The organism is Verrucosispora sp. FIM060022 (genome assembly GCF_003977705.1).
GTDB classification, from domain to species: domain Bacteria; phylum Actinomycetota; class Actinomycetes; order Mycobacteriales; family Micromonosporaceae; genus Micromonospora; species Micromonospora gifhornensis.
The window spans coordinates 1-103,210 of sequence record NZ_RQIV01000015.1; the positions used below are offsets into that span (position 1 = coordinate 1).

A 103,210-nucleotide genomic window follows, 5' to 3' on the forward strand; every position below is an offset into this window, starting at 1 on the left:
ACATGTTCTGGTCATCACCGATCAACGCCTGATCGATCGGCCCGGTACCCGAGTTCGAGATGCTGCCCGTGAACAACGTCTGATGCGCCGACCAACTGTTCACATTCGCCGGGTTCGTCGACGTCCGATACGAGAACGCCGGCCCACCCCACTGATACGCAAGCACCCAGATGTTGCGCGGCGCGAAGTAGAACAACGACGGCGCCACCGCCGCGAACGGCATCTGGTTCTGACTGGCCGAACCCATCTGGTTCCAGTTGGAGAACAGGCCGAAGTTCATCGAACCCCAGGTCGTACCCGTGTCGTGGGTGGTGGCGTACACCAGGTGCTGACCGTTGTACGGGGCGTGCGTGAAGTCCTTCAACGACACCCAACCCGCCCGAGGCTGCGCGAGCGCGCCGGTCGACGACCACCGGTACGACGACGGCAGGTTGCAGGTGCCCGTCGGCGGCGGAGTCGTCGGGGGCGGGGTGGTCGGCGGCGGAGTGGTGCCGGGTGGCGGGGTGGTGCCGGGTGGCGGAGTGGTGGGGGTGGTGCCGCCGGTGCAGGTCACCCCGTTGAGGGCGAAGCTGGTCGGCACCGGGTTGCTGCCGCTCCAGGACCCGTTGAAGCCGAACGAGGTAGTGCCGTTGGTGGCAATGGTGCCGTTGTAGCTGACGTTGCGGGCGGTTACCGCCGCCCCGCTCTGGGTCAGCTCGGTGTTCCAGAACTGGGTGACCCTCTGCCCGGCACCGAAGGACCAGGTCAGGGTCCAGCTGGTCACCGGGTCGCCGAGGTTGGTGATCGTGACGTTGGCGCCGAAGCCGTCCTGCCACTGCGACGGCACCTCGTACTTCACCGAACAGCCGGCAGCCGCGGCACTGGCCGGCAGGGCCACGATGGCCGCCGAGGAGGCCAGCAGCGCGACCCCGACCGATGCCAGGTACATATTGGTTCGTCTGGATCTTGGCATAACGCAACCTCCCGGCTGACATGACCGCATCGCATTGTCGAAGGTCGATGCAGGTTAACGTTAACAGCTGCGTCCGGTACATTACGGGAGCGCTCCCATCTCATCAACTATGGTCGATGCAGATCACCTCTCCGACCCAAGTCCGAAACACGGGCTGTGGCCGAATCGTCCACCAGGGAGCGCACCCGGGACCGACGCAGCGCGGCGTCGGGATCGAGCCAGCAGGTGAACGTTCACTCACGAAGGGCACGGCAGCGATGAGACACGTCAAGGACAGATTCAGGGTCAACGCCGCTCGGGTGACGACCGGTGCCGTGCTCCTGGCATCGGCCGCCGTCGCCGTGGCGTTGCCGGCCGGCGCGGCAGCGGCCGGCTGCTCGGTCACCTACGCGGTGTCGTCACAGTGGCAGGGCGGCTTCGGCGCCAACGTGACGATCACCAACCTCGGTGACCCGGTCACCAGTTGGACGCTCAACTGGAACTACGGCGCCGGCCAGCGTGTCGCGGAGGCCTGGAACGCCACGGTGAGTCAGAGCGGCGCGGCCGTCACGGCCCGCAACGTCGGCTACAACGGCACCATCCCGACCAACGGGTCGACGTCGTTCGGCTTCAACGGAACCTGGTCGGGCAGCAATCCCGACCCGACCAGCTTCACGCTCAACGGCGTGACCTGCACCGGCAGCACCACCCCCACCACACCGCCGCCGCCGACCACCCCACCGCCGACCACCCCACCGCCGACCGGCCCGGCGGACATCACGGTCAACAGCACCACCCGGTACCAGACGGTCGACGGATTCGGCGCGGCCACCCCGATCTGGGGCGGCACCTGGTCGACCTCCGACACCCAGACCCTGGTCGGCCTGGGCGCCAACCAGCTCGGCCTGTCGATCGTGCGTACCGGCATCTCGCCGGTCTCCAGCGAGTGGTCGAGCCAGGTCAACGCCCTGCGTACGGCGAAGTCCGCCGGATCGAACGTGAAGATCCTCGCCTCGCCGTGGACCGCGCCGGCGGAGTGGAAGACGAACAACAGCCGGATCAACGGCGGCAAGCTGCGCACCGACCGCTACGCCGACTACGCCAACCACCTCAACAGCTACGTGCAGTACATGCGCAACCAGGGCGTGACCATCGACGTCACCTCCGTGCAGAACGAGCCGGACTGGCACCCGGACTACGACTCGATGGACTGGAGCGGCACCGAGCTGCGCAACTTCGTCCGCGACCACGGCACCCGGGTGCAGAACACCAGACTGATGGTCGCCGAGGCGGTGAACCTGAACTACACGTACACCGACCCGACTCTCAACGACGCCACCGCCCGCAACAACATCGGCTACATCGGCGGCCACCTGTACGGCACCGAAGCCTCCGGCCGGCTGCGCTCGTATCCCCTGGCCGACCAGCACAACAAGCCGGTGTGGATGACCGAGTGGAACCTGCACGCGGCCGACGGGAACGGCTCCAACATCTGGGGCAACCCCGCCAACCTCGCGGTCTGGAACGAGACGCTCGACGACATCATGCGGACGGTGCACCGGTCGATGGAGTCGAACTGGACCGCCTACATCTGGTGGTACGGCAAGCGGTACTACTCGTTCATCGGTGACGGCGAGGCCGCCTTCGGCACCACGGCCGGAGCACCCCTCAAGCGCGGATACGCCTTCTCGCAGTACGCCAAGTACGTCCGCCCCGGCTACCAGCGGGTCGCCCTGACCAAGAGCACCAAGGCCAATCCGCTGGAGGTGACCGCCTACACCGGCGGCGGCAAGACCACGCTGGTGATCCTGAACCGCTCGACCAGCGCGGTCAACAACGCGGTGATCCAGGTGCCGCAGAACGTCACCCGGGCCGAGCACTACCTGACCTCGCAGAACGCCAACGCGGCCAGTCAGTCGGTCGGCGTGAACGGCGGCCAGGTCAGCGTCAACGTCGGCGCCCGCAGCATCTCCACGGTCGTCCTCACCCACTGAGCGACCACCCTCCACCGGCTACCCCGGCAGTCGGGAGCGGTGGCAGTTCAGCTGTCCCGTGTGCAGCACGTCGGACAGCCCAACTGCCACCGCTCGCCAGGCGCGCGATCCCGGCCGTGGGCAGAACCACCAGCACTCCTCGACGCCGCCTCTGCCGCCCGCTGGCAGCCTTCCCGTGACAGTTCCGCCGGCCCGGGTGCGCCGGATCGGCGGCCGTCTTCGAACTGAGGAGCGCGCGGTGGCCGAGAAGCATCCGTCGACAGTCGCCCGTGCCGCGGTGCCGGCCAACCGCCGCCGGGGCGGCGACATCCGGGTCCTGCTGAGCCCACGAACGGTGGGGGCGACGGCGGGGTTCATGGGCAGCCTGACCTTGGCGCCGGGCGAGTACGTCAGCGAGCACTACCACCCGTACTCGGAGGAGTACCTCTACGTCGTCGCCGGTGTCCTGACGATGACGATCGACGGGCACACCGTCGAAGTCGGGCCGGATCACGCCGTACTGGTGCCGATCGGTGCCCGGCACCGGGCGGAGAACCGGGGCGGGGCGCTCGTACGGGCTGTCTATCACCTCGGCCCGCTGGCGCCCCGACCGGACCTGGGGCACGTCGACACCGAGGAACCGCCACACCGGGCGGAAAGCCAGATCGTGGTGGGTGATCAGGCGTGAGCCGCCGCCGTATCGTGATCACCGGCATCGGCGTGGTCGCGCCGGGCGGGATCGGACGCAAGGCATTCTGGGACCTGATCTCCGCCGGGCGTACGGCCACCCGGCAGATCTCCCTGTTCGACGCGACCGGCTTCCGATCCCGGATCGCCGCCGAGTGCGACTTCGATCCGCTGCTCGAGGGGCTCAGTCCGCAGGAGGTCCGCCGGATGGACCGTGCCGCGCAGATGGCAGTCGTCGGCGCGCGCGAGGCGGTGACCGACAGCGGGCTCACGTTCGAGGCGCTGCCGCCGGACCGCACCACGGTGAGCGTAGGCAGCGCCGTCGGCTGCACGACCGGCCTGGAAGAGGAGTACGTCGTGCTCAGCGACGGCGGTCGTCAGTGGCTCGTCGACCACACGTACGGCGTGCCGCACCTCTACGGCTACATGGTCCCGAGCACCATCGTCAGCGAGGTGGCCTGGACTGTGGGTGCGGAGGGGCCGGTCGCGCTGATCTCCACCGGCTGCACCTCCGGCCTGGACGCGGTGGGCCACGCGGTGGAGGTGATCAGGGAGGGGACGGCGGACGTCGCCCTGGCCGGTGCGACCGACGCACCGATCTCACCGATTACTGTCGCCTGCTTCGACGCGATCAAGGCGACGTCGGCGAGGAACGACGAGCCGGACAGCGCGTCCCGCCCGTTCGACCGCTACCGGGACGGCTTCGTGCTCGGCGAGGGCGCGGCGATGTTCGTGCTGGAGGAGTACGAGCATGCCCGCCGCCGGGGTGCGGAGCCCTATGCCGAGGTGGCCGGGTTCGCCAGCCGGAGCAATGCCTTCCACATGACCGGGCTGAGGCCCGACGGCCGAGAGATGGCCGAGGCCATCGACGCGGCGCTGCGGCAGGCCGGCCGGGCGCCCGGCGATGTGGACCACATCAACGCACACGGCTCCGGGACCAAGCAGAACGACCGGCACGAGACAGCCGCGTTCAAGCGCAGCCTGGGCGGTCGGGCGTACGAGGTGCCGGTCAGTTCCATCAAGTCGATGGTCGGGCATTCACTGGGCGCTATCGGCTCGATCGAGATCGCGGCGTGTGCGCTCGCGCTGCGCCACCAGGTCGTGCCCCCGACGGCCAACCTCCACCATGCCGATCCCGAGTGCGACCTGGACTACACCCCGCTGGTGGCCCGCGAGGCGCGGCTACGGACTGTACTCAGCGTGGGCAGTGGTTTCGGCGGCTTCCAGACCGCGATGGTGCTGACCGCGGAGCGGTCATGAGTACCGCCGTGGTCACAGGGCTGGGTGTTCTAGCGCCGACCGGCCGCACGGTGGCCAACCACTGGTCGTCGGTGCTGGCCGGGCGTTCGGCACTGGCCGGAATCACCCTCTTCGACGCGTCCGCCTACCCGACACGAGTTGCTGGCACCGTGGCCGGGTTCGCGGCGCACGAGCACGTGCCTGGCCGGCTCGTGCCGCAGACCGACCGGTGGACCCACTTCGGGCTGGCTGCGGCGGCGCAGGCGCTCGACGACGCCGCGCTCGACCCGGCTGCCCTGCCGGAGTACGAGATGGGTGTCGTCACCGCCAGCTCCTCCGGCGGCACGGAGTTCGGCCAGCGGGAAATCGAGGCGCTGTGGCGGGACGGTCCGGGGCACGTCGGGGCGTACCAGTCGATCGCCTGGTTCTACGCGGCGACGACCGGGCAGATCTCCATCCGGCACGGGATGCGCGGTCCCTGCGGCGTGCTGGTCACCGAACAGGCCGGCGGGCTGGACGCGATCGGCCAGGCCCGCCGGCTGGTCCGCGGCGGTCTGCGCACGGTGGTGACCGGCGGCACGGATGCGTCGCTGTGCCCGTACGGGCTGGTGGCCCAGCTCAGCTCCCGCCGGCTAAGCCCCGGCACCGACCCGGCCCGGGCGTACGTGCCGTTCGACGCGGACGCCGCGGGACATGTGCCTGGCGAGGGCGGTGGCATGCTGATCGTCGAGGAGGCCGGTGCGGCGGCCGAGCGCGGCGCGCGCCGGTACGGCGTCGTCGCGGGTTACGCCGCCACGTTCGACCCGCCGCCCGGTTCGGCCCGGCCGTCGGCGCTCGGGCGGGCGATCACCGCCGCGCTGGCCGACGCCGGGTTACGGCCGGGGCGAATCGGGGCAGTCTTCGCCGACGCCGCCGCGGTCCCCGAGTTGGACCGGCAGGAGGCGGCCGCGATCGCCGGGGTCTTCGGCCCGTACGGGGTGCCGGTCACCGCACCGAAGACGATGACCGGCCGGCTCTACGCCGGCGGTGCAGCACTCGACCTGGTGACCGCGTTGTTGGCGCTGCGCGACGGCGTGATCCCGCCGACGACCGGCGTCCGGCACCCGCTCGACGAGCTGCGGCTCGACCTGGTGTGCGACCGGCCGCGGCAGGCCGATCTGGAGCACGTGCTGGTGCTCGGCCGCGGAATCGGTGGATTCAACGCCGCGGTGGTCCTGTCCCGATGAGTTCCGACGAACGAGGAGTGAGCATGCCCGAACTGACCTTGGCGGATCTGACGCGAATCCTGCGTGCGGCCGGCGGTGAGGACGATCCCGCGACGCTCCAGGGTGACATCCTCGACGTGCCCTTCACCGACCTCGGCTACGACTCGCTGGCAATGTTGGAGACGGTGAGCCGGATCGAACGTGAGTTCGACCTCTCCCTGCCGGACGATCTGGTACCGGAGATGCCCACACCCCGCATCGCACTGGACACCATCAATTCCCGGCTGCGCGCGGCGGCCTGATCGCCCAGCCGGCCGGGGAGTACCCGGCCAGCCACGACGGGAGGGAGGCGACCGCATGACATCGGCCGGAGTGACCGCCGAAACCGCGAGGGGATTCGCGCGCTGTCCGGCGTGTGGTCTGATCACGTACACCCGCCGGCTGGTTCGGACGGGCCGGGTGTGCCCGGAGTGCGGGGCGCACGGTCGGCTGTCCGCGCCGGAGCGGCTCGCGCAGTTACTGGACGAGGGCAGCGCGACCGTGCTTCCCGCGGACGATCCCGTGCGCGACCCGCTGGCGTTCACGGACTCCCGAGCGTACCCGGACCGGCTCGCGCTCGCCCGCCGCGCCACCGGGCTGACCGAGGCCGTGGTGTGCGCGCGCGGCACGATCGGCGGCCAGCCCGTGACGGTGGCGGTGATGGACTTCGGCTTCCTGGGCGGCAGCCTCGGCACGGTGGTTGGTGACCGGATCACCCGCGCGGCCGAGGCCGCCCTCGCGGAACGGACGCCACTGATCATCGTCACCGCGTCCGGCGGTGCGCGCATGCAGGAGGGGGTGTTCTCGTTGATGCAGATGGCGAAGGTCAGCCAAGCCGTCGCGGCCTTGGACGACGCCGGCCTGCTCACCGTCTCGATCATCACCGAGCCCACCTTCGGTGGGGTCGCGGCGTCGTTCGCGACCTGCACTGACGTGCTGATCGCCGAGCCCGGTGCCCGGATGGGTTTCGCCGGTCCACGGGTGATCGAGCAGACGGTCCGGGAACGCCTACCGGAGGGTTTCCAGACTGCCGGCTTCCTGCTCGAGCACGGCATGATCGACATGGTGGTGCCCCGGGGGGAGCTGCGCCCCGTGCTGTGCCGTCTGCTCGCGGTGACTCGGCCGGCGGTGTTCGCCGAGGTTGCTGACGTGGTGATCCGCGACCCGGCCACGCTGCCGGAGGTGGACGCGTGGGACGTCGTACGGGCAGCCCGCGACCCGGCCAGACCGACCACGCTGGACTACGCCACCGCTTTGCTCGACGGCTTCGTCGAGCTGCACGGCGACCGGCTCGCGGGTGATTGCCCGGCGATCGTCGGCGGAGTGGGTGTCCTGCGTGGACGGCCGGTGCTTCTGCTCGGTCACCAGAAGGGACACGACACTCGCGAACTGGTCAGGCGCCGGTTCGGCATGGCCTCCCCGGAGGGGTACCGCAAGTCGTCGCGGCTTCTGCGGCTGGCCGCCAAGCTCAAGCTACCGGTCGTGACGCTGGTTGACACGCCGGGCGCCTACCCGGGCATCGCGGCTGAGCAACGCGGTCAGGCGCTCGCCATCGCCGAGATCATCAAGCAGCTGTGCTCACTGCCCGTACCCGTCGTCTCGGTGGTGACCGGCGAGGGCGGCAGCGGTGGAGCGCTCGCGCTCGCGGTGGCCGACCGGGTGCTCTGCCGGGAGAGCGGCTTCTACTCGGTGATCAGCCCAGAGGGTTGCTCGGCGATCCTGTGGAAGGACGCCGCAGCCGCCCCGCAGGCCGCTCGCGCGTTGCGGCTCGGTGCCCGGCATCTGCTGGCCTCCTCGGTCGTCGACGGGGTCGTGCCGGAGCCGTCCGATCCGGCGGCGGCCATGGCGGCCGTGGGCGATGCTGTCGCGGTCACCCTCGCAGCGCTTGACCACACTGATCGCAGGGAACTCGTCGCAAACCGCCGGGCGCGATTCCGCCGGTTCTGACCGCCGGTGTCCGCCGGCTCACTGGCGCAGATGCGCCAGATCGTCGGGCGGCAGCGGCAGGTCGCCCTTGACCTCCGGCGCCGGGATCAACGCGGCGCTGATCGCCTTGTTGACCGCGTCGATGCGCGACACCGCGTTGAGCTTTTTGAACACGTGCCGCATATGCCGCTTGACGGTGCCTTCACTGATGTAGAGGCGCCGGGCGATCTGCGAGTTGCTCAGCGCCTCCGCCGCCAGTGACAGCACGTCGTGCTCCCGCTCTGAGAGCCGCACCGAGTGCGGTGCCGCACGGGAACCGCCGCGCTCCCGCGGGAACTCGCCACCGCCGGGCACCACCGGACGGCGCCCGGCTGACAGGATCAGGTGCACCCGGCCTTCTTCGCGGCTCACGCTGCGGATGGTGGCGAGCAGCTCGTCGCTGGTGACGCTCTTTGACAGGTACGCCCGGACGCCCAGCGCCAGTAGCTCCGGCACGATCCGCGGGTCGTCCCGCCCGCTCAACACGACGATCCTGCTCTCCGGCGCGTGCGTGCGCAATGCCCCGACCATGTCCAGGGTGGTGGGTCCGGCCAGCTCCCAGTCGACGAGCACGACGTGTGGACGGTGAAGAGAGGTCAGCACGACCGCGTCGGGCGTACGTGGATCGGGCGCGTCGTGGATCACCGACAGGTCGGACTCGACGTCGATGATGCAGCGGACCCCGTCCCAGAACAACGTCGGGCCCCCCAGTGTCAACACCCGCAGCGGCTCGTCCGCCTGGGCTGCGGAAATATGCACCTGGTGAGGCGAAGCGGTGGTTCCTCGTGGCGGTGAAAAACCTCTCAACATGACTCCCCCGTGCCGCTTTTCAGCCACCACGAGAATACCGCCGTATCGTCGAGCCGCCGTCCAGACGGTGATGCCGAAAAAACGATTCCGGAAAACCCGGAAACGCACCCGATGTCCAGCTTAGACTTATATGATCCATTTAGTCGGCCCGCGGCCTTGATCCACCGACGCCGTTGACGCCTGTCGTCAAATGATCATCTTTGGTGTCCGTGATTTGGCGGGCGGGCGGCACTCGCCGATCGCGTGACCGGCCTGCTCCGCCGAGTCCGCTCGCACCACGATCTCGCCCGTCACGCCGCACGATCGGGCACCTCGCTGATCATGCTGGCCCCACCCGGACCGAGCCGGCGTTACCCGACCGGCAGCCTCGCGGCGGCGATCACCGGCGCCGGCAGTGGATCGAGGCTGAGATCCGGTCAGTTCGGGCATTCCGGCGGCAGATCGGGTTACTCCGAAGGGGGTATGGCGTCCACCCCTTCCGGCCAAAATTGTTTCCCGCAATCGACGACATAGTCGTTGCTTAATATCCTCAACGTGCGGCACACACTATCCGGCGCACCGCTGATGTCGCAATTCACAATGTTCACAAATCGGGGGTGACAAGTGCTCCACTACCGCCTTCTCGGTCCGCTCGAGGTCGACGTCGACGGCACCAATCGCACGCCGACAGCGCCGAAGGTCCGGCAGGTTCTCGCACTGCTGCTGCTGAGTCCGGACCGGGTCGTCTCGATCGAGTCGTTCATCGAAGAGGTCTGGGACGCCGGACCGCCGGCGAGCGCGGTGACGACGACCCAGACGTACATGTACCAACTCCGCAAGATCCTGCACGGCGTCCGTCGCGAGCCCGTGCTGCTCACCCGCGCGCCCGGCTACCTGCTCCGGATGCAGAACGCGCAGACCGACCTGGACGCGTTCGATCGGTTCGCCGCGCAGGGCCGGGCGTTGTTCGCCGCGAACGAGTTGGAGCGGGCTGCGGAACGACTGCGCCAAGCCCTCGCACTCTGGCGTGGCCCGGTGGCGATGCCGGACGTCACGCGGGGCCCGCTGCTCCGGGCTCACCTCGCGGCGCTCGAGGAACGGCGAATCCGGGTCCTGCACGAGCGGATCCAGGTGGACCTGACGCTGGGTCGTTACGCCGACCTGGTCGTCGAACTGCGCCGGCTGGCGGCCGAGCGTCCGCTGGACGAGTGGTTGCACTGCAGGCTGATGGCCGCGCTCCACGGTCTGGGCCGCCGCGGCGAGGCCCTGAGCGCCTACCAACGGGCCCGCAATGTGCTGCAGGAGCAACTGGGGCTCGACCCCTCCGCCGAGCTGCGGCGGATGCAGCGGCTGGTGCTCGCCGGGCTGCCGCTCGACACCGCGTCGGCACCCTCACTGGCCTCCTGAACAACACGCTGCCCCGTGCGAGGGGCACCCGGCGCGTGACGCGCGGCGGGCACCCCTCGCACCGGGGGATCAGCCGGTCTCGACGGTGGTGACCGGGGACCGCTCGGCGACCGTCAGCGACGGGACCGGCAACCGCACCGCCGCCACGACGCCGACCACCAGCAGCAGGGCCGTCAGCCCGAACACCGTCTGCGCCGCGTCCAACGTCGACGTGCTCCCGCCGGCTGCCAACCGGCTGTGGAAGACCGCCGACAGCACGGCCAGCACCAGAGAGCCGCCGACCTGACGGCTCAGCGACTGCATGGCGAGCGCGGCACCCAGGTGTACTCGTGGGGCATGTCGGAGCAAGGTCAGCGTGTAGACCTGGAACCCCAGACCGATGCCAACACCGATCGCCATCGTCGCCAACGCCCAGCCGGCCCAGCCGCCCGGTCCGAGGTCCGGGTGTGTGAACGCCAGCCATGCCGTGCCGGCCGCCAACAGCACCGTGCCGGTCACACCGAACCACTGCGTACGGGCGGCGCGGGCCAGCAGGGGAGTCCCCGCCAGCGACACCACCAGCGTGCCGAAGGTCAGTGTCAAGAGGTACATTCCGGCGTCGGCGGCCGAGGCGCCGAGCGAGACGAACACGATGGGCAGGAACGTGACCACGACGAGCATGCCCGCACCGGTGTTCCAGCCCTGGACCGCCACCGATCGCACCACCCGGTCGCGCAGCAGCGCCGGTGGCAGGACGGGATCGGCCGCCCGGTGGGCGGACCGCCACCACAGGGCCAGCAGGACGGCGGCGGCCACCACCAGCGCGATCACCCCGGGTGACGCAAAGGCCCACTGGGTGCCGGCCACGCCGGCCAGCAGCACCAGCGTGGTGAGCGCGGCACCCAACCACAGCATCCCGGCGTAGTCGACTCGCCCGCCGGCAGCGACGGGTGGCAACCGCAGCGTGGCGACGAGAAGCAGGGCCAGCACCGACGGGGGCACGGTGGCCAGGAACACCCAGCGCCAGCCGAAGCTGTCGGTCAGGACGCCGCCGGCCAACGGACCGAACGCGGTGCCGATGTTGACCAGCGTCGCGGTGACGATCTGATAGCGCACCAGCCGGCGTGGGTCCAGCAGCTCGGCGTAGACCGCGTACGCGGAGATCATCAGGCCACCGGCCCCGGCACCCTGCACCGCACGGGCCGCGATCAGCTGGTTCATCGACTGCGCCAAGCCACACAGCAGCGAGCCGAGAGTGAGTACAGCCAGCGCGGCAACCAGCAACGCCCGCCGGCCGTACACGTCGCTGAGCTTGCCGTACAACGGAGTGGTCACCGTCGACGCGAGCACGGCGGCGGTGACCACCCAGGCGAACCGGTCGGTGCCGCCCAGGTCCGCAGCGATCACCGGAAGCGCGGCCGCCGTCAGGTTGAGATCGACCATCGCGAGCAGCTGAGCCAGCACCACCCCGGACAGGGGCACCATGATCCGCCGGTCAGCCATGGCCGAGCCCGCCACGCTCGTCGACGGGGTCCGGACGGCCTGCGGCCGGCGGCAGCGGGCGGCACGGCGAGCGCGGCATCGGCGGGCCCATCGGATGGGTGAGGGCGCTGTACCAGCCGTACGCCGCCAGCACCCGCGCTACCGGGCGGCCGAGTCGCCGCCACAGCTCGCTCACCGCCGCTGCCCCACGGGGGTGGGCACGGCGTCGGCGCGGCCGCGTACCGCGCCCGCCGCGGTGGCGAGCGCCGCCTCGTCCGGTGCCGGCGCCCGCCAGGCGACGTAGCCGTCGGGGCGTAGCAGGATCGCCTCGCCCGGTGCCGCCCGGAAGCGCCGTTCCCAGCCACCGTCCGGGTCGGTGTCCCCGTCGAATGCGACCAGCGGCAGCTCGTTCCGTGCCGCAGCGGTGCGCCAGCCGTCGCCGTCCGGTCCCGCGAGCAGCACCGGACCGGCCACCGGCAGATCCAGGGTGGAGATCCGACGCCCGAGGTGGCGCAGCCACACGTGCGGCAGCCGGGTACCTGGCCGGCCGGTCAGGTCTGCCGGTCCGTACGCAGACACGTCTGGGTCGACGCCCTCGTCCAGGACGGCCCCGGAGCGATATCGCAATCCGAAGGTCAGCGTGAGGTCATCCAACATGCCCTCGCCGCGCTGCGGCGCCGCGAACCCGGTGCCGTTGGTCACCCGCCGGCGGCACTGGTCGACGGTGAGGGCCGCCACCGCGAGCCGCTCCTGCTCGTAGCTGTCGAGCAGTCGTGCACCAGCCTCGCCGGACACCACCGCGGCCAGCTTCCACGCCAAGTTCTGGGCGTCCTGGATACCGGTGCTGGCACCGAAGCCGCTGACGGGTGGCATCACGTGCGCGGCGTCGCCGGCCAGGAAGACCCGGCCGTCCCGGAAGCGGGCCGCCGTCACCGCCGACAGCTCCCAGGGCTGCGTGTCGCGGATCGACAGCGGCAGGTCGGGGTCGCCGATCGCCGCCCGCACCAGCTCGGCGCAGCGCTGCCGGGTGAAGGCATCCGTCCCGCCCTCCGCGGACGGGTCGAAGCGGACGTAGAGCGTGCCCTGCCGCAGCGTGTCGTCGTGCACCAGCAGGCCATCGACGACGTCGTTCTGCACTTGGCAGATCGCGAACCGGCGCCCACGCAGCGGCGCCGCCAGGTCCGCGTCGAAGACGATGCTGAGCTGATGGTGCAAGCCCCAGCGGCCGTGCACCGGGATGCTGAGCCGCTCCCGCACCCTGCTGCGCGGCCCGTCCGCCGCGACGAGGTAGTTGGCCCGCACCTCGGCGACCCGGCCGGTCGCCCGGTGCACGACCTGCGCCCGCACGCCGTCGTCCTCCTGCTCGAATGTGGTCAGCTCGGTGCCGAACCGGACATCCGCGCCGAGTTCCTCGGCCCGCGCCCGAATCAGCGGCTCCAGCCGGTCCTGGCTGAGCAACGCCCACCGACACGGGGTGAGGCCACCCAGGTCGGCCCCGCCCGGCAGGTCGTGCCGGAGCAGTTCCTCGCCGGTCAGGCTCCGTACCCTGGCGCGCAGGGTATGTCCGTCGAAGCCCCGGCTGGCCTCGGCCACCGCGGCCTCCAGGCCCACCGCCCGGAGCACCTCGACGGCGCGGGGATTGAACCCGCGCGCCCGCGGGTGCGGCGAGGGTGCCGGACGTCGCTCGACCAGGACGGTGGGCACGCCCCGGCTGGCGAGGTACGCAGCCGTGGTCAGCCCGGTCACCCCACCGCCGGCCACGAGTACGGATGTATGCACGTGCTGCACGGTCACTCCCCTCTGGCGTGCTCAAGCCGGCCGGACGCCGGAGAGCAGGGTGTTGTGCACGCCGATCGGCACCGCCGTGATGCCGGTGAAGCCCGCCTCGGTGAGCCAGTCACGCGCCTCCGCAGCGGTGTACTCCGCACCGTGCGGAGTCACCATCAGCATGTTGAGGCTGGTCAGCAGTGCTCCCGCCGTCCCCCGGCGGTCGTCGTCGATCATCGGGTCGATCACCATGAGCCGACCCCCCGGTGCCAACGCGTCGAACGCGCGGGACACCAGGGCCTGTCGCTCCTGGAGGGCCCAGTCGTGCAGCACGTGGCTCAGGATCAGCACGTCCGCGGCGGGCATCGGCACGGTGAAGAAGTCGCCAGCGTGGAAGGTCACCCGGTCGGCGATGCCGAGCTGCGTCATGTGCTCGATGAAGACCGGCTCCACACCGGGCAGGTCGAAGACGCCCGCCTTGAGGTGCGGGTGGCGGCGCAGCAGCGCGGCCACCAGATTGCCGCGGGCCCCGCCGACGTCCACGACGCTGTCCACCGACGTCCAGTCGAACGCCTCCGCCACCGGCGGTCCGATCATGCCGTTGAGGTAGTCCATGCCGGCGGTGAAGTTCCGCCAGGCGGCGGTCGTCCGGTACTGCTCCGTGAACATCTGCGGGCCGGCACCCCAACGGTTCTGCGGTTCGCCGGTACGCAGCGCGTCGGCCAGCCGGTCCCACCGCGCGTCGGCGGCGGAAAGGAACGCGCCGACGTACGAGGGCCGCTTCTCGTTCAGAAAGTGGTCGGACAGCGGCGTGTTGCGGTACCGGTCGCCGTCGCGCTCCAACATGCCCAGAGCGACAAGAGCGTCCAGGAAGTCGGGCACGCCACGCGGGTGCAGCTCCAGTCGTATGCGTAGCTGCTCGGCGGTCAGTGGACCGTCGGCGAGGACGGTGAAGACACCGAGCTCGGCGGCGGTCAACGTCACCTTACGGCTGAAGTACGCCGTGCCGAGCCGCCACAGGGGCTCGGCGCTGACCGGCTGCGTGTCGAGGGATTCGGGCACGTCGGGACCTCCGCTCGATGAGTTGCTGCAAGCAGGCTGCGCGGCCGGCCTGGAGTGCGGGTCGTCCGGCGGTCCAGCCCTCCCCTTCGACCGGGCCTCGATCGCCGCCCGAGCGAGGTCCGGCAGGCTCCAGGCGGCCACCGACGGAGGGGACGAGCGGATGCGCTCCACCGACACCACCGACACCACCGACACCACCGACCTGCCGGCCTTCCCGATGCCGTCGCCGTTCCCCGGCGAGCCGCCGATCGCGTTTGCCCAGCTACGCGAGGAGAAGCCGGTCGCCCGGGTCAGGTTGCCCACCGGGGACGAGGCATGGTTGGTCACCGGCCACGCTGAGAACCGGATCGTGCTGACCGACGCCCGGTTCAGCCGAGCCGCCGCTGCTGCACCCGGTGCTCCCCGGCTGCAACCGATCCCGCCGGACCCGGGATCGATGCTCAACATGGACCCCCCTGAGCACACCCGACTACGCCGCCTGGTCGCGCCGGCGTTCACTCCACGCCGCATCGAGGACCTCCGGCCGGCGCTGCGTCGCGACGTGGACGCGCTGCTCGACGACTTGCTGGCGGCCGGGCCACCGGCCGACCTCGTCACCGGCTTCGCCCGCCGGCTGCCGGTCGCCGTGATCTGCGAGTTGCTCGGCGTGCCCGGTTCCGACCGCCGGCGGATCACGGAATGGGTCGACCTGCTGCTGAGCCTCACCACGCATCCGCCACAGCGGATCGCCGCCGCCCGGCGCGAGATGAAGGCGTACCTGGCGGGCCTAGTCGAGTCGGCCCGGGACCGGCCTGGCAACGGCCTGCTCAGTCAAGTGATCGAGGCATACGACGAGATCGGTGGCACCGACGACGAGGAGGTCGTGATGCTCGCCGCGACCATCCTCACCGGCGGTTTCCTGACCACCGCCGGGGAGATCGCGCTGTCGATCGTCACGCTGCTGCGCCATCCGGAGCAGCTGGCCGCCCTTCGTCGCGAGCCGGAGACCCTACCGAGGGCCGTCGAGGAGTTGCTGCGCTACAACGTGCTCACCACCGGCGGCGGCCTGCTCCGGGTGGCCACTGAGGACGTCGTGCTGGGCGGGGTGAGGATCCGCGCCGGTGAGGCCGTGCTACCGGCGATCAGCGCGGCGAACCGCGACCCACGCGTCTACACCGAGCCGGACGTGCTCGACTTCCGGCGGCCGGACAACCCGCACATCACCTTCGGTCTCGGCGTGCACTACTGCCTTGGCGCCAAGCTGGCCCGGATCGAGCTGGAGGAGGCGCTGGCCGGCGTGCTGCGCCGGCTGCCGCCGACGCTGCGCCTGGCGGGCGACATGACGGCGCTGGCCGTGCACCCCGGGCACCTGGTGCGCGGCCTGCCGGAGCTGCCGATCACCTGGTGACCGGACCCGCATCCCGCCAGCCGGGCTGCACCAGGCCCCATTCGTAGGCCAGCACCACGACCTGCACACGGTCCCGGGCGCCCAGCTTCATCATCACGCGGCTCACGTGTGTCTTCGCGGTCGCGACACTGCAGCTCATCCGCTCGGCGAGTTCCTGGTTCGTCAGGCCACGGGCGATCAGCATCAGCACCTCACGTTCCCGCGCGGTGAGCTGGTCGAGGCCGGGCGAGGCCGGCGGCTCGTGGCTGCGCGCCGCGTACTCCGCGATGAGCCGGCGCGTCACCGACGGCGCGAGTAGTGCCTCACCGGCGGCGACCACGCGCACCGCCTGCAGCAGCGCGGCCGGCTCGATGTCCTTCACGAGGAAGCCGCTCGCCCCGGCGCGCAGGCTGCGGAAGATGTACTGGTCGTGCTCGAATGTGGTGAGAATGACGATGCGGATGTCGGACAGCTCGGGCCGAGCGGCGATCCGGCGGGTCGCCTCGATACCGTCCATCCGGGGCATGCGGATGTCCATCAGCAGCACGTCCGGTCGCACCTGCGCCGCGACCCGTAGGGTCTGCTCGCCGTCGGCGGCCTCACCGACGAACTCGATGTCCGGCTCGGACTGCAGCAGCGCGCGCAGACCGGCCCGTACCAGGGTCTGGTCGTCGGCCAGCATCACCCGGATCATCGGGCGTCGCTGCGCAGCGGCATCCGGGCGCTGACCACGAAACCGCCGTCGTCGGCACCGCGCGCCTCGAACGTCCCGTTCACCGCGGCCACCCGCTCCCGCATGCCGAGCAGGCCGTTACCCTGCGAGAACGGCTCGGGTGGCGCACCCCGACCGTCGTCGCGGACCTCGACCTCCACCTCGCCGCGCTCGTGGACGATCCGGACCCGGGCACGGACGGCACCGGAGTGCCGGATCACGTTGGTCAGCGACTCCTGCACGATGCGGTAGAGCGCGAGGTCGAGGCTGGCCGGCAGGACGGCCGGCACGTCGACCACGTCGAGCGCGACGTCGACCCCGTTGGCCTCCGCGTCCCGGACGAGACTGTCGAGGTCGGCCATGCCGGGCACCGGGTCGGTGGGCAGCTCGTCCTCGTCGACCCGGCGCAGCATGCCGAGCGTCGACCGCATCTCGACGAGCACCCCGCGGCTGGTCTCCCGGATGGCCAGCAGCGCCTCACGCGCCTGGTCGACGTCGCGGTCGATCAGATGGGCCGCGACCCCAGCCTGGATCGTCACGGTCGAGATGCGGTGGGCCAGCACGTCGTGCAACTCGCGGGCGATCCGCATCCGTTCCTCCACCGCGCGGCGCCGGGCTTCTTCCTCGCGGGTGGCCTCGGCCAGGGCTGCCCGCTCCTGCACCTGGCGCAGCCGTTCCTGGTGGCTGCGGGCCGCCTCCCCCACCGCCATGATCAGCGAGAGCCAGGCGACCAGCCAGACCGCACCCTGCGTGTTGGGCTCACGGTCGTGCAGCGGTCCGAGCAGGAACACCCCGGCCAGGAAGGCGAGGGCGGTCAGCCCGGCCGCAAGCCGGTGCCGCGACACGACGGCGAAGTAGATCGCCACGGCGGGCGGGATGGTGAACGCACCGCCGGGAAAGTTCAGGCCGTGGTACGTGAGGGACAGCGCGAGCGTGCCGGCGAGCATCACCAACGGCCAGCGGCGGTGCAGCGCGATCAGGGCGGCATCGATGGTCAACAGCAGATAGCCGAACGGCAGCGGGGGGTGCGGCGAGCCGTCCTGCCAGCCGATGATGGCCGTGGCCGACAGGCTCACCGCAAGCACGACCAGCGCCGGCCCGATCTCCCCGGCAAGGCCGTGGCGCGCCGTCCGGCTCCAGCGGGCCACCGGACCCGGTGAGCCCGTCACGCCGGGGCCGGGGGAATCCCGGTGGGGCGGCAACCGGTCAGCGAACACCCACCCAGATTAGTCGGCCGGTCGCGGCCCGTCGCCCGACCGGCAGCGGAGCCGTGCGTACATCCTGAGGCCAGCCGTTGCCCGCGAACCTGGCCCCAGGATGTAGCCGAAGCGTCGTCCGTCGCCCGACGCCCCTTCGAGCATGCTTCGGCAGACTCGTCGCCATGGACGCCGTCGAGATCAGCAGGCTGCAGTTCGCCGTCACGGGCTCGGTCCACTACCTCTTCGTGACACTCTCGCTGGGGCTGGTGCTCTTCGTCGTGGCGTTCCAGACGCTGTGGACCATCCGGAAGAATCCGGCCTACGAGCGGATGACCAAGTTCTGGGGCCGGCTCTACGTCATCAACTACGGTGCCGGCATCATCGGTGGCCTGGTGATGGAGTTTCAGTTCGGGCTCAACTGGTCCGGCCTCGTGCACGCCACCGGCAACGTCTTCGGCGGACTGATCGCGATCGAGACGCTGGTGGCCTTCTTCATCGAGGCGACGTTTCTCGGCATGTGGATCTTCGGCTGGGGTCGGATCCCCCGCGTGCTGCACCTAGGGCTGATCTGGGTGGTGGCCGCCACGGCGTACGTCTCGGCCTACTGGATCCTCGCGGCCAATGCGTTCCTGCAACACCCGGTCGGGTACGAGATGCGCGACGGGGTGGCCTTCCTGACCGACTTCAGTGCGCTGCTGGGCAATCCCAACCTGGTCGACGCGCTGTTGCACGTCGTATCCGCGGCGGTGGTCACCGGCGCGCTGTTCGTGGCCGGCGTGAGCGCATGGCAGTTCCTGCGTCGCACGCCCGATGTCGCCGAGTTCCGCCGGTCCCTGCGGTTCGCCGTCGTCGCCCTGCCGCTCGGTGTCTACCCGGCCATTCACTTCGGGTTCCTGCAGGAGGTCGTCATCGAGCAGAGCCAGCCCGCCAAGCTCGCGGCGATATACGCCGACCCGGAGCGCAGCCTGCGGGTGCAGCGGGAGCTCGCGGCGCAGTTCGGCCCAGGCGACTGGATACCACCCGACTGGGTGTCGGTGCCCTACCAAATCATGATGCAGACGACGTTCGGCCTGGCCCTGGTGTCGATCACGCTGCTGGTGCTGCTGACCCGCGACTGGCTGGTGCGGTTGCGTGTGCCGCTGTACTTGCTCGTCGGGCTCATCCCGGTGCCGTTCGTGCTGGTGGTCTGCGGATGGCTGGTGCGCGAGGTCGGGCGCCAACCGTGGGCGGTCTACGGCCTGCTGTCGACAACGGACGCCGCCAGCCCGCTCTCCACCGGCGCCGCCGCGGCGTCGTTCGCGGGCTTCTCCGTGCTGCTGGGCGGGCTGGTGCTGCTCAACGTCACATTGCTCTGGCGGTTCGCCCGCCGGGGCATCGAGGACGATGCCCTGGGCATGCCGCTGGGCGCGGCGCTCGGCCCGTCGACCTCTGACGACGACACCCTACTCGTGGGCAGGTGAGGGCCGTGGATCTGTTCTTCGTCCTGGTGCTGGGCCTGCTGTTCGGCGGCTACCTGGTGCTCGACGGCTTCGACATCGGCAGCGGCATGCTGGTGCGCCCGCTCGGCCGCACCGAGTGGGAACGCCGGGCGATGATCACCGCCTTCGGACCGTTCCTCCTCGCGAACGAGGTCTGGCTTGTCGCCACCGGCGGGGTGTTGTTCGGCGCCTTTCCCCTGCTCGAGAAGGAGATGCTCGGTGAACTGCGGGCTCTGGTCTGGCCGCTGCTGGTCGTCTGGATGGTTCGCGACGTGGCCGTGTGGTCGCGCAGCAGGTTACCGGGGGTTCGCTGGCGCGGCTGGTGGGACGTGGTTCTCGCCGTGTCCAGCACGGTCTTCGCGGCCGGCTGGGGGATGCTGATCGCCAACCTACTGGTCCGGTTCGGCGGCGGCGGTGCCGACTTCCCGGTGTACGGCTGGTTCTCGCTGCTCTGGGCCGTGACCATGGTGGCTGTCTTCGCGGGACACGGCGCCGTGTTCCTGACCACCCGGCTGCCTCAGGTGCTTGCCGCCGCGGTGGCGGTCACCGCGCGGCGGGTGCTGCCGGGCGGTGCGGGCCTGCTCACGGTCGCGACCGTGGTCACGGTGGTCGCCGGTGTGCTGCCGCAGCGGACGGGTGCGCTGGTGCCGGCGGCACTGGCGGGGCTCGTCGTGTCCGCCGCACCGCTGGCCGCACGGGCGCTGCTGGACAAGGGACGATCCGGCCCGGCGTTGGCCATGACCGCCGGTGCTGTCGTGGGCCCGTTGCTGGTGTTGGCGACTACCGGGGCGGACAGCGTCCGGACGGCAGCGGCCGACATGGCGTCGCTCTCCGCACTCGGCGGTATCACGGCCGTCGTGCTGCCGGTTGTCATGATCGGGCAGGTGTACCTGTGGTGGGTGTTCCGACACCGGGTCGACGACCGTTCGGTGGTGTTCTTCTGATGCGGCGCCCGGTCGTGCCCGCGCCGCGACCCCCGGTGCCGGGGCGGCCCGCGGCAACCAGGGCGGCCCCGGCCGACCGGGCGTGGTCAGGCCAGGCAGCGGCCGCCGACGAGGGTCTCCCCGTAGCTGAAGACGGTGCCGGTGCCCACCTCACGCGGCGCCAAGGACCCGAGGTCGGCGAACGCCGGGTCATCGGTCAGCCACAGATCGGCTGGGCCGGAGCGCAGCCCGGTGAACGTCACGTCGGTCACCTGAGAGGCGACCAAGCCGGTGACCGGCTCTTCGCCCGGCACCCAGCCCGGGAAGAGGCGGCTGTGCACCAGCGGCAGCGCGAAGAGCGGCGGAGGGTCACCGTGCTCCGTCCGGGTGTGCACTGCGCCGCGGGCGATCCGCTGACCGAACACCGACGCCACCCCGTTGAACGTGCCGGCGCCGCTCATCGGCGGCCCGGCCCGGCCCGCCGACACCGCCCGTGTCTGGTTGATCTCGCCGAACTGCTTCGGCATGCCCTGGATCCAACCCCGCACCAGGGACACGGCGCTGTCCACCCATGCATAGGGACAGCGCACCACCGGCACGCCCCGGTGCTGGCAGGCCAGCAGGATGAGGAACTCGGCGAACTGGCACCGTTCCGGTGCTTCCAACTCGTCGCCCGAGTCGGAGCACCACTGCCACTGCGCCCACACGGCGGCGGCCGCCCCGGCGTCGGGACCGGGCTCAAGCCCCGGTGGCAGGTGACGGGCGACTGCGTCCGGGTCGGCCCGGTACTCCACCATCACCACCTCTCCGGAGAAGTGCCAGGGCGGCGGAGTGACCATGGCCGCCGCGCCGGTGGGCGACAACGGCAGTGAGTATCCGTACGGTTCCGTACGGGTGACGGGATCATCCATGCCGTACAGCGTAGGAACGGATGATCCGGTCGTTTTCGTGCACGGCTGGAGCATCCAGGCAGGGCGTCGACCGAGGAGGAGCGCGACGGAATGCGGGCGGACGAGACAACGGCGAGCAGTGCGGCCGTCACTACACAGGACCTGACGCGGGTGTACGGCAGCGGTGCCGGGGCGGTCCGCGCGTTGGACGGTGTGTCGGCGTCCTTCGCCCGGGGCCGTTTCACGGCGGTGATGGGCCCGTCCGGCTCGGGCAAGTCGACGTTCCTGCACTGCCTGGCCGGCCTCGACCGGCCGACGTCCGGTGCGGTGGTGGTCGCCGGTCAGCAGCTCGCCCGGTTGAACCGGACCGCGCTGGCCAAGCTCCGCCGGGAGCGGATGGGCTTCGTGTTCCAGGCGTTCAACCTGCTGCCGGTGCTCACGGCGGAGGAGAACATCACCATGATCGCTCATCTCGCCCGCCGCCGGGTCGACCGCGCCTGGATGGCCCAGTTGGTGGCCCGGCTCGGCCTCGCCGACCGGCTGGACCATCGGCCGGCCCAACTCTCCGGCGGTCAGCAGCAGCGGGTGGCGATCGCCCGAGCGTTGCTCACCCGGCCGGACGTGGTCTTCGCCGACGAGCCGACGGGCAACCTCGACTCCCGTTCCGGCACGGAGGTGCTGCGGTTCCTGCGCGAGGCGGTCGAGACGGAGAACGCGAGCATCGTGATGGTCACACATGATCCGACCGCCGCGGCCTACGCCGACGAGGTGCTGTTCCTCGCCGACGGCCGGATCGTCGACACACTCGCCGAGCCGACCGTCGACGAGGTTCTGGCGCGGCTGCGCCGGATCTCGGAGCCGAGCTGATGGCCGGCGTGCGGATCCTCTGGCTGATCACCCGCCGCACGGTGGCCGAGCGGTGGCCCCGGCTCGTCGGCACCATCGCGGCAGGTGCGCTCGCCACCGGTCTGCTCGCGGGGTCGTTGCAGTTCATCCTCCAGTTCGCAGCCGCGACGGACGACGTCGGCGGCAGCGAGTACGCCACCGTCTCGCTGGTCGCGCGGCCCGGTGACGCGCCCGTGCGGGGTCCGGAGAGCGGTTCCGGGGCTCGGGTGTCCGCGGCGACGGTCGAACAGGTCGCCGCATTGCCGGGCGTCGTCGCGGCGGCCGGTGACGCCGCGGTGCCGGCCGAGATCGTCGGTGCCGAAGGGCGGGTCGTCGCCCCACCGGTCGGCGGCGGCAGCCACCTGCGGCCGTGGATCGCCGCCCCGCAGCTGTCGCCGTACGCGCTCGTGGCGGGCCGGGCGCCGGAGGCGGCCGACGAGGTCGTCATCGACCGGCAGACCGCGCGCGGCGGCGACCTTCGGCCGGGTGATGTCACCGTCCTGCTCCTGCCGGACGAGGCGATCCGGGTGACGGTCGTCGGCGTGGTGACGGTCGGCGGCGGTGACGGGTCGGTGAGCGGCCTCACCGTGCTCACCGAGCCCGCCCGGGTACGGCGGACCGCCGGACTCGGCGACGACTGGCAGGCGCTCTGGGTTGCCGCCGCACCCGGGATCGACCGGGCGGCGCTGGCGACACGCGTCCGGGACGTGGTCGCCGGCGCCAACCCCGATGCGCAGGTGTGGGTGGGTACCGGCGCGGAGGTACAGGCGTCCCAACGGCGTACGCTCGCTGAGCTGGCCGCCCAGATCACGACCAACCTCGGCATGCTGGCCCTGGTCGGTGCGTTCGTCGGGGTGTTCGTGCTGGCGGGCACGTTCGGCACGCTCGCCCGCCAGCGCTCGCGGGAGCTGGCGTTGCTGCTGACCGTCGGCATGACGCCGCGCCAGGTGCGGCTGCTGCTGCGCGCCGAGGCGGTCGTCGTCGGCCTCGCCGCGGGTCTGCTCGGCCTCCTCCTCGGTCTCGGCGTCGCGCGCCTGCTGGCCGCGTCGCTGGCCGGCACCGGCCTGGACACCGGTGGCGTCGGTCCACAGCTCGGCCTCGCCTATCTGCTGCCGCCGCTTGCCGCAGGTCTGCTGATTGCCTGGTCGGCGTCCGCCCGGCCGGCATGGCGGGCGTCGCTGGCGCCGCCGGTCGAGTCGCTCGCCGCGTCGTCGGCCGATCCGTCGGGCCGGTCCCGGCGGCGCCTGGTCGCTGCCCTGCCGGTGCTCGCCCTGGCCGGCATGTTCGTGGCCCTCAGCTTCCTCGCTCGGCGGGAGGATCCGACGCCCCAAGGCGTGACGTCGGCCGGCGCGGCCGCCATCCTGGCAGGCCTGCTGCTGCTCTCCGCGCTGGCGGTGCTCGGGCCGTACGTGGTGCCGCCGCTCGGCCGGCTGGTCGGCGCACTCGCCGTCACGCTGCGCCCGGACGTCGGCCGGATGGCGCGTGCCTTCATCGTGCGCAGCCCGCGCCGGGTGGCCGCGGCCGCTTCCCTGTTGATGCTGACCGTGGCCCTGGCGACGGTGACCTGGTCGTTGGTCACCTCGATCACCGAAGGCCGGGCCGACCGGGGAACGGTCGCCGTCCGGGCCGACCTGGTGGTGAGCACCGACGGAGGGAGTGGGCTGCCCGCCTCGGTCGCGGCCGACGTGGCCGCGGTGGCCGGCGTGCGGGAGTCCGCCGACCTGGTGCGGGCACGTACCACGGTCACCGATCCGATCCCGCCGCCGCGGGTCCGTGGCCGGCCGACCGTCGTGCCGCCGCTCGCCGTCACCGGCGCGCGGGGGGCTGCGGTGGCCACGCTCGTCGACCTCGGGGCCGCCGGCCCGCCGGTGTCCCGACTCACCGACGGGCAGATCGCCGTGGCCGCGGAACTCGCCGAGGCGTACGACTGGCCGGTGGGTACCCGGTTGACCGTGCGGGACGCGGCGGGCGTACAGAGCCTGGAGGTTGTCGCGACGTACTCACCCGAAGCACAGGTGATGCTCGGGGACGCGCTCGTCAGCCCGGCCACGATCCGGGCGATCGATCCGGTGGCGTTCGTCTCCGCGGTTCTGATCGCCGGGCCCGGCCCGGTCGCCGACGGGCTTCGGGAAGCGGTGGCCGACGTCCCCACCGCGCGGATCGACCCGCCCCGCGCCTACCTGACCGGGCCGGGCGGCGGGCTGGTCTTCGATCCCATGCTGCTCTACGTCTTCCTGGGCGTCGCCATCGTGACGGCGCTGTTCGGTGTCGCGACAACGCTGTCACTGTCGGTCGCCGAGCGCACCCGCGAGTTCGGCGTCCTCGGCGCGGTCGGCGCCGCGGAGCGGCAGATCCAGGCACTGGTCCGGTGGGAGGCGGCGACGGTCGTCGTGCTGGGCACCGGGCTCGGCGTGACGACCGCGCTGGGCGTGGTGCGCCTGGCGCAGGTCGTCACCGACAGCGATCTGATCGCGGCCCGGTTGCCCGGCTACGCGCTGCCGGTGATCGTCCTCGGCGCCGTCGCCGTGACCCTCCTGGCTTCGGTGCTGCCCGGTCGCCGGGCGGCGCGGGTCCCGGTGCTGCTCGCGGTGCACCGGGAGTAGGGCTCGAATCGTCCTCGACCGGTGGGCGATGCGCTCCTGTGACTCTTCGCGAGAACGGCGATCGTCGCGAGGAGGACGGCTGATGGGCGGTATCGCGGGCTGGCTCGATTTCGAGCGTGACCTGAGCACGTACCGAGGGGTGGTGCTCGCCCAGCTGGGCACGCTCGCCCCGCGAGGGCCGGACGACGAAGGCGTCTTCGTCGCACCACACCTCGTCGCCGGCCATCGGGCCCGGGCGGTCGTCGAGCGCGGCCGGGCGAAGCAGCCGGTGACCGCGCGGGGGCCCGGCGGCGAGCAGGTGACCCTGCTGCTCGACGGCCAGGTCTACAACTGGCGCGACCTGCGCGCGGAGCTGGCTGCGGCCGGCCACGAGTTCACCGGCGGCGACGCGGAAACGGCCGCGCACGCGTACCTGCGCTGGGGCTCGGCGTTCGCCGAGCGGCTGGACGGCATGTTCGCGATCGTCGTCTGGGATGCCGACCGGGAGCGTCTGCTGCTGGTACGCGACCGGCTGGGCGTGAAGCCGCTGTTCTACCAGCGGGTGGGCGGCGGCCTGACGTTCGGCTCCGAGCCGAAGGCGTTGCTCGCCCACCCGCTGGCCACCCGCGAGGTGGATGCCGAGGGCCTACGCGAGCTGCTCGCCTTCACCAGCACACCCGGCCGCGCGGTCTTCCGCCACATGCGGCGGGTGCTGCCGGGCGGCGCCGTGGAGGTGACCCGTGACGGCGTCACGGAGCACCGCTACTGGGAGCTGACCGCCGCGCCGCACCCCGACGACCGGGAAACGACCATCGCCCGGGTACGGGAGCTGCTCGACGCGTCGGTCGCCCGGCAGCTCGGCGCGGACACGCCGCCAGGCGTTCTGCTCTCCGGCGGCGTCGACTCGTCGACGGTCGCGGCGCTCGCCGCCCGGGAGCTGGCCCGGCGCGGTGCGGGACCGCTACGCACCTACACCATCGGCTACCCGGGCGGTGCGGCGCCGAACACTCCCGGGCCGATGCGCAGCGCCGAGGACGCGCCCTTCGCGGCCGCGGTGGCCGCGCACATCGGTGCTGAGCACACCTACCTCGAGCTGGATCCGGCCGAGCTGCTCGACCCCGTGGCCCGCGGCTCGGCGGTGGCAGCGCAGCAGGACATGCCGGTGGCGGCGCCGCAGTTCCCGGCCTCACTGCGGCTGCTGTGCCGTCACATCGGTACGCACAGCAACGTGGTCCTCGCCGGCGAGCAGGCGGACACCGTGTTCGCCTCGTTCATGGGCATGGACGACCCGGCGGTGATAGGCGCAAACACCTATCCGTGGATCGCCGCCACCCGCGACCGGCTGCCCCCGGCGGGTCTCGGCACCGGGCTGTTCGCCCCGGACCTGCTGGCCAAGCTCGACCTGCCCGGCTACCTCGCCGACGCGTACCACGCCGACCTTGCCCGGGTGCCACGCCTCGACGGCGAGGACCGCACCGAGGCACGGATGCGGGAGATCTACTTCCTGCACCTGCAGGGGTGGCAGGAGTTCGGCTGCGCGTTGGACGACGGCGTGAGCGCGGCCGAGGGCGTCGAGCTGCGGTGGCCGTACTGCGACCACCGGCTCGTGCAGTACCTGTACAACGTCCCCTGGTCGATGAAGACCTCGGGCGGCCCCAAGGGACTGTTGCGCGCCGCGGCGGCTGATTTGCTGCCAGCGTCCGTGCTGAATCGCGCCCCCAGTCAGTTCCCGACCGGACGGAGTCCAGCCTACGTTCAGGCACTGCGCCGCGAGGCCGCCGACGTGCTGTCCGATCCGCACGCGCCGGTGCGCCGGCTCGTGGACCTGCCGGCTGTCCGACGGGCGCTGCGCGCACCGTTCGAACCTGCTCGCGCGTGGCGGGATCTGACCGATCTGGAGCTGGTCCTGCAACTCAACCAGTGGCTGACGAGCACGGCCGCGCGGCTGTCGCTCTGAACCCCAAGCCACCACCGACACCTGGAGTGCCCACATGAGTCCCAGCACGCCCCTGCTGCGTGGGGTCAACCTGACGGAGATCGAGTCACTCGCGCTCAGCAGCCAACTCAACATGGCCGACGGTCACGCACGACAGGAACTCACCAAGGCGCAGCGCAGCATCGTTGACGAGCTTCCCGACCTGTTCGCCAAGGCCGCCGCACAGCCGGTTGACGACCTCGAACGCGAGGCGCACCGCGCGTACCTGCACCTGTTGCACCAGCACAGCTACCCCACCCGGCCGGGTGGGGTGCTGACCTGCTACTCGTCGTCGGTCGCCATGGAGATCCTGGCCCGGTCGCTGGTGCCGGCCGGCGGCGGCCCCGTCGCGCTGGTGCACCCGACCTTCGACAATATCCCCGACCTGCTGCGCGGCAATGGCCTCCGGCTGCTGCCGGTCGAGGAGGACGTGCTGCACGAGGGATCGGTGAGTGCGGCGGTACCCGAGGGGGTCCGTTGTCTCTTCATCACCACCCCGAACAACCCGACGGGCCGGGTACTGGCCGAGCAGCGGCTGGCGGCGATCGCCGCCGAGTGCGCCGCCCGGGACGTGGTGCTCGCCTTGGACACGTCGTTTCGTGGCTTCGACACCCGGAGCCACTACGACCACTACGCCGTCCTGCGGGACAGTGGCTGTCGCTGGGTGGTCATCGAGGACACCGGCAAGCTCTGGGCCACCCTGGACCTCAAGGTCGGGCTGCTGGCCTCCAGCGACCACGTCGGGCTGCCACTCGCCAAGATTCACTCTGACATCCTGCTCGGCGTGTCACCCTTCGTCCTGGTGCTGGTCACCCGGTTCGCCGAGGACGCCGCCGCGGGTGGCCTGGCCGACCTGCACCGCTTCATCGCGGACAACCGGGCACTGGTCCGCGCGACGCTGGCCGACGTGCCGGACCTGGCGTTCCCTGACGGCGACGCCCGGGTCAGCGTCGAGCGGGTCGACCTCGGCGAGCGCCGCTGCCTGGACGTCTGGACCAGGCTCCGGCAGAGCGGCATCTACGTTCTGCCGTGCAGCCAGTTCCACTGGGCCGACCCGGCACGTGGCGACCACTCGCTGCGGATCGCGCTCGCCCGGGTGCCCGGAGCCCTGGAGGCCGCCGTCCGCGCGCTGCGGGCCGTGCTGCTGCGTTCATGACCGGCGGGAGGTACTGGCGGGCGGGCGTCGTACAGTCCGTCCCGCCGACCGGCACGACCGACCTCGGGCCGGGCTACCTGGATCCGGCGCTGCTGCCGGTGCGGCTGTTGGCCCAGGCGTACGCGCAGGCGCTGGACGAGTTCGGTCCGGCGGCCCTGACGTACGGCGAGAACCGCGGTCCCGCACCTCTGCGCGAGGCGATCGCCGCCCGGGTCGGAACCGGGCCGGAGCACGTGCTGGTCACCGCCGGGACCTCACAGGGACTGCACCTGGTGGCCGGGCTGTTCGGCCGCCCGGGTGACGTGGTGCTGGCCGAACCGCTCAGCTACGACTACGGCCTCCGCATTCTCACGGACCGCAGGTTGCGGATCGAGGTGATCGAATCCGACATGGACGGCCCGGTGCCCGGCGCGCTGACGGCCGCCGTCCGCCGCGTCCGCAGGGCCGGGCGGCGAGTGGGTTTCGCCTACCTGATCCCGACGCACCGGAACCCGACCGGCGTGACCGTTCCGGACGAGCGCCGTCGCGCGCTGGTGACGGAGGCGGCGGACGTCGGGGTGCCGATCGTCGAGGACGACGCGTACGCCGGGCTGCGCTACGACGGCCCGCCCGAACCGCCGTCGCTGCACGCCCTCGCCGGCCGGCGGGGCGTCGTACGGCTCGGCACGTTCGCCAAGACGCTCGCGCCCGGCCTGCGTCTGGGCTGGTTGGAGGCCGATCCGCGGCTGGTCGACCGGTGCGCCGCCACCGGTTGGGCGGACAGCGGGGGCGGTTTCAACCACCTGGCCGCGCTGGCGGTGGCCGGGCTGCTGTCCGGTGGGGACTACGACCGCCACGTCGCGTGGTTGCGCGAGGAACTGCGCGCCCGGCGGGACGCGCTCGTCGACGCGCTCGGCGTCGTACCCCCATACGGCGGGTTCTTCGTCTGGTTGCCCGCGCCCGCCGGCGACGGCCAAGCCCTGCGGGAGCGGGCGGCGGCGGCGCGGGTGTCCGTGGCCGACGGACGGCGCTTCGGGGCTGCGGGCGCCGGCGCCGTACGGGTGGCGTTCAGCTTCCAACCGCCGCCGGTCCTGTCCGCGGCCGGGCACCGGCTCGCCGCTGCCCGGGCGGCTTCAGCACGACTGGACGCGACGACCACTTCGGATTGACAGCATCACCGACAACGGAGGGGGCTGCGATGGCCGGACACACCGACAACAGCATCATCATCGACGCGCCGATGGATCTGGTCTGGCGCATGACCAACGACGTGGCGACCTGGCCGGAGCTGTTCAGCGAGTACGCCAAGGCCGAGATCCTCCGCCGGGACGGCGACACGGTCCGGTTCCGGCTCACCATGCACCCGGACGAGCAGGGTAACGAGTGGTGCTGGGTCAGCGAGCGGACGCCGGACGCCGGGCGGCGCACGGTCCGCGCCCAGCGGGTGGAGCCGGGCTGGTTCAAGTACATGAGCCTGTTCTGGGAGTACCGCGAGGTGGCGGGCGGCGTCGAGATGCGCTGGGTGCAGGACTTCGAGATGCGTCCGGACGCGCCGGCCGACGACGCGCAGATGACCAATCGGCTGAACCGGAACACGGCCGTGCAGATGGAGCGCATCCGTACGCTTGTCGAGTCCGCCGCACGGGCGGCCTGACGTGGCGCTGCTGCTGCCGATCGCCCTGTTCACCGGGGGTCTGGTCGCCGGGATGCTGCTCTGGTCGGCGATCGGCGGTGTGCCGTGGATGCGGCGGCTGAGCGGGGCCGAGTACGTGCGGCTGCACCGCTTCTGGTCGCCGCGCTTCGATCCGCTCGGACCGATCGCCGTCGTGGTCACCGCCGCAGCCGATCTCGCGCTGCTCACCGCCGGGACGGCCCGGGAGGCCCGCCCCGCGCTGACCGTCGCCGTCGCCGCGCTGACCGGCGTGGTCATCGTCTCGGCGGCCCGGGCGGCGCCACTCAAGCGGCGGGTGACCGCGCTCGATCCGGACCGGCTACCGGACGACTTTGCCGCCCGCGACCCGCGCGCCGCCTGGCAGCGATGGAACCTGATCCGCACCGTGCTGGCGGTCGGCGCGTTCGCCGCGAACACCGTCGCCGTCGGCCTGCTGTTGCCCGCCTGAGCGGACGAGACCTGAGCGGACGAGAGACGAGGAAGAAGATGACGATCGACACGACCACCGCTATCCGGGTGATCCTCTGGTACCGGACCCCGGAGCGCGATGTGGCGGGCCTGGCCGAGACGTACCGCCAGATCGGCGAACATCTTGCCGGCACCCCCGGCATGGTCAGCAGCGAACTGCTCGTCTCGCGCGACGAGCCCGGGGTGCTGATGGTGACCAGCCGCTGGCGCACCGCGGAGGACCTGCAGCGCTGGGTGCACTCCGACACCCACCGGCACACCACGCCACTGCGTCCATACCTGGACACCGGCCGCACCCGGCCCTGGGAGACGTTCAGCGTCGTCTCCGAGACCTGATCCGCCGTCTGCGAAGGGAGTGCCGTGAACGACCAGGAAGCCTCGCTCGACCAGTTGCGCCGCACCGCCGCGGCCCTGCTCGAACTCTCCCCGCACCCACCATCCGGGCTGCGCCTGCGGACCGGGGACCTCAGCGTCGAGGTCGACTGGGCACAGCCGGCGGGTCCGGCCGGCACACCCGCTATTGCGACGAGCGGCGTCGCGCCCGCCGCGGTGGCTGCGCTCTCCGCCGTCGGCGACGCGGTGGCGGCCGTGCGGGCACCCCTGCTGGGAACGTTCTACCGGGCGTCCGCCCCGGAGGCGCCGCCGTTCGTGGCACTGGGCGACCGGGTGGAGGTCGGCCAGCAGATCGGCATCGTCGAGTCGATGAAGCTGATGAATCCGGTGGAGTCGGACGTGGCTGGCGAGGTGCTGGAGGTACTGGTCGCGGACGGCGCCCCGGTCGAGTACGACCAGGTGCTGCTCATGGTCGCCACCGATCGCGCCGTCGACGGCTGCGCACAGATTTTCGGCGGGAAGGATCCGTCATGAGGTTCCGATCCGTCCTGGTCGCCAATCGTGGCGAGATCGCGGTACGCATCGTGCGAGCGTGTCGGGAGCTCGGCATCCGGACCGTCGCCGTCTACTCCAGCGCCGACCGAGACGCGGTCCGTGACCGGCTGGGTGACGAGCAGGTCCACATCGGACCGGCAGCGGCCCGGCGCAGCTATCTGAACGCCGCCGCGATCATCGAGGCGGCCCTGCAACGCGGGGCGGAGGCCGTCCATCCGGGGTACGGCTTCCTCTCGGAGGACCCGGACTTCGCCGCCGTCTGCGCAGCGAACGGACTGACATTCGTGGGACCTCCCCCGGACGTGATCGGCCAGTTCGGCGACAAGGCAGCGGCACGTGCCGCGATGGCCGACGCCGGGCTGCCGGTCCTACCCGGAACCGGCGCGGCCGTCGAGGAGGCCGAGGCGCGTGCCACTGCGGACGACCTCGGCTACCCGGTGATCATCAAGGCGGTAGCCGGCGGCGGCGGACGTGGCATGGAGATTGTCACTGCGCCGGAGGCGTTCGTCGCGGCGTACCGGCGAACCCGGGACAGCGCCCGCCTGCTCTTCGGCGACGACCGGGTCTGTGTCGAACGGTTCCTGGTCGCCGCGCACCACGTCGAGGTGCAGATACTCTGCGACGACCACGGCAACGCCGTGCACCTGGGGTTGCGGGACTGCTCCGTACAGCGGCGGCGGCAGAAGCTCGTCGAGGAGAGCCCGTCGCCGGTGGTCAGTGCGGAGCTGGCCGAGCGGATCGCCGCCGCAGCACTACGCGGTGCCCGAGCGGTCGGTTACCGGGGCGCCGGGACCTTCGAGTTCCTGCTCGACGCCGACCGCCGCGACTTCTACTTCATCGAGGCCAACTGCCGTATTCAGGTCGAACATCCGGTGACCGAGATGGTGACCGGCGTGGACCTGGTCCGCGAGCAGCTGCTCATCGCGGCCGGTCATCCGCTCTCGATACGCCAGGAAGAAGTGCGCCCGCAGGGTGTCGCGGTCGAGTGCCGGATCAACGCCGAGGACCCGGACCGGAACTTCACGCCCTCACCCGGACCGCTCGCCGAGTTCGTCCCGCCCGGCGGCCCGTTCGTTCGGGTGGACACCCACGCGTACCCGGGGATGACGATCACACCACACTACGATCCGCTGATCGCCAAGGTCATCTGCTGGGGGCCGGACCGGGAGGTCGCCCTGAACCGCATGGACCGGGCGCTCGCCGAGCTGCGCGTCGCCGGTCCCGGCGTCCGCACCACCACCGACTTTCTCCGCGAGCTGATCGCCCACCCGCTGTTTCGCAAGGGCGTGCACACCACATCTCTGGTCGACCGGGTCGTCGCCGAGCGGCAGCCCCAACTCACCGGGAGCACCACATGACCTCGACACCCGACATCTCGCTGGTCCACGACGCGAACGGCGGGGTGACCCTGCTCATCGACGGCGTTCAGGCGATGCAGGGCTGGGAGGCGGAGCTGATGTGGCGCTCGGCGGACCTGCTGTGCGCCGACGGCGGGGACTTCCTCGAAGTCGGGCTCGGCCTGGGCTACTCCGCGCTCCGCATCGCCGGCCACCCCGGGACCCGTCGGCACACCGTGATCGAGAAGCATGCTGACGTCATCGATCTGTTCCGGACCGGGCACCCGACGGTGCCAGGCAACCTGGAGATCGTCCACGCGGACTTCTTCGACCACCTGGAGCGCCTGCCGCAGGCGGCTTACGACGGCATCTTCTTCGACCCGGAGCTGCCACGTGACCTCTTCGAGGACCGCGCCCTGCTGGACGAGTTCATGCCCCGGCTGATCAATGCGCTGCGGCCGGGAGGCCGGTTCGTGCCGATGTTCGCGCTCGACGGCGCGGTGCCGGACGCCGCCACCTGCACCACCACCCCGGCCGCGATGCTCGACCGCTACCTGCGCTACTTCGACCGGGTGGAGATGGTGCGCCACCCGTACCGGGCGTACGTCGGCACCGAATACACCCCGTCGGACAGCGGCGACGCATTCATCCTCTGCTTCGGCAGGGCCTGAAGCCTCGATCTCCGGAGGAACCAAGATGGCACAACGCACCCTGATCATCGCGCGGATGGATGAGGCCGACAAGCAGGCGGTCGCCGACATCTTCGCCGAGTCCGACGCCACCGACCTGCCGGTCCTGCTCGGCGCCTCTCGGCGCACCCTGTTCTTCTACCGCGGCCTCTACCTGCACCTCATCGAGGCCCAGGACGGCCTGACCGAGCGGCTGTACGACGCGCGCCGGCACCGCCTGTTCGACGACGTCAACACCAAGCTCAGCGCCCACATCTCGCCGTACGACCCGGGCTGGAAGGAGCCCCGGGACGCGATGGCGGAGCCGTTCTACACCTGGGCCCGGTGATCGGCGTGTTCCGCGTCCTGCTGACCATGCAGGTCGACCCCGACCGCAGTACGGAGTTCGAACAGGTCTGGGGCGAGGTGGCCCGATCGATCGGGCAGGAGTCCGCGAACCTCGCGCAGGAGCTGTACCGCGAGCCCGGGTCGGTCTACCACGTTGTCACGGACTGGACCGACGAGGAGTCGTTCCGCCGATTCGAGACCAGCGAGTCCCACCGGGGGCACCGGGCGCGGCTCGATCCGTTCCGTTGCGCCGTGCGCATGACGACCATGCGCCTGGTCCACCGCCTACCAGCCGATAGGAGCGCCTGATGCCGGCGACCACCGCCCCGCCCGTCACCCGTGAACGTCTGAACGGCCTGATGCAGGCCTACAAGTCCACCAGCCTGCTTCGTACGGCCGTCGAGCTGGGCGTCTTCGATGCGCTTGCCGATGGGCCGGCGACGGCCGACGCGCTGGCCACGCGGCTCGGCGCGCATCCGCGAGGCATGCGGATCCTGCTCGACGCGATGGTCGCGATCTCGCTGGCCGGCGTCGAGGACGGCACCTACCGTCTGCCGCCCGGCGCCGACCAGTTTCTGGTCAGCAAGAGCCCGTACTACCTCGGCGACATGACCAAGGTGATCTCCAGCGACTGGGAGTGGGACGCGCTGAAGCGGCTCACCGACGCGGTCCGGCACGGCGGTACGGTCATGGACGAACACGCCGAGACGGCCGAGTACGAGTACTGGGTGGACTTCGCGTCGTTCGCCTCGGCGATCGCCACGCCCACGGCACGGGTGATGACCAACGCCCTGCAGGAGTTCGCGGCGGCCCGCCCGTCGTTGCGGGTGCTCGACCTGGCCTGCGGGCACGGCATCTACGGCTACACCTTCGCGCAGCGCCACACGCAGGCCACCGTGACGAGCCTCGACTGGGAGAACGTCGTACCGGTCGCCGCCCGCCACGCAGAACGGCTCGGCGTGGCGGACCGGGTCGAGTACCGCACCGGTGACATGTTCACCGCTCCGCTCGGCGGGCCCTACGACGTGGTCATGCTGACGAATGTGCTGCACCACTTCTCCGAGGAGCGCGGCACCGACCTGCTGCGCCGCGCGCGGGAGGCGCTCAAGCCGGACGGCCGCCTCGCGCTGGTCGGCTTCACCACCGGCGACGGCACCCCGGCCGAGGACCCTGCCCCGTACCTCTTCTCCATCCTGATGCTGGTCTGGACCTCGGAGGGCGAGGTGCACTCCCGGGCGGCGTACGACCGGATGCTGACCGAGAGCGGCTTCGTCGAGCCGGAGCTACACAGCGTGGCACACCTGCCGCTGCGGGTTCTGATCGCGTCACCGGCCGAGACTTCCCCACGATGAGCGGGCGGCTCCGCCGGCTCATCGTCGCCGTGGCCGGCACCACGTGGCGCGGCCTGGTCCTCTACGGCTCATCGATGACCGGGGTGCCGCTGGACGAGACCGGGCAGTGGCCAGGGCCTTGGACGCAGACGACCGGGCGGCTTCCCACCGCGTCACCGCCCGACCGGCCGCTCACCGCGCAGGAGCAGATGGCCTGGACGCAGCTCGAGAACCGGATCGCCCCGCCCAGCTAGGCCATGCACCACCACGCCACGCCGGCGGCCCCCTGACCGGACGCGGGCGGGGCCCGGAGGTGGACGCCGTCGCGAGACGAACGAGAGCCACGCTCCAACTGCCCCTTCTACTGTCGGCGCGCGAATCAACTGATGGGAGTCCTGGCATGCCACGCCGTCTGTTCACGTCCGAGTCCGTCACCGAGGGCCATCCGGACAAGATCGCGGACCAGATCAGCGACGCGATCCTCGATGCCCTGCTCGGGCAGGACCCGGGCAGCCGGGTCGCCGTGGAGACCCTCATCACGACCGGCCAGGTGCACGTGGCCGGCGAAGTGACCACCACGGCGTACGCGGACATCCCGACGATCGTGCGCGAGACGATCCTCAGCATCGGCTACGACTCGTCGGCGAAGGGATTCGACGGTGCGTCGTGCGGCGTCAACGTGTCGATCGGGTCGCAGTCGCCGGACATCGCCCGGGGTGTCGACGCCGCGCTGGAGCTGCATACCGACGGGTCGACCAACGTCCTGGACCGGCAGGGTGCCGGTGATCAGGGCATGATGTTCGGCTTCGCCTGCTCCGAGACGCCGGAGCTGATGCCGCTGCCGATCGCTCTCGCGCACCGGCTGGCTCGCCGGCTCGCGGCCGCCCGCAAGGACGGCACGATCCCGTACCTGCGGCCGGACGGCAAGACGCAGGTGACGGTCGAATACGACGGGCTGCGGCCGGTGCGGCTCGACACGGTGGTGATCTCGTCGCAACACGCCTCGGGCATCTCGCTGGAGGAGTTGCTGACTCCGGACGTGCGCGAACAGGTCGTCACCCCGGAGCTGGAGGGCCTGGGTCTGGATACGGAGGGCTACCGGCTGCTGGTCAACCCGACCGGTCGCTTCGAGATCGGCGGGCCGATGGGCGACGCCGGCCTGACCGGCCGCAAGATCGTCATCGACACCTACGGCGGCTATGCCCGCCACGGTGGCGGGGCCTTCTCCGGCAAGGATCCATCCAAGGTGGACCGATCGGCCTCGTACGCGATGCGATGGGTCGCCAAGAACGTGGTGGCCGCCGGGCTCGCCGAGCGGTGCGAGACGCAGGTGGCGTACGCGATCGGCAAGGCGCAGCCGGTCAGCCTCCTCGTGGAGACGTTCGGTACCGAGACCGTGCCGGTCGAGCGGATCGACAAGGCGATCCGGGAGGTATTCGACCTGCGGCCGGCGGCGATCGTCCGGGACCTCGACCTGTTGCGACCGATATACCGGCAGACCGCGGCGTACGGCCACTTCGGTCGGGAGCTGCCGGAGCTCACGTGGGAGATCACCGACCGCGCCGCCGACCTCAAGTCAGTCGCCGCATGACCGCCCCGGGAGGCCCCATGCCGTCGCCCCGTACCTCCAATCGCCCAACCAACGTCAGGGAGGGCGACTACCGGGTGGCCGATCTGTCACTGGCGGCGCTCGGCCGTCAGGAGATCCAACTCGCCGAGCACGAGATGCCCGGCCTGATGGCGATCCGGCGGGAACTGACCGCGGCGAAACCACTCCGCGGAGCCCGCATCACCGGGTCGCTGCACATGACGATCCAGACCGCAGTCCTGATCGAGACCCTGGTAGCACTCGGCGCCGAGGTCCGCTGGGCCTCCTGCAACATCTACTCCACCCAGGACCATGCGGCTGCGGCGGTGGTAGTGGGCCAGGGCACCGTCGGACAGCCCGCCGGCGTGCCGGTGTACGCCTGGAAGGGCGAGAGCCTACGCGAGTACTGGTGGTGCACGGAGCAGGTACTGCGCTGGCCCGACGGCGCCGGGCCGGACATGCTCCTCGACGACGGTGGAGACGCCACCCTCCTGGTGCACAGGGGTGCCGAGTTCGAGCGCGCCGGTGCGGTGCCGCCGACAGCGTCGGCCGACAGCGAGGAGTACGCGGTCGTGCTGGAGATGCTGCACGCCTCCCGGACCGAGGACGACAGCCGGTGGACCCGCATCGCCGCCGGGATCAGGGGTGTCACCGAGGAGACCACCACCGGTGTGCATCGGCTCGACCAGATGCGGCGGGCCGGGACGTTGCTGTTCCCCGCGATCAACGTCAACGACAGCGTGACCAAGAGCAAGTTCGACAACAGGTACGGCTGTCGGCACTCGCTGATCGACGGCCTGAACCGGGCCACCGACGTGCTGATCGGTGGGAAGGTGGCGGTGGTGTGCGGCTACGGTGACGTGGGCAAGGGCTGCGCGGAGTCGCTGCGCGGTCAGGGCGCACGGGTGATCGTCACCGAGATCGACCCGATCTGCGCGCTTCAGGCCGCGATGGACGGCTACCAGGTCGCCGTCCTGGACGACGTGGTCGAGCAGGCCGACTTCGTCATCACCGCCACCGGCTGCCGCGACGTCGTCACCGCCGAGCACATGTCCCGGATGAAGCACCAGGCGGTGGTGGGCAACATCGGGCACTTCGACAACGAGATCGACATGGCCGGTCTGGCCAAGCAGGACGGAATTACCCGGATCGGCATCAAGCCGCAGGTCGACGAGTGGCGCTTCGCCGAGGGCCACTCGATCATCGTGCTGTCCGAGGGGCGGCTGCTGAACCTGGGCAACGCGACCGGCCATCCGTCGTTCGTCATGTCCACCAGCTTCGCCAATCAGACGCTTGCGCAGATCGAGCTGTTCACCAAGACAGACCAGTACCCGGTCGGTGTCCACACACTGCCCAAGCATCTCGACGAGCGCATCGCCCGGCTCCACCTCGACGCTCTCGGCGCCGGCCTCACCGCCCTGACCGAGGACCAGGCGGCCTACCTCGGCGTTCCGGTCGAGGGTCCGTACAAGCCCGAGCACTACCGCTACTGAGCTTCGAAGGGCACCCCGTGACCCGCATCCTCGTGTCCGGTTCCATCGCCACCGACCACTTGATGACATTTCCCGGCCGGTTCGCTGAGCAGCTCATCGCCGACCGGTTGCACACCGTGTCGCTGTCGTTCCTCGTCGACGGGCTCGTCGTCCGCGACGGTGGCGTGGCGGCCAACATCGCGTACGGGATGGCACAGCTCGGGATGCCGCCGACCCTCGTGGGCGCGGTGGGTCCCGACTTCGCCGACTACCGGTCCCGGCTGGAACGGCACGGGGTGGACTGCGGGTCGGTCCTGACGAGTCGGTCGTCGTACACCGCCCGGTTCGTCTGCACCACCGACCAGGACTCGTGCCAGATCGCCTCCTTCTATCCGGGCGCGATGGCGGAGGCGGCCGACATCGACCTGGCCGCCGTGATCGGCTCCGAGCCGGTCGACCTGGCCGTCATCGGACCCGATGACCCGGTGGCGATGCGGCGGCATGCCGCCGCCTGCCGTCGTCTCGGCGTGCCCTTCGCCGCCGATCCGTCCCAGCAGCTGGCCCGCATGTCCGGGCCGGACATCGCCGACTTCGTCACCGGCGCGCGGTACCTGCTGACCAACGAGTACGAGTACGACCTGCTGTGCGGCAAGCTCGGCGGAGCCGGCGCCACGGTGCTCGACGCGGTCGACGTCGTGGTGACCACGCTGGGCGAGGACGGGGTCCGAATCCGGGCCGGCGGCGGCATCACCCGGATCCCGGCGGTCACCGGAGCCAGCGTCGTCGACCCGACCGGAGGTGGTGACGCCTTCCGCGCCGGATTCCTGTACGGGGTGACCCACGGGCTGCTGCTCGACGTGGCGGCGGCACTCGGCTGCCAGATGGGGGCGTACGCGATAGGCGCACCAGGTACGCAGGAGTACCGTGTCGTGCCCGACCGGCTCGTCGCGAACCTCTCCGACACCTACGGTCACCGCGTGTCGGCGGCCGTGGCAGAGGTGTTGACGTCGTGCGCCGCAGCGGCGGCCGGGTGACCATGCCCAATGCCTTCGTGGCGCTCAGCGGGTCAGGTGGGTGGGCAGGCTGGTCACGACGATGCCCGGATGTCGGCGCAGGGCCCGCCGCAGTCGCTGTTCGGTGCGGTAGTGCAGCATCCGCTGCCAGGGATGGTCGACCACCACGTCCGGTACGACGACGGTGATGGTCAGGTCGGGGTGGGTCAGGCGCAGCGCGCTGGCGTACCCGGCGATCGGTTGGATGATCACGCGGTGCGGCGACAGGATGGTCTCCAGCGGGATGTGGTCGCCCCAGGTGTTCCATTGCTCACGGAAACGGTCGGCTTCCGTCCGTTCGGGGCTGACGTGCAGCGCCAGCGCCGGTTGGCCGAGCGAGCCGACGTAGGCGAGGGTGCGCAGCGCCGCCTGGTTGAGGCGGGCCACCGGCACGAGGAAGAGATGCCGTACCTGCTGCGGAACAATGGCGGGTGGCGCGTCCTCGGCCGGTTCCACGCCACGCGGATGGTCGGGATGCAGACCGAGGGCCTGCTGGACATGGTCGTAGTGGCGGCGTACCCGACGGAACAGATAGATCAGCAACGGTACGGCGAGCACCACCGCCCAGGCGCCGGCGGCGAACTTCGTGACCGCGGCGGTCACCAGCACGACGGCCGACAGCACCGCACCGACGCCGTTGATGGCCGCGCGTCGCCGCCAGCCGGGGTCGCGGTGGTGCCGCCAGTGGTTGACCATGCCGGTCTGGGAGAGGGTGAAGGCCAGGAAGACCCCGACCGCGTAGAGCGGGATCAGGGAGTGCGTGTTGCCGCCGAAGGCCACCAGGATCGCCGCCGCGGCGACCGCGAGGGCGATCAGTCCGTTGCTCAGGGCCAGTCGGTCGCCCAGGTGCAGGAAGCGGCGGGGCACGTACCCGTCGCGGGCCATGAAGTACAGCAGACGCGGCAGGTCGTTGAAGGCGGTGTTCGCCGCCAGCAGCAGCACCAGCGCCGTCGCGGCCTGGATGATCGCGTACCAGGGGCCGGTGGGGAAGGTCAGCCGCGCCAACTGCGACAGCAGGGTCTGGTCGGCACGCGGCACCAGACCGTTGAGATGGAACAGCAGGGTCAGCCCGACGAACAGCACGATCAGGATGCTGATCATCCAGGTCAGCACCGTGCGGGCGTTGCGCCACGCGGTGGGGCGGAACACCGGAACCGCGTTGGAGACCGCCTCGACACCGGTCATCGAGGTCGCGCCGGAGGCGAAGGCGCGCAGCACGACCAGCAGACCGAGCCCTTCCACCGCGGGCGTCGGTGGCGGGGCCACGACGGTGAATCCGCCGGTCGCGGCCCGGACGAACCCGGCGGCGATCAGCCCGAGCACGGCGACGAGGAAGACGTACGTGGGCACGGCGAAGGCGTTGCCGGCGACCCGGATGCCGCGCAGGTTGCCGATCAGCAGCACACCGATGACCACCAGGGCCAGCGGCACCCGGTACGCGGCGAGGGAGGGCAGCGCCGAGGTGATCGCGGCAACCCCGGCGGACACCGAGACCGACACCGTGAGCACGTAGTCGAGGACCAGCCCGGCCGCGGCAGCCAGACCGGCGCGCGGCCCCAGGCTGTCACTGGCCACCAGGTACGACCCGGCGCCGTGCGGATAGGCCCGGACGGTCTGCCGGTACGAGGTGCCGACGGCGACCATCAGCACCACGAGGGCCGCGGCGATCGGCAACGACAGCCCGAGGGCGCCGCTGCCGGCCAGCACCAGCACGGCCAGCATCGCCTCCGGCCCGTACGCCACCGAGGAGAGCAGGTCGGAGGCGAGCACCGGCAACGCGACGATCTTCGACATCCGCTCGCGCAGGATCGACGCGCTGGTCAGCGGCCGACCGAGCAGCAGCCGACGCAGACCACCGACGACCCGCCCCTGGGCGGTGTCGGGCCGTTCCACGACCGGGGTGGCGGTGAGCTGACCCGGGGCGTCCGGCAGGAAGAGCATGGCGGCTCGGTGCGCTCCGCCGACCGCCGACGAGCGGATCTCCCCCGCCTGCGGATCCACCGGCAGCGCCCGTACCGTGTCACCGATCTGCCATCGCGCGCCGACCTGGCGCAACACGCCGAGGTCGGCCGGGGACAGCGGCGGCAGCTCGGCGGACGGGCTGAAGGTCGGTGACCCCGCGTCCTCTTCCGGGTCGTGCCCCGACCTGCCCACCATCCCCCCCGCCCTGTCGGTGGTGCCAGCACCGCAGAACGAACTGGCCATGTCAGGATGGTGGATGTGACGCACGAGGCTGTCGACATTGCGGAAAAATTGTCCCGCTTCTCGCAGTACGATGCCTCCCTGCTCTGACCGCAGCCTGCCGGCCGATGTCGCCGCCGAACTGGTCGAGCGGATGGACCGGGACCAGGAGGCACGCTCCGGGGTGCCGGGCCGGGCCCTCGACGACGCCTTCTGGGCCTGGGCGTGCCAGGTCGACGCCGACAACACGGCGTGGCTCAAGCAGGTCATCGACCGGTACGGCTGGCCCCGGCGGAGCGACGTCGGGCCGGAGGCGGCCACCGCCGCCTGGTTGCTCGCCCAGCACGCCGACCACGACCCGGACTTCCAACGCCGCTGCCTGGCCCTGCTCGATGAGGCGGTCCGCGACGGCGAGGCCAGACCCCGCCACCTGGCCTACCTCACCGACCGGGTGCTGCGCGCCGAGGGCAGACCCCAGCGGTACGGCACCCAGTTCTGGTACGGCCCCGACAACGCCGGTCCGCTGCAACCCCAGCCGATCGAGGACCCGGAGCAGGTGGACGAGCGCCGCCACAGCGTCGGACTGGACACCCTCGCCGAGTACACCGAACGCCTGCGCCAGCGGGAGTCCGGACCTCAGCCGAGCCCTGAGAGCGGCGAACGATACCCTTGCCGAGGTGAGTGAAGTCCAGGTTGGAGTGCCCTCACGCGCCCGATCGTGGTTCGCGGCGGCGACGGTCACCGGCACCGCGGTAGCGGCGTGGGCAGGCTACTGGTGGCTGGCGGTGCCACGCCATGACATCTGCGCGGCAGTCCTACCCGCGTCGGCCGGTTGCCGGATCGCCGACCGGGTGCCCACGGCAACGCTCTGGACGGTGATCGTCGCGGTCCTCTGGTCGGCGACCGTCGTCCTGGCCGTCGCCCGCCCGCGCGGCAGCCGGTGGCCGTTCGTCGTCGGCACCACGGTGCTGATCATCGCGGCGTTGGTCGGCTATCGAAGCGTGCTGTACCAGTCCTGACGGGTGTAGGTTCTGTCGATGATCAACACCGACCTGCCCGCCACCCGCGCCGCACTCGCCGACAACCTGGCGTCGCTCGGGGTACGGCGCGGTTCGGTGCTGCTCGTCCACTCGTCGCTGAAGGCGCTCGGCTGGGTCTGCGGTGGCCCGGTCGCGGTGGTCCAGGCGCTGCTCGACGCGGTGGGCCCCGACGGCACGCTCGTGGTACCAACCCACACCCCGGGCAACACCGACCCCGCCGGTTGGCAGAACCCGCCCGTGCCGGAGCCTTGGTGGCCGGTGATCCGGGAACACATGCCGGCGTTCGATCCGGCGGTGACCCCCAGCCAGTGGATGGGCGTGATCGCGGAGACCGTTCGCACCTGGCCGGGGACGCGGCGCAGCGACCATCCGCAAGTGTCGTTCGCGGCCCTCGGCCCGGCCGCCGAAGCAGTGGTGACCGGGCACCAACTCGACGACATGCTGGGCGAGCGCTCTCCCCTGGGTGCGGTGTACCGGCTCGACGGTGACGTCCTGCTGCTCGGCGTGGGACATGGCAACAACACCTCGCTGCACCTGGCCGAATACCGGGTGCCGGACCCGCCGCGCCGGCAGGAAAGCTCAGCCGTACGCACCGACACCGGCCAGAGGTGGGCCTGCTGGGAGGACGTCGCCACCGACGAGGGCGACTTCGACCAGTTGGGCGCCGCCTTCGAGGCCACCGGCCGGGCACGGATCGGACGGGTGGGCGCGGCCGAGTCCCGACTGATGCGCCAACGCGAGCTTGTCGACTTCGCCGTCGACTGGTTCGCCGTCCACCGCCCCGGCGCTGACCGGGCCCTCGCTCGCTTGTAAGGACGTGATGGGCACAAGGACCAATACGGCCAGGGACTGACTGGTGACCGTCTGGATCGTCGGTTGCCAACTCGCGTTCGTGGTCGAAGTATCCAGGAAAGACAATCCGGTGCATGCGGTCCCTGGTGTCGGATCATGGTCGTTGCCGTCTGCTGGGCTGCTGTCGGCCGTATCGTGCGGGCCGATGTGGAGGATCTTTTGATTCACGCTAGGTCGGCTGCCACGGTCAAGCAGTGGGTGGAGGTGCACCGACTGGCGGTGGCGGGCCGGGAGCCGGGTATCGCCCGGCACGTCGGTGACCGGGTGGCACGGGTGTGGCTGCGCACCTCCCGGTTCGCGGATACGGAAGCTCTCTCGAACGCGACCTTGATCCTCGGCCCAGACGCCGACGCCTTCTACCACCTGGGCCAGGCCCAAGCCTCCACCGGGCAACCTCACGACGCCCTAGCGAGCTACGACAAGGCCCTACACCTGTATCGCGAGGTGGGCGACCGCGGTAACGAAGCCGCGACTATCACCTACATCGGCCACGCCTACGACAGGCTCGGCGACCGACACCGAGCCCTCACCCACTACCACCAGGCCCTTCCCATCCACCGCGACGTCGGCGACCGCGCCGGCGAAGCCACCACCCTCAACAACATCGGCCTCGCCTATGACGGGCTCGGCGACCAACACCAAGCCCTCACCCACTACCACCAAGCTCTCACCATCCACCGAGACATCGATAACCGTCCCGGCGAAGCCGCCACCCTCACCAACATCGGCCACGCCTACGACAGGCTCGGCGACCCACGACAAGCCCTCACCCACTACCACCAGGCCCTCCCCATCCACCGAGACATCGGCGACCGCGCCGGCGAAGCCACCACCCTCAACAACATCGGCGGCGTGTACGACGACCTCGGCGACCTATACCAAGCCCTCACCCACTACCACCAAGCACTCACCATTCGCCGAGATGTCGGCGACCGCAGCGGCGAAGCCGTCACCCTCAACAACATCGGCCACGCATACCACGGGCTCGGCGACCTACACCAAGCCCTCACCCATTACCACCAGGCACTTTCCCTCACGCGAAAGGTCGGCAGCCGCGACGGCGAAGCCGTCACTCTCAACAACATCGGCCTCGCCCATGACGGGCTCGGTGACCAACACCAAGCCCTCACCCACTACCACCAGGCACTTCCCCTCACGCGAAACGTCGGCAACCGCGCCGGCGAAGCCACCCTGCTCACCAACATCGGTCACGCCTATGACGGGCTCGGTGACCCACATCAGGCCCTCACCCACTACCACCAGGCACTCACCATCAACCGGGTCATCGGCAACCGCGCCGGCGAAGCGATCACCCTCACCAACATTTCGGCGGTCCGCTTTCGGGAGGGCGACTTCGCTGAGGCCCAGGATGCGCTTGGTGAAGTTCTCGAGGTCTTCCGCATCATCGGCGATCACGCATCGGAGGCCATGGCGAGATCTAACATGGCCGTCTTCCGGCTGCGGCTGCAGCGGGCGGCCCGGAGCCACCGAGTGCCAGCGTCGAGCGATGACGCTGGCTGAGCAGACCAGTCCGCACTGGAACGGATACGAGCGTTCCTCATCGAACTTGAGCAGACGGAGAAAGGGTGACCATTGGGAACTGCCGTACTTGAGGTGTCGGGGCCGGAGGCCGCGCGCTGGGCTATGGAGTTGCGTGCCGCTCTCGCCGCGAACGCGGAGCCCGGCGATGACGTCGGCCCGGTCGAGGTGCAGCGATCCGCCGAGATGGCGATCGCTGTCATCGGGCTGGTGTTCGCCGGGGTCGGCACCGCGAAAACGATCTGGGACTGGTGGAACTCCCGCCGCGCACAGGGGGTCACCGTCACGGTACTGCTCGGCGACGGCACCCGGGTCGAGGTGTCGAACCTCAACGACGGGCAGTTGGAGATCACCTTCCAGCAGGCCGAGACGCGGGAACGCTGAGAGCGGAGAACAGCGTGACGGAGATGCTCACGTACGAGCTGGAGATTTTCGACCAGACCTCCGACTACTCCGAGCTGCGCCTGTCGACAGGTGTGGGCGCGCCGAAGACCCGTGGGGTGGACCGGGCCGCCATCGGTCGGCTGATCGGGTTGGTGGAGCGTGACTACAGCCAACATGCGGTCGTGCAGCGGGTGTTCGGTGCGCCGCAGCTGCGTGATCTCGGCACGAAGCTGGCTGAATTCCTCGACGGGGAGCAGCGGTGGCTGACTCCGGTCCTGGGTCGTCCTCCCGGCACCACGCTGCGCATCACCGCCACCGAGGAGTTCCGGCACCTGCCGTGGGAGTTGCTCGCCGCAGACGGTACGCATCTGGCCGTGTCCGGTCACGCGCCGCTGCTACCGGTACGGGCCATCGGCACCCACGCGGCCCTCACCGCCCCGGTCGAACCCGCGAACCGGCCGTTGCGGGTGCTGTTCATGGCCACCTCTCCCGAGGGTGTCGAGCCGGTGCTCGGCTTCGAGGCGGAGGAGGCGGCCATCCTGGACGCCACCCGACGCACCGGCACGGAGCTGGTCGTGGAGGAAAGCGGCACCCTGGAAGGTCTTCGGTTCCTCAACCGGGACTACGGGGCAGGGTACTTCGACGTGCTGCATCTGAGCGGCCACGCCACGATCAACGCGGAGGGCCAACCCGTCTTCCTGGTGGAGAACGAGTTCGGTGGGCTCACCTACGCCACCGCGGACCAGATCGCCCAGGCCATGTCCGGGCGCTGGCCCCGCCTGGTCTTCGTCTCCGGCTGTCTGACCGGCAACTCCCCCGGCTCTGGGGCGTTCCCCTCGATGAGTGAGAGCCTGGTTCGCGCCGGGGCACCTGCGGTGTTGGGGTGGGCGTTGCCGGTCGGTGACGTGTCCGCGACCGAGTTCGCAGCCGAGCTGTACCGGTCACTGGCCGACGGGCAGGCCCTCGACCGGGCCGTCGTGGAGGCCCGTCAGCACCTGTACGCGAACAAGCGCGCCAACTGGCACCTGTTGCGCGTCTACGCCGACAAATCTCCACTCGCCCCTATCGTCACCGCACTGAACACCAGAGGGCGTGCACGCATCCAGATCCGGGCCGCCGACCAGGAGTTCCTGGACCCGCAGACTCAAGTGTCCCGGGTCGCATCCCGCGCCACCTTCGTCGGACGACGCCGGGCCATCCAGCGCTGCCTGCGTACCCTCAAACAACCGCATGGTGGCGATGGCGCGGCCGATGCCCTGGTTCTGCAAGGCATGGGTGGTCTCGGCAAGAGCAGCCTCGCCTCCCGGCTGCTGGAGCGGATGCCCACCCACCAGCGTGCCGTCTGGTACGGCCGCGTCGACCTGACCAAGTTCCGGGAACTCACCACCAAAGTCGACTTCCCCACGATGGAGCAGCAGGTCGAAGCGACTGAGCTGCTGGAGAACCATCGGGTCCCTCTGGCCGTCCGGCTGCGCCGTCTGCTGCATGTCGACGGGCCGCTCGGGCAGACGCCCTGCCTGTTCGTGTTCGACGACTTCGAGGACGGCAACCTCGACGAACGCGACGGCGGCCATGTGCTCGCCCCGGAGATGGCCGACATCCTTCCGGCCCTGCTCCACGCCATCCGCGACACCGGCAGCCCCAGCCGGGTCATCATCACCAGCCGCTACCGCTTCCCCCCACCGGCCGGCACCACCATTCGCTTCGAGTCACTGGAAACCCTCACCGATATCGAGCAGGCCAAGAAGCTCACCAACCTGCCGAACCTGCGCCCCGGCTCCCCCGTCGACCCCGACATCCGGGATCGCGCCATCGAGGCCGCCGCCGGCAACCCCCGCCTGCTCGACTGGCTCGACCTGATCGTCGCCGCCCCCAACCTCGACATCGACGGCCTCATCACCGCCATCGAAGCGGAAGCCGACCGGTTCCGCCGGGAGACCATCCTCGCTAAGAACCTCCTCGACTCCCAGGCCCCTGAGCTACAGAAGATGCTCGCCAAGGTCAACGTCGTGGAACTCCCCGTACCCGCCGACACCGTCCACGCCCTTCACGACCATCCCGATGCCACCGCCCACATCGCACGCGCCGTCCAGCTCGGCCTGATGGAAGAAGGCACCGACCCGGAGACCGACCAACCCCGCTACTACGTCTCCAACGTCCTGCGGCCTCTCATCCGACCGCTGCTCACCGACGACGAATACACCCAAGCCTGCGCCGCCGCCGCACGATCCCTCTACAAGCTCTGGATCACCGACCCTGCAACGTCTGGGTCCGTGTCATGACCACCCTCGCTCAAGGGGTGGAGCTGCACCGGCTGGCGGTGGCGGGCCGAGAGCCGGAAATCGCCCGGGACGTCGGTGGCCGGGTGGCGAGGGTGTGGCTGCGTACGTCCCGATTCGCGGATGCAGAGGCTCTCGCGAACGCGACCCTGACCCTCGGCCCAGACGCCGGCGCCTTCTACGGCCTGGCTTGGGCCCAGTATTCTACCGGGCAACCGCAACATGCCCTGGAGAACTACAACAAGGCCCTACGCCTGTACCGCGAGGCCGACAACCGCGCCAACGAAGCCGCCACCCTCACCAGCCTCGGCCTCGTGCACGACAGGCTCGGCTACCGACAACAAGCCCTCACCCACTACCACCAAGCCCTCCCCATCCACCGGGAAGTCGGCGACCGCGAAGGCGAAGCCGCCACCCTCAACAACATCGGCGGCGTGTACCACCGGCTCGGCGACACACAACAAGCCCTCACCCACTACCACCAAGCCCTCCCCATCCAACGAGAAGTCGGCGACCGCGAAGGCGAAGCCGCCACCCTCAACAACATCGGCGGCGTGTACCGCAGGCTCGGCGACACACAACAAGCCCTCACCCACTACCACCAAGCCCTCCCCATCACCCGCGACATCGGCAACCGCGCCGGCGAAGCCACTATCCTCAACAACATCGGCCTCGTGTACCACCGGCTCGGCGACACACAACAAGCCCTCACCCACTACCACCAAGCCCTCCCCATCCGACGCGAAGTCGGCGACCGCGCCGGCGAGGCCGCCACCCTCAACAACATCGGCCTCGTATACCACCGGCTCGGCGACACACAACAAGCCCTCACCCACTACCACCAAGCCCTCCCCATCCGACGCGAAGTCGGCGACCGCGAAGGCGAAGCAGTCACCCGGTACAACATCGCGATGATCCATCGGGATGAGGGGAATCTCGACGAGGCGATCGGCGAGCTTGAGATCGTTGTCGATCTCGACCGCCAAGCAGGCCGCCCGGACCTCGCATCCGACACGGCCATGCTCGAACAACTACGCCAAGAACAAGCTGCGCAGGGGAGCGATCCACCTTCTGGGAGCTGAACGGCAACGTGTCGGAACGCCAGCAGAGGTAAACCGCTCGGCGACCTGATCCAGGCCCGCATCCAGAGGTGAGAACGTCAACGCGGTCAGCACCTGTCAGGTGCTGCCCCGTTAGTCGTCGTCGGTGGGCCGCGGTTGTCGGTACTTGGCGATCCAGTCCTCGATGTCCTCGGCCAACCACACCTTCATCCCCCGCAGCTCTTGGTAGGGCTTCGGGAAGGTGGAGTACCGGGCGAGCTGCTGGAACCGCTGCCGCGAGACACCGAGGCGCTGCGCGATCTCGTAAGGCCCCATCAAGCGGCCTGGGCCACGGTCCACACCTCGAACGTAGGTAGATCCAGTCTACCCTTTTGGCAATTGCCTGTTGACTAGACCATTGGGTCGATGCAAATCTGAGCAAGTGAACCGAGACAACTCATACCGGGACTATCCGTCGATGAGCTCTACTCATCTGACGGAACGACCTCAGGACCAACTCGGCTGCAACCATCAGGCTGCGTCACCCGTACTCGCGATGTCCCTGAGCGCGGGCAGTGGCACGCCTCTCGATACCGCTGGAAGGTGAGGGTGCCGAGGTGGTGATGGTTCTCAGCGGCGTGTTGCTGGGCTTTCTGGCCGGGCTGCTCGCGTTCAAGGTGAAGTCGCGGTGGTGTCCGCGGTGTGGGGAGTTCACCCACACGATGCCGCCCGCCGAGAGCAGCCGATGACCCACCGGCGGGACCACAACTCGGTACCCCTCGGGCGGCGGGTGGCCGAGTTGCGGGCCCATCGGGGCATGAGCCAGCAGGCCTTCGCCGATCGGCCCGGCAAGTCGAAAAGCTGGGTCGACAAGGTCGAACGCGGCGTACGTCGACTCGACCGGTACTCGGTGATCCGGGACATCGCCGAGGTGCTGCGTCTCGACCCGCAGATGCTGCTCGGCCCCCGCCGACCACCGGCCCCCGCGCCCGCCGAGAACGGGGTCGACGCGGTCCGGGCCGCCCTGGCCTGCAATCACCACCGACCCCAGCGCACGGTTACCGGGCAGCAGGCCGGCGGCCAGGTCGCGTACGCCTGGATGGCCTACCAGCACGCCCGCTACCCGCAACTGCTCGGCGTGCTGCCCGACCTGCTCGACGCGACCCACGACACCGGGGGCCTGCTGGTTTCCGCGTACCGGCTGACCGCCAGCGTGTTGGTCAAGCTCGACCACGCCGACCTTGCCTGGCTCGCCGCCGACCGGGCCGTCGCCGCCTCCGCCGGTGACCCCACCCGCACCGCCAGCGCGACCATCGGTGTCGCCCAGGCCCTGCGCGCCCTGGGCCACCACCGGATCGCCCTCACCGCTGCCCTGGCGGCGGACCCCGCAGACGACGACGCCGTACGCGGCAGCCTGTACGTCCAGGCCGGGCTCGCCGCCGCCGGCTACGGGGACCGCCGCAACGCTCACGACCTGCTCGATCATGCTGCCGCCCTCGTCGACCGACAGGTCAGCGACACCGACCCCCATTACACCGGCTTCGGACCGGCAGCCGTCCAGACGGCCCGGTCCCTGGCCGCGCACCGCCTCGGCGACACCGCCGAGGCGATCCTGCGCCACGAACATGTCGTCCGCAGCGACGCCTGGCCGCGCCTGCCGCCCGAGCATCGCGCCGCCCACCTCATCGATGCCGGCCGTGCCTACCTCGACGCCAGCCGCCACAGCCGAGCCGGGCAGGCGCTACTGGCGGCTGACCGCATCGCGCCTGCCGAGGTCCGCAACCGTCCGGCCGCCCGTACCCTGCTCGCCGAGATCATCCGGGGCGGACCGGCGGCGGCCGACGTCGCACGGCTGGCCACGGTCGTCGGCCTCACCCATTGAATGTCAGCTATCCGCTTGGATCGAAATGCGCGACGGAACCATTACTCTCCGCGTAACTGGTGCTCATCTGCCGTGCTAGCTTGCGTCGATGAGTTCGACACCTGGAACCGTCGCACCCGGCCACGTTGATCGCGTCGCTGATTACTATGACGACAACACGCGTCGGTTTCTTCTGGTGGCCGAGAGCCCTGGCAGTGACGCTATCCACCGGGGTGTGTGGACGCCGGATGTCGTGAACGCGGCACAGGCAATGGACACGGTCAATCGCCTGATGATCGAGCGTTTGCGCGGGCACATTCCGTCGGGCACCGCACAGGTGCTTGACCTTGGCTGTGGCGTCGGCGGGACGATGGTGCGCCTGGCCCAGGAGGTGGACGGGTTCATTTCCGGGGTGACGATCAGCCGTGTGCAGGCCGGGATCGCCGCGAAACGGTTCGCCCGCGAAGGATTGACCGACCGCTGTCAGGTGATCTGCGCCGATTTCGCCGAGCTTCCTGCGGAGCCGCATTACGACGCCATGGTCGCTGTCGAGGCGGTCGTTCATTCGCCGTCGTTGGAGAAGCTGCTTCCGTCCCTGGTGGATCGTCTGCGTCCTGGCGGTCGCCTCATTCTGTGCGACGACTGGATGACCGACAAGGATCGCGGGCTCGCCGCTCGTGAGCGTTGTCTGGACCAGTTCCGCGCCGGGTGGCGGGTCGGAAGTCTGCACACTGTCGGCGAGTTGGTCGCCATGTCTGAGCGCGCCGGCTTGCGCCTGGTCGAGGATCTCGACCTGACCGCATAGCTGCATCTCGGTCGGCCACGCGACCGCCTCATCAAGGTGGCGGTGGGCGCCACCGCGGTAGTCCCTCGGCTTCGCGACCGTCTGGTGGAGATGCCGTTCTGGGCCAACATGATCGGCGGATCGGCGTTGCAGACCGGGTTGTCGCGGCGGTGGCTGGAGTATCGCCTGATCGTGCTGGAGAAGGCCTGAGTGTTCGTCCGGGGCGTCGCCGCCGGGCCGCAACCCTGGTCGCCCCGGTAGGCGTCCCGCGACTCGGACGGCGGCGCTGAAGTGTCGTAGCCATCCGTCATGATCCTCCCGTCATGGCGGTGCCGACATCGGTCGGTGCGGCTTCACCACGCGCGGACGGTGTCCGCGACGGGGGCGGGGAGGACACAGGTGACGGACGCTGACGGGACGGCCTGGCGGCGCAGTAGCGTGCTGGCGGTGGTGCCGCCCGCCCGGCCGCGCAAGTTGGCGAAGGTGCCCTTCGTCGAGTTGGCCGACGGGCGGCTACAGGGTGTGGTCTCCAGCGGTTCGGACATCGAACGGGTCTATGTCTCGTCCGTGGCCGCCGGCAGCCACGCCTACCACTGCAGCACCAACAACAACCGGCCCTGCGGTGGGCTGCGCGGCGCGCCCTGCAAGCATCTGGAGGCCCTCGCCGAGGAGGCCGTCCTGCAGTACGGCGTGGACCGGGTCGCCCGCTATCTGCGGGTCGACGCCGGTGAGGGGGTACGCGGCGGAGCCGACCTGCTGGCCCGGATGGACACCCGGCACGAGCCGACCCCGGCCGCGGTGGTGTTCAGCCGGTTCCTGCGTCACCTGGCGTACCTCGAACTGCCGGACAGCACCACCGCGCTGCCCGAGTTGCACTGGTTCCCGGCCACCGGGGCGGTGCGCTGATGCTGAGCACACAGCTGGCGCAGTTGCAGGAGAACGTCCCGGTGGGGCTGGCCGACGCCGACGCGGTGGTCGCCGGGTTCGACGACGCCCTGGTCGGTGGGTTCGCGCGGGTCGGTGACGAGGCTGCTGCCGCGCTGGCGGCCCTGGCCGGAGCGGTCGCCGGCACCCCGCTGCACGACCGGGTGGCCGAGGCGGTGGCCAAGGTGACCGCCGGGTCGTTCAGCCAGGAGGACCTCGCCGCCCTGGCCGGTGCCCGGTCGGCCCTGCTGGGTGCGGCCCATGATGCGCTGCTCGGCCAGTTCGACGCCGCCGTCGGGCGCGAGCGGACGCCGTGGTCGGCGTCGGTGGGCGTACCGGCGGAGATGTCTGCGCCTCGTGGCGCGGCGCGGGCCTGGTTGCACGAGACGGCCGTGGCGGGGTGGCGGGGGGTCGACCACGACCTGCTGTCGGCGGTCGGGACGCCGGTCGAGGCGGCCCTGGCCGAGCCGGGGCTGCGCCGGTTGGCGGTGCTGCTCGACGGTCTCGCCGCCGAACTGCGGGCCAGCCTTCCGGTGGCGATGATGGCGCAGGTGCCGGCGCGGCGCTGGGCGGATCTGTGGTCCCGGGCCGTGCTGCTGGCCCAGGACTGGTCGGTGCCGGACGGCGACGTCGAGACGATCACCGGTCGTCTGCTGCCGCTCGGCGTGGACATCCACGAGCACGGCACGGCCATCGGGGTGCAGGTGCACGGTGTTCTCGAACCGGCCGACGGCGGAGCGGCCCGGCTGGTGCGTACGACTGTGGTGGCGGCGAAGGTCGAGACGATCACCGGGCCGGCGGTGTGGCGGCTGTTGCAGGCGCATCCCGTCATGCTGGCCGCGTTGGCGCAACGGCGGGCGGTGACCGTGACCGACCTGCCGTTGCACGGCGGTGACCTGCGGTGGATCGACGGTCAGGCCCGCGTCGGTGAGCCGGCCGACCCGTTCGCCGCCGCCCGGTTGCTGCTCGGCACGGCGGTCGCGGCGGCCACCGCGCCGCTGGACCGGCATCCGACGGCGATTGCCGAACCGGTGCTGCTGGAGGGCTACACGGTGCGGCAGGACGACGACGGGCTCACCGTCGAGTGGGACGGTCCGCAACTTCCGGTCGCCGTCGACCGGCTGCCGGCGGCCGGTCCGCTCACGCCCGCGCTGGTGGCCGCCTCGTCGTGCTGTGTCGGGTTGCTGCGCTTCGACGGGGGTCGCTGGCTGGTGCAGCCGTTGGCGGTGCAGGCCACCGTCAAGCGCAAGCCCGTCGAGGCGCACAACGGTGACTGGGCCGAAGGGATCACCGATCCGAAGGTGGCGAAGGTCGAGGCGAAGGCAGGCGACGCGGTGGCGGTGCTGCGCGAGCGGGCGGGGCGGTTGCTGCGCCGATGACCGACTCCGACCTCTCCCCCGACGACATCAGCCCCGGCGACCTGGCCGCCGCCAACCGCCGCCAGGTGCTCTACTGGCGGCTGCTGGGCCGCATCTTCGACCCGGACGAGCAGCCCGCCCTGGAATCGGCGAGCATGGCGGTGGTCGACGACCTGGGTCTGCCCGCCATGCTGCTGGACCCGACGGTGTCGGTGGACACCGTGGTCCAGCGGTTCCCGCAGCTCGCCGACGAACTACGCGGCCTGCTCGCGGACACCGAAGCGGACCCCGCCGACGAGGCCGCCGGGCCGCACCGGCCGGGCGAGGCCGAGGTACGCCGGGCAGCGCTGGTGTCGAAGCTGCTGCTCAACGTCTTCGCCACCGGTGTGGGGCCGGTCAGCGCCGGCCAGTTGGCCCGGTGGCAGTCCGACGCGGGCTGGTTCGAGCAGGCCCTCGGTGGCGAACCCGGCGAGCTGCGCCGGCAGGGCACCGGGCTGGGCCCGACCCTGGCCGGCATCGAGGGTGACCTGGTCAACCGGATGCATCTGCGGGAGGTGCTGGCGGATCCGGCGTTGGCCCGGCAGCTCACCCCGAGCATGTCGCTGATCGAGCAGTTGCTGCGGGACAAGGCCAACCTGTCCGGGGTGGCGCTGGCCAACGCCAAGTCCCTGATCCGGCGCTTCGTCGACGAGGTCGCGCAGGTGCTGCGTACCCAGGTGGAGCAGACCACGGTCGGGGCGATCGACCGGTCCGTGCCACCGAAGCGGGTGTTCCGCAACCTGGACCTGGACCGCACCATCTGGAAGAACCTGCCCAACTGGAGCCCGGAGGACGAACGGCTCTACGTCGACCGGCTCTACTACCGGCAGACGGCCCGCAAGACCACGCCGTCGCGGCTGATCGTGGTGGTGGACCAGTCCGGGTCGATGGTCGACTCGATGGTCAACTGCACCATCCTGGCGTCGATCTTCGCCGGGCTGCCCAAGGTCGACGTGCACCTGATCGCCTACGACACCCGGGCGTTGGACCTGACCCCGTGGGTGCACGACCCGTTCGAGGTGCTGCTGCGGACCAACCTGGGTGGGGGCAACGACGGGCCGGTGGCGATGGCGATGGCCCGCCCGAAGATCGTCGAGCCGAGGAACACCGTGATGGTGTGGATCTCGGACTTCTACGAGTTCGACCGCTCCCAGCCGCTGTTCGACGGCATCGAGGCGGTGCACCGGTCGGGGGTCAGGTTCATCCCGGTCGGCTCGGTCAGCAGTTCCGGCCAGCAGAGCGTCAACCCGTGGTTCCGGCAACGCCTCAAGGACCTGGGCACCCCGGTCATCTCCGGCCACATCCGCAAACTCGTCTTCGAGCTCAAGAGCTTCCTCACCTAGGAGAGACACCCCTCATGTCCGAGATGTTGCGTGCCCCCGCCGAGGTCAAGTACGCCGACGAACTCGACTACCTGGAGTCGGTCGACACCGGCCCCAAGCCGTACTCGTGGCGGCTGAGCCCCCGCATGGTCCGGTTGTTCGTCCTGGGTTCGGAGCGCGCCGACGGCCTGGACCGGGAGATCCCGCAGAAGTGGTTCGGTGACCGCAGCTTCGTCGAGCGCAGCATCGTCACGCTGGCCTCGGATCGGGGTCTGCTGCTCATCGGTGACCCGGGCACCGGCAAGAGCTGGCTGGCCGAGCTGCTGTCCGCGGCGATCTGCCGTAACTCGACCCTGGTCGTGCAGGGCACCGCCGGCACCACCGAGGACCACATCAAGTACTCGTGGAACGTCTCCATGGTCATCGCCAAGGGGCAGTCCCGCGAGTCGATGATCCCGTCGCCAATCATGACGGCGATGGAGCAGGGAGTGATCGGCCGGTTCGAGGAGCTGACCCGCTCCACAAGCGACGTGCAGGACGCCCTGATCTCCATCCTGTCGGAGAAGTACGTCTCCATCCCCGAGCTCAACGACGACAACATCGTCTTCGCCAAGCCCGGATTCTCCATCATCGCCACCGCGAACAGCCGGGACCGGGGCGTCAACGACCTGTCCTCGGCGTTGAAGCGGCGATTCAACTTCGTCCGCATCCCGGTGGTCACCAACAAGCGCAGCGAGGCGGAGATCGTCCGGTTCCGTACCGAGGAGTTGCTGCGCCGCCACCACGTCGAGCTGGAGGTGCCGCCGACTCTGCTGGACATCCTGTTGCAGAGCTTCGCCGACCTGCGGGCCGCCGCCACCTCGGCCACCAGCGACGACGAGAAGCTGGAGTCGGCGCTGTCCACCGCCGAGCAGATCGGGGTGTTGGAGGACGCCATCCTGCACAGTCAGTTCTTCGGTGACCGCACCCTGCGGGCCGGCACGCTGGCCGGGTCGCTTGTGGGGTCGTTGGCCCGGCGCAGCCCGGAGGACCTGGCGATCCTCAACAAGTACCTGCACGCGGTGGTGGAGCCGCGGGCCAAGCAGGACGGCGGCGAGTGGAACGACTTCCTCGACGGTGGCCGCCAGACGATCGCCGCCCTGTCGTGACCGCCCCCGCCCCCGCCAACAACGCCGTCTCCACCTCCACCTCCACCTCCACCGCGGCCCCGGCCTCCGCCGCCGTCGGCGCGTTCGCCGCGTTGCGGGAGCAGCTCACCGACGCCGCCGCCGCGTTCGCCGGTGGCCCCGACGCCCTCGCCGACATCCTCACCGGGATCGTCGACGACGTCGACCGGGCGCTGGGCGAACGGCTGGAGATCTTCCCGGTGTGCCATCACTCGCCGGCCTCCGCGCTGGCCATGGTGCGACGGTTGCGGCAGAAGCAGCCCCGGGTGATCTACCTGGAGCTCTGCGAGGATCTCCAGCCGGTGCTGACGGAGCTGCGCAACTGCCGGCTGCCGGTGGCGGTGCAGGCGTTCGCCTCGGAACTCGACGGTTTTCCCGCCGCGTGGGCGCCGTTGAGTGTGATCGCGCCGGTCACCGAGGCGTCGGCGGAATACCAGGCCATCGCGTACGCGCTGGAGACGCCGGGCGTGGAGTTGGTGCTGGTGGACCGGTCCACCGACCACGTCTTCCAGTGGTCGCCGCGTGACGAGTCCCCGGCGTCGGAGGAGTCCACTGTCGACGGGTCCGATGACCAGGCCGCGCTGCACGGTGATGCGGTCGGGGTGGAGATCGGCGACCTGCGGCCCCGGTTCGCCGAGTTGGAGGCGTACCTGCTGCACCACGGCAAGGTGCGGCACTGGTCGGAGTGGTGGGACAGCTACGTCGAGCGGCCCCTGGCCGCCGCCGACCACGACACCTACCGTCAGGTGATGGTGCTGATCGGCAGCCTGTTCCGGCGGCTGCGTCCGTCGTCGTCGCAGCGTAGCGACCGCGACGAGGACCGCGAGCGCTACATGTGGACCAGGATCCGGCAGCACCTGGCGGCCACCGGGGCGGACCCGGCCGACTGTCTGTACGTCTGCGGGGCGTTCCACGCCGCCAGCCGGGTCGAACAGTTCGGCCTCGACTCCCCCGCCCCCGACTTCGACATCACCGACCGCACCGCGACCAGGTGGCAGTACGGGCTGATCCCGTCCAGCCACTCGGCGATCGAGGCGCAGTTCGGTCTCGCCCCCGGGTCGGTTTCGATCGCCGCCGCCACCTGGAGCAAGGCGGTGAGCGCCTCGGGTGTGACACCGTACCGGTTGGGGGGTCAGCGGGGTGCGACGGGCCGTAAGCGACGTGGCAAGCCGGAGGCGGTGCCGGTCGGGCCGGTCACCGACCGGCTCTCCGGCTTCCTCGCCGCGCCGCCGACACCGGACGGGTTGGACGAGGCGGAGCTGCGCAGGTGGTGCGTGGACATCGTCCGGTTGGCCCGCCGCAACGGGTACCTGGCCAGCACTGCCGACGCGATAGCGGTGTTCGAGACCTCGATCCTGCTGGCCGGGCTGCGCAACCGGGCCCGACCCACCCCGTACGACTTCGCCGACGCGGCGGTGACCTGCATCGAGAAGGATGTCGTACCGGGTCGGCGGGACGTGCGGCGGCTCTGCGAGATCCTGCTCGGCGGGGACCGGATCGGCCAGGTCGGCTACGACGCCCTGCCGCCGTTGGCCCGTGACGTGCTGCACCGACTTGAGCCGCTCGGGCTGGACCTGGAGAAACGCACCGTGCAGCGGGCGCTGCTGGACCTGCAGGGCAGTCCGGAGCTGGCCGGTTGCTCGGATCTGCTGTGGATGCTGCGGCATCTGCTGCCGCCGGGGGCGGTCCGCCCGATCATGGGTGAGCGTCGGCTGGGCCACCGGTCGATCCAGGAGAGTTGGGATCTGGCGCTGGGTCGCCACCAACGCGCGCTCATCGAACTCGGCTACGAGGGGGTGACCGTCGAGCAGGTGCTGGAGCAGCGGCTGCGGCGGGCGGCGCACGGCCCCGAGGCGACGGCCGTCAGCGCTCTCGCGGCGGTCGAGGACGCCATCACGCTGTTGAACAGCCCTCGGCTGGTCGAGGAGTTGGGTGCCCGGGCGGTCGAGTTGCTCGCCGGCGAACGTACCGTCGACGACGCCCCGGAGGTGCTGCGCCGCATCCGCCGCCTGCTCGCCCACCACCAGGCCACCGCGACGGGGCTGCCGGCCTGGTGCGAGGCGTTCGTGACCACCGGGTACGCCCACTACTGCACGCTGCTGCCGACCGCGTTCGTCGACGGCGAGACCGGCGTACGGCAGGTCGGGGCGATGCTCGGTTTCCTGTTCAGCCTGGAGAGTCTGGCGCTGTCGCTGGGCTGCGACCGGTCCCAGCTCGAACTCGCGGTGGGCCAGTCCCATCCCGAGGCGCCGCCCAAGGTCGCCCTGCTCTGGGCGGCCCACCACCAGCTCGGCATGCTGCCGTTGGCGCAGTTGCGGCAGCGGTGCCGGGAGCTGCTGTCCAATCCGCTGGTGGTGCCGGCCTTCCCGCAGTACCTGTCCGGGTTCGTGCACGCGCTGGAGCCGGTGCCGGGGCTCACGCCGTTCGTGGTGGAGACGATGTCCACCGCGTTCGCCCGGCTACCCGACCCGGTGCTGCTGCCCTGGCTGCCCAACCTGATCACCGCGCTGCGTGAGCACGGGCCGGAGTTGGTGCCGTTGCTGGTCAGGGAGGCCGGGCGGACCTTCCCGGGCACGCTGTCCGCGCTGGATTCCTGGGTGCCGCCCTGGTCGGGCACGGCTCCCGCGGCCGCGCCGGTCATCGGGCAGCGGCCCGTGGGGCAGGTGCACGGTCTGCTGGCCGAGTACCGGGAGCCGGTGGACGCGGTCGCCGCGCTGCTCGGTGTCGAGGGTGGTTGGCAGAGCCCCGACGACGGCGTCACGGATTCGGGCGTCCTCGTGCAGGCCCATCCGGGATCCGCCGAGGCGATCGCGAGGGTGTTGCGGCTGTCGTGATCCGTCGCTCCGGGCGGCGAACGGGTGCTTCGGGCAGACTCGACGTGTCCGCCCGCTCAGTGGGGGCGGCGGATGGTCAGCAGGGCGACGTCGTCGGTCGGGGGCTCGTCGACCGCTGCGGCCATGATGTGGTCGCACAGCGCCTCGGCGGGCCCCGACTCGATGGCGTCGGCGAGACGCGCGATGCCGGTGTCGATCAGTTCGCCGCGGCGTTCCACAAGTCCGTCGGTGTAGAAGACGAGCGTCGAGCCGGGCGGCAGGTCGACCACTGTGGTGTGGCGGCTGGCCGGGGGTGGGCCGACACCGAACGGTCGGTCCACGACGACGTCCACCAGGCGGGTGGGTTCGCCGGGGACGGCCAGCAGCGGCCGGAGGTGGCCTGCGCAGGAGAGGTGCACCGTGGCGCGGTCGGGTGCGATGAGGGCGTAGAGGGCGGTGGTGAGGGTGCCCGCCTCGAAATGGTGGATCTTGCGGTCGAGGGCGGTCAGCACCTCGGCAGGATTGTCGCGGTCGAGGGCGTAGGCGCGTAGCGCGCTGCGGATGCGACCCATGACGACGGCGGAGGGCAGTCCGTGACCGGAGACGTCGCCGATGACCGCGCCGAGCCAGCCCGACGGCAGGCTGAACACGTCGTACCAGTCGCCGCCGATGCCGAGGTCGTGGCCGGGCACGTACCGGGCGGCCAGATCCAGGCCGGAGATGTCGGGCAGCCGGCTGGGCAGCAGGCTGCGTTGCAGGGCCAGCGCCGCCTGCCGGTCGAGGATCTGCGCCCGGACCTGCCCGGCGGAGCTGGCCCGGTCGGCGACGAGTTGCAGCAGCTGCACGTCGTCGGGGCCGAAGCGCCGCAGGGTCAGGGAACCGATGTGCAGCACGCCGACGAGGTTGCCGTTGGCGATCATGGGCACGCCCAGCAGGGCGCGTACGCCTGCGTCGAGCAGGATGGGGTTGATCACGTCGTTCGGGGTGACGTCGTAGATCATCACGGGGGCGGCGGTGGCCGCGACGCGGCCGGCGAAACCCTCGCCGACCCGGATCCGGAATCCGCGACGTACCTCTTCTTCCAGGCCTTTGGCCGCGGTGGCGACGAGTTCGCCGGAGTGCCCGTCCAGCAGCAGGATGGTGGCGGTATCGACCTTGAGCAGGTCTCGGACCCGCTCGAGCAGCTCGTCGAAGAGATCGACGATGTTCAGACCCGAGAGAGCCCGGTCGGTGATCGCCTCGAATCGGCGCAACCGCTCCTCGTTTGTCATCAGCTCGCCATCGGCCACGCAGGCAGCCTAGCCGCCGGGGGGCTGTCGATGCCCGTCAGGAGCCGGTGCGCAGGCTCGGCGTGGCAGAGCGCCCGGGGGCCGTCGCGCCCGGCGCGCCCGGGGTTCGGCTACCTCTGCTCGTCGTCGTGCGCTGCCGGTTTTCCGGCCGGCGGGTCGGCCCGCCGCACCGCGAAACGCAGGCGGACGATGGTGCCGCCGGACTCGGCGTACGCGGTCACCTCGTCGCAGATGCGCGCCACGATGGCAAGTCCTCGTCCCCGCTCCGCATCCGGCGTCGGCATGGCGCGGCGCACCGGGCGCATCGGGCCGCTGTCGACGACCTCGCAGTAGACCGACGCGTCGTCGTACCAGATCCGGACCTGCCCGCCGCCGCTGGTGTGCTGCAGGGTGTTGGTGACCAGTTCGTTGACCGCGAGCGCCAGCGCGTCGGTCGAGTCGGCCGTCAAGCCGAGACGGTGTGCCTGCTCCCGTACGAAGGCCCGGACCAGGGGAAGATCGTCGACGACGCGGTAGGGCATCACGGTGGCGTTGCGCATGGTCTCGTTTCGAGCGCCTTCCCGGAAGCAGGAACCTACCGTACCGCGCGGATCCTGCCAGGATCTTCGGCCTGCCTCGGCACTGTCAACCGCGACCGGCCGGTTCCCCCGCCGCCCCAGCCGATCGGGCGATCGTTCAGCCGGGCGTGGTCGAGGCGAGTCGGCCTCGACCCGCCGGAGGTCGCGGCTCACGGTGGCGCCGCCGGGCCCGGGCGGTGACGAAGCCGCTGGCCCCGATCATCAGGTACAGCCCGCCGAACAGCCAGAAGGCCGCGAACAGCAGGCCCCGGTCGACCATCGCGAAGACCATGACCAGCGCGCCGGCCAGCGCGGTCAGCGCGTACCCGGCCCGGAGGCCGTACGCACACAGTGCGCCGACGACGAGCGGCCCGACGATCCACAGCACCACACCGAGCCACTCGACGCCCACCGACCCGGTAGCGGCCGAGAACGCGAGCAGCAGCCCGGGCAGCATCACCACCGCCGTGGCGGCCAGGCGCCACATCCGTACGGCGACCCGGCCGAGGTTTCGCCGCATCACCCACGGCACGACCGTCGCCGCCCAGAGCATGAGCACGAGGGGTACGTAGTAGAGGCCGATCTCGCCGCCGGCGCACGCGAGCGCCGTGAGCACTCCGGCACCGGCGAGCCCCGCCCCGCCGCGCAGCCGGGCGGGCAGCACCAGGGGCGCAGCCGCGATCAGTGCGGGCAGCAGGGTGAGCAAGGCGAATCCGGGGCCGAAGCGCTGCATGATGCTCTGCCCGTCGGGCCCGGCCTGGGTCAGGTCCGACGGCAGCGCGGCGGACGGCAGCAGGAAGCTCACGCAGACGGCGGTCAGTACGCCGAGTGCCACCGCGATCGACCGCAGGGTCCGCCCGGCCCGGCCTGCGCGGTCCGCGGTGCCGTCGGCGAGGGCGAGTTCGTCGCGCGCCTGCCTCGCCACGTCCTGCGGGCTGCCGAGCCCGGCCAGGGCCTGGTCGATGCTCCGTCCGCTGTCCAGGGCGTCGACGAGGTGCGCGCGGACATCCTCGATGATCTCCTGCACCGTGTCGGGTGGCGCGTCGGCCAGTTCCGCGCCGAGCGCCCGCAGGTAGCTCTCCGCCGCTTCGGGCAGGGCGCCGTTGCTCATGTTTCCTCCGCTATCAGTTGGTCCACGTGCGGCTGGATGTCACGCCACACCGCCGCGAACACCCGCAACTGCGTCCGGCCCTGAGTGGTGATCGCGTAGTACCGCCGGGCGTGCCCCTGTTCAGGGGTCAGCCAGTGGGTCTCGACGCTGCCCGCCTGTCGCATCCGGGCCAGCAGCGGGTACAGGCTGCCCTCGCTGGCGATCAGACCGCGGGCGGCGAGCCAGTCCGCCAACTCCAGGCCGTACATGTCGCGCTGCGAGAGCAACGCGAGCACGCAGTACTCAAGGACGCCCTTGCGGATGTTTGTGGTGATCCGCTCGCGCGTGTTGTCCATGGCAACAAGATACCTTGCATAGCAAGACCTCTGGCGACGAGGGGTGGTCAGCAATCCGAAGATCACCAACACCGGATAACGCAAACGTTCGTTTGCACAAACGGAAGTTTGCATTAGGGTGGGTTCATGACACCCCCGCTCGTCGCATCCGGGCCGGAGCTCGACTCGGCCTTCGCCGCCCTCGGCGACCCCGTCCGCCGCGCCCTGGTGACTCGGCTCGCACGCGGCGACGCCACCGTGGGTGAACTCGCCGAGCCCTTCGACCTGACTCCACAGGCGATCTCGCACCACGTTGGTGTCCTGCGCCGATGTGGCCTGGTCGAGCAGCGGCGCGAGGGCACCCGACGCCCCTGCCGGCTCAGGGTCGACCAGCTGGCACGGCTCGGCACCTGGATCGACGAGCAGCGCCGCGCCTGGGACGACCGCCTCGACGCCCTTGAACAGCACCTCAGCCAGGACGGAGCGACCCGTTGACCGCCAGCGCCGAACGTCGTGGCGACGAACTCATCGCGAGACGTCGTCTCTCCGCCGAGCCGGCGCGGGTCTGGGCCGCCCTCACCTCACCGACGAGCGTGGCGGCCTTCGCCTGTCGACAAGGATGAGTCGGACGAGGCGAACCGTCCGGTGGAGCCGGTCAGCGCCTGTTGATCCGCGCGGCATCACCGGCCCGGGGCGTGGTGTCCGGGGCCGGTGATACCCGTTCGCATCCGATGATCCCAATCCAGTTCCCAGAGCTGGACGTGGAAGTAGCCCAGGACAGCCAGGAAGCCGCTACCGTCGGACGCCATCTCCACCGCCATGACGTCCCGGCTGCATTCGACCTCGGTGACGAGCGCGCCGGTCGGCAGGTGCCACAGGCGGATCTGTCGGCGGGATGCGACCAGCAGGAGATCACCGTCGGCGGTCAGCGCCATCGACACCACTGCTGCGTCGGCCGCCTTGAGCACGGTGTCGGGGCGTCCCGCCACACACAACGCGACCTCGCCACCGTTTGCGAACTCGTGCCGGGTCGCGGCGATCACCCGGCCGTCGGCGCTGGCCACCAGGGGCCCTTCGGCGGTCACCTCGACCGCATCGCCGGGGTGCACGCGCCGCACCTGCACCAGCCCACCGGCGGGCAGCAGCGTCCGACGCACGGTGTTCAGGTCGGCGTCGAGGACGCGGGTACGTCCGTCGTCCTCGACCCGGAGCACGACGTCACCGCAGAGCGCCACCCGCTCGTCCGGGTACGCCGACCACCCGTACACCCGCTGGCCGGTGACCCGGTTGGCCAGGACACTGATGCCGTCCCGGCGGACGAACTCGAAGGTGGGGTTGGGCACCTCCAGTGTCGGGTCACCGCCGTCGTCGCGCACCACGACGCCGACCCGTCGGGCCGTCCTGAGGTCCCACAGCGTCTCCGCCTGATCGTCCCTCGTCACCAGCACATGCCGGTCGTCGGCGCAGGCTGTCACCTTCTCCACCGACGTGTCCCGGCCGTCCCGACTGTTCGACACCTCACCGGTTCGCAGGTCGAGCACCCGCACTCCCTGATGGAACGACTCGAGGAAGGCGTGGCGCAGGTTCCGGGTGACCGCCCAGTGGCCCCGCGACTCCTGCTCGAAACGGCGAGTGGGCCACACGCCCGTGAACGCCGTCCGCTCGCTGAACGCGCCGACGCGCCGCCAGAGCGCCCGCAGGCGCGGATGCCGACGGTAGGCGGGCATCCGGCGCACGATGTCGAGGTGGCGTCGGGCTTCGGTCAGCCGGCCGGTGTCGAGAAGGTCGTCGGCCAGGTCGAGGTTCTCCTCGGCCACCAGCGCGTCACCGACGAGACGATCGGCGGGTTGCGGGCGGGCGTAGCTCCAGGGTGCGGCGGGACCGGGCTCAGGGACGTGCACGACGCTCGTGGTGCGCTCCGCAGCGCCACGGCCGAGTTCGACGAGCGCCACCCGGCCGTGCGCATCCAGGGCGACGTGCATCGGGTCGCGGGACTCGATCGGTGTGGTGAACACGCACCGCACCTGGTCGAGGCGCCACACCTGGACGACACGCTCGAACGCGTTGACGGCGGTGCGGCCGTCGTCGCTGACCGCCAGCCAACTGAAGCCGTTGTTCCACAGTGCGGCGCTGCCGAGATCGGTGATCTGGAAGGCGGTCAGGTCCAGCAGCCACATCCGGCCGTCGTCCGTGGCGGACAGGGCGAACCGCGCGTTGGCACTGACGGTGCCGTGCCACCGCAGGCCACCGACTGACCACAGCAGCTCACCGGTGTCGACGTCCAGCACCTGAAGGTGCCACGACCACTCGTCGAAGACGACCACCCGTTGGTTGTCGGGGGTCACCGCCACCGTCGTGCCGTGGCGCGACATGGACGAGTCGGCCGGCGCGACGGTGGCCCGGCCGACGACGTGGATCGGGTCGCCCAGCAGGCGTACGACCCTGTCCTGTCCGACGGCGACGACCACCGTCCCGTCGGGACTCACCGCGACCGACCCGGCCACGGTCGGCGGTACGTCGACACGGCGGGTGCACCCGCCGCTGGTGGTGTCCCACACCCGTACCTGTCCGGTGTCGTCCGCGGACACCAGAACGCGGCCGTCGGCGCTGAGCGACACCGACGTGACGGCGCCGGTGTGGCCGGTCAGTTCGTGCCGTATCCGTCCGGTCTGAAGCGACCACACCCGCAGTTGCCGGTCCCGGAAGGTCACTGCGGCCAATCGGCCGTCGGCGCTGAGGGCGAACGGGTGCTGCTGGTCGAGGTACACCGGACTCGGCCCGGCTGGGACCGGACGGTGCGGTACGGCGTCGGCTGCCGTGCGCGCAGCGGCGACGTCCGGCCCGTCCGGCAGATCGCGCAGCAGTCGGACAGCGGCGTCCTTGTCTGCGCGTTCGATGTGCACGAGCGCCAGCAGATGGTCGACGATCCGGTCGTCCTTCTGGCTCAGGCGTGCCGCATCCAGTTGCATGATCAGCTCGCGGTCGGTCTGCTGCCCCGACCGCCATCTGCGCAGGCCCCGGTTGTAGGTGGCGTGCGGATGGTGCGGATCGATCCGCAGCGCCTCCTTCCACAGGTGGTCGACGTCGTCGGCGTGCCCGAGGTCCGACAGGGACAGGGCGCGGTTGGACAGCGCGTCGGCCAGCAGCGGCGCTTCGTCGGGAGGCTGCCGTGGGTACGGTGTGAACACCGTGTCGAGGTAGATCGCCGCCAGTTCGTCGGCGATGACGTCGAAGCCCGACGGGCGGTCTGCGGCGTCCTCGGCGAAGCAGCGTCGCAGCAGGTCGGCGACGCTCGGCGGTAACGCGGGAATGGTCGGGTCCGCCGCGCCCGTGTCGAGAAAGCGCGCGAGCGCACCGGCTGCCGCATACCCGAACAGGGTCGGCGGCCGGCCGGCGAACATCTCGAACACACTCACCGCCCACGACCACACGTCGGTCGCGGGGCCGAGGCGCTCACCCCGTGCCTGCTCCGGTGAGCAGTACTCCAGGGTCATGCCGTTGACCGTGGTCAGCGCTTCCGGCCCGGGGCGTGGTGGCCGGACGGTGGCGAGCCCGAAGTCGGTGATCTTCGCGGTGTCGTTCCGGTCGAGCATGACATTCGCGGGTTTGACGTCCTGGTGCACCAGGCCTCTGCGGTGCGCGTACCCCAGGCCCCAGGCGCACTGGATCGCCACGTCGAGGATGCGGCGGACCGCGCGTCGGTGGCCGCCACGGTAGAGCGAGCGGTCCCCGACGGCCTGGGCCAGGCTGCCACCGTCGACCCATTCGGCGAAGACCCGGGGGATGCCGTCGATGCGGCGTACGTAGGCGCAGCTGACCACCTGCGGGTGCACGCCCAGACCGACCCATGCCTGGGCCTCGGCCTCGAACCGCCGCATGTCGTCCGGGGAGGTGACCAGTTCCTGGCGTGGTGTCTTGACCGCCAGTTCCATCCCCCACTGGCGGTGCCACACCCGGTAGACCAGGCCCATGCCGCCGGTGTCGATGACCTCGCGGACCTCGTACGCCCCGAGCAGCACGTCCCCCGGGGACCACATCTAGTCGACCAGTGCCACGTACAGCGGGGTGCCGAGCAGCACGTCGAGGCCATCGGTCGTGGGACTGGGCCCGTGCAGCAGGCGTTTGGCGACGAACTCCAGGTGCTGATGGGGCCCCGGCATCAGCTCGTTGGCCCGATGCACGGCGCTCAGGGCGTCGCGTTCCTGCGCCTCGTCCTCCTGGGTGATCGCCTCGGTCAGCGCGCTGATCTGCGGATCGGTACGCAGCCCGGCCAGCAGGGACGGGGTCAACGACCGGGGCATCCCGGACGTCGTCGCGGCGGGCGCGCCCAGCACGTGGTGACCGGAGCCGCCGAGCCCGAGCACGGTGCGCTCGGTGGCACCGCCGAAGTAGACCAGGGTCGGCTCGGTGGGAAACGGTCCCCAGCGCAGCGGCAGCAACCCCCAGAAGAACTGACCGGGCTCGTCGACCGTGCCGAGGTCGCCGTGATCCTCCAGGTGGCGCACCACCCGTTGCAGGCGCGCCGTCCGCTCGCCACCCTCGGGTGTCTCCGAGGCCCGCTTACCGGCCAGGACTGTCAGGTTCAGACTCAGCTCGGTGGTGCGTTTACGGGTGAACGCCGGGTCGACCTGTGCGAGCAGCATGTCGACCTTGCTGTCACTGACGTAGAGGTAATACCGGATCGACACAGGCGCTCCCCGTACGCTTTGCCACCACGGCGATCCTATCGGTGAATGTAGTCGTCGAGCGGCCCCGTGTCCGGCCGTGGATGCCGTGACCATCGGCACTGTGCCCGGCGACAGCTCGATCGATGTACTGGAACCGCCGGAGATTCCGGCACGCAGCGGGGGAAGAGGACGCACGTGGTCTTGTGGGCGGGTGCCGCCGCAGCGGTGTTGTTCGTGCTGGTGTTCCTCGTCGACGGCGGGAGCCGACCGCACTACGCGTCAGCGCGCCACCCGGTCAGCGCGCTGGCGCTGGGCAGTCGAGGCTGGATCCAGACGGCCAACTTCGTGGTCTGCGGTTCCGCCATCACGGCAGGGGCGGTCGCAGTGATCGTCGAGGGCCCGAGCGTCCTGCTCGGTGTTGTTCTGAGCATCTTCGGGCTCGGTCTTGTCGCCTCCGGGGTGTTCCGGATGGATCCGATGCTCGGCTACCCGCCGGGTGCCCCGGCGGGCATACCCGAGCAGCACAGCACCGCGCACCGGGTCCACGACATCGCCGGTGCCGTCGTCTTCCTGTCCCTGCCCCTCGCCGCGGCCATCAGCGCGCTCGCCCTGTCCGCGACGTCCTGGCGAGTCGCCTCGGGTTGCGTCGCGGTGGGCCTGTTCCTCGGGCTCGGCCAGTTCGGCAGAGCCTGGGAGCGGGTGTCACCACGCATCGGCCTCATCCAGCGCGCTGTGATCATTCCGGGATGGGGCTGGCTCGCCGCGCTGTTCACCGCGCTGGCGCTCGGGCTGAGCTAGTCAGGGTGCCGACCCGCACCTCGGGCGGAGCGGGTCGGCCTGCGGACCGCGCTGCCGGGTCAGCAGCCGATGCGCTTGGTGGACAGCGCGATGTCGTCGATCCAGAGGTCGAACTCACCCGGGGTGGTACCGCCCTGGTAGAGCTGCCAGCCGATCTTCACGGTGTTCACCGTCGGCAGGATGAACGGCACGTCGTTGCCGCCGTGCCGGGTGGTGGAGGCGGTCAGCTCCGGGTTCGCCACCCCGTCGATCCACACCACGACGCGGTTGTCCTTCGGGTCGAGTTGCCACTCGAAGCACTGCCAGGTGTCTTCGACCACGGGCGCCGACTCCCGCCAGTTGGTCCAGTCGCCGGTCGGTCCGCCGTCGGCGCCCACGCCCCAGAAGATGCCGGGGACCGTGGGTGCGTACTGGCCGCCGATCGGTCGGACGATCTCCGAACTGCCGGTGCCGGTCGCCTCCACAAGTGTGAAGTGCGCCCAGTCGGGGGCGGTGGGGAAGGCGTCGACGCGCAGCCGCATCCGGCCGTAGAAGCGGTTGCCCGGTGCCGCGAAGTCGTCGACGCGCAGGAAGGCGCGCCCGTTGTCGACGGTGTGGATGTGCAGCACCTGATTGCCGCGGCGGGCGCGTTCCACGGTGAGGGTGCCGTTGCGCGTGTCGATGCCCCAGTCCAGGGTGCTGGCGCCGCCGGGCCGTAAGCCCTCGAAGTCCTCGCAGAAGAGCAGGTGCCGGGGACAGGAGCCGTGGTGTGCGGCGTTCGCGGCGTCGGTGGGCACGCTGCCGGCCGTGACGCCGAGCATCAGGGCGGTCAACGCGGCGAGAAGGTTACGCATGGTTCCTCCGTGAGTTGGTTCCCAGCGTGCCGGGGACAGGCCGCCCGTGGAAGCGTTCCCATATATAGCAGATATTCGATGCGCTGGTGGCCCGTCACCGCTTCGGTGCGCCGCCTTCACGGGCAGGTCCTGCCGGCTACCGCACCCCGGCAGCACCCCGGTCGAGCACGACCCGGCCGGTGGTGTCGACGACCTGGAAGACGACGCCGAGGCGACGCCGCCAGATCCGGACCGTCAGGGTGGTGCCTGGATACACGGGTGCGGTGAAGCGGGCGTCGAGGCCGCGCAGCCGGGCCGGATCCGATCCGGCGACCGCGTGCAGCAGGGCACGCCCCGCGTAGCCGTAGGTGCAGAGTCCGTGCAGCAACGGCTGCGGCAGGCCGGCGCGTACGGCGACTGTCGGGTCGCTGTGCAGCGGGTTGCGGTCGCCGCTGAGGCGGTAGAGCAGCGCCTGGTCGCGGGGCACCGGGTAGTGGATCTCGTGGTCGGGTGCTGCGGCGGGAGTCGGCCAGGCCGCCGCGGGTGCCCGGTCGCCGCCGAAGCCGCCCGCGCCGACGACGAAGAAGCCCGCCCGGGCGGTGGCCAGTGGGCGACCGTGCCCGTCGCTGATCCGGGAGAGCACCCGGACCAGAGCGCCGCTGCCCTGGTCATGGACGGCGGTGACGGCGGCGGTGATGCGGGCGACGCCTGCGACGGGTAGTGCGCGGTGCAGCAGCAGGGACTGTTCGGCGTGGCGGACGTTCGCCGGGTCGCCCAGGGGCGGCGGGTCGGCGGCGAGCAGCGCGGCGAAGGTCGGCAGGGCGGCCTGCGGGTGCCCGGCGGAGTTCTCGGTGGTGAAGCGCAACTCGGCGGTGGGGTCGTCCTGGCCGGCACCGACGCCGAGGGCGTACAGCAGCGAGTCGGTGTTGTCCCAGTGCCGTTCGGCGGTGCACCGCCAGTGCAGCAGCGACGCGGGGTGCGGGCGGGCGTCGAGCGCTCCGGGGTCGGCAGTCAGGGCCATGGGACCTCGTTTCTGGGCCGGTGCCAACAAAGTGCTGGTCAGCGCCTTGGGAATCTCTTGACGCTGTGGTTGGCAGCACAGTACCGTCCCACATTAAGCAACACGGACCACCATATGAGCCAGTCGAAGGACTGAGGTAGCCATGAAGATGCGCACGTTGCGGGTAGCAGCCGCGGCCCTGCTGATTACGGTCGCTGGGGCCGCATGCGCGGAGAACCAGACGGCAGACGGCTCCGGTGGCTCCGCCGCCGAACCGTCCGCCAACGTCACGTTCGGTGTGGGGGTGGACCCGGCCTACTCGCCGATCTACCTGGCCGACCAGGACAAGCTGTTCGCCGCGTCGGGGGTCAACGTGACGGTGACCCAGTTCCAGGAGGGCACCGGCGGCCTCGACGCGATCCTGGCCAAGCAGGGTCAGTTCACCGCCAGCACCGAGTCCAGCCTACTCAACCGGGCTACTCGCGGTGACATCAAGGGCCTGGCCGTCTTCTCCCAGTCGCCCAGCTTCATCAAGCTCGTCGCCCGCGACGGAATCTCCGACGTGACCGGCATCAAGAAGTACGGCGTCGTGCCCGGCACGGTCAACGAGTACGCCACCAACAAGGTGCTCGCGGCCAAGAACATCAGCCGGGACTCCGTCGAGTTCGTCAACGCCTCCCCCGCCGAGATGCCGGCGCTGCTGCAGCGCGGCGACGTCGACGGTTACATCATGTGGGAGCCGTGGCCGTCGCGCGGTGTCGCCAACGGCGGCAAGATCCTCCTCACCAGCGGCGACATCGGCTACGTCTACAACCTCGTGATCGGCGTGGACGGCGCCTGGTACGAGGCGAACAAGGACGCCGCCAAGAAGGTCGTCGACACCATCGGCAAGGCGTGTGACCAGCTCACCGCCGACCCCGCCAAGGCCGGCTCGGTCACCGAGAAGGCGATCAAGGTTCCGGCCGCCGAGGCGGAGAACCTGCTCAAGGGCGTGGAGTGCAAGGTCCGCGACTTCACCGACGAGGACCTGAAGCGCTACGCCGAGATCGCCCAGTTCCAGCAGGACAGCAAGATCGTGGAGAAGGCGGCCGACCCTGCGACGGTGATGATCAGGGGTCTGGTGTGACGCCCCACAGCACCCGTACGGCAGCCCCGACCGGCCGGTCATCGTCGACCGGCCGGGGCGGGGCCCCCGTCTCCCTGCGCGACGTCGACATCCGCTTCGGCGACTTCGACGCGGTACGCGGGGCGACGCTCGACATCGCGGCAGGCGAGTTCGTCTGCCTGCTCGGGCCCAGCGGTTGCGGCAAGTCGACCCTGCTCAACGCGGTCGCCGGGTTCGTCACTCCGGCCGGCGGCGAGGTCACCTGCGGCAACGCCCCGGTCACCGGGCCGGACGTGTCGCGCGGTGTGGTCTTCCAGAGCGCGGAGGCACTGTTCCCCTGGTTGACCGTCCGGCAGAACGTCAGCTTCGGTCCCCGGATGCGGCGCATGCCGAAGGCGCAACGCGCCGCCGTGGAGGACCGCTACCTGGCGATGGTCGGGCTCAGCCACAGCGCGGACAAGTTCCCCAGCCAGCTCTCCGGCGGCATGCGGCAGCGGGCGCAGCTGGCCCGGGTGCTGGCCAACGAGCCCTCCGTCGTCCTGATGGACGAGCCGTTCGGGGCCCTGGACGCGCAGACCCGGCTGGTCATGCAGGTCGAGCTGGACCGGATCTGGCGCGACACCGGCGCCACCATCCTGTTCGTCACCCACGACATCGGCGAGGCGATCCTGCTCAGCGACCGCATCGTCACCATGACGGCCGGCCCGGCCGCCGCCATCAAGAACGTCTACCCGTGCGACCTGCCCCGACCGCGTGACCTCACCGACCCGGCCAGCGCCGCCCTGTTCCGGCAGCTGCGCGAGGACATCGGCGAGGAGGTGGCCCGGACCCTGCGGGCCCAGGGGCTCGACGACGGGCACGACGGCCGGTCGACCGGCGATCAGAAAGGGGCGGGACGATGACCGTCGACGTACGCACCGACCCGGCGCCGGCCTCGGTCGCGCCGCGCCGCCCGGCACGGCGCCGTAGCGCCAAGCCCCGGTTGACCCGGATCGGGCTGTCGGTGCTCTCCGTGGCCCTCGGCATCCTCGTCTGGGACCTGGTCAGCCGCAACTACACCGCGTTCTTCCTGCCGTCGCCGATGCTGACCTGGCAGGGCGCCGTCGACCTGGTCCGGGACGGCACCCTGTGGGACTCGGTCACCGCCTCGTCGACCCGCATCCTGACCGGCTGGGCGCTCGGTGTGGTGATCGGTGTGCCGGTGGGGCTGCTCATGGGATGCATCCCCTGGCTGCGGCTGATGCTCGACCCGTACATCCAGTTCTTCCGGTTCGTGCCGCCGATCGCCTTCGTCACCCTGGCGATCATCTGGCTCGGCCCGGGCGAGGCGTCCAAGGTCGCGCTGATCTTCTACACCACCGTCTTCATCGTCGCGCTCAACACCCTCGCCGGTGTGCTGGCCGTCGACGATCTGCGGCTGCGGGCCGCCCGTGCGCTGGGCGCCTCGCCGCTGCGCACCCTCGTGTCGGTCGTGCTGCCGTCCACGGTGCCGCACGTCGTCACCGGTGCCCGGCTCGCCATGGGCAACTCGTTCCTGACGATCGTCTCCGCCGAGATCGTCGCGGCGCAGAGCGGGCTGGGCTCGCTGATCTGGACCGCCCGCAACTACGCCAAGACCGAGTGGGTCTTCGTCGGCATCCTCGCCCTCGGACTGCTCGGCTACCTCTTCGACTGGATCTTGCGCACCGTCACGCGGACCACCCTGCGCCGCTACGGCGTCACCTTCTGACGCCGCCGCCGCACACCGCCTGACGGTCGGTCTCCCCTCTCCACGAAAGGCACTTCCGCATGCTCTGCATCGGCGTCGACATCGGCGGCACGTTCACCGACGTGATCGTCTACGAGCCGGCCACCGCACGGCTCGCCGAGGCGAAGACGCTGTCGACGCCGCACGATCCCGCGGCGGCGATCTTCGAAGGGCTGGCCAAGCTCGGCGTCTCCCTGGACGCGGTGGACCGCTTCGTGCACGGCACCACCCGGGTGACCAACGCCCTGCTGGAGGGCTCCGGCGACCCGGTCAGCGTGGTCACCACCGACGGCTTCCGCGACGTGCTGGAGATGGGCCTCGGGCACCGGCCGCAGCTCTACAGCGTCAAGGAGGCGGCCCGCCCGTCGTTGGTGCCCCGCTCCCTGCGGCACACGCTGCGGGAGCGGGTCGCCGCCGACGGCTCGGTCATCGAAGCGCTCGACACCAGCCACCTGGACGAGGTCCTGGACCGGGTCGCCGCCGCCGGTCCGGGCACCGTCGCGGTCTGCCTGCTGCACTCGTACCGCAACCCGGCTCACGAGCGGGCCGCGGCGCGACGGCTCGCCGAGCGCTACCCGAACCTGGTCTGCACGGTCTCCTCGGACGTGGTGCCGGAGCAGGGCGAGTACGAGCGGTTCGCCACCACGGTGCTCAACGCCAGTGTCCGGGGCACCGTCGCCGACTACCTGCGCGGGCTCGGCACCGCCCTGGCCGGTGCCGGCTACCTGCATCCACTGTCGATCATGACCAGCAGCGGCGGCGTCGTCTCCACCGACGAGGCCAGCCGGCTGCCCATCAACCTGGCGCTGTCCGGCCCGGCCGGCGGTGTCGCCGCTGCCGTCTACGTCGCCGGTCTGGCCGGCCACTCGAACGTGATCACCTGTGACATCGGTGGCACCAGCACCGACGTCTGCCTGATCAAGGACGGCGCGCCGCTGATGACAAGCGACGGGACGATCGCCGGCTACCCGAACCGCACGTTCCAGGTGGAGATCAACACGATCGGGGCCGGCGGTGGTTCCATCGCCTGGCGTGACCTCGGCGGCGAGCTGCGGATCGGCCCCCGCAGCGCCGGCTCCACACCCGGCCCGGCCTGCTACGGCCGCGGCGGCACCGAACCGACCACCACCGACGCCCACCTGCTGGTCGGGCACCTCGACCCGCAGGAGAGCCTGGGCGGCGAGGTGCAGCTGGACCCGGCACCCGCGCAGGCGGCCACCGAGGTGCTCGCCGAGCAGCTCGGGCTGGACGCGATGGAGCTGGCGCACGGCATCCTGCGGCTGGCCACCATCAAGATGACAAGCGCGATCAAGGAAATCTCGGTGGCCCGCGGCCACGACCCCCGCGACTTCGTGCTGATGCCCTTCGGTGGCGCCGGTCCGATGCACGCCACGGCGCTCGCCGACGAACTGGGCATCAGCCGGGTGCTGGTGCCGCCGGTGCCGGGCAACTTCTCCGCGCTCGGGTTCGTCACCGCCCGCGCCCGGCACGACTACGTGCGTACCGTCCTGGCCGCCGCCGACGAGTCCGGCCTGGCCTCGGCGCGGGCCGTCGTCGCCGAGTTGGAGGACGCCGCCCGGGCGCAGCTCAAGGCGGAGGACGGGGTCGAGGCCGACCAGGTGTCATTCGCGCTGACGGTGGGGATGCGCTTCCGCGGCCAGAGCCACCACCTGGCCGTCGCCGTCGACGGCCTGCCCGCCACCGCCGAGGACCTGGTCGCGGCCTTCCACGCCGCGTACGCCGAGCGGTACGCCTACGTGCGCACCGACCACCCGGCCGAGATCGTGAACTGCCGGCTGACCGCCTTCGGGCCGAGCCCCGTGGTGCGTTTCGCCGCCCCCTCCGGCGGCGAGGCCCAGCCGGAGCGGACCCGGCTGTACGGGCCGGACGGCTGGGTGGACGCCGCCGTGTGGCGGCGCAGCGAGCTGGGACCGGGCATCCGGGTGACCGGCCCGGCCGTGGTGCGGGAGAACGGCAGCACCACAGTCGTCGGGGCCGGCTGGAGCGGCGCGGCCGACGAGCACGGCAACCTGCTGCTCACCCGGGACTGACCATGGCGCCACTCGCCCTCGACGCCGTGCTGCTCGACGCGGCGGCGCGGCACCCGGACCGGCCGCTGTACGCCTTCGCGGAGCTGGACCGCCCGGTCACGTACGCCGAGTTCGCCGAGCTGGCGGGCCGGGGGGCCGCCGTGCTGGCCGCCCACGGCATCGGCCGCGGTGACCGGATCGCGGTGTGGTCGGAGAACAGCCTCGCCTGGCTGACGCTGCTCGCCGCGGCGGCCTGGCGCGGCGCGGCACTTGTCACCCTGCACCCCGGTCTGACCGGGGCGGAGTTGGCCGAGGCGGTGGCCCGCGCCCGTCCGCGCCGGCTGTTCGTGGCCGGCCGGATCCGCGACCGGGACGCGGTCGCCGAGGCGGACGCCGCACTGACCGGTGCGCCGTACGCGCCGGACGGCATCCACCCGCTTGGTGACGACGGCGGCCGCCAGGCGCTGGCGGGCCTGCCCGGCTGGGCCGACCCGACGCCGGAACCGGTAGGTGACGCCGACGCGGTGCTGAACATCCAGTTCACCTCGGGCTCCACCGGCCCGGCGAAGATGGTGACGTTGAGCGGCCGCAACCTGGTGCGCAATGCGCAGTGGACGGCTCAGGCGGCCGGGCTGCACGCCGGCGACGTCCTCGCCTCGCCGCTGCCGTTGGCGCACGCCGCCGGGCTGAGCAGCGGCGCGGTGCTCGCACTTGTCACCGGGGCGCTGTGGGTGTCGACCCGCCGGTTCCGTTCCGAGACGGTGCTGGACCTGATCGAGCGGCACCGCTGCACCGTGCTGCAGGCCGTCCCGACGATGGCCACGATGATCGCCGATCGGGTGCAGGCCGAGCCTCGGCGGTGGGACATCTCCTCGCTGCGGGTCGGTTTCCTCGGCGGCGCGCCGTGCCCGCCCGCACTGCGGGAGCGGACCGTACGCGTGCTGGGCCTGGACCGGGCGGCCGTCATCTACGGCCAGACCGAGGCAGGTCCCACGATCAGCGTCGACCCGGGCGACGGCAGCTGTGCCCCGGTCGGGCTGACCGTCGGGCGGATCGTGCCCGACCTCGACGCGGTCGTGGTGCAACCCGGCACCCGGCACCCGGTGCCGTCGGGTGAGGCCGGGGAGCTGCTGGTGCGCGGCGAGTCGGTCACCTCCGGCTACTTGGACGACCCCGCCGCCACCGCCGCCGCCCTGACCGACGACGGTTGGCTGCGCACCGGCGACCTCGGCGCGCTCAGCTCCGAGCGGGTGTTCACGCTCACCGGCCGGGTCAAGGAACTCGTCATCCGTGGCGGCGAGAACGTCAGTCCGGCCGAGGTGGAGGCCGTGCTCTGCGAACACGACACCGTCGGTCAGGCCTGCGTGCTCGGTGTGCCGTCGGCGCGCTGGGGTGAGGAGGTCGGTGCGCTGCTGATCGCCGCGCCCGGCGCACGGCTCGACATCGACGACGTGCTCGCCGCCGTGGCCGGGCGACTGGCCCGGCACAAGCTGCCCACCCGGGTACGCGTGGTCGCCGACCTGCCGCTGCTGCCGTCCGGCAAGGTCGACCGACGCGCCGCGCTGACACTGTTCGAGGGGGAGAACTGATGCAGCTGGGGTCGTGCTTTCTCGATTCGCTGACGGTCACCAGCTTCTTCGGCAACGCCGAGATGCGCGGGGTGTTCAACGACCGGCAGCTGATGCAGTCCTGGCTGGATGTGGAGGCGGCGCTGGCCCGTGGGCAGGCGTCGCTGGGGATCATTCCGCAGGCCGCCGCGGATGCCATCTCGGCGACGGCCCGGCTGGAGAAGCTGGACGCGGCGGCCCTGGCCGCCGATGCCGAGGACACCGTGCACCCGCTGGTGCCGCTGGTGCGTGCCCTGACCGCGGCCTGTCCGGGTGACGCGGGGCGTTACGTGCACCTGGGCGCCACCACGCAGGACGTGATGGACACCGGCTTCGTCCTGCGGGCCCGGGCCGGCCTGGACATCGTCGGCCGACAGCTCGACGAGTTGGTACGGCTGTTGCGGCGGTTGGCGCTGCGGCACCGCAGCACCCCGATGCCGGCACGCACGCACGGCCAGCAGGCGTTGCCGACGACGTTCGGGCTGCGGCTGGCGGTGTGGCAGAGCGAGTTGCAGCGCCACCGCGCCCGGCTGCGGGAGATGCGCGCCCGGCTGCTGGTGACGAGCATGGGCGGGGCGGCGGGCACCATGGCCGGGTACGGGCCGCAGGCGTTCGCGCTGGAGCGGGCTGTCGCCGAGGAGTTGGGTCTGGGGGTGGCGGACACCCCCTGGCATGCCACCTCCGACCGGTTCGCCGAGTGTCTGATGGTGCTGGGCCTGGTGGCGTCCAGCGGCGAGAAGCTGGCTCGGGAGGTCTACTTCCTGGGTCGTACCGAGGTCGGCGAGGCGTACGAGCCGCAGCGGGCAACCCAGGTGGGCAGCAGCACCATGCCGCACAAACGCAACCCGATCCGCTGCGAGGCGGTGATCGCGGCGGCCAGCACGCTGCGGGCGCAGGTGCCGTTGGCGCTGCAGACGATGGTCGCGCAGGACGACCGGGACATGGGCGTCGGCATGACGCTGTGGAAGCTGCTGCCGGAGTGTTTCATCCTCATCGGTGGTGTCCTGGAACGCCTGGTGGAGGTCTTCGGTGACCTGGGCGTGAATCCGGACCGGATGCGCGCCAACCTCGACATCACCGGTGGGCTGGTGCTGTCGGAGGCGGTGATGTTGCGGCTGGCCGGCCCGTTGGGTCGTGAGCAGGCGCACCACCTGGTGATGCGGGTGGTACGCGACAGCCTGGAACAGGGTCGCCCGTTCGCCGAGGTGCTGCGCGGCGACCCGGAGGTCGCCGCCGCCCTGTCCGGCGGGGACATCGCCGAACTGCTCGATCCGCTGTCGTACGTCGGTCACGCGGCCGCCCTGGTGGACCGCGCCCTGCTCACCTCGGAGTCGCCCTGATGAACGAACCGTCCGTGTTGCTGGAGCGGGCCGGTCGGCTGGCCCGGATCACGCTGAACCGCCCGCACCGGCGCAACAGCTTCGACCTGGCGATGCTGGCCCGGTTCGAGGACGTGCTGCACGAGGTGGGCCGCGACTCCGAGGTGGAGGTGCTGGTGCTCACCGGCGCCGGGTCGGCGTTCTGCGCCGGCACCGACCTCGACGAGCTGGCCACCCTGGACGCGGCGACGACCATGCACGTGCAGCGCCGTACGGCCGAGGTGGTGGAGCGCTGGTACCGGATGGAGCAAACCACGGTGACCGCGTTCAACGGCCCGGCGATCGGCTCCGGGGCGGTGCTCGGTCTCGCCGCCGACCTGCGGGTGGCCGCCGACAGCTGCTTCTTCACCTTCCCCGAGGTCACCTTCGGTATCCCGCTGACCTGGAGCGGCATGGCGATCCTGGCCGATCTGGTCGGCGCGGACCGGGCGAAGCGCTGGCTGCTGCTGGGCGATCGGATCACCCCGGCCGAGATGCTGCGGCACGACCTGGTCACCGCGGCGGTGCCGGCGGACGAGCTGGGCGCGGCGTGTGACGCGGTCATCGAGCGGCTGCTGGCCGTCTCGCCGGTGGGCCGGTCGATGACGAAGCGTGCCGCCCGGCTGGCCGGGCCGAGGTTCGAGGCCGCCGCCAACGACTCCTATCTGGGGGCGTTGAGCGTCGCGTTGCGGCCGGCGGGCGCGTACCCGAAGGGCGGGAAGTCGTGAAGGTGTACCAGTTGCTGGCGGACGCGCTTGTCGCCCAAGGCGTCGACACGGTGTTCGGCCTGCTCGGCGACGCGAACATGTTCCTCGTCAGCGACCTGGTGGCCCGGCACGGGGTGCGGTTCGTGGCGGCCCGCAACGAGAACGCCGCGGTGATGATGGCCGACGGGTACGCCCGCGCGACCGGCCGGTGCCCGGTGGCCACGGTGACGCAGGGTCCGGGGTTGGCCGTGGCGGGTGCCGCGCTGACCATCGCCCGCCAGGCGCGTACGCCGCTGGTGCTGGTGGCGGGTGACACCCCGCCCGGCGACCCGGGGCATGTGCAGAGCTTCCCGCAGCAGCCGTTCGCGTTGGCCACGGCGGGTGAGATGGTGCCGGTGGTGGCTGCGGCGAACGTGGCCCGGGACGTCGCCACGGCGTTCCGGCTGGCCCGCTCGGCTCCTGGGCCGGTGGTGTTGAACGTGCCGATCGACCTGCAGGACCAGGACGTCGCGGACGATGTGCCGGCGCCGGTCGCCGTGGCGGCTACCCGCCGGCCGGGGCCGCCGGCGGCGCACCCGGACGACGTGGCGATGCTCGCCGCGCTGCTCCAGCAGGCCGAACGGCCGGTGGTGCTGGCCGGGCGGGGCGCGGAGGCGGCCGCGGCGGCGGTACGGGAGTTGGCGGATCGCACCGGTGCCGTGCTGGCCACCACGCTGATGGCCGGGGGTCTCTTCGCCGACCATCCGTACTGTCTGGGGGTGGCGGGTGGTCTGGCCCGGCCGCTGGCCCGGCGGGTGTTGGGTGAGGCGGATCTGATGGTGGCGTTCGGTGCCGGGCTCAACCGGTGGACCGCGGACCATGGCCGGCTGTTCGGCCAGGCCACTGTGGTGTGCGTCGACATCGACCCGGCGGCGTTGGGTGACCGTTGGCCGGTGGATGTGCCGGTGGTGGGCGACGCGGAGACGGTCGCTTCGGCGGTGTCGGCGGTGCTACCGGTGATCTCGCGGCCGCAGTGGCGGTCGGCGGAGCTGGCGCGGGAGGTGGCGGCGGCCGACGCGTTCGCCGGGCTGCAACCGTTGCAGGCGGCGGACCGGATCGACCCGAGGGCGTTCATCCGGGTCTGCGCCCGCAGACTGCCGCCACAACGCACCACGGTGGTGGGGGTGGGGCACTTCGGCGGCTGGCCGAACCTGTTGCTGGATTCACCGGCGACGGACCGGGCGCTTGTCGCCCCGTGGGAGTTCGGCAGCATCGGCGTGGGGCTGCCGTTCGCGGTGGGTGCCGCGGTGGGCCGCCCGGACCGGCCGGTGGTGGCGTTCGAGGGTGACGGCAGTCTGTTCACCGGGCTCGGTGAGCTGGACACCTTGGCCCATACGGGCGCGGCGGTGCTGTTGATCGTCCTGGACGACTCGGCGTACGGGGCGGAGGTGCGCAAGCTGCGTCCGCGTGGGGTGGATCCGGCGCTGGCCCGCTTCCCCGACCGTGACCTCGCTGCGGTGGCTCGGGCGCTGGGTGTGCCGGCGTGGACGGTGACGGACGAGGCCAGTGCCGACGCCGCGTTCGACGCGGTGCTGCCGGTCACCGGCCCCGCCCTGCTGCACGTGCGGGTGCACCCGGACGCCGTGCAGGAACACTTCTGAGCCGGTCAGTCCCCCCAGACCGCACCCACGCCATGACCCAGCTGACGCGACAGCTCGTTCGCCGTGCGTACGGCGGCGGCGGCCAGTTCGGCGACGCGGGTCTCGTCGAGGCGGAAGATCGGCCCGGAGATGCTGATCGCGGCGGTGACCTGGCCGAGCCGGTCGCGTACCGGCGCGGCGACGACCCGCAGGCCCTCTTCGCTCTCCTCGTCGTTGAGCGCCCATCCCTGCTCGCGGACCTGGTGCATCCGCTTGGCGAAGGTGTCCAGGTCGGTGATGGTGTTCGGGGTCAGCGGTGTGAACTGGGTGTCGGCGAACATGGCGCGGATCTGCTCGTCGTCGAGGTCGAGCAGCAGCGCCTTGCCGGCTGCGCTGCACCACAGCGGGATGCGCCGGCCGAGGCGGGAGACGAGCTGCACGTTGCGGGTGCCGCGCTCGATGTAGATCGACAGGGCATCCAGCTCGTCGCGGATGGACAGGTTGACCGACTCGCCCTCGTCCTGGGCGAGCTGGTGCAGCAGTGGCCGGGCCAGGGCGTGCATGTCGAGGCCTTCGAGGAAGCAGGCGCCCAACTCGAAGACGGTGACCCCGAGCCGGTACGCGCCGGTCTCCTCGTTGCGTTGCAGGAAGCCGGTGTCGGCGAGCGCCCGGAACAACCGGCTGGCCGTCGACTTGTGCAGTCCCAGCTCGCGACTGACGTCGCTGACCTTGCGTTCGACGCCGCCACTGCGGAAGGCCAGCAGCACGCTGAGCGCGCGGTCGAGCGCCTGGGTGCCCGATTCCCGGGCGGCCGGTCCCTCCGCAGCTGGGGACGGTCCTGCGACCTGCGACATCTTGCTTCCCACCTTCTCGGTTGCTAGTGTTTCACAATATAAACCACGGACCACATTATGGTCCATGCACGGGACCACATGGTCCGTGTGAGGTCAAAGCCAAACCACTCGTCATCACGAGTCGGAACCCATGAGGCGTCGCATGACCAAGACGTTGAACCCGATCGACCTCGAGATCGTGACCGAAGGTCTCATCTCGATCGTGCGCGAGATGCGCCAGACGATCTTCCGCACCGCGCACTCCCCCGTCATCGCCGATGCGCAGGACTTCTCCTGCGCGTTGTTCGACCCCAAGGGTCAGATGGTGGCCCAGGGCCGGGACATGCCCGGGCACGTCATCGCCATGCCGGCTTCCGTCGCCGAGATCTTCGCCGACTTCGCCGACGAGATGCGCCCCGGCGACCTGTACATCGTCAACGATCCGTACCGGGGCGGCAGTCACCTCAACGACGTCACACTGATCACCCCGGTCTTCGTCGACGGCGAGTTGTTCCTCTTCCCCTGCGTGCGCATGCACTGGGCCGACATCGGCGGGATGACTCCCGGCAGCGTCTCCGGGCAGGCCACCGAGATCCTTCAGGAGGGGTTGCGCATCCCGCCGATCAAGCTGATCGAGCAGGGTCGCCCCAACGCCGCCGCGTACGCCATCCTCTTCGCCAACGTGCGGATGGCCGACGAGCGTCGCGGCGACCTGGAGAGCTGCATCGCCGCCTGCTTCACCGCCGAGCGGCGACTGCGCGAACTCGTCGGCCGCTACGGCGCGCCACTGCTGCTCGACAGCGTGGCCGCCAACATGGACCGCACCGAGCAGCGGCTGCGCGACCGCATCCGGCAACTGCCCGACGGTGTCTACCGCTACGAGGACTACCTCGACCTCTACACCGACGGGCGGTACGACCCCGCGCTGGTGCGCTGCGTGCTCACCATCGACGGCGACGAGATCGACGCCGACTTCCGGGGCTCGTCCACGCAGGTCGCCGCCGTCGTCAACTCCTCGCGGGCGATGACCGTCGCCGGCGTCTTCATCGCCGTCAAGAGCGCGCTCGACCCCGGCGGCCTGGTCAACCACGGCGCCTTCCGGCCGCTGCGGGTGCACACCGAGCCGGGCACCGTCGTGCACGTCGCCTACCCCGCGCCCGCCAACGCGCACAGCGAGGTACGCAAGCGGGTCATCTCCGCGGTCATGGCCACGCTGAGTCAGGTCGCGCCCGACCTCATCGCAGCCGACCAATTCGGAACCACCTTCCAGAACCTCATCGGCGGCGTGGACCAACGCACCGGCCGGTCCTACCTGTACTACGACTACCCCGCAGGTGGCAACGGCGGCTTCCTGGAATCCGACGGTCCGAGCGCGATGAACCCCGTCGACCTCGGCGACATCTCCACCATCCAGTCCGTCGAACGGCTGGAGACGGAGATCCCGATCGTCGTCGACGCCTCCGAGCTGCGACTCGGCTCATGCGGCGACGGGGCACGCCGGGGCGGGCTGGGCAGCCGACGCGAAACCCGGCTGCTCGCCAGCAACGGGGCGTACTCGGTGCAGACCGACCGCACCACCGTGCCGCCGTACGGTCTGCACCGTGGTGGCCCCGGTGCCCCCACCGTGACGTTCGTGCGCCGCGCCGACGGCGAACGGGTCGACTTCGACACCCCCGGCAAGGTCGCCGGCTTCGCGATGCGCAGCGGCGACGTGCTCGTCATGGAGTCCGCCGGTGGCGGCGGCTGGGGCGATCCGCTCGAGCGTGAACCCGCCGCCGTCGCCGACGACGTGACGCAGGGCTACCTGGACGCCGACGATGCGCAGCACCGCTACGGCCTGCGGTTCGACGCCGACGGCCGGGTCGACGCCGCCGCGACCGCAGCGGCCCGGCAGGAACTGCGCCGCCGGCGCACCTGGCTGCGGGTCGGCACCACCGACCGGCAGCCGTACACCGGGGAGCGTGGCCGGCGACGGCTCGCCTACGTGGGTCCGGGCACCGGCCTGGCCGACGGCGCCCTCGTGGAGATCCACGGCCCGCACCCCGCGCCCCTGCGGGCCTGGGTCCGGCACGACCCGGACCTGACCGACGACCAACTGGCCCTCGACGACGACGGGCTGCAGATCCTCGGCGCCGAACCCGACGAGCGCACGTTCGTGCGGGTGCTGGCCGACCGGGGCACGACCGGGGAGGGACCGGCATGAGCAGAGTCTTCCGCGTGCCCGTGGCACCCGCCCGTTCGGGCGGTGCCCGCCGCTACGACACCACCGAACGACCTTCGGCGGAGCCGACGCCCGCCCGCGCCGGCATCGTCGCCGGGGTGCTGAGCCCGCACCCGCCGCACCTGATCTACGCGGAGAACCCGCCGCAGAACGAGCCGCGGTCCACCGGCGGCTGGGAGGTGCTGCGCTGGGCGTACGAGCGGCTGCGCAAGCGCATCCGCGAGGTGCACCGCCCCGACGTGCTGATCGTGCACGCCCCGCACTGGATCACGATGGTCGGTCACCACGTCAACTGCGTGCCCAACCCGCGCGGTGTCTCCGTCGAGCCGATCTTCCCGCACCTGTTCCGGTACTCCTACGACTTCCGTACCGATGTGGAGCTGGGCGAGGCCATCGCCGACGAGGCCACCGACCTGGGTCTGGTCACCCGCAAGCTGCACGACCCCCGGGTGCGGGTGGACTACGCCACCATCGGCGCGTTGCACCTGGTCAACCCGGCCTGGGACATCCCGGTGGTGTCGTTGTCGGCAAACAACAACCCGTACTTCTACTCCGAGGCGTCGCTGGAGGAGATGGAGGTGCTGGGCGAGGCGACCCGCCGGGCCGTCGAACGCACCGGCCGACGGGCCGTGCTGCTGGCCTCCAACTCCCTGTCCCACCTGCACTGGCACGAGGAGCCGGAACTGCCGGAGGACATGGAACGCGAGCACCCGTACAACAACCACCAGTACCGCTGGGACATGAAGCTGCTGGAGGCGATCCGCCGGGGGCCGACCGCGCCGCTGCGCGAGCTGATCACCGAGCACATCGAGGCGACCGCGTCGGAGACCAAGGCGGGCAGCCTGACCTGGATGTTGGCCGCGATGGGCTGGCCGCAGGTGCCCGGCGACGTCATGGGCTACGGAACGATCATCGGCACCGGCAACGCGGTCGTCGAGTGGACGCCCGAAGGAGGACACCGTGGCTGACACCGGCATCGTCGCCGGGGCGCTGCTGCCCGGCATGCCGCACCTGCTGGCCGAGAAGCCCGCGCAGTGCTGGGCCGACCTGGCTGCCGCCGCCCGGGAGGTGGGCGATCGGTTGCGTCGCCTCAAGCCCGACGTGGTGCTGCTGCTGTCCACCCAGTGGTTCACCGTGCTGGGTCACCAGTTCCAGTGCGACCCGAACCCGCGCGGCGAGCACGTCGACGAGAACTGGTACGCCTACGACTACGGCGAGCTCCGCTACGACCTGCGCTTCGACGTGCCGTTCACCGAGCGGTGGACCGATCACGTGAACAAGGCCGGCATGCAGGCCCGGCGTACCCGCTACGACGGCTTTCCGATCGACACCGGCACCATCGTCACCTCGGCGCTGCTCGACCCGGACCGCGAGCTGCGCTGGGCGCAGGTGTCCTGCAACCTGTACGCCGACGCGCAGACCCTCGCCGACGTCGGTGCGGCCGGTGCCGCCGCGGCCCGCGAGGCCGGCGTCCGTGCCGCCGTCGTCGTGGTCACCGGCATGTCGTCCGGCCTGATCCAGCAGTGGATCGAGCCGCACGACGATCACGTCAGCGACCCCGGGCACGACCGCTGGAACCGGCGGGTGTTGGACCTGCTGACCGCCGGCAAGGTCGACGAGGTGTTGAAGATCCGCGAGGACTTCGCCCGGCAGGCGCAGGCCGACAGCCAGTTCCGCGCGCTGGCGTTCGCCGCCGGCGCCGGAGCGACGGCCGGTCCGGCGCAGCTGCACGCATACGGACCGCTCTGGGGCACCGGCGGTGCCGTCCTGTCCTGGAACCTGCCCTGAACATCGGAAAAGGAGAACCCATGCGGAACATGGCTGCCGGCTTCGTCGAGGCCGAGGGCTACACCGCCATCTTCGACGCGGTCGACGCGATGGTGAAGGCCACCGAGGTCGAGGTGACCCGCGTCGTGCGCCTCGGCGGCGGCATCGTCGCCGTCGCCCTGCGCGGCGACCTGGCCACCGTCGAGGAGGCCGTCGACATCGGCGAGGAGACCGCCAAGGCCAAGAGCCGGAAGGTGCGTTCCATCGTCTTCGCCAGCCCCTGTGACGCGGTCTCGGCGCTCGCCGTCGACCCTCGCCTCGTCGGCAACTGACCCGGTAAGGAGAACAACACATGCCTTCTGACATCGCCATCGGCATCGTCGAGACCCGGGGCGTGGTGGCCCTGTCCGCCGGGATCGAAGCCATGATCAAGACTGCGGACGTGCGCTGCATCGCCGTGGAGCGGGTGACCAGCGGTTACCTTGCCGCCGCCGTGCAGGGCACCCTCGCCGCCGTCCGGCAGGCCGTGGCCGCCGGCGAGGCCGCCATCCGGCAGCACGGCGAGCTGCGCAGCTCGCAGGTGTACCCCAAGCCGCACCCCACCACGGCGGCGCTGCTGGAGGACCCGGAGGCCGCCCGCATCCGCGAGGTCATGGCAAGCCTGCGGGGAGACGGCTGATGATTCTCGGTGAGGTCGTCGCCAAGGTCTGGCCGGACAAGATCCTGCCCACGTTGCAGGGCCGCCGGCTGGTGCTGGTCCGGCCCCGCAGCGAGGGGCCCGACCTGGTCGCGATCGACCCGCTCAACGTCGGCGTCGGCACCGTCGTGCTGATCGCCACCGACGAGGCGGCAGCCGCGGCCACGGGCGAGCCGACGGCCGACGCGGCCGTCGTGGCGCTCGTCGCTGACTCCACCACCGAACGATAGGGAACCAAGCCCATGACATCCGGGCGTACCACCCGTTGGCCGAGCGGCCTGATCGACGGGCGCCGCAGCGGCGACCTGCTGCTACCGAACTACGTCGGCGGTGAGTTCGTCACCGGCGGCACCTCGTTCGCGAAGGTGTCGCCGGTGACCGGTGAGACGCTGCTGCACGTCGCCGAGGCCGACCAGGCCACCGTGGACGCCGCGGTGACCGCCGCACGGGCCGCGCTGCGCGGCCCGTGGGGTGCCATGGGCGAGGGCGAGCGGGCCGCGGTGCTGCGCCGGGTCGCCGACGAGTTGGAACGCCGTTTCGACGACCTGGTCGCCGCCGAGGTCGCCGACACCGGCAAGTCGGTGGCCCAGGCCCGCACCTTGGACATCCCGCGCGGTGCGGCGAACTTCCGGACGTTCGCCGACATCATCACCGCCACTCCGACGGAGTCGTTCACCACCGTCACCGCGAGCGGTGGGCGGGCGCTGAACTACGCGGTCCGCAAGCCGGTCGGCGTGGTGGCGATCATCGTGCCGTGGAACCTGCCGCTGCTGCTGCTGACCTGGAAGGTGGCACCGGCCCTGGCGTGCGGCAACGCGGTGGTCGTCAAGCCCAGCGAGGAGACGCCGTCGTCGGCGACCGTGCTGGCCGAGGTGATGGCCGCCGCCGGTGTGCCCGACGGGGTGTTCAACCTGGTGCACGGCTTCGGTCCCGGCTCGGCGGGTGAGGCGCTCACCCGCCATCCGGGGGTGGACGCGATCACCTTCACCGGCGAGTCCGCCACCGGCTCGGCCATCATGCGTGCCGCGGCCGACGGGGTGAAGGCGGTGTCGTTCGAGCTGGGCGGCAAGAACGCCGGGCTGGTCTTCGCCGACGCCGATCTGGACGCGGCCGTCGAAGGCTCGGTGCGGTCCAGCTTCACCAACGGTGGTCAGGTCTGCCTGTGCACCGAACGGATCTACGTGCAGCGGCCGGTCTTCGAGGAGTTCGCGGCCCGGTTGGCGAAGCGGGCCGAGGAGCTGGCGTTCGGTTGGCCGTCCGAGCCGGCGACGATGACGATGCCGCTGATCTCGGCCAAGCACCGGGAGAAGGTGCTCGGCCACTACGAGCTGGCCCGCGCCGAGGGGGCCACCGTGCTGGCCGGCGGTGGCGTGCCGGTGTTCGGCGACGACCGCGACAGCGGCTCGTACGTGCAGCCCACCGTTCTGACCGGGTTGGGGCGGCACGCCCGCACCATGCGGGAGGAGATCTTCGGTCCGGTCTGCCACATCGCGCCGTTCGACGACGAGGACGAGGCGTTCGCGCTGGCCAACGACAGCGAGTACGGCCTGGCCGCCACGGTGTGGACCCGCGACGTGGGTCGGGCGCATCGGGCCGGGGCACGGCTGGAGGCCGGGCTGGTCTGGGTGAACACGTGGTTCCTGCGGGATCTGCGCACCCCGTTCGGTGGGGTGAAGGCGTCCGGCGTGGGACGCGAGGGCGGCACCCATTCGCTGCACTTCTACTCCGAACTCACTAACGTCTGCGTGGACCTCGGATGAGCGCCGACATCAAGGCCGCGGCCGCGGCGCTGCGCCAGGCGTACGCCACCGGGGTGGCCTGTCAGCCGTTGCGCGACGACCTGCTGCCGGCCGGTGACCTGACCGCCGCGTACGCCGTGCAGCAGGCCCAGGTCAGCGACTGGCTGGCCGAGGGTCGCCGGCTGGTCGGGGCGAAGGTGGGCCTGACCTCGCGGGCGGTGCAGGAGGCGTTCGGGGTCTTCCAACCCGACTTCGGTGTCCTCTTCGCCGACATGGCCGTCCCCGACGGCGCCGAGATCGACCCGCGGACCCTGTTGCAGCCGCGCGTCGAGGCAGAGGTCGCCTTCGTCCTCGGCCGCGACCTGCCCTACGACCAGGTCACCGTCGCCGACGTGGTGCGGGCCACCGATCACCTGCTGCCCGCCATCGAGATCGTCGACTCGCGGATCGCGAACTGGGATATCTCCATCGTGGACACGGTGGCCGACAACGCCTCCAGCGGCAGGTACGTGCTCGGCACCAGTCCGCGCCGGCTGGGTGAGGTCGACCTGCGGCTCTGCGGTGCCGTGCTGGAGCAGGGCGGCGAGCCCGTCTCCGTCGGGGCCGGGGCGGCGTGCCTGGGCAACCCGTTGCACGCCGTCGCCTGGCTGGCGGGGACCCTCGCCGCGAACGGTCGACCGCTGCGGGCCGGGGACACCGTGTTGTCCGGCGCGCTCGGCCCGATGGTGGCGGTGACCCCGGGCGCGGCGTACGAGGCCCGTATCTCCGGACTGGGCAGCGTCCGGGCCTGCTTCTCGAAAGGTGGCTCGTGAGCGCGAGGAGCGAGCCGGTTTTGCGAGCCCCGCAGTCGAGAACGAAAGGTGGCGCGTCATGAGCACCGGCGTGGCGGTGATCGGTTCCGGCAACATCGGCACCGACCTGATGATCAAAGTGTTACGGCTGTCGGAGTCGCTGCGGATGGTGGCGATGGTCGGCATCGACCCGGACTCCGACGGTCTGGCCCGGGCCCGTCGGCTCGGTGTGGCCACCACCGCCGCAGGTGTCGACGGGCTCGTCGCGATGCCGGAGTTCGCCGACGTCGGGATCGTCTTCGACGCCACAAGCGCGGGCGCGCACCGGCACAACGACGCGGTGCTGCGCGCCCACGGTCGCCGGGTCGTCGACCTGACCCCGGCCGCCATCGGCCCGTACGTGGTGCCGCCGGTGAACCTCGACGCCCACCTGGGCGAGCGCAACGTCAACATGGTCACCTGCGGCGGTCAGGCGACCGTGCCGATCGTCGCGGCCGTCGCCGCGGTCACGCCGGTGGCGTACGGCGAGATCGTCGCCTCGATCTCCTCCCGTTCGGCCGGTCCGGGCACCCGCGCCAACATCGACGAGTTCACCGAGACCACCGCCCGGGCCATCGAGGTGGTCGGCGGGGCGGGCCGCGGCAAGGCGGTGATCGTGCTGAATCCGGCGGAGCCGCCGCTGCTGATGCGCGACACGGTCTACTGCCTGTGCCCCGATCCGGACGCCGACCGCGACGCGATCACCGCGTCGGTGGAGGCGATGGTGGCGGCGGTGCAGCAGTACGTGCCCGGCTACCGGCTCAAGCAGCAGGTGCAGTTCACCGAGGTGGACACGTACGTGCCGGCGCTCGGCGGGCACTTCGTCGGCATTCAGGTCTCCGTGTTCCTGGAGGTCTCCGGTGCCGGCCACTACCTGCCCGCGTACGCGGGCAACCTGGACATCATGACAAGCGCCGCGCTGCGTACGGCCGAACGGATGGTCTCGTCGTGACCGATCTCTACATCCAGGACGTGACGCTGCGCGATGGCATGCACGCCATCGCCCACCGCTACACCGTGGACCAGGTGCGGACCATCGCGGCGGCGTTGGACGCCGCCGGGGTGGCCGCGATCGAGGTGGCGCACGGTGACGGGTTGGCCGGGTCGAGTGTCAACTACGGCCACGGTGCGGCAAGCGACGCCGAGTGGATCGCGGCGGCGGCCGAGGTGATGACGAACGCGAAGCTGACCACCCTGCTGCTGCCCGGTATCGGCACCATCGCCGACCTGAAGGCGGCCAAGGCCCTCGGCGTGACCAGTGTGCGCATCGCCACGCACTGCACCGAGGCGGACATCTCCGCGCAGCACATCTCCTGGGCCCGGGACAACGGCATGGACGTCGCCGGGTTCCTGATGATGTCCCACATGAACGATCCGGCCGGACTGGCCGCGCAGGCCAAACTGATGGAGTCGTACGGGGCGCACTGCGTCTACGTCACCGACTCCGGTGGCCGGCTGCTGATGTCCGATGTGGCGCAGCGGGTCGACGCGTACCGGCAGGTCCTCGAACCGAGCACCCAGATCGGCATCCACGCCCACCACAACCTCTCCCTCGGCGTGGCCAACAGCCTCGTCGCGGTCGAGCACGGGGTGCGCCGGGTGGACGCCTCACTGGCCGGGATGGGTGCCGGGGCGGGCAACGCGCCGCTGGAGGTCTTCGTCGCGGTGGCCGAGCTGAACGGCTGGAAGCACGGCTGTGACGTGTTCGCGCTGATGGACGCCGCCGAGGATCTGGTGCGTCCGTTGCAGGACCGGCCGGTGCGGGTGGACCGGGAGACGTTGTCGCTCGGTTTCGCCGGAGTCTACTCGTCGTTCCTGCGGCACGCGGAGAGCGCCGCCGGCCGCTACGGCGTGGACGTGCGCACCATCCTGCTGGAGTTGGGTCGCCGCAAGATGGTCGGCGGCCAGGAGGACATGATCGTCGACGTGGCGCTGGACCTGGTCCGGGACGCCGGGAAGGACCCGCAGTGATCGACACTATCGCCGCCCGGCTGGACGAGGCCGCCGTGACACGGACCGCGCTCGCCCAGTTCGGTGCCGACGCCGGCCTCGACGTGGCCACCGCGTACCAGGTGCAGGACGCCCTGGTGGCACGCCGGGTGGGCCGTGGTGAGGCGGTGGTCGGGGTGAAGCTGGGCCTGACCAGCCGGGCGAAGATGACCCAGATGGGCGTCGACGAGGTGATCTGGGGTCGGCTCACCGACGCGATGCACATCTGTGACGGCGGCACCGTCGACCTGTCCGGACACATCCATCCGAAGGTCGAGCCGGAGGTGGCGTTCCTCGTCGAGGGTGGCGCGATCGCCGCCGTCGCCCCCGCCGTCGAGCTCATCGACTCCCGGTACCGGGACTTCCGGTTCACCCTGGCCGAGGTGATCGCCGACAACACCTCCGCATCCGGCTTCGTCGTCGGGCCGTGGCAGCCGGTGCCCGACAACGTGGACAACCTCGGTGTGCTGCTGGAGGTCGACGGTCGGGTCGCGCAGGTCGGCTCGACCGCGGCGATCCTCGGCGACCCGCGCCGCGCCCTGCCCGAGGCGGCCCGCCTCGCCGGGGAACTGCGCGACGGCTGGGTGCTGCTGGCCGGCGCGGCGACCGCCGCGGTGCCCCTGACGCCGGGCGCGCACGTGCGGGTCACCGTCGAGCAGCTCGGCACCGTCTCGCTGCGGGCCTCGGCATGAGCGGGGCTCGGGTCGTCGCCGGCAAGGCCGTGCCGCGTGGCCGGTTCCCGCACGTCAAGGTCGCGGGCGGGTTCGCCTTCGTCTCCGGTACGAGCAGCCGCCGTCCCGACAACACGATCGCCGGTGCGACTGTGGACGCGCTGGGTACCACCTCGTTGGACATCGAGGTGCAGACCCGCGCGGTGATCGAGAACATGCGCGACATCCTGCGCGAGGTGGGCGCGGACCTGTCCGATCTGGTGCAGGTGACCACGTACCTGGTCAGCATGAACGACTTCGGCGGCTACAACCGGGTGTACGCCGAACTCTTCGACGAGACCGGGCCGACGCGTACCACCGTGGCGGTGCACCAGTTGCCGCACCCGCACCTGCTGATCGAGATGCAGGGGATCGCGCTGCTGCCGGTCGACTGAGGCCACGTCTGCTGGGAGCGATACCAGGCAGGGTGAGAATTCCGCCCAGTCGATGGCTACACTCACCGCAGCGCCGGAACCGCCCGCAGACTTCACCCGGCGTTGTTCCTCATTGAATGGAGACGCCTGTGACCCGCGACAAGGCGGCACCCCCTGGCATCGACACCAGCATTCCCAGCGTCGCCCGGGTCTACGACTTCTTTCTCGGCGGCAAGGACAACTTCGAGGTCGACCGAAAGGTCGCCGAACACGCCCTGCGGATCACCCCGGACGGGCCGGCAGCCGGCCAGGCGAACCGGGCCTTTCTGCGTCGGGTGATTCGCTTCCTTGTCACCGAGGCCGGCATCGACCAGTTCCTCGACATCGGATCAGGGCTGCCCACCCAGGGCAACGTGCACGAGGTCGCCACCGAGCACAACCCGAAGGCCCGGGTGGTGTATGTGGACAATGACCCGATCGTTCTGGCGCACGGGCGGGCCCTGCTCGCCGAGGAGGGCACGGCGACGGTGATCCAGGCGGATGTCCGGGCACCGCAGGAGATTCTCAACAATCCGGAGGTACGTCGGTTCCTCGATTTCGACCGGCCGATCGGGTTGTTGCTTTTCGCGATCCTGCACCACGTCGGCGACGACGAGCAGCCCCGAGCGTTGGCAGCCGAGTTGATCGACGCGCTGCCGTCCGGCAGCTACGTGGCGATTTCCCACTTCCGGGACCCGGGTGAGCGTGATCCGGAGGGCTCCCGCAAGGCGCGCGAGGTCGAACGGGTCTTCAACGAGTCGCTGGGCACCGGCCGTTGGCGCACCGACGAGGAGATCCTCGCCTTCGCCGATGGGCTGACGGTGCTGGAGCCGGGGCTGGTGCCGCTGGCCGAGTGGCGTCCGGAGTCAGGCACGCCAACTCCACAGCAGACCGACACCTATCACACCTTCGTCGGGCTCCTCGCCCGCAAACCATAGGCTTCGGCCACCCGAGTCCGTCGGCGGGACGTGTGTCCTGCCGACGGACTTCCCGCGCCGGTCACCGGCGGCGCAGAACGGATCCCGCGTGGTGCAGGACGTCCCCGTCGGGTGCCGAAAACCTGTCGCGGCGCGTGCTGGTGTCCACCTAGTCTCGGATTCGCCATGTCGACCACGGTAGGTTCGTCGTCGGTGGGCAGCCTGGTCCTGGTACTCCTAGGAAGGGCTCGGCCTGCGGCTCGTCCGGCGAATCGGATGCCGCCGGTGCTACCGTGGTCACGCAGGATCTGGCCCTGGATGGTCAGCGAATCAGGGAGACGAGACATGCAGGGAGACGACGACATCTCCGGGTGAGACCGGACATGTGATCGGCCGTCCGGCCCGCGCCCGTGAGTGCCGGTGCCGTGGACGGTTGTCGTTTCTTCCAGACCGTGTCCCCCCTGTCGGGCGGCTGAGGTCCGCCTGCCCTCACATCCGAGGTTCTGTCCCGATGTCCGATTCTTTCGTCGTCTGCTCGAACCTGAGCTTTTCCTGGCCGGATGACACCCCGGTCTTCCAGGACCTGTCCTTCACGATCGGTGCCGGCCGTACCGGGTTGGTCGCGCCGAACGGTGCCGGCAAGAGCACCCTGCTGCGGCTGCTCGCCGGCGAGTACCGACCCACCGCCGGGTCCGTCTCGACCCAGGGGGTACTGGGCTATCTCCCGCAGACCCTGCCGCTGGTCGGTGACCGCACCGTGGCCGAGGTGCTGGAGATCGCTCCGCTGATCGGGGCACTGCATGCCATCGAGTCCGGGGACGCCGACGAGGAGCACTTCACCACGATCGGCAACGACTGGGACATCGAGGAGCGGACCCGTGCGCAGTTGGACCGGCTCGGCCTCGGTGACCTGGCCTTCGATCGGCGTCTGGACACGCTCAGCGGCGGGCAGGTCGTCTCCCTCGGTCTGGCCGCGCAGTTGTTGAAGCGGCCCGACGTGCTGCTGTTGGACGAGCCGACGAACAATCTCGACATCGAGGCCCGGCACAAGCTCGCCGAGGTGCTGGAGCAGTGGACCGGCTGTCTGCTGCTGGTCAGCCACGACCGGGCGCTGCTGGACCGGATGGACCGGATCGCCGAACTGGACCGCGGCGATCTTCGGTTCTACGGCGGCAACTTCACCGCGTACGAGGCAGCGGTGCGCGCCGCGCAGGAGGTGGCGGAGAAGAACGTCCGCAACGCCGAGCAGGAACTCAAGCGGGAGAAGCGGGAGTTGCAGGAGGCCCGCGAGCGGGCGGCGCGGCGGGCCGGCAACGCCTCGCGCAACCTCAAGAACGCGGGCCTGCCGAAGATCTTCGCCGGCACGCTGAAACGCAACGCCCAGGAGTCGGCGGGCAGGGCGGACGAGCTGCATTCCGCGCGGGTCAGCGAGGCGAAGGCCCGGCTCGACGAGGCAGGGCAGGCGCTGCGCAACGAGCAGAAGCTCTCCTTGGAACTGCCCGGCACCCAGGTGCCGGCCGGCCGCACGTTGCTGGCCGCTGAACGGATGCAGGTCCGCTACGGTGGGCGGCCGGTCTTCGCCGACGACGGCGTCGACCTGACGATCCGGGGCCCGGAGCGGATCGCGTTGCTCGGTGCCAACGGTGCCGGCAAGTCCACGTTGCTACGCCTGGTCACCGGCACTCTGGAGCCCGAGGGTGGCCAGATCAGACGGGCGGACGGCCGGATCGCGTACCTGTCGCAGCGGCTGGACCTGCTGGATCCGGAGCGTACGGTGGCGGAGAACCTGGCGGTGTTCGCGCCGCAGGCGCCGGAGGCGCGGCGGATGCACCTGCTCGCCCGTTTCCTGTTCCGGGGCGCCCGAGCGCAGCTGCCGGTCGGGGTGCTCTCCGGTGGCGAGCGGCTGCGTGCCACTCTGGCCTGTGTCCTGGGCGCGGAGCCGGCACCGCAGCTCCTGCTGCTCGACGAGCCGACCAACAATCTCGACCTGGTCAGCGTCGGTCAGTTGGAGAGTGCGCTCAACGCCTATCGGGGTGCGCTGTTGGTGGTAAGCCACGACGAGCGGTTCCTCGCGGAGATCAAGGTCAGCCGCTGGCTGCGGCTCGCCGAGGGACGTCTGCTGGAGACCGGTCCCCCACCAGCCGACTGATGTCGTCGTCAGCGTCCTTTCCCCTGCCGGTGTCGGCAGCGCCAGCGCTGCCGTCGGCCACCGCCGTATCGGGACTTCTCCTCGGCCACGGTGACGACGGTGGCGAAGGCGGTCGTGAAGGGCTGTCCCAGGGCCGGTGGCAGGGGGGTCCTGCTGACGCAGCGTCGCAGCCGGGGCAGGGTCTGCCTGCCCCGCGCCGCGTCGAGCAGGGCCGCGTACATCGCCGAGGTGCCGTGGAAGACGGTGACCTCCTCGCGGAGCATGAGCTCCAGTGCCGCCGGGCCGGTGAATCGGCTCAGCAGCACCAGGGTCGCCCCGGCGGCGAAGGTGCCGGTCAGTGCGACGTCCTGGCCGAAGCGGCCACCCAGTGGCAGGCAGCTGAGCACCACGTCGCCGTCGTCCGGGTCGGTCGCGGTCCGGCCGGCCGGGTCGTCGTCGGTGTCCGGGTCCGCAGCGGCGCCGCCGGGTGCGGGGTCGCTGAGGTCTTCCAGCCGGGGTACGCCGGACGGGCCGCGGGTCGGTCCGACGGTGACCAGCGGTACGCCGGCCCGGGCGCTGACCCACTGCCCGGCGGCCAGTTGTGAGGTGTGGCAGACGAGCAGTCGCGCGCCGCGCAGCAGGTGAACCGTCTGCGGGCTGGTCGGCGCGCCGATCGGCACGGCGTGCGCACCGGCGGCGAGGGCGGCGTAGTAGACCCGGGGAAAGTCGACCACGTTCGGTGCGAGCAGGGCCACCGTGTCGCCGGCGCGTACCCCTGCGGCACGTAGCCCGGCGCCGTAGCAGCGGGCCTCCCACCACAGTTCGGCGTACGTGACGCGGACCCGTCCGTCGACGACGGCGACGGTGTCGGCGTGCCGGCGGGCGGAGCCGGCCAGCACGGTCGCCGGGGAGAGCGTGGTCATCGGGGCGGGTCGGTGTACAGCCGGCTCACCGTCTCGGCCACGCAGACCGGCTTGTCACCGCCGTCGTTGTGCACCGTCACCGTGGCGACCAGCTGCGCCCCGCCGTCGAACGGGGTGACCTGGTCGATGGTGGCGACGACCCGTACCGCGCTGCCGACGCGTACCGGTGCGGGAAAGCGGACCCGGTTGAGGCCGTAGTTGATGCCCATCCGCACCCCGTCGACCCGGTACAGCTGGCCGACCAGGGCCGGTATCAGGGAGAGCGTCAGGTAGCCGTGGGCGATGGTGCCGCCGTACGGTCCGGCTGCCGCCCGTTCCTGGTCGAGGTGGATCCACTGGTGGTCGTCGGTGGCGTCGGCGAACAGCTCGACCCGACGTTTGTCGACCGGGAACCACGGGCCGGGGCCGAGCGGCTCGCCGACCGCGCCGGCCAACTCGTCGATGCTGGCGAAGGTCCTCATCCCAGGTGTCCTCCGAGTTTCGTGTAGCCGCGCAGCAGGTCGCGGGAGATGATCAGTCGTTGCATCTCGTCGGTGCCCTCGAAGATCCGGTACAGCCGCACCTGCCGGTACCAGCGTTCGATCGGCAGTTCGCGGGTGTAGCCCATCCCGCCGTGGATCTGCATGACCCGGTCGACCACCCGGTTGACCATGCCGGCGCCGTAGAGCTTCGCCATGGAGGAGGCGTGCCGGGGGTCCATTCCGGCGTCGACCGTCCAGGCGGCCCGCAGGATGAGCCAGCGGGCGGCTTCCAGCTCGGTCTCCGAGTCGGCGATCATCCACTGGATGGCCTGGTTGGTGCCGATCTTGGTGCCGAAGGTCTCCCGGGTGTTGGCGTGATCGATGGCCATCCGCAGTGCCCGTTCGGCGATGCCGACGGCGTGTGAGGGGATGGTGTAGCGGCCCTTGCCGATCCACTGCATGGCCAGCGCGAACCCCTGGCCCTCCTCGCCGAGGATGTTGCGGTGCGGTACGCGTACGTCGTCGAAGAACAGCGACGCCGGGCCGCCCTCGCCCATGGTGGGGATGAACTCCGACCGCCAGCCCATCGACCGGTCCACCAGGAAGGCGGTCGCCCCGCCGTTGCGGGCGCCCCGCTCGGGGTCGGTGACGGCGATGACGATGGCGAAGTCGGCCTCGTTGCCGCCGGTGATGAAGGTCTTCTCGCCGTTGAGGATCCAGTCGTCGCCGTCGCGTCGGGCGCGGAAGCGGATGTTGGCGGCGTCCGAGCCGGCCCCCGGCTCGGTGATGGCGAAGCAGGAGTTGCGGTCACCGGCGATGGTGGGCAGCAGGAACTCCTGCCGCTGCTCCTCGGTGGCGTAGAAGAGGATGTTGTCGGCCTCGCCACCGAAGCGGAACGGCACGAAGGTGCGGCCGATCTCGGTCCAGATCAGCGACTGCATGACGGCGGGCAGGTCCATGCCGCCGTACTCCTGCGGCGTGGCCAGGCCCCAGAAGCCGAACTTCTTGGCCTTGAGCTGCAACTCGCGCAGCTCGGAGGGTTCCAGGCCGGGCTGGTGGGCCCGTTCCCGGCGCAGCAGTTCCTGCTCCAGCGGCATGACCTCGCGGGTGATGAAGTCGCGGGCGGTGTCGCGGATGGCCCGTTCCTCGTCGGACAGCCCGAAGTCCATGTGCTCACGGTTCCTTTCGTCAGAAGGCGTTGACGCCGGTGAGCGCCCGCCCGATGAGTAGCTGCTGGATCTGGCTGGTGCCCTCGTAGAGGGTGGTGACGCGAGCGTCGCGCAGGTATTTGCCGACCGGGTACTCGTCGATGTAGCCGTACCCGCCGAAGACCTGGATGGCGTCGTTGGCGGCACGCACGGCGGCCTCGCTGGCGAACAGCTTGGCCATCGACGCCTCGGTGGCGTACGGCTGGCCCCGGTCGATCAGGTCGGCGACCTGCCAGACCAGCAGCCGCGCCGCGGCGGTGTCGACGGCGATGCGGGCCAGCAGTTGCTGCACGAGTTGGTGTCCGGCGATGGGTTTGCCGAACTGGGTGCGGGCGCCGGCGTAGTCGACGGCGGCGTTCAGGCAGCCCTGGGCGATGCCGACGCATCCGGCGGCGACCGACATGCGTCCCTTGGCGAGGGTGCCCAACGCCAGCCGGAAGCCGGCGCCGCACTCGCCGAGGCGGGCGGTGTCGGGCACCCGTACGCCGTCGAGGACGAGTTCGGCGGTGGCCTGTCCGCGCAGGCCCAGCTTGCCCTTGATCTCGGATCGGGACAGGCCCGGGCTGTCGGTGGGCACCAGGAACGCGGTGATGCCCCGGTGGCCGGGGCCGCCGGTGCGGGCGAAGAGCAACGCGACGTCGGCGGTGGTGCCATTGGTGATGAACGTCTTGCGGCCGGTGAGCAGCCAGTCGTCGCCGTCGCGGACCGCGCGGGTGGTCAGCGCCGCGGCGTCCGAGCCGCTGTCCGGTTCGGTGAGTGCGAAGCAGCCGAGCGCGGTGCCCGAGCAGAGCGCGGGCAGCCACTGTTCGCGTTGCTCTCGCGTGCCGTGGGTGGCGATCGACTTGGCGACCAGGCCGAGGGAGACCGACACGATGCCGCGTACGGCGGAGTCGCCTCGGCCGAGTTCCTCAAGCACCAGGCAGTACGCGAGATGGTCGCCGCCGGAGCCGCCGTACTCCTCGTCGATGGTGAGGCCGAGGAAGCCGACGTCGCCGAGTTTGCCGACGATGCCGGGGTCGACCGCCTCGCGCCGGTCCCAGGTCGCCGCGTGTGGCACCACCTCGCGGTTGACGAAGTCGGCGGCGAGCTCCCGGACCGCGACCTGCTCGGCGGAGAGGTGAAGGTCCATACGATTAAACTAGCGCTGCAAGTTTTATGCTGTCCAGACCCCGGTGTGCGACAGTTCCCCGCGAGCCACCGATGCGAAGGAGGACGCCCATGCCCCGGCCTCGACAGGCACTGCTCAGCCGGGAGCGGATCGTCGAGACCGCCGCCGCGTTGATCGACGCCGACGGACTCGACGCGTTCTCCACCCGGCGGCTCGCCGCCGCGCTCGGCGTACGCGGGCCCTCGCTGTACAACCACTTCGCCACCAAGGACGAGATCCTCGACGCGGTCGCGGACAGCATCACCGGCCAGGTGGACGTGTCGTTCTTCGGCGAGGTCGACTGGCGTGAGGCACTGCGTCGCTGGGGGCACGGGTTCCGGGCCGCCCTGGCGGCGCATCCGAACATCGTGCCGCACCTGGCCCAGGGTCCCGGTCGACGTCCGGCGGCGCTGGCCATGGCCGACGCCGTCTACGGCGGGCTGGTCGCGGCGGGTTGGTCGCCGGCTCGGGCGACGCACATCGGCGCGCTGATGCGCTACTTCGTGACCGGTTCGGCGCTCGGCTCCTTCGCCCGGGGCTTCGTGGAGGATCCGGGGCTCTATGCCGAGCAGTACCCGCACCTGAGCCAGGCCCACCGCCTCGCCGAGCACCAGCAGCGCGTCGACGAGGGCGCGTTCGCCCTCGGCCTGGAGGCGCTCATCGACGGGCTGTCGCACACCTACGAGCGGCTCGTAGGTCCACTTGCCCCCCTCCCGCCGGAGGGCGGGACGCACTAGAGTCCAAACTTGCACCGCTAGTTTTAGTCGAGGTGGAGGCACATGGAATCCGTACGGACCGATTTCTACCTCGACGGAGCCTGGGTTCCCGCCGACGGCCGGCAGTCGCTGGAGGTGCACAACACCAGCACCGAGCAGGTCATCGGCACGGTCCCGGCCGGCACCGCCGACGACGTCGACCGGGCGGTGGCCGCCGCCCGGGCCGCCTTCGAGGGCTGGGCCGCGACCGACCCCGTCGACCGGGCCGCCCACCTCGACCGACTGCACGCCGAGCTGACCGCCCGCGCCGGGGACATCGCCCACACGGTCGCCACCGAACTCGGCACCCCGCTCAAGGTCGCCACCCGCGTCCAGGTCGGACTTCCGCTGACCGTCCTGCGCAGCTACGTCGACCTGGCCGCCCAGCCGCCGGCGCCGCAGACCGTGGGCAACTCCCTTGTGGTACGCGAACCCGTCGGCGTCATCGGGGCGATCACCCCGTGGAACTACCCGCTGCACCAGATCGTCGCCAAACTCGCTCCCGCCCTGGCGGCCGGGTGCACGCTGGTGCTCAAGCCGAGCGAGCTGACCCCGCTTACCGCGTACCTGCTCTTCGACGCCATCGACGCCGCCAGCCTGCCACCGGGCGTGGTCAACCTGGTCACCGGCACCGGGCCGATCGTCGGCGAGGCCCTCGCCGGCCACCCCGACGTGGACCTGGTCTCCTTCACCGGCTCCACCGCCACCGGCCGGCGCATCGCCCACCTGGCCGCCGACCGGATCGCCCGGGTCGCGTTGGAACTCGGCGGCAAGTCGGCGAACGTCATCCTCGACGATGCCGACCTGACCGCCGCGGTCAAGGTCGGCGTCGGCAACGCGATGCTCAACTCGGGGCAGACCTGCACCGCGTGGACCAGGATGCTTGTGCACCGCGACCGCTACGACGAAGCCCTCGACCTGGCCGCCACGGCGGTCGCCGGCTACCGGCTCGGCGACCCGTTCGACCCGGCCACCCGACTCGGCCCCCTGGTCTCCGCTGCGCAACGCGACCGGGTACGCGAGCACATCGCCCGTGGCCTGGCCGACGGCGGCCGACTCGTCGTCGGCGGACCCGACGCCCCCGTGCCGTCGCGCGGCTGGTTCGTCGCCCCGACGATCATCGCCGACGTCGACCCCGACAGCGCCCTGGCCCAGGAAGAGGTCTTCGGGCCGGTCCTGGCGGTCATCCCCGTCGACGACGACGACCACGCCGTACGGGTCGCCAACAACTCCCGCTACGGGCTGGCCGGCGCGGTCTGGTCCACCGACGAAGAACGCGCGGTGCAGGTGGCCCGCCGGCTGCGCACCGGGGCCGTCGATATCAACGGCGCACCCTTCAACCCCCTGGCACCGTTCGGCGGCTACAAGCAGTCCGGCCTCGGCCGCGAACTGGGCACCCACGGGCTGGCGGAGTTCTGCGAACTGAAGGCGATCCAGCGGTGAGGGGCCTCGTCGCCAGGGCCGCTGGCACTCCCCCACGCGTCGAGCAGGTCGACCTGCCCGACATCGACACCGGGCAGGTACGGGTGACGATCCGGGCCGCCGGCGTCTGCCACTCCGACCTGTCCATGGTCGACGGCACCATCGCCGCCCCGTACCCGCTGCTGCTCGGCCACGAAGCCGCCGGTGTGGTCGTCGAGATCGGCGACGGCGTCGACCGGGTCGCGGTCGGCGACCACGTGGTGCTCAACTGGGCGCCACCCTGCCGCGCCTGCTGGTCCTGCACCCACGGCGAACCCTGGCTGTGCGAACACACCGGCACCCCAGCCACAGAGGCCGGGCACACCCTCGACGGCGAGCCGCTGCACGTCACCCTCGGCCTCGGCGCGCTGGCCGAGCAGGTGGTGGTGCCGCAGCAGGCGATGGTGGTCGTACCGGCAGACCTGCCCTTCCCCACCGCGGCGCTGCTCGGCTGCGCGGTGCTCACCGGCGTCGGCGCGATCCGGCGTACCGCCGCCGTGCGCCCCGGCGACTCGGTCGCCGTCATCGGCCTCGGCGGCGTCGGCCTGTCCGCGGTCGCCGCCGCCCGCGCCGCCGGTGCCGCCACCGTCATCGCCGTCGACGTCTCCCCCGCCAAAGCCGACCTGGCCCACGCCGCCGGTGCCACCGACTTCCTACTCGCCGACGACACCCTCAGCCGCGCGGTACGAACGTTGACCGGGGGTCGCGGCGTCGACCATGCGGTGGAGTGCGTCGGCCGGGCCGCCACCATCCGCACCGCCTGGCGGGCCACCCGTCGCGGCGGACAGGTCATCGTGGTCGGCATGGGCGGCAAGGACGACATCGTCGGTCTCAGCGCACTGGAGATCTTCCACTCCGCCCGGACCCTGCGCTCCTCGGTGTACGGCTCCTCCGACCCGGACCGGGACCTGCCGGAGCTGGCCCGCTCGGTGCTCGACGGCAGCTTCGACCTCGACTTCCTGGTCAGCGACCGGATCACCCTCGACGAGGCACCTGAGGCTCTGGCCCGGATGGCCCGTGGCGAGGGCGCCCGTACGGTGGTTCAGTTCGACTGACGCGCATCCGGCGGCGAGGGGATCGACGTGGCGTTGACCAGGAAGGGCTCTGGATCGGCGGCCCGCCGGTCCCTGTTCGTCCATCGATGGTCGCGGCAGTCATCCGCACGGCGCGGAGCGAGGGATGGCGGCCCAGCCAGCCGGTGCCGGCCCTTCCGCTCCGTCAGGTCCACACCGCTCGGTGTATCCAGACCACCGTGTCGTACGTTCGTCGCCTACAGTCGCTGCCATGCAGCGCCCAGTCAGCTTCTACCGCCGAACGCGCGACATCCTGAAACAGGTGGGCTGGTCCGCCGGTCGGGCTGTGGACACAGCACAGTGGGAGGCTGACCTAGAGGCAGACGGCTTCCTTCCCCTGCATCCGGTCGCGCGACGGTTCCTCACCGAGTTCGGCGGGCTCACCGTCCACAACAGCGAGCCTGGTGTCACCCGTGCTCGGGAACCCTTCACGCTGGTTCCAACCGAATGCTCCGGCGAAGCTGATCGATTCATTGGATGGGGAGAACGAATCAGCCGTGACATAGCGCCGATCGGTGAACTGGCGGGTGGAACCTGCGGATGCGCGCTGCTCGGCATCGACGAGCAGGAAGAGATATACCTCGTCACCGATGGGCTCGCCACCTTCGGCCGTCTGCCGAGGGCCATGGACCACCTTGCTCTCGGATACATGCCTCGCAAGATCGGCTAGCGCTGCTCCTCTCCCCGACCGAACTATCCGCTCAGAACCGCGCTCGCTGACCGGGCTCACGGTAGGCACGAGGACTCGCTCCTACATTTCCGGCACCTGCCTGGCCCAGCCGATGAACCGGCGATGCAGCGCCCCGGCCGGTGCCCACGGCATGTCCTCGGCGGCCTGCACGAGACAGACACCGAGATAGAGAGCCAGCGACACCGGCGCGCCCGCGTACTCCGCGCGCAACTCCCGCCGCCGCGTCGGACACGGCCAGGGCAGGTCACAGCCACCACAACTCCAGATCGGCATCACCGGGCCATGGGTGGTCACCGCGCACCGCCCAGAAACCGGGCCACGCTCGCGCGAGCCTGCCGGCTCGTCGCCCACTCCACCTGCCAACACGGGTACGGCACCAACCGCGCCCACCACACCCGACAACCCACACACATCCCATCAAGCCCACGAACGTGTACGGCGAGGATCGTCTGTTCCGGCCCGCCGGTCACTGCTCACCCTCCCCAGGCCAGTGACCACGATTGATCGGAATGCGATGTCGAGCACGGCAGGGCAGATCGGCACCGCAACGACAGACCCGCCGCCACCGCCGCCAACACCACACCGGACGATGCCGCCGGGCAAAGGTCAACGCGGTAGCCGACAGGTACTCGTCGTACGAGACGCGCCGCTTCAGCGGTATCGAAACATCTCTGACCGCCGAGGGCTGTTGTGTGCCTCGCGCCTGGTCCAACAACCGCCGCCGGGCGGCCTCCTGCTCCATCGTCTGAATGCGTTGTCCATCGCTGGAGACAACCGGCGACGGGAAGTACCGACTGACGATTCGTCGCAGGAGTCCAATGCCCACTGTCATGTGTCCAGCCCTCCGCCTTGAGGGCACAGAGGGGACACCTGCTGATGTGTCTCGTTCCGGCCCGGGTGCAGTGAGGTCCAGCGTCACGCCGTGCGCGTCAACGATCCAGAAGGTGACTGTCCGCTAACCAGGTGTGCTGTCCGCTGGTGGTCGATGTCCAGGGGCGTACTCGATGCACAGGTCACGCAATGTCGCGGCCTCTGGTGCCCCCGACTGCTCCACCTTCGCCAGCAATTCCGCAGCCCGCCACCAGTTCGACGGCACCACCCGCCCGGACTCCACGGCCTGCGCCCCAAGTGCGACCGCCTCATCCGGCTGCCCGGCGGCGACCAGGGCAAGACCGAGGTCGAGACGGGCCGACGCGGACCGGCGGGGCCGCGCTCCCCCATCGCCGTACGGGTCCAGATCGGCCAACACAGCCCGCGCCACCTGCTCGGCACCGGGGTCACCCGCCCACGCCAAAGTCGTGGCCGTATATGCGGCAGCCTTGGCCGGGTCGTACCGATAGTGGTGCTCGGCTCGCTCAGGAACGGGCAGATTCGCTGTCATCCGTTCGACCCGGTCCAACGCTCGCCGCGTCGCACCGACGTCCCCGATCCGCGCCCACGCACGAGCCTCCTGAGCAGTTGCCTGAATGCGGGCAGAGCTGCCCTTCGGGGCGACCCGCTGAGCTTGTTCGGAGAGATCGAGTGCCGTCCGGTAGTCGCCTTGAGTCAACACGTCCCAGGCCCGGGTTTCGAGACACCATGCCTGGATCTCGGCATGCTCCGCATGTTCGGCAAGATCACGAGCAGCTCGCAAGTGGGCAGCCGCAGCAGTCCGCTGCCGCAGGTCGATGTGCACGGTCGCCCGCAGCACCGCCAACCAGCCACCGGCAATCAACAACCGCCGTTGCTGAGCAAGCGTGACCCGTCCGTCCAGCAACCGCCCGACATAGGCGAGGTGCTGCCGTACCAGCGGCAACAGATCCGCCGGGGCCATCGTGGGATAGGCACTGGCGAGGTCGTCAACGCCCTGCTCGATCCGTTCGAGCACGTCCCTGCTCACATCGCTGGCGGCGACTCTCGCCCGCAGCTCACCGGCCTCGGCCGCATGGTCGACAGGCGCATCGACCAATCGAGCAAGCGAACCCCCCGCATCGAGAACCCGGTCCAGGTGACGCGCCGTGTCGACCGTCGGAGCTTTGAGCCCTGCCTCCAACTCGTGCAGATGGCTTTTACTCCGATGCGCGAGCTGCCCCAGGGATCGAAGCGACAAACCGCGCCGCTCCCGAAACTCGCGCAGTGCTGCCCCGAAGCGCGGGTCGACGGACGAAGCCATAGCGCCGCTCCAAGCTCAAGATGCCAGGCGAACTCACCCAGCCACTACCCCGTCGACGGTACCCCCAACGATGTGCATCGTTGACCCCTCGCTTGTAAATTCGGGGCGCGTCATCCGGCGGGGTCCCGCGCACGTCTCTGACGTCGGACGCTGATCCGCCGCCGGCTGGTTGGGAGTGTCAAGTTAACGGCTGATCTTGGTTGTTGAGGTGGTCAGTTGTTGGCCGGGGTGAGTCGGCCTTCGAAGGCGATCTGGAAGGCGTTCAGGGGTGCTTTCCAGCGCATGGTCCATCGTCGGC

General features: G+C 70.9%; 96 protein-coding genes and 2 pseudogenes. 71 read left to right on the forward strand and 27 right to left on the reverse strand.

The genetic code is table 11. From position 1 onward, the window contains the following. On the reverse strand, positions 1–928 hold a 928-nt coding region (locus tag EG812_RS26790; protein WP_126713216.1), incomplete at its 3' end, for a non-reducing end alpha-L-arabinofuranosidase family hydrolase. A 281-nt stretch (positions 929–1,209) separates the two neighbouring features. Here EG812_RS26790 and EG812_RS26795 point away from each other — a divergent pair. The 6 genes from EG812_RS26795 to accD all read left to right on the forward strand — a co-directional run bounded on the left by EG812_RS26795 (position 1,210) and on the right by accD (position 8,021). After that, positions 1,210–2,925, forward strand: a complete 1,716-nt coding sequence (locus EG812_RS26795) for a cellulose binding domain-containing protein (RefSeq protein WP_126713217.1) — start codon at positions 1,210–1,212, stop codon at positions 2,923–2,925. Positions 2,926–3,163: 238 nt separating this feature from the next. Next, positions 3,164–3,592, forward strand: a complete 429-nt coding sequence (locus tag EG812_RS26800) for a cupin domain-containing protein (RefSeq protein WP_013733393.1) — start codon at positions 3,164–3,166, stop codon at positions 3,590–3,592. Then, on the forward strand, positions 3,589–4,851 hold the full coding sequence (locus EG812_RS26805; RefSeq protein ID WP_013733392.1) for a beta-ketoacyl-[acyl-carrier-protein] synthase family protein: 1,263 nt from the start codon (positions 3,589–3,591) through the stop codon (positions 4,849–4,851). Before EG812_RS26800 ends, EG812_RS26805 begins: the two co-directional genes overlap by 4 nt. Continuing rightward, a complete protein-coding gene (locus EG812_RS26810; protein ID WP_126713218.1) occupies positions 4,848–6,056 on the forward strand; it encodes a ketosynthase chain-length factor in 1,209 nt (402 codons plus the stop codon). Before EG812_RS26805 ends, EG812_RS26810 begins: the two co-directional genes overlap by 4 nt. A gap of 23 nt (positions 6,057–6,079) precedes the next feature. After that, a complete protein-coding gene (locus tag EG812_RS26815) occupies positions 6,080–6,337 on the forward strand; it encodes an acyl carrier protein (RefSeq protein WP_126713219.1) in 258 nt (85 codons plus the stop codon). A 55-nt stretch (positions 6,338–6,392) separates the two neighbouring features. Then, entirely contained in the window at positions 6,393–8,021 is a 1,629-nt protein-coding gene (gene accD, locus EG812_RS26820) for an acetyl-CoA carboxylase, carboxyltransferase subunit beta (RefSeq protein WP_126713220.1), read from the forward strand. Positions 8,022–8,039: 18 nt separating this feature from the next. Here accD and EG812_RS26825 read toward each other — a convergent pair whose 3' ends face one another. Continuing rightward, a complete protein-coding gene (locus EG812_RS26825; RefSeq protein WP_126713221.1) occupies positions 8,040–8,957 on the reverse strand; it encodes a LuxR C-terminal-related transcriptional regulator in 918 nt (305 codons plus the stop codon). A 495-nt stretch (positions 8,958–9,452) separates the two neighbouring features. On the opposite strand from EG812_RS26825, the gene EG812_RS26830 reads away from it, so the two are divergent. After that, positions 9,453–10,235, forward strand: a complete 783-nt coding sequence (locus tag EG812_RS26830) for an AfsR/SARP family transcriptional regulator (protein WP_013733387.1) — start codon at positions 9,453–9,455, stop codon at positions 10,233–10,235. 69 nt (positions 10,236–10,304) lie between these two features. Here the strand turns inward: EG812_RS26830 and EG812_RS26835 are convergent, their stop codons facing one another. Genes EG812_RS26835 through EG812_RS26845 form a run of 4 tightly spaced genes read right to left on the reverse strand, consistent with a single transcriptional unit; the run spans position 10,305 to position 14,525 of the window. Beyond that, positions 10,305–11,717, reverse strand: a complete 1,413-nt coding sequence (locus EG812_RS26835; protein WP_232510795.1) for an MFS transporter — start codon at positions 11,715–11,717, stop codon at positions 10,305–10,307. Then, entirely contained in the window at positions 11,710–11,892 is a 183-nt protein-coding gene (locus EG812_RS29155) for a hypothetical protein (RefSeq protein WP_158632553.1), read from the reverse strand. Before EG812_RS29155 ends, EG812_RS26835 begins: the two co-directional genes overlap by 8 nt. Continuing rightward, positions 11,889–13,484, reverse strand: coding sequence for an FAD-dependent monooxygenase (locus tag EG812_RS26840; protein WP_126713223.1), 1,596 nt, complete (start codon positions 13,482–13,484; stop codon positions 11,889–11,891). The genes EG812_RS29155 and EG812_RS26840 overlap by 4 nt, the downstream gene beginning before the upstream one ends. Positions 13,485–13,505: 21 nt before the next feature. Next, a complete protein-coding gene (locus tag EG812_RS26845) occupies positions 13,506–14,525 on the reverse strand; it encodes a methyltransferase (RefSeq protein WP_158632554.1) in 1,020 nt (339 codons plus the stop codon). A gap of 160 nt (positions 14,526–14,685) precedes the next feature. Between EG812_RS26845 and EG812_RS26850 the strand changes: the two genes are divergently transcribed. Then, entirely contained in the window at positions 14,686–15,912 is a 1,227-nt protein-coding gene (locus tag EG812_RS26850; protein ID WP_158632555.1) for a cytochrome P450, read from the forward strand. Here the strand turns inward: EG812_RS26850 and EG812_RS26855 are convergent. Next, positions 15,902–16,585, reverse strand: a complete 684-nt coding sequence (locus EG812_RS26855) for a response regulator (RefSeq protein WP_013733381.1) — start codon at positions 16,583–16,585, stop codon at positions 15,902–15,904. The two genes, EG812_RS26850 and EG812_RS26855, sit on opposite strands and share 11 nt — an antisense overlap. Continuing rightward, entirely contained in the window at positions 16,582–17,820 is a 1,239-nt protein-coding gene (locus EG812_RS26860) for a sensor histidine kinase (protein WP_233579660.1), read from the reverse strand. Before EG812_RS26860 ends, EG812_RS26855 begins: the two co-directional genes overlap by 4 nt. Before the next feature lie 164 nt (positions 17,821–17,984). Here EG812_RS26860 and EG812_RS26865 point away from each other — a divergent pair, with 164 nt between their 5' ends. Together EG812_RS26865 and EG812_RS26870 are read left to right on the forward strand one after the other, a co-directional pair. Continuing rightward, complete coding sequence (locus EG812_RS26865; RefSeq protein WP_126713225.1) at positions 17,985–19,262, forward strand: cytochrome ubiquinol oxidase subunit I; 1,278 nt, start codon at positions 17,985–17,987, stop codon at positions 19,260–19,262. A gap of 5 nt (positions 19,263–19,267) precedes the next feature. Further along, positions 19,268–20,224, forward strand: a complete 957-nt coding sequence (locus tag EG812_RS26870; RefSeq protein ID WP_158632556.1) for a cytochrome d ubiquinol oxidase subunit II — start codon at positions 19,268–19,270, stop codon at positions 20,222–20,224. A gap of 86 nt (positions 20,225–20,310) precedes the next feature. Here EG812_RS26870 and mppR read toward each other — a convergent pair whose 3' ends face one another. After that, entirely contained in the window at positions 20,311–21,114 is an 804-nt protein-coding gene (gene mppR / locus EG812_RS26875) for an enduracididine biosynthesis enzyme MppR (protein ID WP_126713227.1), read from the reverse strand. A gap of 90 nt (positions 21,115–21,204) precedes the next feature. On the opposite strand from mppR, the gene EG812_RS26880 reads away from it, so the two are divergent. The 18 genes and pseudogenes from EG812_RS26880 to EG812_RS26965 all read left to right on the forward strand — a co-directional run bounded on the left by EG812_RS26880 (position 21,205) and on the right by EG812_RS26965 (position 38,476). Continuing rightward, positions 21,205–21,960: an ABC transporter ATP-binding protein gene (locus tag EG812_RS26880; RefSeq protein ID WP_013733376.1), complete on the forward strand. Its 756-nt coding sequence runs from the start codon at positions 21,205–21,207 to the stop codon at positions 21,958–21,960. Next, on the forward strand, positions 21,960–24,581 hold the full coding sequence (locus EG812_RS26885; RefSeq protein ID WP_013733375.1) for an ABC transporter permease: 2,622 nt from the start codon (positions 21,960–21,962) through the stop codon (positions 24,579–24,581). Before EG812_RS26880 ends, EG812_RS26885 begins: the two co-directional genes overlap by 1 nt. A gap of 82 nt (positions 24,582–24,663) precedes the next feature. Further along, a complete protein-coding gene (gene asnB, locus EG812_RS26890) occupies positions 24,664–26,517 on the forward strand; it encodes an asparagine synthase (glutamine-hydrolyzing) (protein WP_158632557.1) in 1,854 nt (617 codons plus the stop codon). A gap of 34 nt (positions 26,518–26,551) precedes the next feature. Continuing rightward, a complete protein-coding gene (mppP, locus tag EG812_RS26895) occupies positions 26,552–27,691 on the forward strand; it encodes an enduracididine biosynthesis enzyme MppP (protein ID WP_126713229.1) in 1,140 nt (379 codons plus the stop codon). Further along, the gene (mppQ, locus tag EG812_RS26900; RefSeq protein WP_126713230.1) at positions 27,688–28,839 is read left to right on the forward strand and encodes an enduracididine biosynthesis enzyme MppQ; all 1,152 of its coding nucleotides are present in this window, start codon (positions 27,688–27,690) and stop codon (positions 28,837–28,839) included. Before mppP ends, mppQ begins: the two co-directional genes overlap by 4 nt. Positions 28,840–28,871: 32 nt before the next feature. Continuing rightward, positions 28,872–29,324, forward strand: a pseudogene (locus tag EG812_RS26905) (SRPBCC family protein); the annotation flags it as partial. 1 nt (position 29,325) lies between these two features. Next, a complete protein-coding gene (locus EG812_RS26910) occupies positions 29,326–29,790 on the forward strand; it encodes an anthrone oxygenase family protein (protein WP_013733370.1) in 465 nt (154 codons plus the stop codon). A gap of 38 nt (positions 29,791–29,828) precedes the next feature. Continuing rightward, positions 29,829–30,146, forward strand: a complete 318-nt coding sequence (locus tag EG812_RS26915) for an antibiotic biosynthesis monooxygenase family protein (protein ID WP_013733369.1) — start codon at positions 29,829–29,831, stop codon at positions 30,144–30,146. 24 nt (positions 30,147–30,170) lie between these two features. Continuing rightward, positions 30,171–30,677 (forward strand): acetyl-CoA carboxylase biotin carboxyl carrier protein, encoded by a 507-nt coding sequence (locus EG812_RS26920; RefSeq protein ID WP_126713232.1) that lies wholly within the window; start codon positions 30,171–30,173, stop codon positions 30,675–30,677. Further along, entirely contained in the window at positions 30,674–32,056 is a 1,383-nt protein-coding gene (locus EG812_RS26925) for an acetyl-CoA carboxylase biotin carboxylase subunit (RefSeq protein ID WP_126713233.1), read from the forward strand. The genes EG812_RS26920 and EG812_RS26925 overlap by 4 nt, the downstream gene beginning before the upstream one ends. Beyond that, on the forward strand, positions 32,053–32,706 hold the full coding sequence (locus EG812_RS26930; RefSeq protein WP_126713234.1) for a class I SAM-dependent methyltransferase: 654 nt from the start codon (positions 32,053–32,055) through the stop codon (positions 32,704–32,706). The genes EG812_RS26925 and EG812_RS26930 overlap by 4 nt, the downstream gene beginning before the upstream one ends. Positions 32,707–32,731: 25 nt before the next feature. Beyond that, positions 32,732–33,052 carry a TcmI family type II polyketide cyclase gene (locus EG812_RS26935; RefSeq protein WP_013733365.1) on the forward strand — a complete coding sequence of 107 codons (321 nt, stop codon included), beginning with the start codon at positions 32,732–32,734 and terminating at the stop codon, positions 33,050–33,052. Further along, positions 33,049–33,360, forward strand: coding sequence for an antibiotic biosynthesis monooxygenase family protein (locus EG812_RS26940; protein ID WP_013733364.1), 312 nt, complete (start codon positions 33,049–33,051; stop codon positions 33,358–33,360). The genes EG812_RS26935 and EG812_RS26940 overlap by 4 nt, the downstream gene beginning before the upstream one ends. Beyond that, the gene (locus tag EG812_RS26945; protein ID WP_013733363.1) at positions 33,360–34,403 is read left to right on the forward strand and encodes a class I SAM-dependent methyltransferase; all 1,044 of its coding nucleotides are present in this window, start codon (positions 33,360–33,362) and stop codon (positions 34,401–34,403) included. The genes EG812_RS26940 and EG812_RS26945 overlap by 1 nt, the downstream gene beginning before the upstream one ends. Then, positions 34,400–34,636 carry a hypothetical protein gene (locus EG812_RS26950; protein WP_013733362.1) on the forward strand — a complete coding sequence of 79 codons (237 nt, stop codon included), beginning with the start codon at positions 34,400–34,402 and terminating at the stop codon, positions 34,634–34,636. Before EG812_RS26945 ends, EG812_RS26950 begins: the two co-directional genes overlap by 4 nt. Before the next feature lie 146 nt (positions 34,637–34,782). Next, on the forward strand, positions 34,783–35,973 hold the full coding sequence (metK, locus tag EG812_RS26955; protein ID WP_126713235.1) for a methionine adenosyltransferase: 1,191 nt from the start codon (positions 34,783–34,785) through the stop codon (positions 35,971–35,973). Positions 35,974–35,990: 17 nt separating this feature from the next. Continuing rightward, on the forward strand, positions 35,991–37,463 hold the full coding sequence (gene ahcY, locus EG812_RS26960; RefSeq protein ID WP_502697217.1) for an adenosylhomocysteinase: 1,473 nt from the start codon (positions 35,991–35,993) through the stop codon (positions 37,461–37,463). Between the two features lie 62 nt (positions 37,464–37,525). Then, complete coding sequence (locus EG812_RS26965; RefSeq protein ID WP_126713263.1) at positions 37,526–38,476, forward strand: carbohydrate kinase family protein; 951 nt, start codon at positions 37,526–37,528, stop codon at positions 38,474–38,476. A gap of 24 nt (positions 38,477–38,500) precedes the next feature. Here the strand turns inward: EG812_RS26965 and EG812_RS26970 are convergent, their stop codons facing one another. Further along, positions 38,501–40,699, reverse strand: coding sequence for an APC family permease (locus EG812_RS26970; protein WP_233579661.1), 2,199 nt, complete (start codon positions 40,697–40,699; stop codon positions 38,501–38,503). Between the two features lie 70 nt (positions 40,700–40,769). Here EG812_RS26970 and EG812_RS26975 point away from each other — a divergent pair, with 70 nt between their 5' ends. The 7 genes from EG812_RS26975 (at position 40,770) to EG812_RS27005 (ending at position 47,851) form a co-directional block, all read left to right on the forward strand. Further along, positions 40,770–41,360: a DUF6624 domain-containing protein gene (locus EG812_RS26975; RefSeq protein ID WP_199743966.1), complete on the forward strand. Its 591-nt coding sequence runs from the start codon at positions 40,770–40,772 to the stop codon at positions 41,358–41,360. Next, a complete protein-coding gene (locus EG812_RS26980) occupies positions 41,353–41,694 on the forward strand; it encodes a hypothetical protein (RefSeq protein ID WP_126713237.1) in 342 nt (113 codons plus the stop codon). The genes EG812_RS26975 and EG812_RS26980 overlap by 8 nt, the downstream gene beginning before the upstream one ends. 18 nt (positions 41,695–41,712) lie before the next feature. Next, on the forward strand, positions 41,713–42,528 hold the full coding sequence (locus EG812_RS26985; RefSeq protein ID WP_199743967.1) for an AAC(3) family N-acetyltransferase: 816 nt from the start codon (positions 41,713–41,715) through the stop codon (positions 42,526–42,528). A gap of 135 nt (positions 42,529–42,663) precedes the next feature. After that, positions 42,664–44,088 (forward strand): tetratricopeptide repeat protein, encoded by a 1,425-nt coding sequence (locus tag EG812_RS26990; protein ID WP_126713238.1) that lies wholly within the window; start codon positions 42,664–42,666, stop codon positions 44,086–44,088. A gap of 93 nt (positions 44,089–44,181) precedes the next feature. After that, entirely contained in the window at positions 44,182–44,490 is a 309-nt protein-coding gene (locus EG812_RS26995; RefSeq protein ID WP_126713239.1) for an effector-associated constant component EACC1, read from the forward strand. A 23-nt stretch (positions 44,491–44,513) separates the two neighbouring features. Then, positions 44,514–46,772 carry a CHAT domain-containing protein gene (locus EG812_RS27000; RefSeq protein ID WP_199743969.1) on the forward strand — a complete coding sequence of 753 codons (2,259 nt, stop codon included), beginning with the start codon at positions 44,514–44,516 and terminating at the stop codon, positions 46,770–46,772. Next, complete coding sequence (locus tag EG812_RS27005; protein ID WP_126713241.1) at positions 46,769–47,851, forward strand: tetratricopeptide repeat protein; 1,083 nt, start codon at positions 46,769–46,771, stop codon at positions 47,849–47,851. The genes EG812_RS27000 and EG812_RS27005 overlap by 4 nt, the downstream gene beginning before the upstream one ends. A gap of 111 nt (positions 47,852–47,962) precedes the next feature. On the opposite strand, the gene EG812_RS27010 is transcribed toward EG812_RS27005, so the two are convergent. Continuing rightward, positions 47,963–48,145, reverse strand: a complete 183-nt coding sequence (locus tag EG812_RS27010; RefSeq protein WP_126713242.1) for a helix-turn-helix transcriptional regulator — start codon at positions 48,143–48,145, stop codon at positions 47,963–47,965. Between the two features lie 409 nt (positions 48,146–48,554). On the opposite strand from EG812_RS27010, the gene EG812_RS27015 reads away from it, so the two are divergent. The 8 genes from EG812_RS27015 to EG812_RS27045 all read left to right on the forward strand — a co-directional run bounded on the left by EG812_RS27015 (position 48,555) and on the right by EG812_RS27045 (position 58,097). After that, complete coding sequence (locus tag EG812_RS27015; protein ID WP_126713243.1) at positions 48,555–49,691, forward strand: helix-turn-helix domain-containing protein; 1,137 nt, start codon at positions 48,555–48,557, stop codon at positions 49,689–49,691. A gap of 88 nt (positions 49,692–49,779) precedes the next feature. Further along, on the forward strand, positions 49,780–50,475 hold the full coding sequence (locus EG812_RS27020; RefSeq protein ID WP_126713244.1) for an SAM-dependent methyltransferase: 696 nt from the start codon (positions 49,780–49,782) through the stop codon (positions 50,473–50,475). A gap of 42 nt (positions 50,476–50,517) precedes the next feature. Continuing rightward, a complete protein-coding gene (locus tag EG812_RS29160) occupies positions 50,518–50,664 on the forward strand; it encodes a hypothetical protein (RefSeq protein ID WP_158632558.1) in 147 nt (48 codons plus the stop codon). 228 nt (positions 50,665–50,892) lie between these two features. Continuing rightward, the gene (locus EG812_RS27025) at positions 50,893–51,360 is read left to right on the forward strand and encodes a hypothetical protein (RefSeq protein ID WP_199180243.1); all 468 of its coding nucleotides are present in this window, start codon (positions 50,893–50,895) and stop codon (positions 51,358–51,360) included. After that, on the forward strand, positions 51,360–52,757 hold the full coding sequence (locus EG812_RS27030; RefSeq protein ID WP_126713245.1) for a hypothetical protein: 1,398 nt from the start codon (positions 51,360–51,362) through the stop codon (positions 52,755–52,757). The genes EG812_RS27025 and EG812_RS27030 overlap by 1 nt, the downstream gene beginning before the upstream one ends. Further along, complete coding sequence (locus tag EG812_RS27035) at positions 52,754–54,118, forward strand: VWA domain-containing protein (protein WP_126713246.1); 1,365 nt, start codon at positions 52,754–52,756, stop codon at positions 54,116–54,118. The genes EG812_RS27030 and EG812_RS27035 overlap by 4 nt, the downstream gene beginning before the upstream one ends. Positions 54,119–54,132: 14 nt before the next feature. Next, positions 54,133–55,245 (forward strand): ATP-binding protein, encoded by a 1,113-nt coding sequence (locus EG812_RS27040; protein WP_102658934.1) that lies wholly within the window; start codon positions 54,133–54,135, stop codon positions 55,243–55,245. Between the two features lie 92 nt (positions 55,246–55,337). Then, complete coding sequence (locus EG812_RS27045; RefSeq protein ID WP_126713266.1) at positions 55,338–58,097, forward strand: DUF5682 family protein; 2,760 nt, start codon at positions 55,338–55,340, stop codon at positions 58,095–58,097. Positions 58,098–58,153: 56 nt separating this feature from the next. Here the strand turns inward: EG812_RS27045 and EG812_RS27050 are convergent, their stop codons facing one another. The 4 genes from EG812_RS27050 to EG812_RS27065 form a co-directional block, all read right to left on the reverse strand. Beyond that, the gene (locus tag EG812_RS27050) at positions 58,154–59,365 is read right to left on the reverse strand and encodes a PP2C family protein-serine/threonine phosphatase (RefSeq protein WP_013733342.1); all 1,212 of its coding nucleotides are present in this window, start codon (positions 59,363–59,365) and stop codon (positions 58,154–58,156) included. Positions 59,366–59,475: 110 nt separating this feature from the next. Then, a complete protein-coding gene (locus tag EG812_RS27055; RefSeq protein WP_013733341.1) occupies positions 59,476–59,904 on the reverse strand; it encodes an ATP-binding protein in 429 nt (142 codons plus the stop codon). 136 nt (positions 59,905–60,040) lie between these two features. Further along, positions 60,041–61,033: a DUF1700 domain-containing protein gene (locus EG812_RS27060; protein ID WP_013733340.1), complete on the reverse strand. Its 993-nt coding sequence runs from the start codon at positions 61,031–61,033 to the stop codon at positions 60,041–60,043. Further along, entirely contained in the window at positions 61,030–61,368 is a 339-nt protein-coding gene (locus tag EG812_RS27065) for a PadR family transcriptional regulator (RefSeq protein ID WP_013733339.1), read from the reverse strand. The genes EG812_RS27060 and EG812_RS27065 overlap by 4 nt, the downstream gene beginning before the upstream one ends. 126 nt (positions 61,369–61,494) lie before the next feature. On the opposite strand from EG812_RS27065, the gene EG812_RS27070 reads away from it, so the two are divergent. Further along, complete coding sequence (locus tag EG812_RS27070; protein ID WP_013733338.1) at positions 61,495–61,842, forward strand: ArsR/SmtB family transcription factor; 348 nt, start codon at positions 61,495–61,497, stop codon at positions 61,840–61,842. 185 nt (positions 61,843–62,027) lie between these two features. Here EG812_RS27070 and EG812_RS27080 read toward each other — a convergent pair whose 3' ends face one another. Next, on the reverse strand, positions 62,028–65,384 hold the full coding sequence (locus tag EG812_RS27080) for a serine/threonine-protein kinase (RefSeq protein ID WP_126713247.1): 3,357 nt from the start codon (positions 65,382–65,384) through the stop codon (positions 62,028–62,030). Continuing rightward, positions 65,385–66,035 (reverse strand): DUF7019 family protein, encoded by a 651-nt coding sequence (locus EG812_RS27085; protein ID WP_013733336.1) that lies wholly within the window; start codon positions 66,033–66,035, stop codon positions 65,385–65,387. Positions 66,036–66,209: 174 nt separating this feature from the next. Here EG812_RS27085 and EG812_RS27090 point away from each other — a divergent pair, with 174 nt between their 5' ends. Further along, a complete protein-coding gene (locus EG812_RS27090; RefSeq protein WP_126713248.1) occupies positions 66,210–66,812 on the forward strand; it encodes a DUF998 domain-containing protein in 603 nt (200 codons plus the stop codon). Between the two features lie 59 nt (positions 66,813–66,871). Here EG812_RS27090 and EG812_RS27095 read toward each other — a convergent pair whose 3' ends face one another. After that, the gene (locus EG812_RS27095) at positions 66,872–67,645 is read right to left on the reverse strand and encodes a hypothetical protein (RefSeq protein WP_013733334.1); all 774 of its coding nucleotides are present in this window, start codon (positions 67,643–67,645) and stop codon (positions 66,872–66,874) included. Positions 67,646–67,781: 136 nt separating this feature from the next. Beyond that, positions 67,782–68,645: a MaoC family dehydratase gene (locus EG812_RS27100; protein ID WP_126713249.1), complete on the reverse strand. Its 864-nt coding sequence runs from the start codon at positions 68,643–68,645 to the stop codon at positions 67,782–67,784. 142 nt (positions 68,646–68,787) lie between these two features. Between EG812_RS27100 and EG812_RS27105 the strand changes: the two genes are divergently transcribed. The 8 genes from EG812_RS27105 to EG812_RS27140 are packed head-to-tail and all read left to right on the forward strand — an operon-like array spanning position 68,788 to position 78,818. Next, positions 68,788–69,750, forward strand: coding sequence for an ABC transporter substrate-binding protein (locus EG812_RS27105; protein WP_013733332.1), 963 nt, complete (start codon positions 68,788–68,790; stop codon positions 69,748–69,750). Next, on the forward strand, positions 69,747–70,631 hold the full coding sequence (locus EG812_RS27110; protein WP_126713250.1) for an ABC transporter ATP-binding protein: 885 nt from the start codon (positions 69,747–69,749) through the stop codon (positions 70,629–70,631). The genes EG812_RS27105 and EG812_RS27110 overlap by 4 nt, the downstream gene beginning before the upstream one ends. Further along, the gene (locus EG812_RS27115) at positions 70,628–71,458 is read left to right on the forward strand and encodes an ABC transporter permease (RefSeq protein WP_013733330.1); all 831 of its coding nucleotides are present in this window, start codon (positions 70,628–70,630) and stop codon (positions 71,456–71,458) included. Before EG812_RS27110 ends, EG812_RS27115 begins: the two co-directional genes overlap by 4 nt. Before the next feature lie 59 nt (positions 71,459–71,517). Continuing rightward, positions 71,518–73,527 carry a hydantoinase/oxoprolinase family protein gene (locus EG812_RS27120; protein WP_126713251.1) on the forward strand — a complete coding sequence of 670 codons (2,010 nt, stop codon included), beginning with the start codon at positions 71,518–71,520 and terminating at the stop codon, positions 73,525–73,527. Positions 73,528–73,529: 2 nt separating this feature from the next. After that, the gene (locus EG812_RS27125) at positions 73,530–75,095 is read left to right on the forward strand and encodes a class I adenylate-forming enzyme family protein (RefSeq protein WP_126713252.1); all 1,566 of its coding nucleotides are present in this window, start codon (positions 73,530–73,532) and stop codon (positions 75,093–75,095) included. Next, a complete protein-coding gene (purB, locus tag EG812_RS27130; protein ID WP_126713253.1) occupies positions 75,095–76,453 on the forward strand; it encodes an adenylosuccinate lyase in 1,359 nt (452 codons plus the stop codon). Before EG812_RS27125 ends, purB begins: the two co-directional genes overlap by 1 nt. Further along, positions 76,453–77,199, forward strand: coding sequence for an enoyl-CoA hydratase/isomerase family protein (locus tag EG812_RS27135; RefSeq protein WP_126713254.1), 747 nt, complete (start codon positions 76,453–76,455; stop codon positions 77,197–77,199). The genes purB and EG812_RS27135 overlap by 1 nt, the downstream gene beginning before the upstream one ends. After that, positions 77,196–78,818: a thiamine pyrophosphate-binding protein gene (locus EG812_RS27140; RefSeq protein WP_126713255.1), complete on the forward strand. Its 1,623-nt coding sequence runs from the start codon at positions 77,196–77,198 to the stop codon at positions 78,816–78,818. Before EG812_RS27135 ends, EG812_RS27140 begins: the two co-directional genes overlap by 4 nt. Before the next feature lie 5 nt (positions 78,819–78,823). Here EG812_RS27140 and EG812_RS27145 read toward each other — a convergent pair whose 3' ends face one another. Then, positions 78,824–79,651 (reverse strand): IclR family transcriptional regulator, encoded by an 828-nt coding sequence (locus EG812_RS27145; protein ID WP_013733324.1) that lies wholly within the window; start codon positions 79,649–79,651, stop codon positions 78,824–78,826. 142 nt (positions 79,652–79,793) lie between these two features. Between EG812_RS27145 and EG812_RS27150 the strand changes: the two genes are divergently transcribed. The 14 genes from EG812_RS27150 to abc-f all read left to right on the forward strand — a co-directional run bounded on the left by EG812_RS27150 (position 79,794) and on the right by abc-f (position 93,062). Then, positions 79,794–81,833, forward strand: a complete 2,040-nt coding sequence (locus tag EG812_RS27150; RefSeq protein ID WP_126713256.1) for a hydantoinase B/oxoprolinase family protein — start codon at positions 79,794–79,796, stop codon at positions 81,831–81,833. Beyond that, positions 81,830–82,819, forward strand: coding sequence for a DODA-type extradiol aromatic ring-opening family dioxygenase (locus EG812_RS27155; RefSeq protein ID WP_013733322.1), 990 nt, complete (start codon positions 81,830–81,832; stop codon positions 82,817–82,819). Before EG812_RS27150 ends, EG812_RS27155 begins: the two co-directional genes overlap by 4 nt. After that, complete coding sequence (locus tag EG812_RS27160) at positions 82,812–83,639, forward strand: DODA-type extradiol aromatic ring-opening family dioxygenase (protein WP_013733321.1); 828 nt, start codon at positions 82,812–82,814, stop codon at positions 83,637–83,639. The genes EG812_RS27155 and EG812_RS27160 overlap by 8 nt, the downstream gene beginning before the upstream one ends. Before the next feature lie 20 nt (positions 83,640–83,659). After that, positions 83,660–83,950, forward strand: a complete 291-nt coding sequence (locus tag EG812_RS27165) for a BMC domain-containing protein (RefSeq protein WP_013733320.1) — start codon at positions 83,660–83,662, stop codon at positions 83,948–83,950. A 20-nt stretch (positions 83,951–83,970) separates the two neighbouring features. After that, the gene (locus EG812_RS27170; RefSeq protein WP_013733319.1) at positions 83,971–84,297 is read left to right on the forward strand and encodes a BMC domain-containing protein; all 327 of its coding nucleotides are present in this window, start codon (positions 83,971–83,973) and stop codon (positions 84,295–84,297) included. Further along, positions 84,297–84,545, forward strand: a complete 249-nt coding sequence (locus EG812_RS27175) for a EutN/CcmL family microcompartment protein (RefSeq protein WP_013733318.1) — start codon at positions 84,297–84,299, stop codon at positions 84,543–84,545. The genes EG812_RS27170 and EG812_RS27175 overlap by 1 nt, the downstream gene beginning before the upstream one ends. Before the next feature lie 12 nt (positions 84,546–84,557). Continuing rightward, a complete protein-coding gene (locus tag EG812_RS27180) occupies positions 84,558–86,075 on the forward strand; it encodes a 2-hydroxymuconic semialdehyde dehydrogenase (RefSeq protein WP_233579662.1) in 1,518 nt (505 codons plus the stop codon). Next, a complete protein-coding gene (locus EG812_RS27185) occupies positions 86,072–86,866 on the forward strand; it encodes a 2-keto-4-pentenoate hydratase (protein ID WP_102658971.1) in 795 nt (264 codons plus the stop codon). The genes EG812_RS27180 and EG812_RS27185 overlap by 4 nt, the downstream gene beginning before the upstream one ends. Positions 86,867–86,924: 58 nt before the next feature. After that, a complete protein-coding gene (locus tag EG812_RS27190) occupies positions 86,925–87,836 on the forward strand; it encodes an acetaldehyde dehydrogenase (acetylating) (RefSeq protein WP_126713257.1) in 912 nt (303 codons plus the stop codon). Further along, on the forward strand, positions 87,833–88,855 hold the full coding sequence (gene dmpG, locus EG812_RS27195) for a 4-hydroxy-2-oxovalerate aldolase (RefSeq protein ID WP_126713258.1): 1,023 nt from the start codon (positions 87,833–87,835) through the stop codon (positions 88,853–88,855). Before EG812_RS27190 ends, dmpG begins: the two co-directional genes overlap by 4 nt. Next, complete coding sequence (locus tag EG812_RS27200; RefSeq protein WP_013733313.1) at positions 88,852–89,565, forward strand: 2-keto-4-pentenoate hydratase; 714 nt, start codon at positions 88,852–88,854, stop codon at positions 89,563–89,565. Before dmpG ends, EG812_RS27200 begins: the two co-directional genes overlap by 4 nt. Beyond that, positions 89,562–89,978, forward strand: a complete 417-nt coding sequence (locus EG812_RS27205; protein ID WP_013733312.1) for a RidA family protein — start codon at positions 89,562–89,564, stop codon at positions 89,976–89,978. The genes EG812_RS27200 and EG812_RS27205 overlap by 4 nt, the downstream gene beginning before the upstream one ends. Before the next feature lie 128 nt (positions 89,979–90,106). Beyond that, the gene (locus EG812_RS27210; RefSeq protein WP_013733311.1) at positions 90,107–90,934 is read left to right on the forward strand and encodes an SAM-dependent methyltransferase; all 828 of its coding nucleotides are present in this window, start codon (positions 90,107–90,109) and stop codon (positions 90,932–90,934) included. Between the two features lie 490 nt (positions 90,935–91,424). Next, the gene (gene abc-f, locus EG812_RS27215) at positions 91,425–93,062 is read left to right on the forward strand and encodes a ribosomal protection-like ABC-F family protein (RefSeq protein ID WP_013733310.1); all 1,638 of its coding nucleotides are present in this window, start codon (positions 91,425–91,427) and stop codon (positions 93,060–93,062) included. A gap of 8 nt (positions 93,063–93,070) precedes the next feature. Here abc-f and EG812_RS27220 read toward each other — a convergent pair whose 3' ends face one another. From EG812_RS27220 to EG812_RS27235, 4 genes are read right to left on the reverse strand one after another with little or no spacing between them, the layout of a single operon-like run. Further along, the gene (locus tag EG812_RS27220) at positions 93,071–93,964 is read right to left on the reverse strand and encodes an AMP-binding protein (protein ID WP_013733309.1); all 894 of its coding nucleotides are present in this window, start codon (positions 93,962–93,964) and stop codon (positions 93,071–93,073) included. Continuing rightward, positions 93,961–94,425, reverse strand: coding sequence for a MaoC family dehydratase (locus EG812_RS27225; RefSeq protein ID WP_013733308.1), 465 nt, complete (start codon positions 94,423–94,425; stop codon positions 93,961–93,963). The genes EG812_RS27220 and EG812_RS27225 overlap by 4 nt, the downstream gene beginning before the upstream one ends. Further along, positions 94,422–95,594 (reverse strand): acyl-CoA dehydrogenase family protein, encoded by a 1,173-nt coding sequence (locus EG812_RS27230; protein WP_013733307.1) that lies wholly within the window; start codon positions 95,592–95,594, stop codon positions 94,422–94,424. The genes EG812_RS27225 and EG812_RS27230 overlap by 4 nt, the downstream gene beginning before the upstream one ends. Before the next feature lie 19 nt (positions 95,595–95,613). Then, positions 95,614–96,762, reverse strand: coding sequence for an acyl-CoA dehydrogenase family protein (locus EG812_RS27235; protein WP_013733306.1), 1,149 nt, complete (start codon positions 96,760–96,762; stop codon positions 95,614–95,616). An 89-nt stretch (positions 96,763–96,851) separates the two neighbouring features. Between EG812_RS27235 and EG812_RS27240 the strand changes: the two genes are divergently transcribed. From EG812_RS27240 to EG812_RS27255, 4 genes are all read left to right on the forward strand, one after another. Next, positions 96,852–97,517 carry a TetR/AcrR family transcriptional regulator gene (locus EG812_RS27240; RefSeq protein WP_013733305.1) on the forward strand — a complete coding sequence of 222 codons (666 nt, stop codon included), beginning with the start codon at positions 96,852–96,854 and terminating at the stop codon, positions 97,515–97,517. Positions 97,518–97,559: 42 nt separating this feature from the next. Then, on the forward strand, positions 97,560–98,978 hold the full coding sequence (locus EG812_RS27245; protein WP_013733304.1) for an aldehyde dehydrogenase family protein: 1,419 nt from the start codon (positions 97,560–97,562) through the stop codon (positions 98,976–98,978). Beyond that, positions 98,975–100,051, forward strand: coding sequence for a zinc-binding dehydrogenase (locus tag EG812_RS27250; protein ID WP_126713259.1), 1,077 nt, complete (start codon positions 98,975–98,977; stop codon positions 100,049–100,051). The genes EG812_RS27245 and EG812_RS27250 overlap by 4 nt, the downstream gene beginning before the upstream one ends. Positions 100,052–100,280: 229 nt before the next feature. Next, on the forward strand, positions 100,281–100,739 hold the full coding sequence (locus tag EG812_RS27255; RefSeq protein ID WP_013733302.1) for an SUKH-3 domain-containing protein: 459 nt from the start codon (positions 100,281–100,283) through the stop codon (positions 100,737–100,739). Between the two features lie 81 nt (positions 100,740–100,820). Here EG812_RS27255 and EG812_RS27260 read toward each other — a convergent pair whose 3' ends face one another. The 3 genes and pseudogenes from EG812_RS27260 to EG812_RS27275 form a co-directional block, all read right to left on the reverse strand. Then, entirely contained in the window at positions 100,821–101,054 is a 234-nt protein-coding gene (locus EG812_RS27260) for a hypothetical protein (RefSeq protein WP_013733301.1), read from the reverse strand. After that, a pseudogene (locus EG812_RS30150) lies at positions 101,051–101,443 on the reverse strand (hypothetical protein); the annotation flags it as partial. The gene EG812_RS27260 and the pseudogene EG812_RS30150, both read right to left, overlap by 4 nt. 272 nt (positions 101,444–101,715) lie before the next feature. Further along, on the reverse strand, positions 101,716–102,912 hold the full coding sequence (locus EG812_RS27275; protein ID WP_126713260.1) for a helix-turn-helix domain-containing protein: 1,197 nt from the start codon (positions 102,910–102,912) through the stop codon (positions 101,716–101,718). Between the last annotated feature and the right edge of the window lie 298 nt (positions 102,913–103,210).

Coding starts and splice junctions, on each gene's coding strand:
- ahcY (WP_502697217.1), top strand. CDS start 35,991: ATGCCGTCGCCCCGTACCTCCAATCGCCCAACCAACGTCAGGGAGGGC.
- mppQ (WP_126713230.1), top strand. CDS start 27,688: ATGACCGGCGGGAGGTACTGGCGGGCGGGCGTCGTACAGTCCGTCCCG.
- EG812_RS27020 (WP_126713244.1), top strand. CDS start 49,780: ATGAGTTCGACACCTGGAACCGTCGCACCCGGCCACGTTGATCGCGTC.
- EG812_RS27225 (WP_013733308.1), bottom strand. CDS start 94,425: ATGAGGACCTTCGCCAGCATCGACGAGTTGGCCGGCGCGGTCGGCGAG.
- EG812_RS27010 (WP_126713242.1), bottom strand. CDS start 48,145: ATGGGGCCTTACGAGATCGCGCAGCGCCTCGGTGTCTCGCGGCAGCGG.
- EG812_RS26970 (WP_233579661.1), bottom strand. CDS start 40,699: ATGGCCAGTTCGTTCTGCGGTGCTGGCACCACCGACAGGGCGGGGGGG.
- EG812_RS26885 (WP_013733375.1), top strand. CDS start 21,960: ATGGCCGGCGTGCGGATCCTCTGGCTGATCACCCGCCGCACGGTGGCC.
- EG812_RS26935 (WP_013733365.1), top strand. CDS start 32,732: ATGGCACAACGCACCCTGATCATCGCGCGGATGGATGAGGCCGACAAG.
- EG812_RS26815 (WP_126713219.1), top strand. CDS start 6,080: ATGCCCGAACTGACCTTGGCGGATCTGACGCGAATCCTGCGTGCGGCC.
- EG812_RS26975 (WP_199743966.1), top strand. CDS start 40,770: ATGCCTCCCTGCTCTGACCGCAGCCTGCCGGCCGATGTCGCCGCCGAA.
- EG812_RS27060 (WP_013733340.1), bottom strand. CDS start 61,033: ATGAGCAACGGCGCCCTGCCCGAAGCGGCGGAGAGCTACCTGCGGGCG.
- EG812_RS27115 (WP_013733330.1), top strand. CDS start 70,628: ATGACCGTCGACGTACGCACCGACCCGGCGCCGGCCTCGGTCGCGCCG.
- EG812_RS27120 (WP_126713251.1), top strand. CDS start 71,518: ATGCTCTGCATCGGCGTCGACATCGGCGGCACGTTCACCGACGTGATC.
- EG812_RS26850 (WP_158632555.1), top strand. CDS start 14,686: ATGCGCTCCACCGACACCACCGACACCACCGACACCACCGACCTGCCG.
- abc-f (WP_013733310.1), top strand. CDS start 91,425: ATGTCCGATTCTTTCGTCGTCTGCTCGAACCTGAGCTTTTCCTGGCCG.
- EG812_RS27185 (WP_102658971.1), top strand. CDS start 86,072: ATGAGCGCCGACATCAAGGCCGCGGCCGCGGCGCTGCGCCAGGCGTAC.
- EG812_RS27190 (WP_126713257.1), top strand. CDS start 86,925: ATGAGCACCGGCGTGGCGGTGATCGGTTCCGGCAACATCGGCACCGAC.
- EG812_RS27035 (WP_126713246.1), top strand. CDS start 52,754: ATGACCGACTCCGACCTCTCCCCCGACGACATCAGCCCCGGCGACCTG.
- mppR (WP_126713227.1), bottom strand. CDS start 21,114: ATGGATGATCCCGTCACCCGTACGGAACCGTACGGATACTCACTGCCG.
- EG812_RS27135 (WP_126713254.1), top strand. CDS start 76,453: ATGAACGAACCGTCCGTGTTGCTGGAGCGGGCCGGTCGGCTGGCCCGG.
- EG812_RS27165 (WP_013733320.1), top strand. CDS start 83,660: ATGCGGAACATGGCTGCCGGCTTCGTCGAGGCCGAGGGCTACACCGCC.
- EG812_RS27095 (WP_013733334.1), bottom strand. CDS start 67,645: ATGCGTAACCTTCTCGCCGCGTTGACCGCCCTGATGCTCGGCGTCACG.
- asnB (WP_158632557.1), top strand. CDS start 24,664: ATGGGCGGTATCGCGGGCTGGCTCGATTTCGAGCGTGACCTGAGCACG.
- EG812_RS27005 (WP_126713241.1), top strand. CDS start 46,769: ATGACCACCCTCGCTCAAGGGGTGGAGCTGCACCGGCTGGCGGTGGCG.
- mppP (WP_126713229.1), top strand. CDS start 26,552: ATGAGTCCCAGCACGCCCCTGCTGCGTGGGGTCAACCTGACGGAGATC.
- EG812_RS27150 (WP_126713256.1), top strand. CDS start 79,794: ATGACCAAGACGTTGAACCCGATCGACCTCGAGATCGTGACCGAAGGT.
- EG812_RS26810 (WP_126713218.1), top strand. CDS start 4,848: ATGAGTACCGCCGTGGTCACAGGGCTGGGTGTTCTAGCGCCGACCGGC.
- EG812_RS26880 (WP_013733376.1), top strand. CDS start 21,205: ATGCGGGCGGACGAGACAACGGCGAGCAGTGCGGCCGTCACTACACAG.
- EG812_RS27145 (WP_013733324.1), bottom strand. CDS start 79,651: ATGTCGCAGGTCGCAGGACCGTCCCCAGCTGCGGAGGGACCGGCCGCC.
- EG812_RS26945 (WP_013733363.1), top strand. CDS start 33,360: ATGCCGGCGACCACCGCCCCGCCCGTCACCCGTGAACGTCTGAACGGC.
- purB (WP_126713253.1), top strand. CDS start 75,095: ATGCAGCTGGGGTCGTGCTTTCTCGATTCGCTGACGGTCACCAGCTTC.
- EG812_RS27170 (WP_013733319.1), top strand. CDS start 83,971: ATGCCTTCTGACATCGCCATCGGCATCGTCGAGACCCGGGGCGTGGTG.
- EG812_RS26965 (WP_126713263.1), top strand. CDS start 37,526: ATGACATTTCCCGGCCGGTTCGCTGAGCAGCTCATCGCCGACCGGTTG.
- EG812_RS27000 (WP_199743969.1), top strand. CDS start 44,514: ATGCTCACGTACGAGCTGGAGATTTTCGACCAGACCTCCGACTACTCC.
- EG812_RS27175 (WP_013733318.1), top strand. CDS start 84,297: ATGATTCTCGGTGAGGTCGTCGCCAAGGTCTGGCCGGACAAGATCCTG.
- EG812_RS27080 (WP_126713247.1), bottom strand. CDS start 65,384: ATGTGGTCCCCGGGGGACGTGCTGCTCGGGGCGTACGAGGTCCGCGAG.
- EG812_RS27015 (WP_126713243.1), top strand. CDS start 48,555: ATGACCCACCGGCGGGACCACAACTCGGTACCCCTCGGGCGGCGGGTG.
- EG812_RS27065 (WP_013733339.1), bottom strand. CDS start 61,368: ATGGACAACACGCGCGAGCGGATCACCACAAACATCCGCAAGGGCGTC.
- EG812_RS26925 (WP_126713233.1), top strand. CDS start 30,674: ATGAGGTTCCGATCCGTCCTGGTCGCCAATCGTGGCGAGATCGCGGTA.
- EG812_RS27155 (WP_013733322.1), top strand. CDS start 81,830: ATGAGCAGAGTCTTCCGCGTGCCCGTGGCACCCGCCCGTTCGGGCGGT.
- accD (WP_126713220.1), top strand. CDS start 6,393: ATGACATCGGCCGGAGTGACCGCCGAAACCGCGAGGGGATTCGCGCGC.
- EG812_RS27055 (WP_013733341.1), bottom strand. CDS start 59,904: ATGCGCAACGCCACCGTGATGCCCTACCGCGTCGTCGACGATCTTCCC.
- metK (WP_126713235.1), top strand. CDS start 34,783: ATGCCACGCCGTCTGTTCACGTCCGAGTCCGTCACCGAGGGCCATCCG.
- EG812_RS27100 (WP_126713249.1), bottom strand. CDS start 68,645: ATGGCCCTGACTGCCGACCCCGGAGCGCTCGACGCCCGCCCGCACCCC.
- EG812_RS27125 (WP_126713252.1), top strand. CDS start 73,530: ATGGCGCCACTCGCCCTCGACGCCGTGCTGCTCGACGCGGCGGCGCGG.
- EG812_RS26950 (WP_013733362.1), top strand. CDS start 34,400: ATGAGCGGGCGGCTCCGCCGGCTCATCGTCGCCGTGGCCGGCACCACG.
- EG812_RS27245 (WP_013733304.1), top strand. CDS start 97,560: ATGGAATCCGTACGGACCGATTTCTACCTCGACGGAGCCTGGGTTCCC.
- EG812_RS27255 (WP_013733302.1), top strand. CDS start 100,281: ATGCAGCGCCCAGTCAGCTTCTACCGCCGAACGCGCGACATCCTGAAA.
- EG812_RS27205 (WP_013733312.1), top strand. CDS start 89,562: ATGAGCGGGGCTCGGGTCGTCGCCGGCAAGGCCGTGCCGCGTGGCCGG.
- EG812_RS27275 (WP_126713260.1), bottom strand. CDS start 102,912: ATGGCTTCGTCCGTCGACCCGCGCTTCGGGGCAGCACTGCGCGAGTTT.
- EG812_RS27230 (WP_013733307.1), bottom strand. CDS start 95,594: ATGGACTTCGGGCTGTCCGACGAGGAACGGGCCATCCGCGACACCGCC.
- EG812_RS26930 (WP_126713234.1), top strand. CDS start 32,053: ATGACCTCGACACCCGACATCTCGCTGGTCCACGACGCGAACGGCGGG.
- EG812_RS27070 (WP_013733338.1), top strand. CDS start 61,495: ATGACACCCCCGCTCGTCGCATCCGGGCCGGAGCTCGACTCGGCCTTC.
- EG812_RS26835 (WP_232510795.1), bottom strand. CDS start 11,717: ATGGCTGACCGGCGGATCATGGTGCCCCTGTCCGGGGTGGTGCTGGCT.
- EG812_RS26855 (WP_013733381.1), bottom strand. CDS start 16,585: ATGATCCGGGTGATGCTGGCCGACGACCAGACCCTGGTACGGGCCGGT.
- EG812_RS27180 (WP_233579662.1), top strand. CDS start 84,558: ATGACATCCGGGCGTACCACCCGTTGGCCGAGCGGCCTGATCGACGGG.
- EG812_RS27240 (WP_013733305.1), top strand. CDS start 96,852: ATGCCCCGGCCTCGACAGGCACTGCTCAGCCGGGAGCGGATCGTCGAG.
- EG812_RS27105 (WP_013733332.1), top strand. CDS start 68,788: ATGAAGATGCGCACGTTGCGGGTAGCAGCCGCGGCCCTGCTGATTACG.
- EG812_RS26915 (WP_013733369.1), top strand. CDS start 29,829: ATGACGATCGACACGACCACCGCTATCCGGGTGATCCTCTGGTACCGG.
- EG812_RS27220 (WP_013733309.1), bottom strand. CDS start 93,964: ATGACCACGCTCTCCCCGGCGACCGTGCTGGCCGGCTCCGCCCGCCGG.
- EG812_RS26985 (WP_199743967.1), top strand. CDS start 41,713: ATGATCAACACCGACCTGCCCGCCACCCGCGCCGCACTCGCCGACAAC.
- EG812_RS27030 (WP_126713245.1), top strand. CDS start 51,360: ATGCTGAGCACACAGCTGGCGCAGTTGCAGGAGAACGTCCCGGTGGGG.
- EG812_RS26865 (WP_126713225.1), top strand. CDS start 17,985: ATGGACGCCGTCGAGATCAGCAGGCTGCAGTTCGCCGTCACGGGCTCG.
- EG812_RS27235 (WP_013733306.1), bottom strand. CDS start 96,762: ATGGACCTTCACCTCTCCGCCGAGCAGGTCGCGGTCCGGGAGCTCGCC.
- EG812_RS26990 (WP_126713238.1), top strand. CDS start 42,664: ATGGTCGTTGCCGTCTGCTGGGCTGCTGTCGGCCGTATCGTGCGGGCC.
- EG812_RS26795 (WP_126713217.1), top strand. CDS start 1,210: ATGAGACACGTCAAGGACAGATTCAGGGTCAACGCCGCTCGGGTGACG.
- EG812_RS27040 (WP_102658934.1), top strand. CDS start 54,133: ATGTCCGAGATGTTGCGTGCCCCCGCCGAGGTCAAGTACGCCGACGAA.